The organism is Streptomyces sp. NPDC053755, from assembly GCF_040677675.1.
GTDB lineage: Bacteria > Actinomycetota > Actinomycetes > Streptomycetales > Streptomycetaceae > Streptomyces.
The window spans coordinates 74,488-163,397 of the sequence record NZ_JBFASK010000007.1 but is presented as its reverse complement, the minus strand read 5'-3'; the positions used below and the strand labels follow the sequence as shown (position 1 = coordinate 163,397).

The window sequence follows — 88,910 nt, the reverse complement described above, 5'->3', positions numbered from 1 at the left end:
GGTGGCAACGGCGGCACCCCGACCACCGGTGGCAACGGCGGCACCCCGACCACCGGTGGCAACGGCGGCACCCCGACCACCGGCGGCAACGGCGGCACGCCCACCACCGATGGCGGCACCAGCAACAGCGGTGGCTCGTCGACCACCACCGGCGGCAGCACCGGCGGCTCCACCGACGGTGGCGGCAACACCTGCACCGTCGACCTCGACGGCGCCGAGTGCGTCGACAACAACCCGGGCACCAACAACGCCGGCTCGCAGCCCGTCGAGCAGGGCAAGGCCAAGGAGGAGCTGGCCGAGACCGGCGCCGCCGAGACCTCGTTCCTGATCATCGGCGCCGCGACGATGATCGCCGGCGGCATCGGCTTCCGGATGCTCCCGCGCCTCGTCGGCGGCGGGCGCGCCGCCGTCTGAGCGGATCCGCCGTACGGTGAGGCCGTGAGGCCACACGCATGACGAAGAGGGCCGGGGGGCGAACCCCCGGCCCTCTCTCGTGTCCGGCTCGTATGCGGAGTACTACGCGGTCTGCAGCGCCGCGAGCAGCGCCGCCATCGCCACGAGGGCGATCACCAGTGCCAGCAGCATTCCGGGGGTCAGGCCCGTCGACGGGTCCATGCGCTCCCGGTTCGCGCGGCAGACGGGACAGCGGCCCTCCGCGACGGGGGCCGCGCAGTTGGCGCACACCAGTCGGTCGTAGGTCATGCGCTCTCCTCTCCCGCACAGGGATCCTCACCACGGTCAACGCAGAGCGGCACCCGTGCGTTCCCCCTACCACTGTGCCAGCTCCCGGGCGTTTCGGCGCGCCCCGTCGGATTACACCCGGATCGCCTGCGTTCCGCCCGGAGGGGCGAAAAGGATAAAGCACGCAAGCCGGGACCGCGACTGCGCAGGCCATCCCAGGTCGCGTAAGGTCGCGCACACCTACTCCCGGCCGACCGTGGTGCATCCGTGATCCGATTCGACAACGTCTCCAAGTCCTATCCGAAGCAGAACCGCCCCGCGCTCCGGGATGTATCCCTGGAGATCGAGAAGGGGGAGTTCGTCTTCCTCGTCGGTTCCTCCGGCTCCGGAAAGTCGACTTTCCTCCGGCTGATCCTGCGCGAGGAGCGCTGCAGCCACGGCCAGGTGCACGTCCTCGGCAAGGACCTCGCCCGGCTGTCCAACTGGAAGGTGCCCCACATGCGGCGCCAGCTCGGGACCGTCTTCCAGGACTTCCGGCTGCTGCCCAACAAGACCGTCGCCGAGAACGTCGCCTTCGCCCAGGAGGTCATCGGCAAGCCGCGCGGAGAGATCCGCAAGGCCGTGCCCCAGGTCCTCGACCTCGTCGGTCTGGGCGGCAAGGAGGACCGCATGCCGGGCGAGCTGTCCGGTGGTGAGCAGCAGCGCGTCGCCATCGCCCGGGCCTTCGTCAACCGGCCCATGCTGCTGATCGCCGACGAGCCCACCGGCAACCTCGACCCGCAGACCTCCGTCGGCATCATGAAGCTGCTCGACCGCATCAACAGGACAGGGACCACCGTCGTCATGGCGACCCACGACCAGAACATCGTCGACCAGATGCGCAAGCGCGTCATCGAGCTCGAAAAGGGCCGTCTCGTCCGCGACCAGGCGCGCGGCGTCTACGGATACCAGCACTGAGCAGGTAGGGGATAGAACACCATGCGCGCTCAGTTCGTGCTCTCCGAGATCGGTGTCGGTCTCCGGCGCAATCTCACGATGACCTTCGCCGTCATCGTCTCCGTGGCCCTCTCGCTCGCCCTCTTCGGCGGCGCGCTGCTCATGCGCGAGCAGGTCAGCACGATGAAGGACTACTGGTACGACAAGGTCAACGTCTCCATCTTCCTCTGCAACAAGAACGACGCGGCCACCTCTCCCAAGTGCGCCAAGGGCGCGGTGACCGCACAGCAGAAGGAGCAGATCGAGGCCGATCTGAAGAAGATGGACATCGTCGAGACCGTGCACCACGAGTCCACCGACGAGGCGTTCAAGCATTACAAGGAGCAGTACAGCGACACCGCCATCGCCTCCGTCATCACGCCGGACCAGATGCAGGAGTCGTTCCGGGTCAAGCTGGACGACCCGGAGAAGTACAAGGTCGTCGCCACCGCCTTCGCCGGGCGGGACGGCGTCGAGTCGGTGCAGGACCAACGGAACATCCTGCAGAACCTCTTCGACCTGATGAACGGCATGAACATCGCCGCCCTCGGCATCATGGGCCTCATGCTGGTCATCGCGCTGATGCTGATCGTCAACACCGTCCGCGTCTCGGCGTTCAGCCGCCGCCGTGAGACCGGCATCATGCGGCTGGTCGGCGCCTCCAGCTTCTACATCCAGATGCCGTTCATCATGGAGGCCGCCTTCGCCGGTCTCCTGGGCGGCGCCGTCGCCTGCATCATGCTGCTGGTCGGCCGGTACTTCCTCATCGACCACGGCATCGCCCTCGCCGACAAGATGCAGCTGGTCAACTTCATCGGCTGGGACGCGGTCCTCGCCAAGCTGCCGCTCGTCATCGCGATCGGCCTGCTGATGCCGGCCCTTGCCGCCTTCGTCGCGCTGCGCAAGTACCTCAAGGTGTGAGAAGAGCCGCCTGAGTGCTCCGGGCGCCGTACGGTCAACCACCGTACGGCGCCTTTCGCTTGTCCTAGAGTGGGCGACATGCCGGACGGCCCCGGGCTGCGTCCCGACCACTGTCTCCGGCCCCGCGGAGTGCTCCGTGGGGCCGTCCTGACGTTCGTCTTCGCCGGCGTGCTCGCCACCGCGGCCGTCACCGGGGCGCTGCCCCGGCAGGAGCCGGACACCGCGAGGACGGCGGGGGTCACGCCGTCACGGGCGACCGTGGACCGAGGAGCCCTCAACCGCGCCGCCGCCGAGGCGATGGCCGACGGCAAGTCCGGCAAGCAGGCCGCCGAGGAGTTCGTCAGCCGCAGCGGCGACCGCTGGGGCGCGGTGTACGGGGCCGCGGAGTACGAGGAGTTCGAGCAGGCCCTCGACGGCTCGTACACCGGCGTCGGCGTCTCCGCCCGGAAGGCGGGGGAGGGGCGGGTCGAGATCAGCCGCGTCCACCCCGGCGGGCCCGCCGCCCGGGCCGGGCTGAAGGCCGGCGACCGTCTCGTCACCGTCGACGGACGCCCCCTCGGCGCCCTCTCCGTCTCCGAGGTCGTCTCGCTCCTGCGCGGCGACGGCGTCCCCGGCTCGCCCGTCGCCCTCGGCGTCGAGCGGGGCCGCTCCGCCTGGACCGAGACACTCCGCAGGGCCCGGCTCGCCACCGAGGACGTCACCGTGCGCCGCCTCGACGACGGGACGGTGCTGATCAAGGTCTCCGCCTTCACCAAGGGCACGGGTGAGCGGGTGCGGGACGCGGTACGGCGCGCCCCGGCCGGCGCCGGAGTCCTGCTGGACCTGCGGGGCAACGCCGGCGGCCTGGTCGCCGAGGCCGCCGTCGCCGCCTCCGCCTTCCTCGACGGCGGGCTGGTCGCCACCTACGACGTCGACGGGGAGCAGCGGGCGGTGTACGCGCAGAACGGCGGGGACACCGCCCGGCCCGTGGTCGCGCTGATCGACGGCGGCACCATGAGCGCCGCCGAGCTGCTCACCGGGGCCCTGAAGGACCGCGGCCGGGCGGTCACGGTCGGCTCGCGCACCTTCGGCAAGGGCGCGGTGCAGATGCCGAGCACCCTGCCGGACGGGTCCGTCGCCGAGCTGACCGTCGGCCACTACCGCACCCCGGCCGGCCACGGCGTCGACGGCCGGGGCATCACCCCGGACCTGGCGGTCAGCGAGCGGGCCGAGGAGCGGGCCAGGACGGTATTGAGTGGCCTCGGAGGGGGGTCGTAGTGCGAAAATGGCCGCACTATGGCAAAGGGACTCGTGAACGTGCAGGGCAAGCCTGCCAAGAAGAAGGACGCCGACAAGGGTCCTGAGCGCAAGATCATCGCGCAGAACAAGAAGGCGCGGCACGACTACCACATCGTCGACACCTACGAGTGCGGTGTCGTGCTGATGGGCACCGAGGTGAAGTCGCTGCGGATGGGCCGGGCCTCGCTCGTCGACGGCTTCGTCCAGATCGACGGCCACGAGGCGTGGCTGCACAACATCCACGTGCCCGAGTACTTCCAGGGGAGCTGGACCAACCACGCGGCGAAGCGGAAGCGCAAGCTGCTGCTGCACCGCGAGGAGATCGACAAGCTGGAGTCGAAGTCGCAGGAGACGGGTCACACGATCGTGCCCCTCGCGCTGTACTTCCTCAACGGCCGGGTCAAGGTCGAGATCGCGCTGGCCAAGGGCAAGAAGGAGTACGACAAGCGGCAGACGCTCCGCGAGAAGCAGGACACGCGGGAGACGAACCGCGCGATCGCGGCGGCGAAGCGGCGCCAGCGGGCCGCCCAGGTCTGACCCGCTCCGGGCGCGCGGGAATACGCTGGCAGCGGCCCCCGTTGTTCACGTACGATGGGCCTCGCACCTCGAAGCGGGTGCGTCTTTGAAAAATCAACATGGGGATGATCGGTTTCGACAGCGGATGTCGAAGCAGGGGAAGCGTGTCGAGGAAGCGGCAATGATCTCGTAAACCATATGTCGCAACCAATAATCGCCAACTCCAAGAGCGATAACTCCCGCTTCGCCCTCGCTGCCTAATTTCAGGTAACGAGCAGAAGCCTCTGTGAGGAGCGTCAGCCCGGGGATGGTCCCGACCCGGATCCTGGCGTCATCAAGGGATCTAAACCTCTAGCCCCGGTCACGGGGGCCTGAGGGAAATCAAACAGTGACTGAGCCCGTCGGAGACTTGTCCGCGTGATCTCCGGGGCTGAGAAACTCCTAGCGGACTGCGCACGGAGAAGCCCTGATTCTGCACCGTTGGACGCGGGTTCGATTCCCGCCATCTCCACCGAGCGTCCGAGCGGTTCGCCCGCCCGGACACCTCATCCCATGTGGGCGAAGGCCCGGCAGTCGTCACGACGACCGCCGGGCCTTCGTCGTACCCACCCCGAGCAGCAGGGCCAGGACCAGCGCCAGGGCCGCCGCCGCCGTCGGGATCAGAAAGCCGTACGCCGTCGTCGGCGCGTGCTCGACGGTCCAGCCGCCGGCCGCCGAACCGGCCGCGATGCCGCCGAAGAGGGCGGTCACCGCCAGGGTCATCCCCTCGTTGAGCCGCCCGGCCGGGGTCAGCCGCTGGATGAGGCCCATCCCCGTCAGCATCGTCGGAGCGGTCGCCATCCCCGCCACGAGCAGACCGACCGCCAGGGCCGCGAGGGAGTCCGCCGCGGCGCCCACGAAGGGCAGCGCCATCAGGACGGTCAGCGCCGCGAGACAGGTCCGCAGGCCGGCCGAGCGCCCCGTGCGGCCGTAGACCAGGCCCGCCGCGCACGAGCCGGCGGCCTGGAGCGCCAGCACGGGCCCGGCCACGGGACCGCTCACATGCGCCAGCGTGACCACCTCCATCGCGCCGAAGACCGCGCCCGTCGCCAGGAAGACGCCGAGCAGCGGGGCCATTCCGGGCGCGCGCAGCGGGGAGCCGGAGCCGGCGGCGCGGGGCGTGACCGGGGGCTCGGTGGAGCGCTGGGCGGCGAAGACGAGGACACCGCTCAGCAGCAGGACCGCGCCGATCAGCGTCCCCGCCTCCGGGAAGAGACCCGCGCAGAGGAACGCGGCCAGGACCGGGCCCAGCATGAAGCACAGCTCGTCCACGGCCTGCTCGAAGGCGTTCGCCGTGTGCAGGGCCGCCGCGTCGCCCCGGAGGAGGTGCGCCCAGCGGGCCCGGGACATGCCTCCCGTGTTGGGGGTCGTGGCGGTCGCCGCGTACGCCGCGAAGAGGGTCCAGACCGGCGCCTGGTGACGTACGCACAGCACCAGCGCGAGCGAGCCCAGCGCGGCCAGCGCCGCCGCCGGGACGGCGATCCGGGCCTGGCCGTAGCGGTCCACGAGCCGGGCCGTCCACGGGCCGACCACGGCCGTGGTGGCCAGGCCCGTGGCGGTGACCGCGCCGGCGAGCGCGTACGAGCCGGACGACCCGGCGATCATGATCACCGCGCTGACGCCGAACATCCCCGTCGGCAGACGGGCGACCAGATTGGGGAGGGTGAAGGCGCGGGCGCCCGGGGTCGAGAAGAGGCGGAGGTAGGGGTTGGCGGGTCTGAAGGGGGTGCGCGGCTCGCGGTAGCGGGGGGCGAACGCGGGCCCGGACGGCGTGAGGGTGAGGTCGTGCGGCATGACGCAAGCCTCACGGCAGCGGCCCCGGGCGGTCCAACACCTGATCGCTGGCGATTGACGCATCCCTGTTGTTGAATGCGGGGTGGCTCCTTCCCCGGCTCGGCCCCCCGTCCCGTCGACGGCTCGGCCCCCCGTCCCCTCCCCGGCGTCGTCGTCCCCGGCCCCCTCGGGGTACGCGCACGACATCGAACCGCGGCTCCTGCGCGCCTTCACCGCCGTCGCCGACGAACTGCACTTCACCCGCGCCGCCGCCCGGCTCTACCTCGCCCAGCAGGCGCTCAGCCGCGACATCCGGCGGCTGGAACGGGAGCTGGGCGCCGAGCTGTTCGTGCGGACCACCCGGAAGGTCACGCTCACCCCCGACGGCGAGCGGCTCCTGCCGTACGCGCGGACGGTGCTGGCGGCCTGCGACGCGCTCACCGACGCCTTCCGGGCGGAGCCCCGGCCGCTGCTCGTCGACCTGAACGCCACGGACCTGTCGAACAGCCGCGTCCTGGAGCGGGCACGCGAACTCGCGCCGGATCAGGAGCTGATGGCCCGCTACGAAGGCGGCCTCGCCGGGGCCGCCGCGCAGATCCTCTCCGGGAGCCTGGACGTCTCCTTCGGCCGGTTCGGCGGCCTCGGACCCGCCGAGCGGGCGGGGCTCGCCTCGCACTTCGTACGGTACGAGGCGATGGCGGTGCTGCTGCCCGAGGACCACCGGCTCGCCCACCTGGGGGCCGTACCGCTGGCCGCGCTGGCGGGCGAGAACGTCTACGCCGCGGCGGGCAACGACCACACCCGGGAGTGGACCGACCTGGCCGCCCGCCTCTTCGAGGGCCGGGGCATCGCCGTGGCGCCCCGCGTGCCGAGGGCCGTGGGGAAGGAGGAGTTCCGCAGGATCATGGCCAAGCTCGGCGTCCCCGCCCTCGTGGGGGTCGACTTCCCGCCCCACCCGGGGAGCGTGGTGCGGCCCCTCGTCGATCCCGTGCCGCTGTCGCCGGTGAGCCTGGTGTGGCGCAAGGGCCTGCGGCATCCCGGCCTCGACGCATTGCGCACGGCGGCGGAGGAGATCGGCGCACGCGAGGGCTGGCTGGACCGGCCGGCCGGCTCCTGGCTCCCGGAGGGAGAACCGGGAGTCCCGGTGGCCTGAGGGCACGCGGGCCTTCGGACCGCGGGGCCGGGCGGAGGCCCGCGGCCCCGGCCGGTGACCGGGCGGCCGTACTCACATCCGCGTCCCGCACCGGGTGAGAGCAAGGTTCCGTACCCGTCACTTCCTGCCACCGGCCTGAAACGCGGCCTCCCTAACGTCTCCCGCAAGAGGTCCGGAGCACCTGGACACTCGGGACCCGACACCGTGGAGGTACCTGATGGGCGGCCGCTGGATCGAACGGTGGGAGCCGGAGGACGAGACCTTCTGGCGTGACCAAGGAGAGCGGATCGCCCGGCGCAATCTCGCCTACTCCGTCTTCTCCGAGCACATCGGCTTCTCGATCTGGAGCCTGTGGTCGGTCATGGTCCTCTTCATGGGGCCGCAGTACGGCATCGACCCGGCCGGCAAGTTCTTCCTGATCGCGACCGCCACCTTCGTCGGCGCGCTCATCCGCATCCCGTACACCTTCGCCGTCGCCCGCTTCGGCGGCCGGAACTGGACCGTCTTCAGCGCGCTGCTGCTCCTCCTGCCGACCGGCCTGGCGTACGCCGTGATGGAGCCGGGCACGTCGTACGGCACCTTCGTCCTGGTGGCGGCGCTCACCGGCGTCGGAGGAGGCAACTTCGCCTCCTCCATGACCAACATCAACGCCTTCTTCCCGCTGCGCAAGAAGGGCTGGGCGCTCGGGCTCAACGCGGGCGGCGGCAACATCGGCGTCCCCGTCGTCCAGCTCATCGGCCTGCTCGTCATCGGCACCGCCGGCGCCATGCACCCCCGGATCGTCCTCGGCGTCTACATCCCGCTCATCCTGGTCGCGGCGGTGTGCTCCGCGCTCTTCATGGACAATCTCGTACCGGTGAAGAACGACACCGGCGCCGTCAAGGAGGCCCTGACCGCCCGGCACACCTGGATCATGGCCTTCCTCTACATCGGCACCTTCGGCTCCTTCATCGGCTACAGCTTCGCCTTCGGCCTGGTCCTGCAGACCCAGTTCGGCCGGACCCCGCTCCAGGCCGCCTCGCTGACCTTCATCGGTCCGCTGCTCGGCTCGCTCATCCGGCCCATCGGCGGCTCCCTCGCCGACCGGCACGGCGGCGCCCGCATCACCCTGTGGAACTTCGTCGGCATGGCGGCCGCCACCTCCGTGGTGATCTACGCCTCGGTCATCGAGTCGCTCGCCGTCTTCCTCGTCGGCTTCATCGCCCTCTTCGTCCTCTCCGGACTCGGCAACGGCTCCACGTTCAAGATGATCCCCGCGATCTTCCTCGCCCAGGGGCACCGCAAGGGACTGGCAGGAGAGCAGGCCGAGGCCTACGGCCGCCGGCTCTCCGGGGCCGCCATGGGCCTGATCGGGGCCGTGGGCGCGCTCGGCGGACTCGGGATCAACCTCGCCTTCCGGCAGTCCTTCCAGACGACCGGCAGCGGCACCTGGGCCTTCGTCGCCTTCCTCGCCTTCTACGCCGCGGCCCTCGTCGTGACCTGGGCGGTATACCTTCGCCGTCGCGCCGACGTACCGGACACGGCGGAGGCGGCGGAGGAGGAGAAGCCGCGGCTCGGCTACGCCGAGGTGTGATCGGGAGTGGTCCGTAACGGCCAAGAAATACGGGCGAACCGAGTCTGTCACGCATCACCGTCAGGCTCGGTCGTCATGTACGAGCATGAGCAGGGTCCCCTCGCGGGGTTCACCGTCGGAGTCACGGCGGCGCGGCGCGCGGACGAGCTGAGCGCGCTCCTCCGCCGGCGTGGCGCCGCCGTCGTCCACGGTCCCGCACTGAGGATCGTGCCGCTCGCCGACGACACGGAACTCCTCGCCGCCACCAAGGAACTCATCGACCACGCGCCCGACATCGTCGTCGCCACGACGGCGATCGGCTTCCGCGGGTGGGTGGAGGCGGCGGACGGCTGGGGGTACGGCGAGGAGCTCCTCGACTGCCTGCGCGGCGTCGAGGTCCTGGCGCGCGGCCCCAAGGTCAAGGGCGCGGTGCGGGCGGCGGGCCTCACGGAGTCGTGGTCACCGTCGTCCGAGTCCATGGCCGAGGTCCTCGACCGGCTGCTCGACGAGGGCGTGGCCGGGCGGCGGATCGCGCTCCAACTGCACGGCGAGCCGCTGCCGGGCTTCGTCGAGGCGCTGACGGCGGGCGGCGCGGAGGTCGTCGGCGTCCCCGTCTACCGGTGGATGCCGCCGGAGGACCTCGGTCCGCTGGACCGGCTGCTGGACGGGGTGCTGAACGGCTCCCTGGACGCGGTGACCTTCACCAGCGCGCCGGCCGCCGCCTCGCTGCTCACGCGGGCGGAGGACCGGGGGGCGCTGCCGGAGTTCCTCGCGGCGCTGCGCGGCGACGTCCTCGCGGTGTGCGTGGGGCCGGTGACGGCCCTGCCGCTCCAGGCGCACGGCATCGGCACCCTCCAGCCCGAGCGCTTCCGGCTCGGGCCGCTGGTGCAGCTGCTCTGCCAGGAGCTGCCGTCCCGGGCGCGCGTCCTGCCGGTGGCCGGCCACCGCATCGAGATCCGCGGGCACGCGGTCCTCGTCGACGGCGGTCTGCGACCGGTCCCGCCCGCCGGGATGGCCCTGCTCGCCACCCTGGCCCGGCGCCCCGGGTGGGTCGTCTCCCGCGCCGACCTGCTGCGCGCCCTGCCGGGCGCCGGCCGCGACGAGCACGCGGTGGAAACGGCGATGGCCCGGCTGCGGACGGCCCTCGGCGCGCCGAAGCTGATCCAGACGGTGGTGAAGCGGGGCTACCGGCTGGCCCTCGACCCGGCGGCGGACGCGAAGTACGCGGACGGCTAGGGCGTGTTCCGAAAGGAGCGCCGTCCGCCCGGAGGGCGGGCCCCGTGGCGTCCGGTGCGTGCGACCGCACGGCGGAGGGTCGCCCTCGTACGGGACGTACATGGACGATCCCGACAACGCGGCGAGCGTGCGTGCCAGGCGTCGCGGGGCAGGCGGGACTCTCGCAACACGCCTTGGGGCGAGTCCGGCTCCGGGGTCCGCCCGGGCCCGCGGGCGCACCCGTCCACGCTCCGGGGGCGGCCGCCTGGCGCCCGGCCCGTGCGCGGTCCCGGAGTGCCCCGCCGCCCGGCCCGTGCGCGGTCCCGCTGACGCGGCCCCGCCGCCCCGGAGGCCCGCCCTGGCGCCCCCGCCGCCCCGGAGGCCCGCCCTGGCGCCCCCGGGCGTGACCCGCACGGAGCGGGTGTGTCCACGGAGCGGGGGTGCCTGACGAGCCCCGCCTACCAGGTGCAGTCGGAGCCGGCCCCGCTCGACGCCGAGGGCGACGGGCGAGCCGGAGACGCCGTGGGTCGGCCGCGCCCACGCCGGCCGTCGCGTTCCCCCCGGCCCCCGAACGTCCTGCCCGGCCCCCGCGCGGACGCCGAGACGTTTCCGGACACTCCCTAGCCAGACACCGTCCGGATGGGCACTCTGGTGAGGCGCGCACCCGACCGGCTCTCGAGCGCAAGGTGGTGACAGGGGCATGACCGTACGGTTCGACTCCGGGCGGATCTGCCTGGACCTGGCCGCCCAGCCGCTCGACCGCACCGAGACGCTCGACCGCTTCCTCCACGCCGCCGGGCTCGTCCCGGCCGCCACGCCGCTGCGCGCCCTGGACCCGCAGTGGCTGGACCCCTTCCGCGAACTGCGCGACTGCGTCGACGACCTGGTCCACGCCCAGCTCGAAGGGCGGCGCCCGGGGCCCGCCCTGGAGCGGCTCAACGCCCTCGCCGCCGACTCCGCGCCGCCCGCGCCCCGCGCCGTACGCACCGAGTCCGGCCTGCTCGTCCGCGCGTTGAGCCGCGAACCGGAGTGCCGGGGGCTGCTCGCCGCCGTCGCCCGCGACGCCGTGGACCTGCTCACCGATCCGGCCGCCCGCGCCCTGCTGCGCCAGTGCGAGCGCGACGACTGCCGCCGCTGCTACCTCGACACCTCCCGCGGGCACCGCCGCCGCTGGTGCTCCGGCGAACTGTGCGGCAATCGCGAACGGGTGGCCCGGCACCGGGCGGCCCGCGCCCACGCCAGGGAACTCGCTTCGCGCTGAACTCGGCCCCGTACGAAGGGGTTTCACGGCGGTCCCGGAAAAAGTTCGCTCCGCCTTGAGAAGAACCCGCTCCGCTTCCGTATCTCCCGACGACAACAAGGTCTCGACCGGGAGGTTCAGGTGCGCAAGGATGCGGCCGTGGCCGATGACCGTCCGCATCGGGCCCGGCATCGCAGCGAGGTGTCACGCCTTCGATCCCCCGTCCCCGACGAGGAGTTGATGCGTGCTCTCTACAGCGAACATGCCGGACCTTTGCTCGCCTTCGTACTGCGCCTCGTCGCCGGTGACCGCCAGCGCGCCGAGGACGTCGTACAGGAGACGCTCATCCGTGCCTGGAAGAACGCCGGTCAGCTCAACCGGGCGACCGGCTCCGTCCGACCTTGGCTGGTGACGGTCGCCCGGCGCATCGTCATCGACGGCCACCGAAGCCGGCAGGCCCGGCCGCAGGAGGTCGACCCGGCACCGCTCGAGGTCCTGCCCGCGGAGGACGAGATCGACAAGGCGCTGTGGCTGATGACGCTCTCTGACGCTCTCGAAGATTTGACCCCTGCCCACCGGGAAGTGTTGGTCGAGACCTATTTCAAGGGGCGTACGGTCAATGAGGCGGCCGAGACCCTGGGCATACCCGCGGGGACCGTCCGCTCCCGCGTGTTCTACGCACTGCGTTCGATGAAGCTCGCGCTGGAGGAGAGGGGGGTATCGGCATGACACCGCCGCATGACGCCGCGGGTGCGTACGTACTCGGCATCCTGGACGACGTCGACAGGGCCGCCTTCGAGGCGCACCTGGTGGAGTGCGACCTCTGCACCTCGCACGTGCAGGAGTTCGCCGGAATGGAGCCGATGCTGGCCATGCTGGCCGACACCGGCGCCCCCTCCGCCGCCCCGCCCGGCGCTTCGTACGCGGGGCCCTCCGGCCAGGACGCGTACGCCGGACCCGCCGGCTCCGACCCGTACGCGGACGAGGCCTTCGACGCCTTCGCGCCCCGCCCGCCCGCACCCCCCGGCCCGCGCGCCGTCCCGACCGTCCCCGTCAGCCTCGGCGCGACCCCGGACCCCCGGCTCCTGGACCGGCTCATGGACGAGGTGGGCGCCAAGCGGGCCCGCTCGCGCCGCCGCGCCTTCTTCCTCGTCGCGGCCGCCGCCGTCCTCGTCGTCGGAGGCCCGGCCGTCGCCGTGGTCGCCACCTCCGACGGCACGCGGGACAACAGGGCGGTCGAACCGCACCCCACCAGCCCCGCCGAGGACGCGTTCTTCCACCACATGGAGGAGAAGGTCCAGGCCACCGACCCGACCACCAAGGTCAGCGCCGCGGTCGGCCTGGAGAAGAAGGGCTGGGGCACCCACACCGTGCTGGAGCTCAAGAACGTCAAGGGGCCGCTGAAGTGCCGGCTCGTCGCCGTCTCCACCAGCGGTGAGGAGGAGATCGTCACCTCCTGGGCCGTGCCGACCTGGGGATACGGCATCCCCGGCGCCCCGACCGAGGCCGCGAGGAACCCGCTCTACGTCCACGGCGGAGCGGCCATGAACCGCGACGACATCGACCGCTTCGAGGTCCGGACCTTCGACGGCGAGCGCCTGGTGGAGGTGGACGCCTGACATTCGGCCCCCGAGTGGCATAAGCTCGACGGCTGTCCCACGGCGGGGACAGTGCACGTCAGAAGGGGGCCTCGGTGGCCGCGCAGGAAGCCGTCGGTGTGGTCGACACGGTCCGGGACCGCGAGATCGGCGTCGAGCAGCACCATCTGGACCAGGTCTACCGCCGCCTCGAGGAGAAGATCCACGAGGCGGAGTTCCTGATGAAGGACGCCGCCCAGCGCGGCCAGGTCGGCACGCCCGGCGCGCTGGCCGAGCGGGACGCCCAGGTCTTCCGGGCCGGCATCCACCTCAACCGGCTCAACAACGAGTTCGAGGACTTCCTCTTCGGCCGGATCGACCTGCTGTACGGCAAGGACGGCGTGAAGGGCCCGGACGGCGCGTACACCTCGGTCGAACCGGCCGACGACGCCGTCCGGCCCGACAACACCGCCGAGATCGGCGAGACGCTCCACATCGGCCGGATCGGCGTCCTCGACGCCGACTACGCGCCGCTGGTCATCGACTGGCGCGCGCCCGCCGCCGCCCCGTTCTACCGCTCCACCCCGGTCGAACCCGGCCGGGTGGTGCGGCGCCGGGTCATCCGCTCCAAGGGCCGCAAGGTCCTCGGCGTCGAGGACGACCTGATGCGCCCCGAGCTGAAGGCGACCCTCGACGGGCACGAACTCCCCGTGATCGGCGACGGCGCCCTGATGGCCGCGCTCGGCCAGGCCCGCAGCCACACCATGCGCGACATCGTCTCCAGCATCCAGGCCGAACAGGACCTGGTCATCCGCGCGCCCGCGGCCTCCGTGACGTACGTCGAGGGCGGCCCGGGCACCGGGAAGACGGCCGTCGCCCTGCACCGGGCCGCCTACCTGCTCTACCAGGACCGGCGGCGGTACGCGGGCGGCATCCTCATCGTCTCCCCGACCCCGCTGCTCGTCTCGTACACCGAGGGCGTGCTGCCCTCCCTCGGCGAGGAGGGCCAGGTCGCGATCCGCGCGCTCGGCTCGCTCGTCGACGGCGAGGAGGCCACCACCTACGACGAACCGGCCGTCGCCCGCGTCAAGGGCTCCTCCCGGATGCTCGCCGTCCTGCGCAAGGCGGCCCGCGGCGCCCTGGAGACGCCCGCGCCGAAGCCGGCGCCCGACGACTCCGGCCGGCTGCCGTTCGACGAGGAGGACGAGGACACCGCGCCCGTCCCCACCGCCACCCCCACCCGCCTGCGCGTCGTCGCCTTCGGCCGCCGCCTCGAACTCGAGGCCGACGAGCTCCAGCGGATCCGGCACAACGTCCTCGGCGGCACGGCGCCGGTCAACCTGCTGCGGCCCCGCGCCCGGCGGCTGCTGCTCGACGCGCTCTACGCCAAGTCCGGCGCCGTCGGCCGCCACAGCGACCCCGAGCTGGCGGCCGAGCTGCGCTCCTCCTTCGACGAGGACGTCTCCACCGAGGACTCCTTCCTCTCCTTCCTCGACGCCTGGTGGCCGGAGCTCACCCCCCGCCGGGTCCTCGACGCGATGGCCGACGAGAAGCGCCTGGGCCGCTGGGCCCGCCGGATCCTCAACCAGGGCGAGGTCCGGCGCGTGGCCCGCTCGCTGCGCCGCGACGGCCTGTCCGTGCACGACGTGGCCCTCCTCGACGAGCTGCACACCCTCCTCGGAGCCCCGGCCCGCCCCCGCAAGAAGCGGGAGTACGACCCGCTGGACCAGCTGACGGGCCTGGAGGAGCTGATGCCCGTGCGCGAGGAGACGCAGCGCGAGCGGGCCGAGCGGCTCGCGGCGGAGCGCACCGAGTACGCGCACGTCATCGTCGACGAGGCCCAGGACCTCACCCCGATGCAGTGGCGGATGGTCGGCCGGCGCGGCCGGCACGCCACCTGGACGGTCGTCGGCGACCCGGCGCAGTCGTCCTGGTCGACTCCGGACGAGGCCGCCGAGGCCCGGGACGAGGCGCTCGGCAGCCGGCCGCGCCGCCGCTTCGAGCTGACCGTGAACTACCGCAACCCCGCCGAGATCGCCGACCTGGCCGCGAAGGTCCTCGCACTCGCCATGCCCGGCAAGGAGTCGCCCCGCGCGGTCCGCTCCACCGGCGTGGAGCCGCGCTTCGTGGCCGTGCCCGAGGCCACGGGCGGCACGCCCGATCTGGCCGGGATCGTGCGGTCGGAGGCGAGCCGGCTCCTGGAGCGGGTGGACGGCACGGTCGGCGTCGTGGTCGCCATGAACCGGCGCGCCCAGGCGGCGCGCTGGCTGTCCGGTCTGGGTGACCGGGTGGTGGCGCTGGGCTCCCTGGAGGCCAAGGGGCTGGAGTACGACGCCACGGTGGTCGTCTCGCCCGCGGAGATCGCGGACGAGTCCCCGGCCGGGCTGCGCGTGCTCTACGTGGCGCTGACCAGGGCGACGCAGCAGCTGACGGTGGTCTCGGGCGCCCGGGACGTCCCGGACGCGGCGGGCGTTCCCGACCTGCTGAGGGACTGAGGGGGCGACGCGCGCCGGGCGCGGCCGAAACCGATTTCAGGTCAACCCGCGCGGGGGGAATCACTTACCAGGGTGGTTTGTTAGCCTTGGTCGTGGCACCGGCTCGATCCAAGCCCCCGGGCCCAACCTTCGTCCCTTAGAGGGACCACTTGCCGCGAGGCGAGCATGGCGGGTCGGTGCCACTTCAGACACCGCTTCGTGCGTACGTACGAAGTCGAGGCCCCTGTCACCTGTGGTGACGGGGGCCTCTTCTGTTTGCCCGCCGTTTCTCGTATGGTGGAAACTACTTTCCGAAAACAAAATGACCGCATTACCTGCTACCGACAGGTAGGTGCGACCATCGGAGGGCGCCGCCGGGCAACCAGCCGGGGCGGCGTAGCAACGAAGCTCAGGGAAAGCAGAGGAACTCGGCCATGGCAACGGCGCCCAGCGTCTCGTACTCGATGACGGTCCGGCTGGAGGTTCCCGCGAGCGGAACCGCGGTCTCCCAGCTCACCACGGCCGTGGAGTCGCACGGCGGCTCGGTCACCGGCCTCGACGTGACCGCCTCAGGCCACGAGAAGCTCCGGATCGACGTCACCATCGCCGCCACCTCCACCGCGCACGCCGACGAGATCGTCGAACAGCTGCGCACCATCGAGGGTGTCGTCCTCGGCAAGGTCTCCGACCGTACGTTCCTGATGCACCTCGGCGGCAAGATCGAGATGGCGTCCAAGCACCCCATCCGCAACCGTGACGACCTGTCCATGATCTACACCCCCGGCGTCGCCCGGGTGTGCATGGCGATCGCCGAGAACCCCGAGGACGCCCGCCGCCTCACCATCAAGCGCAACTCCGTCGCGGTGGTGACCGACGGCTCCGCCGTCCTCGGCCTCGGCAACATCGGCCCCATGGCGGCCCTGCCCGTCATGGAGGGCAAGGCGGCCCTCTTCAAGCGCTTCGCCGGCATCGACGCCTGGCCGATCTGCCTCGACACCCAGGACACCGACGCCATCGTCGAGATCGTCAAGGCGATCGCCCCGGGCTTCGCCGGCATCAACCTGGAGGACATCTCCGCCCCCCGCTGCTTCGAGATCGAGGCGCGGCTGCGCGAGGCCCTCGACATCCCCGTCTTCCACGACGACCAGCACGGCACCGCGATCGTCGTCCTCGCCTCCCTCACCAACGCCCTGCGCGTGGTGGGCAAGAGCATCGGCGACGTACGGGTCGTCATGTCCGGCGCGGGAGCGGCCGGCACGGCCATTCTGAAGCTGCTCATCGCGGCCGGCGTCAAGCACGCCGTCGTCGCCGACATCCACGGCGTCGTGCACGCCGGCCGGCCCGACCTCGTCGAGGCCCACCCGGACTCGCCGCTGCGCTGGATCGCCGACAACACCAACCCCGAGGGCGTCACCGGCACCCTCAAGCAGGCCGTCGTAGGAGCGGACGTCTTCATCGGCGTCTCCGCGCCGAACGTCCTCGGCGCGGACGACGTCGCCGCCATGGCGAAGGACTCCATCGTGTTCGCGCTCGCGAACCCGGACCCCGAGGTGGACCCCGCGATCGCCCGCCAGACGGCGGCCGTCGTGGCCACCGGCCGCTCGGACTTCCCCAACCAGATCAACAACGTGCTGGTCTTCCCCGGCGTGTTCCGCGGTCTGCTGGACGCTCAGTCCCGCACCGTCAACACCGACATGATGCTCGCCGCCGCCGCGGCCCTCGCCGACGTCGTCACCGAGGACGAGCTGAACGCGAACTACATCATCCCGTCGGTGTTCAACGACAAGGTCGCCGGCGCGGTCGCCGGCGCCGTCCGCACGGCCGCCAAGTCGGCCGTCGCGAGCGCCGACAGCGGCGCCTGAGAACGGGCGCCGGGGTCCCTCGGCCCGACGCCGCCGCGCGAGGCCGTCACAGGCCCGCGCAGCGGCCTCAGGGCGGTTCTCACGGCGCGGCGCGGGGCCGGTGACCGGCCCCGCGGTGGCCGGTACCTCCGCCTGAGAATCGGCGCGTCGCGAGTCGCCACGCCGTAAACCCGCCTTTAGGGTGGACGTTCGGCTCCAAAGAGTTTCGGCGGAGTCGACGGAACGTCACCATGCCGGTGGCAGTGGCGCTTTTCGTGTGACCCCAGGGGGTGCCGGATTGGCGTTCCCGCCGCTGGTGGGGGCAGGATGCCTATTCGGGCGCGAGGGTCTGTCAGCAGACCCGGGTCCGGGGACTGTCCGAGGGCCCTGGCAGCATCGGCTTCGCTGTGCCCAATGTGCGGCTCCGCCGCGTGGCACGCCTCAACAGCAAGAAGAACACGGGAGTAACAACATGAACCGCAGTGAGCTGGTGGCCGCCCTGGCCGACCGCGCCGAGGTGACCCGCAAGGACGCCGACGCCGTGCTGGCCGCTCTCGCCGAGACCGTCGGCGAGGTCGTCGCCAAGGGCGACGAGAAGGTCACCATCCCCGGCTTCCTGACCTTCGAGCGCACCCACCGTGCCGCTCGCACCGCGCGCAACCCGCAGACCGGCGACCCGATCAACATCCCCGCCGGCTACAGCGTGAAGGTCTCCGCGGGCTCGAAGCTCAAGGAAGCCGCCAAGGGCAAGTAAGGCACGTGGGCCTCGTCCGCCGCCCCACGGCGGCGGACGAGCGGCCCCAGCGGCCTCACGGCAGCAGGAAGGGCGGTCACCCTGTCAGGGGGTGGCCGCCCTTCCGTTCGTCCGTCTGCGGGCGCTACACCAGCGCGCTGCCCGGCAGCTCGACCTTGGCTCCCAGCTCCACGAGCTTCTCCATGAAGTTCTCGTAGCCGCGGTTGATCAGGTCGATGCCGTGGACCCGCGAGGTCCCCTGTGCCGCGAGGGCCGCGATCAGGTACGAGAAGCCGCCGCGCAGGTCCGGGATGACCAGGTCCGCGCCCTGGAGCTTCGTCGGGCCCGACACGACCGCCGAATGGAGGAAGTTGCGCTGCCCGAAGCGGCAGTCCGAGCCGCCCAGGCACTCGCGGTACAGCTGGATGTGGGCGCCCATCTGGTTCAGCGCGGACGTGAACCCGAGCCGGGACTCGTAGACCGTCTCGTGGACGATCGAGAGGCCGGCGGCCTGCGTCAGGGCCACCACCAGCGGCTGCTGCCAGTCGGTCTGGAAACCGGGGTGCACGTCCGTCTCCAGGGCGATCGCGTTGAGCGAGCCGCCCGGGTGCCAGAAGCGGATGCCCTCGTCGTCGATCTCGAAGGCGCCCCCCACCTTCCGGTAGGTGTTCAGGAAGGTCATCATCGAGCGCTGCTGGGCGCCGCGCACGTAGATGTTGCCCTCGGTCGCCAGCGCCGCCGACGCCCACGAGGCCGCCTCCAGGCGGTCCGGGAGCGCCCGGTGGGTGTAGCCGTCGAGCCTGTCGACACCGGTGATCCGGATGGTCCGGTCGGTGTCCATCGAGATGATGGCGCCCATCTTCTGCAGGACGCAGATGAGGTCCTCGATCTCCGGCTCCACGGCGGCGTTGGACAGTTCCGTGACGCCCTCCGCGAGCACGGCGGTGAGCAGCACCTGCTCCGTCGAGCCGACCGAGGGGTACGGCAGCCGGATCTTGGTGCCGCGCAGCCGCTGCGGGGCCTCCAGGTACTGGCCGTCCGCCCGCTTCTCGATGGTCGCGCCGAACTGCCGCAGCACGTCGAAGTGGAAGTCGATCGGCCGGCCGCCGATGTCGCAGCCGCCCAGGCCCGGGATGAAGGCGTGGCCGAGGCGGTGCAGCAGCGGACCGCAGAAGAGGATCGGGATGCGCGACGAACCGGCGTGGGCGTCGATGTCGGCCACGTTGGCGGACTCGACGTGCGTCGGGTCGAGGACCAGCTCGCCCGGCTCGTCGCCGGGGCGGACCGTCACACCGTGCAACTGGAGGAGCCCGCGCACCACGCGGACGTCACGGATGTCGGGCACGTTGCGCAGCCGGCTCGGCCCGCTGCCGAGAAGGGCGGCGACCATCGCCTTGGGCACGAGGTTCTTCGCGCCGCGGACGCGGATCTCGCCCTCCAGCGGGGTTCCGCCGTGGACAAGCAGTACATCGTCTGTGCCGGTCATGAATCTCGCGTTCCGGAGTCGTCGGGCAGGGGGCCAGGGAAAAGGGTAAGGGGGCGGAGGCCTCTTGACGGCAGTCCGGAGGGGCCCGGCAGATGTAATGAATTCGGCACAACACCCTCTGTTCACATGATCTTGCGGAGCGTCACCGTCCGTTTGTGTTCCCGGGTGCCGGGCTCATCCGTCCTGAACTGCGTCGGTGTCCATCGGTCCCGAGTGCCCCCGCGGACGCCGAAGATGCGGGATCATGTGTCGCATGACCGAGGTGTCCTCGCTCACAGGGCGGCTGCTCGTCGCCACCCCCGCCCTGGCGGACCCGAATTTCGACCGGGCGGTGGTGCTCCTCCTCGACCACGACGACGAGGGCTCCCTCGGCGTGGTCCTGAACAGACCCACTCCCGTCACGGTCGGTGACATCCTCCTGCCCTGGGCCGATCTCGCCGGGGAACCGGGAGTCGTCTTCCAGGGCGGGCCCGTCTCCCTCGACGCGGCCCTCGGCCTCGCGGTGATCCCCGGAGACGAGGGCCCTCTCGGCTGGCGCCGGGTGTACGGGGCGATCGGCCTGGTCGACCTGGAGACCCCGCCCGAGCTGCTGGGACCCGCCCTGGGCTCCCTGCGGATCTTCGCCGGGTACGCCGGCTGGGGCCCGGGCCAGCTGGAGTCCGAGCTGGGCGACGGCGCGTGGTACGTCGTCGAATCCGAGCCGGGCGACGTCTCCTCCCCGCGCCCCGAGGGACTGTGGCGCGAGGTCCTGCGCCGCCAGCGGGGCGACCTCGCGATGGTGGCGACGTACCCGGACGATCCCTCCCTCAACTGAGCCGTCCGGTTTTCAGTACCCTGGGGCCATGAGCACTCTCGAGCCCGAGCGCGGGGCAGGTACGGGAACCCTCGTCGAGCCGACGCCGCAGGTGTCCCACGGTGACGGCGACCACGAGCGCTACGCCCATTACGTCCAGAAGGACAAGATCATGGCGAGCGCCCTCGACGGCACTCCCGTGGTGGCGCTGTGCGGAAAGGTCTGGGTACCGGGGCGCGACCCCAAGAAGTACCCGGTCTGTCCGATGTGCAAGGAGATCTACGAGTCCATGGGCCCCGGCGGGGACAAGGACAAGGGCAAGGGCGGCAAGGGCGGCGACAAGTAGGACGCCCCATGCCGTGGAGACGGCCCCCGGTGTGCGCACTTCGGTGCGCACACCGGGGGCCGTCTCGCGTTGCACGGGGTGCTTCCGCCGGTCACAGAGTGGTTGAGACCACTTGTCGACGCGCGCGCCCCGCCCTAACCTCTCGCGTGTTGTGCAGCACGAAACGCCCGTTGCGCATGCTGCAACGTTGATTGGTGGGAGCCCCCGTATGAAGCTTTCTGCCCGTATCGCCGCCCCGGTCGCCGCCCTCGTCCTGGCCGGCCTCACCGCCACCGCCTGCGCCCCGCGGACCTCCGACGGCAAGGCCGCGACGGACGAGAAGAGCGGCACCCTGCGCGTCTGGCTCTTCCAGGAGGTCAACAACAAGCCGAAGGAGCAGGTCGTCGACGCGGCGGTCACCGCCTTCGAGCAGCAGCACCAGGGCGCCGAGGTCGAGGTCGAGTACATCCCCGTCGACACCCGCGCCCAGCGCATCAAGGCCGCCTTCAACGACCCGAAGTCCGCCCCCGACCTGATCGAGTACGGCAACACCGACACCGCCGGCTACGTGAAGGACGGCGGACTGGCCGACATCAGCGCCGAGTTCGGTGCCTGGGCCGACGCGAAGGACACCGACCCGACGGCCGCGTCCTCCGTCACCGTCGACGGCAAGGTGTACGGCGCCCCGCTCTTCGTCGGCGTCCGCGCGCTGTACTACCGCACCGACGTCTTCGCGGAACTCGGACTCACCGCCCCCAAGTCGCAGGCCGAACTGATCTCGACCGCCAAGAAGATCCGCAAGGCCAAGCCGGGGCTGTACGGCATCGCCGTCGGCGGCGCCTACACCTACGGCGCGATGCCCTTCCTGTGGGCGAACGGAGGCGAACTCGCCACGCGGAACGGCGGGACGTACACCTCCGCCGTCAACAGCGAGGCCGCGCGCAAGGGCATCTCCGCCTACACCTCGCTCTTCGGCGACGACAACTGCCCGGCCGCCAAGTGCGCCCAGATGGGCGGCAACGCGACCGTCACCGCCTTCGCCTCCGGCAAGGCCGCCATGGCGATCGGCGGCGACTTCAGCCACGCGGCCGTCGAGGCCGGAGCGGTGAAGGGCAAGTACGCCGTCGTGCCGCTGCCGGGTGTCACGCCCGGATCGATCGCCCCCGCCTTCGCGGGCGGCAACAACCTGGGCGTGATGAAGAGCAGCGCGCACCGCACGCTCGCCGTGGAGCTGATGAAGTCCCTCGCCGGCAAGGAGACGCAGGGCAAGCTCTTCGACGCGATGGGCTTCCTGCCGACGTACACCGACGTCCGGGCCGAGGCGGCGCGCAAGCAGCCCTTCGTGAAGCCCTTCATCGACTCCCTCGGCGCGGGCGCCAAGTTCGTCCCGGCGTCACCGGGCTGGGGCCAGATCGACGCCTCGCTGGTGCTGCCGACGATGTTCCAGGAGGTCGTCAGCGGGCGCAAGGACGTGAAGACCGCCGCGGACGACGCCGCGAAGAAGATGGACGCGGCCTTCGCCGCCGCGGGCCGATGACGATGGCGGCCGCGAACGGTACGGCAACGGGCGCGGCGGACGGACCCGCCGCGGCCACGGTCCCCGGCCCCCGCGGGGAGGCCCCCGGCCCGGTGGCCGGGAAGGCGCCGGCGAAGGTGACCGGGCCGGGGACGGGGACCGCGCGCTCCCGGGGCCGGCACGGCTCCGCCTGGACCCCCTGGCTCTACCTCCTGCCCGCGCTCGCCGTCCTCGGCGGGCTGCTGGTCTACCCCATCTACCAGCTCGGGCTCATCTCCTTCCTGGAGTACACCCAGGCCCAGGTCAGCGGCGGCGAGCCGACCTCCTTCCAGGGGTTCGGCAACTACACCGCCCTCTTCTCCGACCCCCAGTTCTGGCAGGTCCTCCTCGCCACCGTCCTGTTCGCCGCCGCCTGCGTCGTCACCACGCTCGCCGTCGGCTGCGCGCTCGCGGTGCTCCTCACCCGCGTACGGGCCCTGCCCCGGCTCGTCCTCATGCTGGCCGCGCTCGGTGCCTGGGCCACCCCCGCCGTCACCGGCTCCACCGTCTGGGTCTTCCTCTTCGACCCCGACTTCGGGCCCGTCAACCGCGTCCTGGGACTCGGCGACTTCTCCTGGACGTACGGGCGCTACAGCGCCTTCGCGCTCGTCCTCTTCGAGGTCGTCTGGTGCTCGTTCCCGTTCGTGATGGTGACGGTGTACGCCGGCGTCAAGGCCATCCCGTCCGAGGTCCTGGAGGCCGCCGCACTGGACGGCGCCTCGCAGTGGCGGATCTGGCGCTCGGTCACCGCCCCCATGCTCAGGCCCATCCTGATCGTCGTCACGATCCAGTCGATCATCTGGGACTTCAAGGTCTTCACCCAGATCTACGTGATGACGGGCGGCGGCGGCATCGCCGGGCAGAACCTCGTCCTCAACGTGTACGCCTACCAGAAGGCGTTCGCCTCGTCCCAGTACAGCCTGGGCTCGGCGATCGGCGTCGTCATGCTGCTGATCCTGCTCGCCGTGACGCTGGTGTACCTCCGACTGCTGCGCCGTCAGGGAGAAGAACTGTGAGCGCGTTCCGTATCCGGCGGCCGGGGCGGCTCGCCGCCGAGGCGTCCGCCCTCCTCGTCGCGGCCGTCGTCGCCTTCCCGCTGTACTGGATGGTCCTCTCCGCCTTCAAGCCGGCCGGCGAGATCCAGTCGACCGAGCCCCGGCCGTGGACCCTCTCCCCGTCCCTCGACTCCTTCCGGCGGGTGTTCGAGCAGCAGGACTTCGGCCGCTACTTCCTCAACTCGCTGATCGTCGCGGGCACGGTCGTCCTCGCCTCCGCCCTGATCGCCTTCCTCGCGGCGACCGCCGTCACCCGCTTCCGCTTCCGGTTCCGGACGACCCTCCTGATCATGTTCCTGGTCGCCCAGATGGTGCCGATCGAAGCGCTGACGATCCCGCTCTTCTTCCTGATGCGGGACGTCGGCCAGCTCAACACGCTGGGCTCGCTGATCCTGCCGCACATCGCCTTCTCGCTGCCCTTCGCGATCTGGATGCTGCGCGGCTTCGTGAAGGCGGTCCCGGAGGCGCTGGAGGAACAGGCCCAGATCGACGGGGCGAGCCGGACCCGGTTCCTGTGGCAGATCCTCTTCCCGCTGGTCTTCCCGGGGCTGGTGGCGACGAGCGTCTTCTCGTTCATCTCGACCTGGAACGACTTCCTCTTCGCCAAGTCGTTCCTCATCAGCGACACCTCGCAGTCGACCCTGCCCATGGCACTGCTGGTCTTCTTCAAGCCCGACGAGAACGACTGGGGAGGGATCATGGCCGGCTCCACGGTGATGACCGTCCCCGTCCTCGTCTTCTTCGTCCTCGTCCAGCGCCGGCTGGTCTCGGGGCTCGGCGGCGCGGTGAAGGACTGAAGCGTGCGGCGCAACCCGAGCGTGCGGCGCAACCCGAGCGTGTGGCGACATTCCCGCCCGCCCCGCGACGCCCCGCACGCACGATCGCCGCGTCGTCGTCGGTCGCCACGGCTCCGGGCGGGTCTCCTCCCGTACCCGCCGCCCGTCCCCTCGCCGTCCGCACCCCCGCCGCCCGTCCCCCCGCGACCCGTTCCGAAAGGCCGATGCCATGCGTGACGACGACCGCCACCTCCCGCTCATCCCCGCGCCCGCGACCGTGGAGACCCGGGGGGACGCCCCCGGCCGTCCCGTCCTCGACGCGGACACCACGCTCGACGCCGGACCGGGGACCGAGGGCGTGGCCCGATGGCTGCGCTCCTCGCTCGGCGCGGCCACCGGAATGCCGTTCGCCGCCGGCGACGGGCCGCGCTCCGTACGGCTGCGGGTCAGCGCCGAGATCGAGCGGACCGCCGGCCCGGAGGGCTACCGGCTTTCCACCGACGGCTCCGTCGAGGACGTCGCCGTCCTCGTCGAGGGCGGCGGCCCCGCCGGCGTGTTCTGGGGGGTCCAGACGCTCCGTCAACTGCTCGGCCCCGACGCGTACCGCAAGGCGCCCGTCGGCCCGGGTGGAGGGGATCGTCGCCTGCCCGCCCTCACCGTCACCGACGCCCCCCGCTTCGCGTGGCGCGGGTTCATGCTCGACGTGGCACGGCACTTCATGCCCAAGGAGGACGTCCTGCGCCAGCTCGACCTCCTCGCCGCCCACAAGCTCAACGTCTTCCACCTCCACCTCACCGACGACCAGGGATGGCGCCTGGAGATCAAGCGGCACCCCCGGCTCACCGAGGTCGGCGCCTGGCGGGCGCGGACGAAGTGGGGGCACCGCGCGTCCCCGCTGTGGAACGAGACGCCGCACGGCGGGTTCTACACCCACGACGACATCCGCGAGATCGTCGCCTACGCCGCCGAGCGGCACATCACCGTCGTGCCGGAGATCGACGTCCCCGGCCACTCACAGGCCGCCATCGCCGCCTACCCCGAACTGGGGAACACCGACGTCGTCGACACCGCCGCCCTCACCGTCTGGGACACCTGGGGCGTCAACCCGAACGTCCTCGCCCCCACCGACACCGTCCTGCGCTTCTACGAGGACGTCTTCGAGGAGGTCCTCGGCCTCTTCCCCTCGACGTTCATCCATGTGGGGGGCGACGAGTGCCCCAAGGAGCAGTGGAAGGAGTCGGCGACCGCCCAGGCCCGCATCAGGGAACTCGGCCTGGCCGACGAGGACGCGCTGCAGTCCTGGTTCATCCGCCACTTCGGCCGCTGGCTCGCCGACCGGGGCCGCCGCCTCATCGGCTGGGACGAGATCCTCAAAGGAGGGAACCGGAGCGGCGGACGACGGACGGCGGACGCACCCGCCGGCGAGGCGACGGGACTCGGCCTCCCGCCCGGCGCCGCCGTCTCCTCCTGGCGTGGCTACGCCGGCGGGATCACCGCCGCCGAGGCCGGGCACGACGTCGTCATGTGCCCCGAGCAGCAGGTGTACCTCGACCACCGGCAGGCCCCCGGCGAGGACGAGCCGATGCCCATCGGCTACGTCCGGACCCTGGAGGACGTCTACCGCTTCGAGCCCGTACCGCCCGCCCTGTCACCCGAGGCGGCCCACCGGGTCATCGGCGCCCAGGCCAACGCCTGGACCGAGGTCATGGAGAACCGGGCCCGCGTCGACTACCAGGTCTTCCCGCGCCTCGCCGCCTTCGCCGAGGTCGTCTGGTCGGCGCTCCCCGCACCCGCCGAGCGGGACTTCGCCGGATTCGAGCGGCGGATGACCGCGCACTACCTGCGCCTCGACGCCCTCGGGGTCGGCTACCGGCCGCCCGCCGGCCCCGCGCCCTGGCAGCGTCGCCCGGGAGTGGCGGGCCGCCCCCTCGACGGAGCGCCCCCGATCGTGTGAGACCCCTCGCTCCCCGACGTCACCCAAGAGCGGCAAAACGGAAGTTACCGCCGCTCGCGGGATCTCCCGGACGGAACCAGCCTTCGCGGACCCTCGCGCCGGACCGCCCGGAAGATGTGCCAGAGTTGCCACGTCCAGGCTGTGAGCACGTACGGTACGGCCACACAGGCGTGACAGCCGGGGACGAGTCGGGGACCGCCGGGGACACCGGGAAGGGGCAGCGGGTTGACCACGCACGCACCACAGACGGCGCAGTCCGTGACGCTGCCCGCCTCGCTCGACGAGGCCGTGGCGGCGCTCACCGCCATGCCGGCCGCCGTGCCCGTCGCGGGCGGCACCGACCTGATGGCCGCCGTGAACAAGGGCCAGCTGCGGCCCGCCGGCCTCGTCGGTCTCGGCCGGATCAACGAGATCCGCGGCTGGCAGTACCAGGACGGCCACGCCCTGCTCGGGGCCGGTCTCACCCACGCCCGCATGGGCCGCCCCGACTTCGCCGCGCTGATTCCCGCCCTCGCCGCGGCCGCCCGCGCCGCCGGGCCGCCCCAGATCCGCAACGCGGGCACCCTCGGCGGCAACATCGTCACCGCCGCGCCCACGGGTGACTCCCTGCCCGTCCTGGCGGCCCTGGAGGCCGACCTCGTCGTCATGGGGCCGCTCGGCACCCGCGAGATCCCCGTCTCCCACCTCCTGGCGGGCCGCGACCTGCTGGCCCCCGGCGAACTGGTCGCCTTCGTCCGCGTACCGCTGCTGCACGCCCCCCAGGTCTTCGTCAAAGCGACCGGCCGCACCGGCCCGGCCCGCGCCACGGCGTCCGTCGCCGTCGTCCTCGACCCGGCCAGGCGCGGTGTGCGCTGCGCGGTGGGCGCCATCGCCCCGATGCCGCTGCGGCCGCTGGAGGCGGAGCACTGGATCGCCTCCCTGGTGGACTGGGACGGGGCGCGGGGACTCGCGCCGGAGGCGTTGGCGGCGTTCGGCGAGTACGTGGCCGCCGCCTGCATCCCGGACCCGGAGGGTGACGAACAGCTGCCCCCGGCCGTACTGCACCTGCGGCGCACCGTCGCCGCGCTGGCCCGACGGGCACTGGGGAGGGCGCTGTCGTGAGCGACGAACACGAGGACCGGACGGGTGGCTGGCAGCCGATCCCGCAGAGCGAGGGGTACGACGGGGACGCCACCGCCTTCGTCCAGCTGCCGCCCGAGTTCATGCTGGACGGGGTCCCGCTGGAGGCGCCCGGGCACGGCTACGTCCCGCCGATGATCACCCCGCTGACGCCCCTGGCGGCCGGCGACCCGACGGCGACCGGCTCATGGGTGGTGCAGCAGCCCGCCGAGGCGGCCGATCCGCACGCGACGGGCCAGTGGACCTTCCCCGAGGCGTCCGGACCGGCACACCAGCCACCGGCCGAGGCGGAGTCGGCGGCGACCGGCCAGTGGCGTATCCCGGTCGTGCCGGACGGCCCGGACACGGCGGACGAGTCCGGCGAGTACACGGCCTCCATGCTCGCCCCGTACACGAGCGGCGCCCCGGCGACCCTGCCGGGCGGCGCGCCGGCGCCCTGGGCCGAGGCCGGCTTCGTCCGGGAACCCGGGCCCGGCTACGAACCGGAACCGGAAGCCGGCTACGTACCGGAACCGGAAGCCGGGGCCGCACCGGACACCGCGCCCGGGTCCGAGGCGGCCGTCGGGCCGGAAGCCGCTCCGGCTCCCGAGCGGGAACCCGAAGCCGCGTACCCGCCGGCGGGGGACGCCGTGCCCGCCCCGGGCGAGGCACCGGAAGCCGCCGCCCCGGACGAGATCACCGCACCGCCCGGCGAGGCGTCCGCTCCCGCCGTCTCCACCGGCAGCAGCGCGGACAGCGACGAGCATCCGCACACCTCGTACGTCCTGCGGGTGAACGGCGCCGACCGCCCCGTCACCGACTCCTGGATCGGCGAGTCCCTGCTCTACGTCCTGCGCGAGCGGCTCGGCCTGGCCGGCGCCAAGGACGGCTGCTCGCAGGGCGAGTGCGGCGCGTGCAACGTCCAGGTCGACGGCCGGCTCGTCGCCTCCTGCCTGGTGCCCGCGGCGACGGCCGCCGGGAGCGAGGTGCGCACGGTCGAGGGACTCGCCACCGACGGCGAACCGTCCGACGTGCAGCGCGCACTCGCGGCGTGCGGAGCCGTCCAGTGCGGCTTCTGCATCCCGGGCATGGCGATGACCGTCCACGACCTCCTCGAGGGCAACCACGCCCCCACCGAGCTGGAGACCCGCCAGGCCCTCTGCGGCAACCTCTGCCGCTGCTCCGGCTACCGGGGCGTCCTGGACGCCGTCCAGGACGTCGTCTCCGGGCGTGCGGCCGCGGCCGCGGACCACGCCGACGAAGCGCGTATCCCGCACCAGATCCCCCACCCGCACGACGGAGGCATGGCGTGAGCAGCGACGCGACCACCGCCACCCCCACCGCCCTCGACGGCGCCCAGCAGGAACTGCCGCCGCACGGCCTGGGCGCCTCGCTCCCGCCGGCCGACGCCCGGGCCAAGACCGAGGGCACCTTCCCGTACGCCGCCGACCTGTGGGCCGAGGGCCTGCTGTGGGCCGCGCTGCTCCGCTCGCCGCACCCGCACGCCCGGATCGTCTCCATCGACACGACGGCCGCCGCCGAGATGCCCGGCGTCCGGGCCGTGGTGACGCACGCCGACGTGCCGGGGGAGGCGACCTACGGCCGCACCGTCGCCGACCGGCCTGTCTTCGCCTCCGAACTGGTCCGCCACCACGGCGAGGCGATCGCCGCCGTGGCCGCCGACCACCCGGACACCGCCCGGCTCGCGGCGGCGGCCATCGCCGTCCAGTACGAGATCCTCGAACCGGTCACCGACCCGGAGAAGGCCTTCGCCGCGCCCGCCCTGCACCCCGACGGCAACCTGATCCGCCACATCCCGCTGCGCTTCGGCGACGCGGAGGCGGCCGGCGAGGTGGTGGTCGAAGGGCTCTACCGCATCGGACGCCAGGACCCGGCCCCGATCGGCGCGGAGGCGGGACTCGCCGTGCCCCGCCCCGACGGCGGCGTGGAGATCTACACCGCCTCCACCGACCCGCACACCGACCGCGACCTGGCCGCCGCCTGCTTCGGGCTCGCGCCCGACCAGGTCAAGCTCGTCGTCACCGGCGTCCCGGGCGCCACCGGCGACCGCGAGGACCCCGGCTTCCAGATCCCGCTCGGACTGCTGGCGCTGCGCACCGGCTGCCCGGTCAAGCTGACCGCCACCCGCGAGGAGTCCTTCCTCGGCCACGCCCACCGCCACCCGACGCTGCTGCGCTACCGCCACCACGCCGACGCCGAGGGCCGGCTGGTGAAGGTGGAGGCGCAGATCCTGCTCGACGCGGGCGCGTACGCCGACGCCTCGGCCGAGTCCCTGGCCGCCGCCGTCTCCTTCGCCTGCGGCCCGTACGTCGTCCCACACGCCTTCATCGAGGGCTGGGCCGTCCGTACGAACAACCCGCCGTCGGGCCACGTGCGCGGCGAGGGCGCCCTGCAGGTGTGCGCGGCGTACGAGGCGCAGATGGACAAGCTGGCGGCGAAGCTGAGCCTCGACCCGGTCGACGTCCGCCTGCGGAACGTCCTGGCGACCGGGGACATCCTGCCGACCGGCCAGACGGTGACCTGCCCGGCCCCGGTGGCCGAACTCCTCTCCGCCGTACGCGACTTCCCGCTGCCCGCGCTGCCTCTGGACACCCCTGAGGACGACTGGCTGCTCCCGGGCGGCCCGGAGGGCGCGGGCGAGCCGGGGGCCGTCCGGCGAGGCGTCGGCTACGCCCTGGGCATGGTGCACATGCTCGGCGCGGAAGGCGCGGACGAGGTGTCGACGGCGACGGTGAAGGTGCACGACGGGGTCGCGACGGTGATCTGCTCCGCCGTGGACACCGGTTCCGGCTTCACCACCCTGGCTCGTCAGATCGTCCAGGAGACGCTGGGCATCGACGAGGTCCACGTCGCCGGCGTCGACACCGACCAGCCCCCGGCGGGCCCGGCCACCCACGGCCGGCACACCTGGGTCTCGGGCGGCGCGGTCGAGCGCGCGGCGAAGATGGTCCGGACGCAGCTGCTCCAGCCCCTGGCCCACAAGTTCGGCATGTCCACGGAGCTGCTGCAGATCACCGACGGCAAGATCACCTCGTACGACGGCGTGCTGTCGACGACGGTCACCGAGGCGATGGACGGCAAGGAGCTGTGGGCGACGGCCCAGTGCCGCCCGCATCCGACGGAGCCCCTGGACGAGTCGGGCCAGGGCGACGCGTTCGTCGGCCTCGCGTTCTGCGCGATCCGGGCGGTGGTGGACGTCGACATCGAGCTCGGCTCCATCCGCGTGGTGGAGATGGCCGTGGCCCAGGACGTCGGCCGCGTCCTCAACCCGGCCCAGCTGGCGACCCGTATCGAGGCCGGCGTCACCCAGGGCGTCGGCGCGGCCCTCACGGAGAACCTCCGCACGGCCCGCGGCCTGGTCCGGCACCCCGACCTGACCGGGTACGCCCTGCCGACCTCGCTGGACGCCCCGGACGTGCGCATCGTGAAGCTCGTCGAGGAGCGCGACGTGGTGGCCCCCTTCGGCGCGAAGGCGGCGAGCGCGGTCCCCGTGGTCACCTCCCCGGCAGCGGTGGCCTCGGCGGTCCGCGCCGCGACCGGCCGCCCCGTCAACCGCCTGCCGATCAGGCCCCAGGCCGCGGTGGCCGTACCCCAGACCTGACCCGGCGCGTCTCGGCGCCCCTCGCGAGCCGAGGGGCGCCGGGGGGTCGGCCGGGGGATGCCAGGGGCCGCGGATGACGACGGACGCCGGTGCCGCCCCCTCTGTCAGCGGGGCCGCACCGGCGTCGTCGGCTGGAGACCGTGGCGGGAATTGAACCCACGTACCTCGCTTTGCAGGCGAGTCCCTCAACCACTCGGGCACACGGTCGTGTTGTGCACGAGTACGACCGTACGGAGGGTGCGGGGCGGGCTCAAGGGATCCGGGCGCCCCGCAACACGACTGCCATACGCCGTTCACGGTCGTAGGACCAAGTGCCGAGTCCTCCCCGTCCTTGGGACAGGGTCCATCCGTGCTCACGCCCCTTACTCTGAGGGGCATGAGTGCCCTGGAACCCCGAGACGCCGACCCCGGCGTCGCCTCAGCCGCCGACGCCGCGGGTCACCGTCCCATCGGAGGTCCCGAGCCCTCCGTCCTCGACCGGGCCCACCGGGCGCTCAGCGTCGGCATCGTCTCCGTCGTCGTCCTCATCGCCTTCGAGGCGACCGCCGTCGGCACCGCCATGCCCGTCGCCGCGCGTGAGCTGCACGGCATCCCCCTCTACGCCTTCGCCTTCTCCGCCTACTTCACCACCAGCCTCTTCGCGATGGTCCTGTCCGGGCAGTGGTCCGACCGGGCCGGGCCGCTCACCCCGCTGACCGCCGGCATCGCGTCCTTCGCCACCGGGCTCCTGCTCTCCGGCACCGCGGGCACGATGTGGCTGTTCGTCCTCGGCCGCGCCGTCCAGGGCTTCGGCGGCGGACTGGTCATCGTGGCGCTGTACGTCGTCGTCAGCCGGGCGTACACGGAACAGCTGCGGCCCGCGATCATGGCCGCCTTCGCGGCCGGCTGGGTGGTGCCCTCGGTCGTCGGGCCGCTGGCCTCCGGTACCGTCACCGAGCACCTCGGGTGGCGCTGGGTCTTCCTCGGGATCCCGGCACTCGTCGTCTTCCCGCTCGCCCTCGCGCTCCCCGCGATCCGCCGCACCGCCTCCGGGCCCGCCGACCCCGCCGCGCCGCTGCCGCCGTACGACCGGCGGCGCATCCGGCTCGCGCTGGGCATCGCGGTCGGCGCGGGGCTCCTGCAGTACGCCGGGCAGGACCTGCGCTGGCTCTCCCTGCTGCCCGCGGCGGCCGGGACCGCGCTCCTCGTGCCGTCCGCGCGCGGTCTCCTGCCGCGCGGTACGTACCGGGCCGCGCGGGGCCTTCCCTCCGTCGTCCTGCTCCGGGGCGTCGCGGCCGGGTCCTTCATCGCGGCGGAGTCCTTCGTCCCGCTGATGCTGGTCACGCAACGCGGCCTCAGCCCCACGCTGGCCGGCCTCTCGCTCGCGGTCGGCGGCGCGACCTGGGCGTTCGGTTCCTACCTCCAGTCCCGGCCGTGGACGGAGCCGTACCGGCAGCGGCTCGTCGTCGTCGGCATGCTGCTGGTCGCGGCGGCCATCGCGACCGCGCCGAGCGTCCTGATCGCCTCGGTGCCGGTGTGGGTGGTCGCGGTGGCGTGGGGGTTCGGCTGCCTGGGCATGGGGCTGGTGATCGCCTCGACGAGCGTGCTGCTCCTGAAGCTCTCCGCCCCCGAGGAGGCCGGCGCGAACTCGGCGGCCCTGCAGATCTCGGACGCCCTGTCGAACGTCCTCCTCCTGGCGGCGGGCGGCGCGGCCTTCGCGGCCCTGGGCGGGGGAGCGGTGGGCCACGCGGCCGCCTCGGCCTCGACGGCCCACCCGACGGCCTTCGCGGCGGTGTTCCTGCCGATGGCGGGGGTGGCGCTGGTGGGGGCGTGGGTCGCCACCCGGCTGGGAGCGGGATCGGGATCGGGATCGGGTACGACGGTGGCCCCATGAGCCTCACACCTGGCGGAGCGCGCCTGCGCCGGCCGGCGGATCGCCGTACGGGATCCGGACCAGGACGAGGCGTACGAGCCGGTCATCGAGGTGGCCACCGGCGACCGCGAGGACGCGACCCTGAGCGCGAGCCGTCCGCGGGCCCTCCGCGAGGAGACGTGAGCTGAGTCGCACCCGGCGCGACCCCGGGGCGTTCGTACGTGGTTCCGGGCGGGCCGCCGGTAGGGTGGCCCGGTTGTCATATCTGGACGAGCGTCGAACCGGAGACCGTGACTACCACCGCCACCTCCTCCCACCACCTCTCTCCCGCCTTTCCCGGCCGCGCCCCCTGGGGCACCGCCAACAAGCTGCGAGCCTGGCAGCAGGGGGCCATGGAGAAGTACATCCAGGACCAGCCCCGCGACTTCCTCGCGGTCGCGACGCCCGGCGCCGGCAAGACCACCTTCGCGCTGACCCTCGCCTCCTGGCTGCTGCACCACCATGTCGTCCAGCAGGTGACGGTCGTCGCGCCCACCGAGCACCTGAAGAAGCAGTGGGCCGCCGCCGCCGCGCGCATAGGGATCAAGCTCGATCCCGACTACAGCGCCGGGCCGCTCAGCAAGGAGTACCAGGGCGTCGCCATCACGTACGCCGGTGTCGGCGTCCGGCCGATGCTCCACCGCAACCGGTGCGAGCAGCGCAAGACCCTGGTCATCCTCGACGAGATCCACCACGCCGGTGACTCCAAGTCCTGGGGCGAGGCGTGCCTGGAGGCATTCGACCCGGCCACCCGCCGGCTCGCGCTGACCGGTACGCCCTTCCGCTCCGACACGAACCCGATCCCCTTCGTCACGTACGAGGAGGGGAACGACGGGATCCGCCGTTCGTCGGCGGACTACACGTACGGCTACGGCAACGCCCTCGGCGACGGCGTCGTGCGTCCCGTCATCTTCCTCAGCTACAGCGGCAACATGCGCTGGCGCACCAAGGCCGGCGACGAGATCGCCGCCCGCCTCGGCGAGCCCATGACGAAGGACGCCATCTCGCAGGCCTGGCGCACCGCCCTGGACCCGCGCGGCGACTGGATGCCGAACGTCCTGCGCGCCGCCGACCAGCGCCTCACCGAGGTCAGGAAGGGCATCCCGGACGCCGGCGGGCTCGTCATCGCCTCCGACCAGGACTCCGCCCGCGCCTACGCCAAGCTGATCCGCGAGATCACCGGCACCAAGGCGACCGTCGTCCTCTCCGACGAGGCCGCCGCCTCCAAGCGCATCGACGAGTTCAGCGAGAACGACGACCGCTGGATGGTCGCCGTCCGCATGGTGTCCGAAGGAGTCGACGTGCCCCGCCTCGCCGTGGGCGTGTACGCGACGACGATCTCGACCCCGCTCTTCTTCGCGCAGGCCGTGGGACGTTTCGTACGTTCGCGCAGGCGCGGCGAGACCGCCTCCGTGTTCCTTCCCACCATCCCCAACCTCCTCGGCTTCGCCAACGAGATGGAGGTCGAGCGCGACCACGTCCTCGACAAGCCGAAGAAGAACGGCGAGGAGGACCCGTACGCCGAGTCCGAGAAGGAGATGGCGGAGGCCGAGAGGCAGCAGGACGAGGACACCGGCGAGCAGGACATGCTGCCGTTCGAGGCGCTGGAGTCCGACGCCGTCTTCGACCGCGTGCTCTACGACGGTGCCGAGTTCGGCATGCAGGCCCACCCCGGCAGCGAGGAGGAGCAGGACTACCTCGGTATCCCGGGCCTCCTCGAACCCGACCAGGTGCAGCTCCTCCTCCAGAAGCGCCAGGCGCGGCAGATCGCCCACAGCCGCAAGAGGCCGGACTCCGAGGCGGACCTGCTGGAGCTCCCGGCTGAGCGGCGCCCCGTCGTTTCGCACAAGGAACTGCTCGAACTGCGCAAGCAGCTCAACACGATGGTCGGGGCGTACGTCCATCAGAGCGGCAAGCCCCACGGCGTCATCCACACCGAGCTGCGGCGGGTGTGCGGCGGGCCGCCGAGCGCCGAGGCGACCGCCGGACAGATCCGGGAACGGATCAAGAAGGTGCAGGAGTGGGCCACCCGGATGCGCTGACGCGGGGGTGACCGGCGGCGTACCGGCCGGGCGCGGGGACCGGACACCGAAGCCGCCACCCGGACCCGGCGAAGGGCCCGTACGCGAACCGCGTACGGGCCCTTCGGGCTCAGGGGTGTCGTGCCCCTCTGCTCGAACCGCGTACGGGCCCTTCGCGCCAGGGGGTCCCGCCCCTCGCACGAGCGGGCCGACAAAGCCGATCTTGTCCGCCGAAGTACTGTGACCGGCCGACTTACGCCTCGAACCGTCTGTATCCGGTCGCTCGCGCCCGGATTCTGGACGAGGTCTTCCGCTGAGCGGAGTGGCTCGCTACTGTCCCCGCAATGAACGCCCCGTGGCAGCGCCGCCGCGGAGCGCAGCCGGTGCGCATGGCCTGCCGGCGGCCTCTGACGTGCGTCGCCGACGGGACCGGTGTCGCAGCTTCCGTAGAGGGACCGCCGTCACTCACTCCGATCACTCCGAAGGAGAGGGCGTCGTGACCGCGGAGACCTCCCAGACGCTCGACCGGGGACTTCGAGTCCTCAAACTGCTCGCCGACACCGATCACGGTCTGACGGTCACCGAGTTGTCCAACAAACTCGGTGTCAACAGGACCGTCGTCTACCGTCTGCTCGCCACACTCGAACAGCACGCCCTCGTCCGCCGCGACCTGGGCGGCCGCGCCCGGGTCGGGCTCGGTGTGCTCCGGCTGGGCCGCCAGGTCCATCCGCTGGTGCGCGAGGCGGCGCTGCCCGCGCTGCGCTCGCTCGCCGAGGACATAGGGGCGACGGCCCACCTCACCCTGGTCGACGGGGCGGAGGCGCTGGCGGTCGCCGTCGTCGAACCGACCTGGACCGACTACCACGTGGCCTACCGGGCCGGCTTCCGCCACCCGCTGGACCGGGGGGCGGCCGGCCGCGCGATCCTGGCGGCCCGCCAGGGCAGCCTGATCGAGCCCGGCTTCACCCTCACCCACGGCGAACTGGAGGCCGGCGCCAGCGGCGCGGCCGCCCCGCTGGTCGGGATCACCGGGATAGAGGGCAGCGTCGGCGTCGTGATGCTCGCCGACGCGGTACCGGAGCGGGTGGGCCCCCGGGTGGTGGACGCGGCCCGCGAGGTCGCCGACGCGCTGCGCTGAGGGCGGCGCAGCCCGGGCGGGACCTTCCGGACACTCCCGAGGGCGTGTTTCGGCAGCAGCGTCGTCCGGTCGGCGGCATCGTCGCCGTCCGGGCGCTCGGCGCGGCCGGCGGACCGGCGTCGCCGTGGACCGGGAGGGGCGCCCGCCACCGGGTGCGGACGTCCTCCGGCCGGACCGTCCGTGCGGAGGCCTCCGCTCCGGCCGGGAGCCGGCCGCCCAGTAGATTGGGTCCGTGCTCTCCCGTCTCACGCGCAACCGTGCCCTCGCGCTCAGCGCTCTGCCCGTCGCCGCGCTCTTCGCCGTCGCCGGACTCGCGCCGCTGCCGTTCGCCATCGCGCAGCCCGGCTCCACCGCCGACGTGCTCGGCCGGGACAAGGGGCGTGAGGTCATCACCGTCACCGGCGCTCCCGTCCGCGAGACCGAGGGGAAGCTGCTGATGACCACCATCGTGGCCACCGGCCCGAGCGTGGACAACGACTTCGCGACCGTCGCCGACGCCTGGTTCCGTACCGACCGGGCCGTCCTGCCGCGTGCCTCGGTCTACCCCCCGGGCAAGTCCGACGCCGAGGTCGCGAAGCACAACCTGGGAGAGATGAAGCAGTCCCAGGACGCCGCCGTCCTCGCCGCGCTCGGCCATCTCGACCTGAACCCCAAGGACGTCAAGGTCACCCTCCACCTCGCCGACATCGGCGGGCCGAGCGCCGGTTTCCTCTTCTCGCTCGGGATCGTCGACAAGCTCGACGGCGACGGGGCCGGAGGGGACCTCACCGGCGGCCGGACCATCGCCGGTACGGGAACGATCCGGCCGGACGGCACCGTGGGCGCGGTCGGCGGCGTCTCGCTGAAGACCCAGGCGGCCGGCCGGGACGGGGCGAGCGTCTTCCTCGTCCCGAAGGCCGAGTGCTCCGACGCGCAGGCGGAGCTGCCGGAGGGGATGCGGCTGATCCCGGTCTCCACGCTCAGCGACGCGGTGTCCTCGCTCCGGGCGCTGGAGCAGGGGCAGGAGTCGAGGGTTCCGAGCTGCTGACGCGCGGGGGGACGGAGTCCATCTCGCGCCAGCAGGGAAACACCGCCGGGGCGAGCGTGGCCAGGAAGTAGACAGCGCCGAACGCGAGCAGCGCCGCCGTCAGTCCGGCTCCTTCGATCAGCTGTCCGGCGGCGAGGCCACCCAGCGGGGTCGTCAGGAGCACCCCGGCCGTCGTCACGCCGGAGACCCGGCTGCGCAGCTCGTCGGGGACGCGTTCGTACACGACGGTGGCCAGGATCGGGTTGAGAAGGCCGGCGCCCAGGCCGCCCGCCGCCATCGTGACGAGCAGCGGAAGCGTGGTGTCGGTGAGCGCGGCCGCCACGCAGGGCGGGGCCCCGCACAGCAGGAACCCGGCAGTGAAGAGGGCCCGGCGCGGGAAGCGATGGCCGACCGCCCCGTACAGCAGCGCCGCGAGGAGCGCGCAGCCGCCGAAGACGGCGACGAGCAGACCGAGGGCGGCGGAGCCGCCGAGGTTCTCCCGGGCGTGGACGGGCAGCAGGATCGCACTCCAGCCCTGGGCGAGGCCGTTGGTCGTCATCACCATCAGGACGACGCCGAGCAGCAGCCGGGAGCGGAGCACGAAGCCGTACCCCTCGCGCAGGTCGGCGCGGTAGCCGGACAGGGAGAAGGGGGCCGGGTCGGGGCGGGGCGCGGCGGACGGCACGTTCCGCAGGCCGACGAGCACGAGCAGGGCGGAGAGCCCGAAGGTGGCGGCGTCCAGGAGCAGGACGGCATCCGCGCCGATGACGGCGACGAGGACACCGGCGAGTGCGGCGCCGGACATCCGGGCGCCCCGCGAGACGGCGTCGTAGAGACTGGCGGCGCGGGGGAGGGGGGTTCCCGCGCCGCGGGCCAGGTCGGGGACCAGGACGTGGCGGGCGGTCTCGCCGGGCGCGTGGAAGAGGCCGGTCACGGCCATCAGCGCGCACAGCATCCAGAAATCCAGCAGGCCGGCGCGGTGCAGGAGCGGGATCGCGGCCAGCGCGAACGCGCAGACGAGGTCGGAGACGACGCTGATCCGGCGGCGCCCGATGCGGTCGATCACCGGGCCGCCGATGATCGCGGACACGACGACGGGGGCGGCCGCGCAGAAGGCGACGAGGCCGGCTTTGCCGGGGCTGCCCGTGGTGTCCAGCGCGAACCAGGGGACGCCGATGAGGGTGAGCGCGTTGCCCGTGATCGAGACGGCGTTGGCGGCCAGGACGGTGGCCAGGGGAGCCCGTCCTCCCGACGCACTCATACGGCGCGCGGCCGTGGTCGGGCGGTGGCGGGGACGGCCAGGCGCAGCCCTAACGCGACGAGGTTCCAGCCCAGTCGGGTACGGAGCGGGGTGCGCGGCACGAAGTGGGCTACGGCTCCGCGGAGTTCGGCGGAGCGCAGGCGGTGGAGCTCCAGATGGATGTCGGTGTGCATGGCGTCTTCGGGGTCCCTTCCGTCAGTACTCGCCTTGGGGGAACGCGTGCAGGTGCATGCGTACGCGGGCGGCGCCCGGCGCGTCGGCGACGGAGCTCTGGTGGTACTCGTCGATCAGGGCGTGGATCCTGGCGTTCAGCTCCTGGAGTCGCCCGGGCGGCAGGCGCAGGGTGAAGTCGCTCATGTCGCTGGCGCCGGCCCACGCCGCGTCCCAGTCGTGGCGGGTGCCGAGCCAGGTGTTCAGCTCCTGGGTGTGGATGGTCGCGATCTCGTGGAGGTAGACCTCCATGGCGCCCCGGACCTCGGGGTTCGCGTCCTGGTGCAGAGACGCGTCGACGGAGGTGCCCTGCTGGGCCGCCTTCCACCACCGTTCCCGGCCCTTGCCCCGGGACGGGTCGTCCTCCACGAAGCCGTGCGCGGCGAGTTGGCGCAGGTGGTAGCTGGTCGCTCCGCTGGACTCGCCGAGCCGCTCGGCGAGTTGGGAGGCGGTGGCGGGCCCGTTGTGGCGCAGGGCGCGCAGCAGCTGGATGCGGAGGGGGTGGGCGAGTCCGCGCAGTGAGCGCGGATCGAGCGTACGGCTGACGCGTTCCTCGGGTGCGGACATGGGACGAGCCTAGGGTTGCAAAGAGATGTGTGCAAGGGTTTCTTTGCAATCACTTCTTTGTCACCGCTCGGTCGCCACGGCGTCCCCCTCTCAGCCGGCGTCCTCCGCCGCCTGCTCCACCAGCGGGATGATCCGCAGCGGCACGGGGTTCTCCATCACGATCGCCGTGGAGGCCCGGACGATGCCCTCGAAACCGACGACCCGGTCGATCACGCGCTGGAGGTCCGCGTTGGAGCGGGCGACCAGGCGGCAGAGCATGTCGCCGTGGCCGGTGGTCGTGTGGAGTTCGAGCACCTCGGGGACGGTCGCCAGGTGCGCGCGGACGTCGCTTCCCTGGCCCTGCTTGATCTCCAGCGTCGCGAACGCCGTCACGGGATAGCCGAGGGCGGCCGGCTCGACCTGCGGCCCGAAACCGCGGATGACCCCGTTCGCCTGCAGGCGGTCGAGCCGCGCCTGGACCGTGCCACGCGCCACGCCCAGGCGCCGGGAGGCCTCCAGGACCCCGATGCGCGGCTCCCTCGCCAGAAGCACGATCAGACGTCCGTCCAGATGATCGATCGCCACGGCGGCCTCCCGGTGGTCATCCTGTACAAGTAGTCCGCCCATACTGGCGTCTGGCTGGTCAGATTGCCCAGTCCCCAGGCGAACTATTGCGCAGCTTGCCGATCGGCGGGACTCTGCCCCCATGACTGAGACCATCCAGCACACCCCCTCCACGGCGCGGCAGGCCGACCCCTTCCCCGTGAAGGGAATGGACGCGGTCGTCTTCGCCGTCGGCAACGCCAAGCAGGCCGCGCACTACTACTCCACGGCCTTCGGCATGAAGCTGGTCGCCTACTCCGGACCGGAGAACGGCAGCCGCGAGACCGCCAGCTACGTCCTGACGAACGGCGCCGCCCGCTTCGTGTTCACCTCCGTCATCAAGGCCTCCACCGAGTGGGGGCGCTTCCTCGCCGACCACGTCGCCGCGCACGGCGACGGCGTCGTCGACCTGGCGATCGAGGTGCCCGACGCGCGCGCCGCGTACGCCTACGCCGTCGAGCACGGCGCCACCGGCATCACCGAGCCGTACGAGGTGAAGGACGAGAACGGCACCGTCGTCCTCGCCGCCATCAAGACGTACGGCCAGACCCGCCACACCCTCGTCGAGCGCTCCGGCTACGACGGCCCCTACCTGCCGGGCTTCGTCGCCGCCGCCCCGATCGTCGAGCCGCCGGCCAAGCGCACCTTCCAGGCCATCGACCACTGCGTCGGCAACGTCGAGCTCGGCAAGATGAACGAGTGGGTGGCGTTCTACAACAAGGTCATGGGCTTCACGAACATGAAGGAGTTCGTGGGCGACGACATCGCGACCGAGTACTCGGCGCTGATGTCCAAGGTCGTCGCGGACGGCACCCTCAAGGTGAAGTTCCCGATCAACGAGCCGGCGATCGCGAAGAAGAAGTCGCAGATCGACGAGTACCTGGAGTTCTACGGCGGCGCGGGCGTCCAGCACATCGCCCTGGCCACCAACGACATCGTCGCGACCGTCCGCTCCATGCGCGCGGCGGGCGTCCAGTTCCTCGACACCCCCGACTCCTACTACGACACCCTCGGCGAGTGGGCCGGCGAGACCCGCGTGCCCGTCGAGACCCTCCGTGAGCTGAAGATCCTGGTCGACCGTGACGAGGACGGCTACCTGCTGCAGATCTTCACCAAGCCGGTGCAGGACAAGCCGACCGTCTTCTTCGAGATGATCGAGCGTCACGGCTCCATGGGCTTCGGCAAGGGCAACTTCAAGGCCCTCTTCGAGGCGATCGAGCGCGAGCAGGAGAAGCGCGGCAACCTGTAGGACGTCTCCGGACCATCGCGCCGGTACGCCCCCGCGCGTAGGTGTGGCCCCACGGCACGAGCCGTGGGGCCACACCCCTGTCCGCCCGATCACGCGCCCCGGGCTACGCCCTCGGAGCGGGCACCGTCGCCTGCCCCCGCGCGGTGGTCTGCCCCTGCCCTGTCGCCTGCCCCCGCGCGGTGACCTCCCCCTGCGCGGTTCCCTGCCCCTGCCTGGCCCCCTGCCCCTGCCCCGCGGCCTGTTCCCGCGCGGGTTCCTCCGTCCGCGGGGTGACCGGGCGCAGCTCCCCGGGCGGTTCGTCCGAGGGCTCGCCCAGCTTCGCCACCGCCTCCTGCGCCTTCACCGCGAGCAGCGGCGAGAACCACGGATTGATCCGCAGCGCCTCCGCCAGGTGGCGCCTGGCCGGGCCGTCCTCCGCCACCGCCCGCTCGATCTCGCCCCGGTGGTACGAGAACAGCGCGCTCCGCAGCCCCTCGTCCGTCGCCCGCTTCGCGTACTCCAGCGCCTCCTTCGGCTCCCCGGCCCGGTACAGCGCCCACCCCAGCGCGTCCGCCACCCGCACCGACCGGTGTCCGCGGGCCCACTCCGCCTTCAGCCGGCGTACCGCCGTCACCGGGTCGCCGTGGTCCGCCTCGAACAGCCCGAGGGCCACCTCCGCGTCCGACCGGTTCGCCCACACCCGGGTCCGCAGCAGGTCGTACCGCGCCTGCGCGTCCTCGTGCATCCCCAGCGACTCGAAGAACTCGCCCGCCTCCAGGGCGTACTCCGGCGCCGGCCGGTGAGCCAGCGCCGCACGGTAGTCACGGGCCGCCTCGTCCGTACGGCCCAGCGCCGCCAGCGCCCGCGCCCGACCGGCCAGCGACGGACCGTGGTCCGGTACGAGACCCAGCGCCGCCCCGTACTGCGCCACCGCCTCCTCCCGCTCGCCCCGCTCCCAGGCCAGGTCCCCGAGGCGCGCGAGCCCGACCGCCTTCTCCGTGGCGGTCTCCGCGAGCCCCACCGCGTCGAGCGCCGCCGCCGAGGCGTCCTCGCGCCAGCCGCGGTCGCGGTACGTCAGGGCCGCCCGCGCGCTGACCGCCGCGCCCGTGTGCAGCTCCTCCAGCGTGCTCATCGCCTTCCGCGCGGAGGCGTAGTCCCCGAGCCCGTTGTACGCGTCGATCAGCACCGGGTACGTCGACCACCGCTTCGGGTTCGCCGTGCGGACCCGCTCCGCCCACGTCCGCGCCGACTTCCAGTCACCGCGCGCGTTGGCCAGGGCCCCGAGTCCCAACTGGGCGTCGACGTTGCCCCGCTCGGCCGGCACCACCGCGAGCGAGCGCCGCAGCGCCCGCTCCGCCGGAGCGTAGGACGAGGCGTCGCCCAGCCGCACACCCCGCTCCGTGTACGCCGCTCCCAGCACCGCCCACGACGCCTCGTCACCGGGATGCCTCGTCAGCCACTTCTCCCGGTCGCCGATCAGCGCGGCGAGATCCGGCAGCGACGCGGGGGCGCCCGCGTCCGCCGCGAGCCTCGCCCGCGCGGCCGGCCCGGGGGCCTGCGGGCGGTCGTCGAACAGGCCGGGCGCGAACTGGGGGGCGTACAGCAGCGCCGTCGCCGCGATCACCGCCGCAACCCCGGCCGCGAGGACCGTCCGGGACACGTTCTCCGTCTTCATGGCGCCACTGTGCGCCAGTACGAAGAGCACACGAAGCGCCCACTCCGCTCCGGGAAGGCGAACGTCCGGCGGGTTCACACCGATGGCCCCGGGTGCCACGCTGGACGTATGGACGATCTTCTGACGCGGCTCCAGGAACGACTGCGGGCGGGCCTGCCCGCCGAGGCGCTGATCACCGACCGGGACGTCACCGCCTCCTACGCCCACGACATGGCGAGCTTCTGCGAGGCCGGCACCCCGGCCGCCGTCGTGCTGCCCCGCACGGTCGAGGAGGTGCAGTACGTGATGCGCACCGCGACCGAACTGCGCGTCCCCGTCGTCCCCCAGGGCGCGCGCAGCGGCCTGTCCGGCGCCGCCAACGCCTCCGAGGGCTGCATCGTGCTCTCCCTGGTCAGGATGGACCGCATCCTGGAGATCAACCCCGTCGACCGGGTCGCCGTGGTCGAACCGGGGGTGATCAACGCCGTGCTGTCCCGGGCCGTCAACGAACACGGCCTGTACTACCCGCCGGACCCCTCCAGCTGGGAGATGTGCACCATCGGAGGGAACATCGGCACCGCGTCCGGCGGCCTGTGCTGTGTGAAGTACGGGGTGACGACGGAGTACGTCCTCGGTCTCGACGTCGTCCTCGCCGACGGCCGGCTCCTGACCACCGGCCGCCGCACCGCCAAGGGCGTCGCGGGATACGACCTGACCAGGCTCTTCGTCGGCTCGGAAGGCAGCCTCGGCATCGTCGTCAAAGCGGTGCTCTCGCTCCGGCCCCAGCCACCGCGCCAGCTCGCCCTCGCCGCCGAGTTCCCCTCCGCGGCCGCCGCCTGCGAGGCCGTCTGCTCCATCATGGAGCGCGGCCACACCCCCTCGCTGCTGGAACTCATGGACCGCACCACCGTCCAGGCGGTCAACCGGCTGGCGCGGATGGGGCTCCCCGACACGACCGAGGCGCTGCTCCTGTGCGCCTTCGACACCCCCGACCCGGTCGCCGATCTCGCCGCGGTCGGCGAGCTGTGCACGGCCGCGGGGGCGACCGAGGTCGTCCCCGCCGAGGACGCCGCCGAGTCCGAACTGCTGCTGCAGGCACGCCGGCTGTCGCTGACCGCCCTGGAGACGGTCAAGCCGGCGACGATGATCGACGACGTGTGCGTACCGCGGACGAAGCTCGCCGCGATGCTCGACGGCACCGCCGCCATCGCCGCGAAGTACGACCTGACCATCGGCGTCTGCGCCCACGCCGGCGACGGCAACACGCACCCGGTGGTCTGCTTCGACCACGCCGACGAGGACGAGTCCCGGCGGGCGCGGGAGTCCTTCGACGAGATCATGGCCCTCGGTCTGGAACTGGGCGGCACGATCACCGGCGAACACGGCGTGGGCGTGCTGAAGAAGGAGTGGCTGGCCCGCGAGCTGGGGCCGGTCGGCCTCGAACTCCAGCGGGGCATCAAGCGCACCTTCGACCCGCTGAACCTGCTCAACCCCGGCAAGCTGTTCTGAGTTCCGTCACCGGCCTCACCCCTCACCGTCCTGCGGCTCGTCCCTCGGCCGGGTGGTCTCCCCGCCGAGGGACGGCGAGGGGTCGCGCAGCCACACCTCGTCACGGACGGCGGTCGTCGCGAGGAGCGCGTCGATGCCGTCGTCGATTCCCAGCCGCTCGGCCTCGGTGCCGGACGGGACGGTGCGCAGGGTCCGCTCAAGCCAGGCGCACACCTGCCCGGAGGGCGCTTCGAGCAGCGCGTCGCCGTCGGGGGAGGAGAGCGCCATCAGCACGACCTCGCGCCCCTCCACCTTCGTGGGCCAGACACGGACGTCCCCGTGGCCGCACGGCCGGAAGACGCCCTCGACGAGAAGCTCCCGGGCGAACGTCCAGTCGACCGGGTGGTCCGACCCGATGTGGAAGGTGACGTGGACGGCGTACGGGTCGTCGGTGCGGTAGACGAGCCGGGCGGGGACGGGGACGGCGCGCTCGGGGGAGAGCACCAGCTTCAGCTCCAGCTCGCGCTCGACGACGGTGTTCTCGGTGTTCCGCATGGCCTTGCTCCCTCTCGTGTACGCGGCCCGGACGGGCCCGCACCGAGGAAGAGCGCGGCCGGGGCGAGGTATGACGCGACTTCGGCGAGCTTTTTTCGGGAAGTCGGGGGAATCGGCCCGTCGTCACGATCGGTGACGGGTCAGGGGAGAACATCCGTCCGACGGGCGAGCCTCGGCCTGAGGGTGACGGTGAGTGGCGAGTTTGTGGGGATGTCGCTCGAAGGCGGGTTTTCTCCCGGCCTCCGTCTTCCCGGGGCCGCGTTCTTCGTTACTGTCCTCCTTGGGCCGCGCGCCCGATGGTCGTGGAAGCGTTGTGACGGAACGGAGTCGGGGCAGTGGCTACTCCTCCTGGAGCCGGCGGGGAGGTACCGCAGGCCGGGTACTACCCGGACCCGTCCATTCCCGGATACATCCGGTACTGGAACGGGGGCGCCTGGGTGCCCGGGACGAGCCGTCCCGCGCCTCGTGAGGGCGAGGCCCTGCCCGGGCCGTCCGCCGGGACGATGCCCCCGGGCCCGGCCCTCGTCCCGAACACGGCGCCCGCGCCGGTGCCGGTGCCCGCCGTGGAGGAGACCGGGCCGGTCTTCCTCGACGAGGACCCGGTCGTCGAGACCCGTCCCGACCCCGAGCCGGCGTCGGCGTGGCACGCGGACGTCTCCCGGCAGACGGGCTTCGGCGGCGACCGCGACCAGAAGGTCTCGTGGGGCGCGCCGGACGCGGAGTCCACACCTCCGGCCGCCGTGCAGGACCCCCGCGTGTCCGCGTCCCCGGCCAGGCTCGGCGGCATGCCCGTCACGCCGGCGTCCGCCGACCCGACGGGGGGCGCCCTGCCGGGCGTGCGCAGGCCCCAGCAGGCGACGGACCGGCAGCGGCCGGGCGCCGAGGGCACGATGACGATCCGCGCGTTCCCGCCGCAGGCGCAGTCCCCGGCACCGTCCCCCGCACAGCCCCAGCCGACGGCGCGGGCGCAGGCCCCGGCGGCCGACCGGACCGACGCGCCCGCGCGGGAGGAGCAGGGAGGCGGCGCCCAGGCGCCGCAGGGCAGGCCGGGACATCAGGACGCACCGCAGGGTCCGCGGAGCGGGACGGGAGCACCGGTCCAGCAGGGGCCGCGGACGGCGCCCGCCCAGCAGAGCCCCCAGGGGCCGAACGCCTCCTCCGCGGCCGCGGGTCCGCAGACCCCCGCGCAGGGCCGCCTCCCGGGCCGGTCCGGGACGGCTCCGGCGGCCGGCTCCGCCCCGGTCACGACCGGCCCCGGCGGCGGCGCCCCTTCCTGGCCGCAGCAGGTCCACCAGCTGGCCCAGCCGGGGACCGGAGGGACGGCCGAGGCCGGACAGCCCGTCGTGCCCTGGAAGCCACCCGTCGAGGACCCCTTCCTCAAGGCCGCCCGCGCCCAGGCCGCCGCCCGCCCGGCCGGACTCGGCAAGCGGCTCGCCGCCCGGCTCGTCGACACCGTCGTGCTCGGTGCGCTCACCGGGGCGGCGTCGTTCCCCTTCGTCGTCAAGGCGCTCGACCACATCGACGCCAAGATCGAGGCGGCCAAGCAGTCCGGAGTCACCGTCCAGGTGTGGCTCCTCGACGGCACGACCTCCCTCTACTTCGGGATCGCGCTGGCCGTCCTGCTCGTCCTCGGCCTGCTGTACGAGGCGGTGCCCACCGCCAAGTGGGGCCGCACGCTCGGCAAGAAGCTGTGCGGGCTCCAGGTCCGGGACATCGAGGCGCACGAGCCGCCGACCTTCGGCGCGTCCCTGCGCCGCTGGCTCGTGTACAGCCTCCTCGGGCTGCTCGCGGTCGGTGTCCTCAACGTGCTCTGGTGCCTCTTCGACCGTCCGTGGCGGCAGTGCTGGCACGACAAGACGGCCCACACCTTCGTCGCCGGCTGACCGACGGGCCCTCCGGCAGACGACCGGGACCGACCCGGCGGCGGCACCGAGCCGCCGGTGACCGACGGCGTACCGAACCGACCGAACCGAACCGGGACCGAATCGGCGCGGCCCGGCGGCGGGTCCGGTCGGACGGCCGATCAGGACCCGTACGGCGGTCCCCCGTACGGGCGGCGAAGCGTTGCGGGGCGCCCTCGCGCGGGGTGCACTGCCCCCATGAGCAACGACCAGCCGACGCCCGGACAGCCGCCCGAGGACGATCCGTTCCGCAAGAAGCCGCAGGACCCCACGCCGCCGTCGGCGGGGTCCCCCTACGGCGGTCAGCCCCCGGACGGTCCGCCGCCGGGAGGGCCGCCCCCCGGCAGCCCGCCCCCCGGTGGCCCGCCTCCGGGATCGCCGTACGGCAGTACGCCGCCGCCTCCACCGCCCTACGGCGGCGGGTTCGGCGGGGGCTACGGCGGTGCGGATCCGCTCGCCGGGATGCCGCCGCTCGCCGATTCCGGCCGGCGCATCCTCGCCCGCCTGATCGACTGGCTGATCATCGCCGTGCCGCTCGCGCTCATCGGCATCCCGTTCGACGTCTACCAGCGCGCGACGGACAACGACGCCGACTTCGGCGACACCGTCAACAGCTTCAACGGCGGGGCGCAGCTGGTCTTCCAGCTCATCACCATCGTCGCGTACGTCGCCTACGACACGGTGATGACGGCCAGGAACGGCCAGACCCTCGGCAAGAAGTGGCTGAAGCTGCGGGTCGCGATGCTCAACGACGGCTCCACACCGCCGATGAACGCCTCGCTCATCCGCGCCGTCGTGCTGTGGCTGCCCGCGCTGATCTGCTGCGCCTGCCTGTGGCCGCTGCTGATCCTGATCCTGATCCTCGTGGACAAGCCCTACAAGCAGGGCCTTCACGACAAGGCGGCGAAGACCGTGGAGGTCTCCGTGGCCCGGTAGACCGAGGAACCGGAGACCGAGGAGTCAGCGGCTCACGACCCGATCCGGGTATCGGCCCCCGCACCCACGCGGACGGGCGGAACCCGGATCTCGTCGTTCCGGGGGAGCGGCGCCGCGGCCGGCCGGGACCGCCGGTGCGCCGGCAGCGTCGTCGCCACGACCAGTCCGAGGAGGAGTCCGGCGGCGCAGACGACGACGATCCCCAGGGTGCCGGTCGTACGGGAGAGCAGCAGCAGGGCGACGGTGGAGAAGACGACGGTCGCCGAACCGTAGGCGATCTGTGCGGCGTTCGGACGCGGCATGACGGGTACCGTCCCTCGAGGCATCGGCGGGTCGCACTCCCTGACTGGCGCCGGGTGGGCACACACCCGAGCGACTCTACGAGGGTCCATGCCCGAGCGGAACCGGTGGTAAGCGTGACCTCACCCACGGTGCGGGTGCACAAGGGGCGCATGGAGTCATCGATTCGCCAACCTCCCGTCGCGATGCGCCTGCTGGATGTCCGCATACCGGAAGACCGCTCCTGCATAGTGCAGTTGGTATGTGCAAGTCAAGGTCTGTCTTTTCTCGCGTAACTCCGGTCGAATGTCGTCACTTGTGACGCGCACCCCGCCCGCGGACATCACCCCACCTCCGGTCCGTGGCATCGGGGCGCCGGGGAGGACTACATCAAGTGACCAACAGACGACGGGCGCTCAAGGCGTCCGCAGTCGTCGTGGCGCTCGCGGCCACCGCCGCCACCGCCTCGACCTTCACCACCGCATGGGCCGACGACAAGGGCCCGGGCGCGCCGGCGGGCATCGAGCGTCAGGACCCGGCTCCCGGCAACCACGTGGAGAAGACCGCGGTCGACCACGACCTCGACGGCCCGTTCAGCAAGCAGCAGGCCCAGCAGCGCGAGGCCGCGCTCGAGCAGGTGCTGAGCGGCGACGCCAAGGTGGAGCGCCGCGGGGGTTCCCAGGTCGTCAAGCTCGACAGCAAGAAGTACGTCGAGCTGGGCCGGGAGAAGACCGACAAGATCTTCACGATCCTGGTCGAGTTCGGCGACAAGGTGGACAGCACGACGCTGGTCGACCGCGCCGACGACGACACGGCCGAGCCGAAGCCGAAGTTCGGCGGCACGCCCGGCCCGCTGCACAACCAGATAGCCGAGCCGGACCGTACGAAGGACAACTCGACGGCCTGGCAGAAGGACTACAACCAGCAGCACTTCCAGGACCTCTACTTCGGCACCGGCAAGGACAAGAAGACCGGCCAGCCCAAGGAGAGCCTGAAGACCTACTACGAGAAGACCTCCTCCGGCCGGTACTCGGTCGAGGGCGGCGTCTCCGACTGGGTCAAGGTCGAGTACAACGAGGCCCGCTACGGCTCGAACTACTGCGGCAACAGCAACTGCGCCAACGTCTGGGACGCCGTCCGCGACGGTGTCACCGCGTGGACCGCCGACCAGAAGGCCAAGGGCCGCACCGACGCCCAGATCAAGGCCGACCTGGCGCAGTACGACCAGTGGGACCGCTACGACTTCGACGCCGACGGCAACTTCAACGAGGCCGACGGCTACATCGACCACTTCCAGATCGTCCACGCGGGCGAGGACGAGTCGGCGGGCGGCGGCGCCCAGGGCGGCGACGCCCTGTGGGCCCACCGCTGGTACGCGTACGGCACGGACGCGGGCAAGACCGGACCGGCGAACAACAAGTCGGGCGGCACCCAGATCGGCACCTCGGGCATCTGGGTCGGCGACTACACGATGCAGCCCGAGAACGGCGGCCTCGGCGTCTTCGCCCACGAGTACGGTCACGACCTCGGTCTCCCCGACCTGTACGACACCTCCGGCAAGGCCGGCGCCGAGAACTCGACCGGCTTCTGGTCCCTCATGTCCTCCGGCTCCTGGCTCGGCCGGGGCAAGGACTCGATCGGCGACCTGCCCGGCGACATGAACTCGTGGGACAAGCTGCAGCTCGGCTGGCTCGACTACACCAAGGTGAGCAACGAGCAGCGCGCCACGAAGTCCACCCACAAGCTGGGCGTGGCCGCGTACAACACCAAGAACCCGCAGGCGCTCGTCGTCGAGCTGCCGAAGAAGCGGGTCACCACCGAGGTCGTCGCGCCCGCCGAGGGTGCCACGCAGTGGTGGAGCGACATGGGTGACGACCTCAAGAACACCCTGACCCGCTCCGTCGACCTCACCGGCAAGTCGAAGGCCACCCTGGAGCTCAAGGGCTGGTACGACATCGAGCTGGACTACGACTACCTCTACACCGAGGTGTCGACGGACGGCGGCGCCAACTGGACGGCGCTGGACGGCACCGCCGACGGCAAGCCGCTGCCGCGCGACGCGAGCGGCGCCCCGGCGCTGACCGACGTCTCCGGCGCGTACAAGAACCTGGTGTACGGCCTGGACGCCTACGCCGGCAAGAAGTTCGACCTCCGCTTCCGCTACCAGACGGACGGCGGCGCGGGCGGCAAGGGCTTCGCGGCCGACGCCATCACGCTGACCGCCGACGGTGCCGCCGTCTTCTCGGACAACGTCGAGAACGGCGACAACGGCTGGACGGCCAAGGGCTTCTCGCGGATCGGCAAGGGCTTCACCAAGGAGTACGAGCAGTACTACCTCGCGGAGAACCGCCAGTACGTCTCGTACGACGCGACCCTGAAGGTCGGCCCGTACAACTTCGGGTTCACCGGCGACAAGGCGAGCTGGGTCGAGCACTACCCGTACCAGAACGGTCTGCTCGTCTGGCTGTGGGACACCTCGCAGAAGGACAACAACACGGCCGTCCACCCGGGCCAGGGCCTGATCCTGCCGGTCGACGCGCACCCGACGCCGCTGAAGAACGCCGACGGCACCCTGATGCGCAACCGTGTCCAGTCCTACGACTCGACCTTCGGCACCTACCGCACCGACGCGATCCGGCTGCACAAGGCCGGCGTGCCGGCGTGGGTGGGCTCGCAGCTCGGCAACCCGGTCTTCGACGACCGGCGGGGTACCTACTGGTACCAGGAGACCGAGCGGGCCGGCGTCAAGGTAACTGACACCAACACCAAGATCCAGGTCGTCAAGGAGCCGAAGGATGGCCAGACGATCACGGTCCAGGTGGGTCCGTCCCAGAAGTAAAGAGTAAAACCGCAGGTCAAAGCGTGATCGGCCGTCGCCCTCTAGCGGGCGGCGGCCGATCGTGTTTAGGTGCGTCTGACGGATTCCTTATTGACAGCGAACGTACGGGGGAGTGGTTTCGGCATGCCTGGTGGAGGTTTTTGCAAGTTGCCCGGGGGGAGCGTGGTCGTCGCCATCGGGCTGCCGAGCCCGGCGGGCGACGGTGCCACCGTCCGCTTCCTCGTCCACGCGGCGAACCGTGCCCGCGCCCTGACCAGGCTGCGGAACCACGGGCTGCGGGCGGTCTACCTCCGGGGCAACGCGGAGCCCCCGACGCCGGACGAGATCACGGCGGTGCTCCACCACCCGGACGGCCTCCTGTGGCGGTCCACGGCCCAGGAGCTGTGGCACCCCATACGTTCCCTGCCGACCGGCTGACCGGCGCCGCCGTCGCGGGGCGCCCGGGCGGCCGGGCGCCCCGCGACGGGCCGGTCACGGCCGGACTCAGGCCACGACCGGCTTCCCGGTCAGCTCGACCCCCGCGCTCCGCAGCTCCTCCAGCGCGCGGTCCGTCGTCTCCTTCGCGACACCGGCCGTGAGGTCGAGCAGCACATGCGTGCGGAAGCCCTCCCGTGCCGCGTCCAGCGCGGTCGCCCGCACGCAGTGGTCCGTCGCGATGCCCACCACGTCGACCTCCTCGACCTGACGCTCGCGCAGCCACTCGGCGAGCGTCATGCCGTTCTCGTCGCGTCCCTCGAAGCCGCTGTACGCCGCCTCGTAGGCGCCCTTGTCGAAGACCGCCTCGATCGCCCCGCTGGCGACCGCCGGAGCGAAGTTGGGGTGGAAGCCGACCCCTTCCGTGCCGGCGACGCAGTGCACCGGCCAGGAGGTGACGTAGTCCGGCTCCTGGCCCTCCGCGGCGAAGTGGTCGCCCGGATCGACGTGGTGGTCGCGGGTGGCCACCACGTGCCGGTACGCGGCGCCAGCCGCCTCTCCGACCAGGTCGGTGATGGCGGCGGCGACGTCCGCTCCTCCCGCCACCGCGAGGCTGCCGCCCTCGCAGAAGTCGTTCTGAACGTCCACGACGATCAATGCGCGGTGCATGGGGGGAGTCCTTAGCGGGTCGGATCGGAGGCGGGGGGAACGGCTTCGAGCCTAGAGACTTCCCCCTCCCTTCGGGAGGGGGCATTTCAGGGCGTTACGACTGCGTCCTACACGTACTCGGTCGGCAGCACCGGCTCGCCCCGGGACAGCTGCATCGCCGACATCGGCAGCCCGGCCCGCGCCGCGATGTGCCGCGCCCGGGCCGCCTCCAGCGGTTCGCGGGCCACCACCTCGCCGCCCTTGACCAGCTCGACGAGCAGCAGGCGGTCGGCCGGCTGCGGCGGGACCTGGCCCGTGCCGATCACCTCCGCCTCGGCCACGCCGTCCGCGTCGGTCCGGCGCGCCGCCCACTTGCGGCCGCCGACCGAGGCCTTCCCGCCCAGCGACTTCTTCGCCACCGCCGTCAGCGGCGCCTTGGGGTCCGCCGACTGGGCGCGGGCGACCAGCTTGTAGACCATCGAGCAGGTCGGGTGCCCGCTGCCGGTGACCAGCTGCGTCCCCACCCCGTACGCGTCCACCGGGGCCGCCGCCAGGGAGGCGATGGCGTACTCGTCGAGGTCCGAGGTGACCACGATCCTGGTGTTCGTCGCGCCCAGCTCGTCGAGCTGCGCGCGCACCCGGTGCGCCACGAGGAGCAGGTCGCCGGAGTCGATCCGCACGGCGCCGAGCTCCGGGCCCGCCACCTCCACGGCGGTTCGGACCGCCTCGGCCACGTCGTAGGTGTCGACGAGCAGCGTCGTACCCCTGCCCAGCGAGTCGACCTGTGCCCGGAACGCGTCCCGCTCGGTGTCGTGCAGCAGGGTGAAGGCGTGGGCGGAGGTGCCGACGGTCGGGATGCCGTACCGGAAGCCGGCCGCGAGGTCCGAGGTGGAGTCGAAGCCGCCGACGTACGCCGCCCGCGAGGAGGCGACCGCGGCGAGCTCGTGGGTGCGCCGGGCGCCCATCTCGATCAGCCGCCGGCCGCCGGCCGCGGCCGACATCCGGGAGGCGGCCGCCGCGATGGCCGAGTCGTGGTTGAGGATCGAGAGGATCACCGTCTCCAGGAGCACGCACTCGGCGAAGGAGCCCTCGACCCGGAGGAGGGGCGAGCCGGGGAAGTACACCTCGCCCTCGGGGTAGCCCCAGATGTCCCCGGAGAAGCGGTAGGCCGCGAGCCACTGGAGGGTCGGCTCGTCGACGATGCCCTGCTCGCGCAGGAAGCCGATCACGGCCGGGTCGAAACGGAAGTTCTCGACGGCGTCCAGGACCCGTCCCGTGCCGGCCACCACGCCGTAGCGCCGCCCCTCGGGCAGGCGCCGGGTGAAGACCTCGAAGACGGAGCGCCGGTCGGCGGTGCCGCCCCGGAGGGCCGCCTGGAGCATGGTCAGCTCGTACTGGTCGGTGAAGAGCGCGGTCGACGGCACGTCCACCGGGAGCCCAAGGTCCGCAGCGTTCATGTCAGCGATGCTACCCCGAATACTCGTCAGAGTGACGATTTCTACGTCCGGCCGTGTGACCCGTTTGTGCGACAGGCCACTTCGGGTGGCAGCATGGGGTGAGTGAGCGTCGCGCCTATCGAGATCGAACGTACGGAATCGTCCGAGGAGACCTTCGCGGTCGTCGAGCCGGACGTGCCGTGGGTGACGATCGTGCACAACGACCCGGTCAATCTGATGAGCTATGTGACCTACGTCTTCCAGGCGTACTTCGGTTACTCCAAGGACAAGGCGCACAAGCTGATGCTCGACGTGCACCACAAGGGCCGCGCGGTGGTCTCCGCCGGCACGCGTGAGGAGATGGAACGGGACGTGCAGGCGATGCACGGCTACGGACTGTGGGCGACGCTCTCGCAGGACCGCGGCTGATGGCCGGGCACTTCGAGGCTCTGCCGGGCGGCGGCGCGGCCGTCGCCCTGGACGAGGTCGAGATCTCCATCCTCCGCTCCCTCGCCGTCCAGCTGATGGAGCTGCTCGGACCGGGCGACGAGCCCGTCGAGGGCGAGGACCCGCTCGCCGCGCTCTTCGCCGAGGGGCCGAGCGAGGCCCCCAGCGACCCCGCGCTCAAGCGCCTCTTCCCGGACGCGTACGGCGACGAGGACGAGGAGCTGCGGGCCGCCGCGGCCGACTTCCGCCGGTTCACCGAGAAGGACCTGCGCTCCCGCAAGCGCGCCGACGCCCTCTGCGTCGTCCGCAGCCTCGACGCGCTGGCCCCGACCGGCGAGGGCGGGGCCGTCCTCAAGCTCACCGCCGACGAGTCGAGGGCCTGGCTCGGCGCGCTCAACGACCTGCGGCTGACGATCGGGACCCGGCTGGAGGTCACCGACGAGGACGAGAGCGGCGACCTGTACCGGCTGCCGGACTCCGATCCGCGCAAGCCGATGGTGATGGCGTACCTCTGGCTCGGTGCGCTCCAGGAGACCCTCGTCGAGACGCTGATGCCCTAGAGGGTGTCCGGCACGCGCCCGCGGCGCTCATGTGCCGGACACCCCCAGGCGCGTCGATCACGGACCGGCGGCCGCGCGGCTCCCCGAACGGGACGCGCCGTTCGCTCAGCGGACGCTCAAATCCGCATAACGAATACGTCACCAAAGTGTTCTACCTTGCCGTCTTGAGTCCTTTCTGTCCTCTTCTTCCTGTGGTGTGCGCCACAGCCGCCCCGGCCGATCACCGTTTCCGCCGTGATAAATCTTCACGACCGCCCGGGGACGCCACCCCTGTTCCCGGGGGCGCTTCGGCCGGCTGATCGCCGGTAGCACTCCATCCACATCCGGGGGGATCAGGACCTGATCCGCGGCCAGACGCAGTCGGCGCGGATCAGCATGGAGAAAGGCGCACCACCATGACCTCAGTGCAGGTCGACAAGCAGAACGACGGCACCGACGGGGCCGTGGGCGGCGGCGAGGGCTACCAGCGTGGCCTCGGCGCCCGGCAGATCCAGATGATCGCGATCGGCGGCGCCATCGGCACCGGCCTCTTCCTCGGCGCGGGCAAGGCCATCGCCAAGGCCGGCCCCAGCCTGATCCTCGCCTACGCCATCGCGGGCCTGGTCATCTTCTTCATCATGCGGGCCCTGGGCGAGCTGCTCATGTACCGCCCGGTGTCGGGCTCCTTCGCGGAGTACGCCCGTGAGTTCGTCGGCCCGTTCTGGGGCTTCGTGACCGGCTGGACGTACTGGCTCTTCTGGGTCGTCACCGGCATCACCGAGGTCACCGCCGCGGCCACCTATATGACGTACTGGTGGGACATCCCCCAGTGGATCTCCGCACTGGTCTTCACGATCATCCTCTACGGCGCCAACCTGATCTCGGTGAAGCTCTTCGGTGAGCTGGAGTTCTGGTTCTCGATGGTCAAGGTCACCGCGATCATCGGCATGATCCTGATCTGCGCCGGCATCCTCACCGTCGGCTTCTCCGACGCGGGCGACACCGCCTCCGTGACCCACCTGTGGGACCAGGGCGGCTTCTTCCCCACCGGCGTCGGCAACACGCTGATGACCCTGCAGATCGTCATGTTCGCCTTCCTCGCGGTCGAGCTGGTCGGCGTCACCGCCGGCGAGTCCAAGGACCCGAAGACCGTCCTGCCCAAGGCGATCAACACCGTGCCGTGGCGCATCGCCGTCTTCTACGTCGGCGCGCTCATCATGATCCTGTCCGTCGTGCCGTGGACCGAGTTCCAGCCGGGTGTCTCCCCGTTCGTCGCCGCCTTCGAGAAGATGGGCCTCGGCGTCGGCGCCGCCATCGTCAACTTCGTGGTGCTGACCGCGGCCCTGTCCTCCTGCAACTCGGGCATGTACTCCACCGGCCGCATGCTGCGCGACCTCGCGCTCAACGGCCAGGGCCCGAAGGTCTTCACGCGCCTCACCAGGAACGGCACCCCGCTGCTCGGCCTGACCTTCTCGGCCTCGCTGATGCTGGTCGGCGTCTGGATCAACTACGTCGCCCCGGGCAAGGCCTTCGAGTACGTCGTCTCCTTCGCCACCATCTCCGGCATGTGGGCCTGGATCATGATCCTGGTCTGCCAGATCCGCTACCGGGCCAAGGCGAACCGCGGTGAACTCCCCGAGTCCACCTTCAAGGCTCCCGGAGCCCCGTACACCAGCTGGTTCGCGCTCGCCTTCATCCTCATGGTCATCGTGATGATGGGCATCGACGAGGGGGCCCGCGTCTCCCTCTACTGCGCGCCCGTCTGGGGCCTCATCCTGGGCGTCTCCTACCTGGTCCTGAAGTCCCGCAACCCCGAGGGCGCGGCCTTCGCCAAGCGTTCCTGACGCACCCGTCTCGGCATTCGGTCCGCCCCGTACCACTCCTCGGTACGGGGCGGCCCGTCTGTCTATCCTGTCCGACATGCTGACCATCACCCGGGCCCTGTACGACCAGATCGTGGAACACTCCCGCGCGGACCACCCCGACGAGGCCTGCGGCGTGGTCGCGGGCCCGGCCGGCACCGGCCGCCCCGAGCGGTTCATCCCCATGCTGAACGCCGCGCGTTCGCCCACGTTCTACGAGTTCGACTCGGCCGACCTGCTGAAGCTCTACCGCGACATGGACGACCGGGACGAGGAGCCCGTGGTCATCTACCACTCGCACACGGCGACCGAGGCCTACCCCTCCCGTACGGACATCTCCTACGCGAACGAGCCCGCCGCCCACTACGTCCTGGTCTCCACGGCCGACACCGACGGCGCGGGGCCCTTCCAGTTCCGCTCCTTCACCATCGTCGAGGGCGTCGTCACCGAGGAGGACGTCCAGGTCGTCGAGGCCTACCCGGAGGTCTGAGCCCGCTCCGAACCGGAAGGAGCGCCGGCTCCCGCGCCCGTCCCCGCCGTGCGGAAGCGGGCGAGGTAGGCGGAGGGCGTCACCCCGAAGTGCCGGGCGAACGCCCTGCGCAGGCTCTCGTCACTGCCGAGCCCGCTGCGCGCCGCCGCGCCGGTGACGCTCGCCCCGCCTTCCAGCAGGAGCCGGGCCGCCTCCACCCGGACCCGCTCCACGTATCCGGCCGGAGTCGCGCCGATCTGGTCCCGGAAGAGCCGGGCCAGGTGCCGGACGCTGACCCCCGCCCGGCGCGCGAGCGCCGTGGCACTGTGGTCGGCGCCCGGGTCGGCGGCCACCGCGTCGAGCAGCGGCCGCACCAGCGGATGGCCGGTCGGGGGCGTGCGCGAGGCGGCCGAGAACTGCGACTGGCCGCCCGGCCGCTGGAGGAAGACCACCAGGTCACGGGCGACCGCCCGGGCCGCCGCCGGCCCCCGGTCCCGCTCCACCAGCGCCAGGCACAGGTCGATCCCGGCGCTCACCCCCGCCGAGGTGAAGACCGGCCCGTCCTCCACGAAGATCGCGTCCGGGGTCACCTCGACCCCGGGGTGGCGGCGCGACAGCTCGGCCGCGTGCTCCCAGTGCGTCGTCGCCCGCCGCCCGTCGAGGAGACCCGCGGCGGCGAGCGCGAAGGCCCCCGTGCACACCGCCGCGACCCGCTGCGCCCGGGGAGCGAGCGCGGCGACGTGCGCCACCGTCCCCGGGGCGCGCACGCACCGCTCCACGTCCACCGCGCCGGGCACCACGAGCGTGTCCGCCGCCGTGACCTCCTCCGCCGCCAGATCGGCGCCGAGGCGGAGCCCGGTCGAGGTCCGCACGTCCCGCCCGCCCGGCGTGCAGACGCGGACGGCGTAGGCCGGACCGGCGGTGCCGAACACCTCCAGGGGCGCGGAGACGTCGAGCAGGCGGACGCCGTCGAAGGCGAGGACGACCACGGTGTGTGCCATGTGTCCGATTGTGTGGGACACCCGTCCCCGAGGACAGGGCGGCAGCGGACCGCGCCGAGCAGGCTTGAGCCATGAACCTCGACGAGATCGTCCCCGACAGCACGATCGCCACCGCCGCCACCGAGCTGGTCCGCGACACGGCGAGCGAGCTGATCTACCACCACTCCCGCCGCTTCGAGGTCGACGGCGCGGAGGAGGCGGCCGCCTTCCTGCGCTCGTACGGGGTCGGCGAGGACGCGGTACGGCGCGTGTGGACGGCGATCGCCCTGCACACCACCCCCGGCATCCCGGAGTTCATGGAGCCGGAGGTGGCGCTGGTGACCGCCGGTGTGGAGTACGACGTACTGGGCATCGGCTACGACGACCCCGCCGTCGTCTCCCCCGAGGACCGGGCGGCGATCGTCGCGCTCCACCCCCGCCCCGACTTCAAGCGCCGGATCCTGGGCGCCTTCGCCGAGGGGATCGCGCCCAGGCCGGAGACGACGTTCGGCAACGTGAAGGCGGACGTGCTGCGGCGCTTCGTTCCCGGCTTCGTCCCCGGCGACTTCGTCGCCACCATCGAGGGCTCCTCCTGGCCCGAGTGACCGCCCCACCAGGGGCCCCCGGCCGCCGCGTCCGCACCCCGTCCGACTGGCGAGCAGCAACTGTCCGTCATGTGAGATCACATTCCGGAACCCGGACCGGGAATCGATACGATGACCGCATGGTTTCCCACGACGTGAGCGAACAGACGCCGGGCACACCCCTGCTCGTGGCCCGTCTGCACGTCGACCTGTGCCGCCTCGCCAGCGCGATGTGTACGTCCCGCGCCGCGCTCTGAACACCGATCCACGGCCCGAGCGCACCTCCAGCACGACCCCCACCGCGCGGGGGCCCCAGCCGCGCGCCCACCACGTCACTCCCGACAGGAGCCCACGCCATGGCCATCGAGGTCCGCATCCCGACCATCCTCCGCACCTACACCGACGGCGCCAAGGCCGTCGAGGGCAGCGGTGAGACCCTCGCCGAGCTCTTCGCCGACCTGGAGTCCCGCCACACCGGGATCGAGGCCCGCATCGTGGACGGGGGCAGCCTGCGCCGCTTCGTCAACGTCTACCTGAACGACGAGGACGTCCGCTTCCTCGACGGCATCGACACCAAGCTCACCGACGGCGACAACGTCACGATCCTGCCGGCCGTCGCCGGCGGCATGGTCTGATCCACATGCGTTACGACTCCCCGCTGGCGGCGGTCGGCAACACGCCCCTCGTCCGCCTGCCCCGGCTCTCACCCTCGGACGACGTCCGCATCTGGGCCAAGCTGGAGGACCGCAATCCCACCGGCTCGGTCAAGGACCGCCCCGCGCTCCACATGATCGAGCAGGCGGAGAAGGACGGCCGGCTCACCCCCGGCTGCACGATCCTGGAGCCGACCAGCGGCAACACCGGCATCTCCCTCGCCATGGCGGCGAGGCTCAAGGGCTACCGCATCGTCTGCGTCATGCCGGAGAACACCAGCGAGGAGCGCCGCCAGCTGCTCGCCATGTGGGGGGCGGAGATCGTCTCGTCCCCCGCGGCGGGCGGGTCGAACACGGCGGTACGGGTCGCCAAGGAGCTGGCGACTCAGAACCCCTCGTGGGTGATGCTCTACCAGTACGGCAACCCCGACAACGCGGGCGCGCACTACGCCACCACCGGCCCCGAGATCCTCGCCGACCTGCCCTCCATCACGCACTTCGTCGCGGGCCTCGGCACCACCGGCACCCTCATGGGCGTCGGCCGCTACCTGCGCGAGCACAAGCCGGACGTCAAGATCGTCGCCGCCGAGCCGCGGTACGACGACCTGGTCTACGGCCTGCGGAACCTGGACGAGGGCTTCGTGCCGGAGCTCTACGACGCCTCCGTCCTCACCACCCGCTTCTCGGTCGGCTCGGCCGACGCCGTCACCCGGACCCGCGACCTCCTCCAGCAGGAGGGCATCTTCGCGGGCGTCTCGACGGGCGCGGCGCTGCACGCGGCGATCGGCATGGGCAACAAGGCCGTGAAGGCCGGCGAGAGCGCGGACATCGCCTTCGTCGTCGCCGACGGCGGCTGGAAGTACCTGTCGACGGGCGTCTACACCGCCGCGACGACGGAGGAAGCGATCGAGACCCTTCAGGGCCAGCTCTGGGCCTGACCCCAGCGCTCCGGCACGCGGGCGGGCGCCGGTCCGGCACCCGCATCGCCGGCCCGGGCACCGGCGGTCACGCGAGATGGCGGACCCGGTCCCATACGACCGGGTCCGCCGTTCCCACCCTGCGGCGGAACTCCCGCACCGGGACCTCCCGCAGTTCGTCCGTCTCCAGAAAGCTCGGCCGCCCGTGCGCGTCGCCCACGGCCCCCGGCGGCAACGCGATCACCCCCGGCCGCTCGTCGTGGTACTTGCTGGTGATCTTGACGACGAGCGCCTGGTCGCCGCGGAGCGAGAGCACCAGGCACGGCCGGTCCTTCGACCCGGGCCCGTCCTCGTAGGGCACGTCGGCCCACCAGATCTCACCGGCCCGCGGCACCCGCCCGGGTGCCTTCGCGGGCGCCGTCCCGGGCCTCTTCGCGGGCGAGCGCCGCGGTCCCGACGGCCGCCCGGGCGGCCGTCGCGACGGGCTCGCGGGCCCCCGGTCACGGCCCCGGGGCCGCGAGCGCGAGCGCCCCAGGCCGTCCACCAACGCGACGACCAGTGCGAGCACCACGACCGCGACGAGCGCCGGCCACCATGACGTGTCCATACCCCACGACGTTACCGGCGGGCCCCCTCCCGCGCCCCCGCGCCCCCAGGTCCATCCGAACCGGTGACAGCGCCCGTGAGTTCGCCCACAACGGGCCACTCACGAGGAGCGACCGGCCCGCGTGAGCCGTAGGCTCGACAGATCGCACGACCTCTCCCTCAGTGACCGCTCAGCGACTCTCCAGTGACTCCCCTGCGACTGTCCCGCACCGTCCACGGACGCCCTTCCTCGGAGGTTCACGCTCCATGAAGCTCACCGTCGTCGGCTGCTCCGGGTCGTTCCCGTCCGCGGATTCGGCCTGTTCGAGCTACCTCGTAGAGGCCGACGGCTTCCGGCTGCTCCTCGACATGGGCAACGGCGCCCTGGGCGAGCTGCAGCGCCACATCGGTCTGTACGACCTCGACGCCATCTTCCTCAGCCATCTCCACGCCGACCACTGCATCGACATGTGCGGCTACTTCGTCGCCCGGTACTACCGCCACGAGGGCGGCCGCTGCGACGCGCTCCCCGTCTTCGCCCCGGAAGGCGCCGAGCAGCGTCTGACCACGGCGTACGCGGACACCCCTTCGGAGAAGGCGATGAGCGAGGTCTTCGACTTCCGGACGCTGACGTCGGGCACCTTCGAGCTCGGCCCGTTCACCGTCCGTACGGAGAAGGTGTGCCACCCGGTGGAGGCGTACGGCATCCGGATCGAGCACGGCGGCCGTTCCCTGACCTACTCAGGGGACACCGGGGTGTGCGACGCGCTGCACGAACTGGCGGCGGGCACCGACCTGTTCCTGTGCGAGGCGTCCTTCACCCACGGCAAGGAGGACATCCCGGCGCTGCACCTCAACGGCCGGGAGGCGGGGGCGGAAGCCGCCCGTTCCTCGGTCGGCCGGCTGGTGCTGACCCACATCCCGCCGTGGACGGACGGCGCACTGAACCTGGCCGACGCGCGGGCGGTCTACGGCGGCCCGACCGAGCTGGCGCGGCCGGGCGCGGTCTACGAGATCTGACGGCCGGGCGCGGTCTACGAGATCTGACCGGCGCCGGCCCCCGCACGACGGGAAGGGCCCCGGAACCTGTGAGGTTCCGGGGCCCTTCCGTCGTATCGGTGAGGCTCACGCCTTGGTGAGGTCCTCGATCTCCTCCTCGGGCTCGCGGCCCGGGGTGGTGAGGTTGAACTTGGTGATCGCGAAGCGGAAGAGGACGTAGTAGATCACCGCGAAGACCAGGCCGATCGGGATGATCAGCCACGGCTTCGTCGCGAGGTTCCAGTTCAGGAGGTAGTCGATGAAGCCCGCGGAGAACGTGAAGCCCGCGTGGACGCCGAGGGCCCAGGTGACGGCCATCGAGACGGCGGTCAGGAGCGCGTGGATCACGTAGAGGAGCGGCGCGATGAACATGAACGAGAACTCGATCGGCTCGGTCACGCCGGTGACGAAGGAGGTCAGCGCGAGGGAGACCATCATGCCGGTCACGGCCTTGCGGCGCTCCGGGCGAGCGGAGTGCGCGATGGCGAGCGCGGCGGCCGGGAGGCCGAACATCATGATCGGGAAGAAGCCGGACATGAAGATTCCGGCGCTCGGGTCACCCGCGAAGAAGCGGTTCAGGTCACCGTGGACGACCTCGCCGGCCGCGTTGGTGAAGTCACCGATCTGGAACCAGGAGACGGTGTTCACGAACTGGTGCATGCCGACCGGGATCAGCGCGCGGTTGATCAGGCCGAACAGGCCGGCACCGGCGGCGCCGAGGCCCGTCATCCACTCGCCGAAGCTGGAGATGCCGTTGCCGATCGGCTCCCAGACCAGACCGAAGACGACGCCCACCGCGGTGCCGACGAAGGCCATGATGATCGGGACGAGACGGCGGCCGTTGAAGAAGCCGAGCCAGTCGACCAGCTTGGTGCGGTGGAACTTCTGCCACAGCACCGCGGCGAGCAGGCCCATGAGGATGCCGCCGAGGACACCCGGGTTGTTGTACGTGGCCGCGACGTCGACGCCCTTGTTGGCGGTCGTGTTCACGACCGCCTCGGTCACCGGGAACGCCTTGAGGACGTTGGCGTAGACGAGGAAGCCGACGAGGGCGGCGAGGGCGGTGGAGCCGTCGGCCTTCTTGGCGAAGCCGATGGCCACGCCTATGCAGAACAACATCGGCAGGTTGTCGAAGACAGCGCCGCCGGCCGTGGCGAACACGGAGGCGACCTTGTCCCATCCGAGCCCGTCCTTGCCGAAGACGTCGGGCTGGCCGAGACGGAGCAAGATACCCGCGGCCGGCAGGACGGCGATCGGCAGCTGCAGGCTGCGACCGACCTTCTGCAGGCCCTGGAACAGGCCGGATCCGCGCTTCTTCGCGGGAGCGGCGGCCTGGGCGGTGGCCGTACTCATCAACTTCCTCCAGTAAGGCAAGGCGCCGCCAGAGGACAGTGGAAAGGGGGCGACGGCGGCGTCTCGTGGAACGCGGTGGACTGGACCGCGTGGTCTACACCAATGAGTGGTGTAGACCAGTTTTAGCACGTGAGACTTAGATAAGGAACCTGCGAATTCTGTGGACTCGGCCATAGCCGGGCACGCACGTCGGAAGGCCCCCGGACCATGTGGTCCAGGGGCCTTGTCGACCATGGAAAGCGGGCCCGAGGCCCCCCGCGCCGAGGGGATCCGGGTGCTTCGGGGTTACGGCTTCGTGATGTCCCGCTCCAGCTGCTCCTCCACCTCGACCGGCTCCCGGCCCGGGGTCGGGATGTCGAGCTTCGTGATCAGGAACCGGAACAGCACGTAGTAGACGACGGCGAAGCCCAGGCCGATCGGAATGATCAGCCATGGCTTGGTGTCCAGATGCCAGTTGACGACGTAGTCGATCAGCCCCGCCGAGAAGCTGAAGCCCGCGTGCACCCCGAGCGCCCAGGTGATCCCCATCGACGCACCCGTCAGCAGCGCGTGCAGACCGTAGAGCAGCGGCGCGGCGAACATGAACGAGAACTCCAGCGGCTCGGTCACGCCGGTGACGAACGAGGTGAGGGCCACGGAGATCATCAGGCCCGTCACCTCCTTGCGGCGCTCGGGCCGCGCGCAGTGGGCGATGGCGAGCGCGGCGGCCGGCAGGCCGAACATCATGATCGGGAAGAAGCCCGACATGAACTGACCCGCTGACGGGTCCTCCGCGAAGAAGCGCGTCAGGTCGCCCTGGACCACCGTGCCGTCCGCCTTGGTGTACTCACCCGCCTGGAACCAGAAGAAGGTGTTGATGAACTGGTGCATGCCGATCGGGATGAGCAGCCGGTTGGCGACACCGAAGATGGCCGCGCCCCAGGCGCCGAGATCGATGAGCTGCTTCGCGAACCAGGTCAGCCCGTCGCCCACCGGCTCCCAGAGCAGCCCGAACAGCACGCCGAGCACGACGCAGAAGAACGCCATCATGATCGGGACCAGTCGGCGGCCGTTGAAGAAGCCCAGCCAGTCCACCAGCTTCGTGCGGTGGAAGCGCTGCCAGACCACCGCGGTCAGCAGGCCGATCAGAATGCCGCCCAGCACTCCGGGGTTCTGCGGCACCCCCTCCGGCAGCTCCGGCGTCACCGTCCCCTCGCGCGGGAAGACCTTCAGGACGTTGAAGTAGACGAGGAAGCCGACCACGGCCGCCAGCGCCGTGGAGCCGTCCGCCTTCTTCGCGAAACCGATCGCGACACCGATGCAGAAGAGCAGCGGCAGACCGAACGACCCGTCGAGGATCGCGGTGCCGCCACCCAGCAGCACGGCCGAGGTCTTCTCCCAGAAGTCGCCGTGCAGATACGCGGCGAAGAGATTGCCCAGGCTGACCAGCAGGCCGGCCGCCGGCAGGACGGCCACGGGGAGCTGGAGGCTGCGACCCACCTTCTGAAGGCCCTGGAAGAGGCCGTTCCGCCAGTTCTTGCGCGGCGCGGTGGCACTGTCGCTACTCATCGGCGTCCTCCCTGGTCCCGGAACAGGCGCGCCCCGGCTCGCGTTTGCACACTGGTGTAGACCAGTTGCGATAGGCTCCCCGGAGCCCGCTCAGGGCAGGGCGCCGGTGATCGTCATCATTCGGCAGAACCCGTGCACCCGCTCGCGAAGTTGGGCCAACCGTGGGTTACCGTGACAAAGCGGACCGTGGGTGCGCCGAGACTTACGTTCTCCGAACGGAACGGACAGGGAGAGACACATGGCCAGCAAGGCTGAGAAGATCGTCGCCGGGCTCGGCGGCATCGACAACATCGAAGAGGTCGAAGGCTGCATCACCCGCCTGCGCACCGAGGTCATCGACCCCACCAAGGTCGACGAAGCCGCCCTCAAGGCCGCCGGCGCCCACGGCGTCGTCAAGATGGGCACCGCGATCCAGGTCGTCATCGGCACCGACGCCGACCCCATCGCCGCCGACATCGAAGACATGATGTGAGCCACCGCCTCACCTGAAGGAGGGCCCGTTCCGGCAGGGGAACGGGCCCTCCTTCGCATACGGCTACGCTCGACCCATGTCTCGTATCGACGGCCGTACTGCCGAACAGCTCCGCCCCGTCACCATCGAACGCGGATGGAGCAAGCACGCCGAGGGCTCCGTCCTCGTCTCCTTCGGCGACACCAAGGTCTTCTGCACCGCCTCCGTCACCGAAGGCGTCCCCCGCTGGCGCAAGGGCAGCGGAGAGGGCTGGGTCACCGGCGAGTACTCGATGCTCCCCCGCTCCACCAACACCCGGGGCGACCGCGAATCCGTCCGCGGCAAGATCGGCGGCCGCACGCACGAGATCTCCCGCCTCATCGGCCGCTCCCTGCGCGCCGTCATCGACTACAAGGCGCTCGGCGAGAACACCATCGTCCTCGACTGCGACGTCCTCCAGGCCGACGGCGGCACCCGCACCGCCGCCATCACCGGCGCCTACGTCGCCCTGGCCGACGCCATCACCTGGGCCCAGGCCAAGAAGCTCGTCAAGGCCGGCCGCAAGCCCCTCACCGGCACCGTCGCCGCCGTCTCCGTCGGCATCGTCGACGGCGTCCCGCTCCTCGACCTCTGCTACGAAGAGGACGTCCGCGCCGAGACCGACATGAACGTCGTCTGCACCGGCGACGGCCGCTTCGTCGAGGTCCAGGGCACCGCAGAAGCCGAGCCCTTCGACCGCAAGGAGCTCAACGCCCTCCTCGACCTGGCCTCCGGCGGCTGCGCCGAACTCGCCGAACTCCAGCGCCAGGCCCTCGAAGGAACGCTGTAGCCCCTCGCGGCCGGCGACCCGCACGGACCGCGACCCACCCGCCACGGCCCGCCGTGGCAACCACGAAGGCCCACACCGGCGTCCTTCGTGACACGGGCGCACGGCACGACCGTGCGCCCGTTCCGCACACCAGGGGAGGACCTGACTTGAAGCGCCGACTCGCACTCGCCGTGGCCACCGCCGCCGTACTCACCACCACCCTCGTCGGCTGCGGAGCCCTCGACAAGGCCATGGACTGCGTCGCCACCGCCGACGCGATAGCCACCAGCGTCGACAAGCTCCAGCAGGCCGTCTCCAACGCCTCCAACGACCCCACCCAGCTCAACGAAGCCCTCAACGACATCTCCACCGAGCTGGGCAACCTCAAGGACACCACGGACAACGCCGACCTCTCCAAGGCCGTCGACGACCTCACCAAGGGCGTCGAGTCCGTCCGTACCGCCGTGAACAACGGCGACACCACCCCCGACATCAAGCCCGTCACCGACGCCGCCACCGAGATCGGCAAGGTCTGCACGCCGGGATAATCGGCACCATGACCCGTCTGATCCTCGCCACCCGCAACGCCGGAAAGATCACCGAACTCCACGCGATCCTCGCCGACGCAGGTCTGCCCCACGACCTCGTCGGCGCGGACGCCTACCCGGAGATCCCCGACGTCAAGGAGACCGGCGTCACCTTCGCCGAGAACGCCCTCCTCAAGGCCCACGCCCTCGCCCAGGCCACCGGGCTCCCCGCCGTCGCCGACGACTCCGGCCTCTGCGTCGACGTCCTGGGCGGCGCCCCCGGCATCTTCTCCGCCCGCTGGGCCGGCACCCACGGCGACGACCGGGCCAACCTCGCACTCCTCCTCGCCCAGCTCGCCGACATCGACACCCCCCACCGCGGCGCCCACTTCGCCTGCGCCGCGGCCCTCGCCCTCCCCGACGGCACCGAACGCGTGGTCGAGGGTCGCATGCCGGGCACCCTGCGCCACGTCCCGGCCGGCACGAACGGCTTCGGCTACGACCCGATCCTCCAGCCGGAGGGCCACGAGGTGACGTGCGCGGAGCTGACGCCGGAGCAGAAGAACGCGATCAGCCACCGGGGGCAGGCGTTCAGGGCGCTGGTGCCGGTGGTCAGGGAGCTGTTGGGCTGAGACGAGAGGGGCGCGGCGACCGGAGCGCCGTGACCATGGAGAAGGGCCGCACCGACCGGTGCGGCCCTTCCCCATGCGGTGCGGCCGGAGGGACTCGAACCCTCACGGGTGTTACCCCACTGGGACCTAAACCCAGCATGTCTGCCAGTTCCACCACGGCCGCGTGCGCGTCCATCGTAGTGGGCGGGCCCGTCGCGCAGGCGGGAGGCTCAGAACTTCGGTGCCGGCACCTGGGCCAGGACCAGTTCCGCCGCCTCCTCCTCGGTCTCCACCGACGGCGGTGAGCCCTCCAGCGGCTTTCGCGCGGTCTCCTTCATGCAGGCCACCGCCACGACGCCGACCAGCGCCGCGCCCATGGCGTAGTACGCGGGCATCAGATTGCTGCCGGTCGCGCCGATCAGGGCGGTGATGACCAGCGGGGTGGTCCCGCCGAACAGCGACGCCGAGAGGTTGTAGCCGACCGACAGGGAGCCGTAGCGCACGTCCGTCGGGAAGAGCGCCGGGAGCGCGGCCGACATCGTGCCCAGCATGCAGACCAGCGACAGACCGAGCATCAGCATGCCGGCCGTGATCGCGGGGACACCGCCCTGGCCGATCAGCAGGAACGCGGGGAGCGAGAGGAAGAGGAAGCCGAGCATGCCCGCCATCAGGACGGGCCTGCGCCCGAAGCGGTCGTTGAGCCGGCCCACCTGAGTGATGATCAGCATCAGGAGGACCATCACCAGCAGCAGGATGAGCAGCCCGTGGGTCTCGCTGTAGCCGAGTTCGTCGGAGAGGTACGTCGGCATGTACGACAGCAGCATGTAGTCGGTGATGTTGTACGCGCCGACCAGCGCGATGCAGAGGATCAGCGTCGGCCACTGCTGCCGGAAGATTCTGGCCAGGTCGCCCTTCGCGGAGGTCTCGACGGTGTCCGCGGCCTCCGAGGCGCGCGCCGACTCGCTCTCCAGCTTCTGGAAGGCGGGTGTCTCGTCGAGCCGCAGCCGCAGGTAGAGCCCCACCAGCCCGAGCGGTCCGGCCACCAGGAACGGCACGCGCCAGCCCCAGGCCTCCATGGTGTCGGCGCCGAGCCAGGCGGTCAGGGCCGTGACCAGTCCGGCCGCGGCGACGTAGCCCGCCAGGGTGCCGAACTCCAGGAAGCTCCCGAAGAAGCCGCGGCGCCGGTCGGGGGCGTACTCCGCGATGAAGGTCGAGGCGCCGCCGTACTCGCCGCCGGTGGAGAAGCCCTGGAGCATCCGGAAGAAGACCAGGAGCGCCGGCGCCCAGAAGCCGATCGAGGCGTAGGACGGGATGAGGCCGATCGCGAACGTGCCGACCGCCATGAGGATCATGGTCAGGGCCAGGACCTTCTTGCGGCCGAGCCTGTCACCCATCGGGCCGAAGAACATGCCGCCGAGCGGGCGGACCAGGAACGCGACGGCGAAGGTCGCGAACGAGGACAGCAGCTGGGCGGTGTCGTTCCCGGACGGGAAGAAGACGTGACCGAGGGTGACGGCGAGGTAGGCGTAGATGCCGAAGTCGAACCACTCCATGGCGTTGCCGAGCGACGCCGCCTTCACGGCTCGCTTGACGGCCGCCTCGTCCGTCACCGTGATGTCCGTCCGGCGCAGCCGGGGTTGCTGCCGACGCGTGATGGCCCGGAACAGCCGCGGGTGGCGTTTGAGGGCATCGGGGTCGGCCGCGTTGTCGCGGTCGGTGGCCGGCATGACCGTACGTCCTTTCTCGGGGCGTGGAACTCCAAGAGGAACATCTGCGCGGTCACGCCGTTCACAAACGGAAGTCACCTTCCGATGGGACCTCCGTCACCTCCGGCCGGTACGTCGGCCCCCCGCGTGCGGGGACGTACGGGCAGGTCAGGGCTGGATGGCCAGGTCCTTGAGGATCTTGGCGACGTGGCCGGTGGCCTTCACGTTGTAGAGGGCGCGCTCGACCTTGCCGTCCTCGTCGACGACGACCGTGGAGCGGATGACGCCCGTGACGGTCTTGCCGTACAGCTTCTTCTCGCCGAAGGCGCCGTAGGCCTCCAGGACCTCCTTCGACGGGTCGCCGACGAGGGTCACCCGCAGGGACTCCTTCTCGCGGAACTTCGCGAGCTTCTCCGGCTTGTCGGGGGACACGCCGATGACGTCGTAGCCCGCGGCGGCGAGGACGTCCAGGTTGTCCGTGAAGTCGCAGGCCTGCTTGGTGCAGCCCGGCGTGAGGGCTGCGGGGTAGAAGTAGACGATGACCTTGCGGCCCTTGTGGTCGGCCAGCGAGACCTCGTTGCCGTCCGCGTCGGGCAGGGTGAAGGCGGGGGCGGTGTCGCCGGGCTGAAGTCGCTCGCTCATGGCTCTCCTCGGGGGAAGTACGCGTACGCCGGAAGAGCCTAATGGGGGTCGAGGCCGACCCGGGAGCGCGGAAGCTGACAGACTGTCCATCAACGAACCGATGACGACAACGGAGGCAGCGCGGTGTCGGACGCCAGGACCCCTGCGCAGATCGAGGCGGACATCGTCCGCCGGCGCGACCAGCTTGCCGAGACTCTCGACGAGATCGGTATTCGGATGCATCCGAAGACGATCATCGGCGACGCGAAGGCGAGGGTCGCCTCGACGGTCGACCACACCGCCGGGCGGGCGTTCGTCGCCGTGAACCGGACCGTCTCCGGTGTGAAGGCGCGCTTCACGCACGCCGACGGCGCGCCGCGCCTGGAACGGGTGGTGCCGGTGGCCCTGGTCGCCGTGGCGCTCGTGGGGCTGCTCGCGACCTCGTCGCGGAGGCGCAGGGGGTGACGCGCGGGACGACGCGCGGCGCTGCCCCGACCCGGGTACGGCCGACACGCCCGGGCAGGTAGGTTCGGGGCGTGAGCGAGAACACGCACGACAAGCTGCCCATCAGGATGCTGCACGACCGTGTCCTGGTCCGGACCGACTCTCCCGAGGGTGAGCGGCGCTCGGGCGGCGGCATCCTGATCCCGGCCACGGCCGCGGTCGGGCGCCGGCTGGCCTGGGCCGAGGTCGTCGCCGTCGGCCAGAACGTCCGTACGGTCGAGACCGGTGACCGGGTCCTGTACGACCCCGAGGACCGCGCCGAGGTCGAGGTGCGGGGGGTGGCGTACGTCCTGATGCGCGAGCGCGACCTGCACGCGGTGGCGGCCGACCGCTTCCAGGGGTCCACGGACTCCACGGGCCTGTACCTGTAGCCCCGGCCGCGGACGTGAGGCCTGGTGACCGCTGTCACCAGGTCTTCTGTCCGCCTTTTGCTACGCTGGGGACACCCGACGAGACGCGCCGTACCGGGCCTGACGCAGGACACGCAAAGACGACGCACCCCTGTTGATCCGTCTCGCGGAGGTGTTCGTCGTCATGGCCTGGGTTCTTCTCGTCATCGCCGGTCTGCTCGAGGTCGGCTGGTCGATCGGTATGAAGTACACCGACGGCTTCACCCGTCTCTGGCCGAGCGTCCTCACCGCCGCCGGGATCGTCGCCTCCATGATGCTGCTCTCCCACGCCGCGAAGACGCTGCCGATCGGTACGGCCTACGGCGTCTGGGTGGGCATCGGCGCGGCCGGCGCGGCGGTGCTCGGCATGGTGGTGCTCGGCGAGCCGGCGACCGCCGCGCGGATCTTCTTCGTCTGCCTGCTGCTGGTCGCGGTGGTGGGCCTGAAGGCGACCTCCGGGCATTAGGGCGTGCCCGGGGCCGCCTCCCGGTCGGGGCTCGGGACGGTGAGTGCCGCTACCGGCCGGTGGACGGGAACCGCTCCACGCGGTCCCCGGCCTCCGGCGCGTCGGGGCGGCCGGGGTGCCGCCGTCCGTCGGGGCCGCCGGCCTCGTCGGCCTGCTCCGGGTGGTCCCAGCCTTCCGGATCCAGGGGGTCCGCCGGTTCGGGCATCTCCTCGGCGCCCGGCGCGAGCTGGAGCTCGAACTCCTGCGGCGCCGTGCCGGCCAGGGCCTCCCGGGTGAAGTGGCCCCAGATCGCGGCCGGTGCCCCGCCGCCGTCGATGCGGGGCAGGCCGAGCGCGCCGTACAGCGGTTTCTGCCGTCCGGTCTTGGGGTCCTGGCCCATCAGGGTGACCACGGTCGCAAGGTCGGGGGTGAAGCCGGCGAACCAGGCGGCCCGGTCCTCCTCCGCCGTACCGGTCTTGCCGGCCGCCGGCCGGCCCGCGGTCAGCGCCGCCTTGCCCGTACCGCTCTCCACGACTCCGCGCAGGACCGACGTGGTGGTGTCGGCTGCCTCCCGGCCGATCGCCTGCCGGCTCTCCCGGGCCGGGAGCTCCAGCTCCCGGCCGTCCCGGCTGATCCGGTCCACCAGGGTGTACGCGCGGTGCGTGCCGTGGTCGGCGAGGGTCGCGTACGCCTGTGCCATGTCGAGGGCGCTGGCGGTGGCCGGGCCGAGGGCGATCGAGGGGGTGGCGTTGAGGTCGGGGGTCTTGGCGGGCAGGCCGAGGGCGATGGCCGTCTCCTTGACCTCGGCGGGCCCGACGTCCACCGCCAGCTGGGCGTACACCGCGTTGACGGACTGGTCGGTGGCGGAGCGGAGGGTGAGGGGGCCGTAGGAGAGATCGTCCTCGTTGGCCGGGTCGTAGAGGTCGCCGTTCCACCCTTCGACCGGACGCTTGTTGGTGCCGTCGTAGTAGGTGTTGGGGGTGATCGCCTGGCCGTCCTGGGTCTGGGCCGCGTTCTCGACGGCCGCCGCGAGGACGAAGGGCTTGAAGGTGGAGCCGACCTGGTAGTCGCGGCGGGTGGCGTTGTTGACGTACTGCCGGGTGTAGTCGACGCCGCCGTAGAGGGCGACGACCCGGCCGGTGGCGGGGTCGATCGCCGCGCCCCCCACCCGGACGAAGCGGTCGACGGGGTTGCGCTCCGGGTCGAGCCGGGACATGACCTCCTCGTCGACGGCGGTGACGAAGGCGTCCTGTTTCGGCTTCTCCAGGGTGGTCGTGATGCGGTAGCCGCCGCCTGCCAGGGTCTTCGCGTCGATGACGCCCCGGGCCGCGAGGTGGTCGCCGACGGCCTGGACGACGTAGCCGCGCTGTCCGGAGAGGCCGGTGGCGGGGCGGGCGGCCGGCGGTGCCGGGAAGACGGCGGCGGCCCGGGCGGCGGGGGTGAGCCACCGCTCCTTCACCATGCCGCTCAGGACGTAGTTCCAGCGGGCGAGCACCTTGGACCGGTTCTCGGGGCGGGCGGCCACGTCGTAGGCGGTCGGGGCGTTGAGGAGGGAGGCGAGGTAGGCGGCCTCGGGGATGTCGAGGTCCTGCACGTCCTTGCCGTAGTAGGCGTGCGCGGCGGCCTGGATGCCGTAGGCGTTGCGGCCGAAGTAACTGGTGTTCAGATAGCCCTCGAAGATCTCGTCCTTGCTCTTCTCGCGGTTGAGCTTGATGGCGATGAAGAACTCCTTCACCTTGCGGGTGACGGTCTGTTCCTGGACCAGGTAGTAGTTCTTGACGTACTGCTGGGTGATGGTCGAGCCGGACTGCCTGCCCTTGCCCCGGAGGGTGTTCCAGGCGGCGCGGAGCATGGCCTTGGGGTCGACGGCGGGCTGGGAGTAGAAGTCGCGGTCCTCCGCCGCCAGGACGGCGTGCCGGACGGTCTCCGGGACCCGTTCGAGGCGTACGTTCTCGCGGTTGACGTCGCCGTCGCGGGCGAGGGGGGTGCCGTCCGCGTAGAGGTACACGTTGGACTGGGCGGTGGCGGCGGCGTTGGCGGGCGGGATGTCCACCAGCAGGTAGCCGGCGGCGAAACCGCCGGCCAGCAGCAGGACGACGAGCAGCAGGCTGCCGAGCAGGAAGCGCAGGACGCGCCGCCCCCGGGTCCGGCGGCGGCCCTTCTTCCCGGTCCCGGGCCCGCGCGGCCGGGGCGGTGGGGCGGGTTCGGTGGGGAGGGTGGGGTCCCTCGGCTCCCAACCGGGCTGCCGAGACTGGCCGTCGCTCATGTGTGCGGCTCCCGTACCGGATGAAGGGGGCGTGGCCATCCCATACTGCACGCACCGGGACAGAAGCCACGAATATGACTCGAAATCCACTCGCGATGGCGGTACGCGCCCCACTAGGGTCGGGCGCTTCGGTGCCGGTCGGAGGGAGCGTGTGTGGTGCGGCTGTACGCGACGGTCGCCGCGGGAGGTTTCCGGCGCCATGCCACGTATCGCATGGCCACGGCCGCGGGGGTGTTCACCAACACCGTCTTCGGTTTCATCCTGTCGTACACCTACATCGCCCTCTGGGACGAGAGGCCCCTGCTCGGCGGGTACGACATGGCCGACGCGCTCGCCTACGTGTGGATCGGCCAGGCCCTGCTCGCCGCCTGCGGACTGATGGGCGGCGGGTTCCAGGAAGAGGTGATGGAGCGCATCCGTACGGGTGACATCGCCGTCGACCTCTACCGGCCCGCCGACCTGCAGGCCTGGTGGTTCTCGGACAACGCGGGCCGGTCCGCGTACCTGCTGCTGGGCCGCGGGGTCGTGCCGATGACCGTCGGAGCGCTCGTCTTCGACTTCAGGCTGCCCGCGCGGCCGCTGACCTGGCTCGCGTTCCTGCTCGCCGTCGCGCTGGGTTCGATCGTCAGCTTCGCCGTCTGGTACCTGGTCGCGATGAGCGCGTTCTGGCTCCTCGACGGGCAGGGCGTGGCCCAGGTGGCCTGGCTGGGCGGCCTGTTCTTCTCCGGGATGCTGCTGCCGCTCAACGTCTTCCCGGGCGCGCTGGGCGAGCTGGCGCGGGTGCTGCCGTGGGCGTCGATGCTCCAGATCCCGGCGGACGTGTTCCTGGAGCGGTACGCGGGATGGGAACTGCTCGGCGCGTACGCCTTCCAGGGCTGCTGGGCGGTGGTGCTGCTCGCCGCGGGGCGGGTGGCGCAGTGGGCGGCGACGCGGAAGGTGGTGGTGCAGGGTGGCTGACGTCTCCGCGCGCGAGGGGGTGGCGGCCGGTCCGGCGCGCACACCCGGGAAGGGGGCGGCCGGCCCGGCGTCCCGTGGGGCGGCGCTCCGGCGGGCGGCGGCCGACTCCTGGCGTACGTACCGGATGGTGGCCGGGATGTGGATCCGGTCGACGATGACCTACCGGGCCTCGTTCGCGCTGACCGTCTTCTCCAGCTTCACCGTCACCTTCTTCGACTTCGTCGTCATCCTGCTGATGTTCGGTCAGGTGCGGGGCCTCGGCGGCTTCTCGTTCGGCGAGGTGGCCTTCCTGTACGGAACCACCAGCACGTCCTTCGGCCTCACCGACCTGACGATGGGATCCCTCCAGCGGATGGGCAAGCGGGTGCGCGACGGCTCGCTCGACACCTTCCTGATGCGCCCGGCCCCCGTCCTCGCTCAGGTGGCGGCGGACCAGTTCGCCCTGCGCAGGCTCGGCCGGGTCGCGCAGGGGCTGCTGGTGCTGGTCTGGGGGCTGCTGGTCCTCGACGTGGAGTGGACGGTGGTGAAGGTGCTGCTGCTCCCGGTGATGATCGTGTGCGGCGCGCTGATCTTCGGGGCCGTCATGGTCGTGGGTGCCTCGGTCCTGTTCTGGGCGCAGGACGCCGCCGAGGTCACCAACGCCTTCACCTACGGCGGCAACACGCTGCTGCAGTACCCGCCGTCGATCTTCGCGCAGGAGCTGGTGCGCGGTGTCGTGTACGTCGTGCCGCTGGCGTTCGTGAACTGGCTGCCGGCGCTGTACATCCTCGGCCGCGAGGCGCCGGCCGGGGTGCCGGACGCGGCGGCGTTCGCGTCACCGCTGGTCGCGGTGGTCTGCTGCGGGCTCGCCGGCCTGGTGTGGCGGGTGGGACTTCGTTCGTACCGATCGACAGGGAGCTGACCGTGTCCTTCATCGACCCCGTCCATTCCGACGGTCCCCCCGGCGCCGGGGGCTTCATCGAGCTGCGGGACGTCGAGAAGGTGTTCTCGGTGCGCCGCAAGGCGGGCCTCGTCCGCCGCGAGAAGCGGGAGGTCCGCGCCGTCGACGGGATCAGCTTCGACGTGGCGCGCGGCGAGATGGTCGGTAACATCGGCCCGAACGGCGCCGGCAAGTCGACGACGATCAAGATGCTCACCGGCATCCTGACGCCGAGCGCCGGACGGCTGCGGGTCGCGGGGATCGACCCCTCGCGCGAGCGGACGCGGCTCGCGCAGCGCATCGGGGTGGTGTTCGGCCAGCGCACCACGCTGTGGTGGGACCTGCCGCTGAAGGACTCGTACCGCCTGATGCACCGGATGTACCGCATCCCGGACGACCGCTTCGCCGCGAACCTCGCCCGCTGCGTCGAACTCCTGGAGCTGCGGGACCTCCTCGACGTCCCCGTACGCCAGCTCTCCCTCGGCCAGCGGATGCGCGGGGACATCGCGGCCGCGCTGCTGCACGACCCGGAGGTGCTGTACCTCGACGAGCCGACGATCGGCCTCGACGTGGTGTCGAAGGCGCGGGTACGCGAGTTCCTGCGCGAGCTGAACGCCTCACGGGGCACGACCGTGCTGCTCACCACGCATGATCTGACGGACATCGAGCAGCTGTGCAAGCGGGTGATGGTCATCGACCACGGGCGGCTGATGTACGACGGGGAACTGGCCGGGCTGCACGCGGTGGGGGAGAGCGAGCGGCTGCTCGTGGTGGACCTGGAGCGGGAACTGCCCCCGATCGAGGTGCCGGGGGCGCGCTTCGTGCGGTCGGAAGGGCCCCGGCAGGTGCTCGCCTTCCCGTCGTCCGCCTCGGCGGCGCCGATCGTGGCGGCGGTGGCGGGAAGGTATCCGCTGGTGGATCTGTCGGTGCGGGAGCCGGATATCGAGGCCGTGATCGCGAAGATGTACGGGGAGGGGGAACTCGGCGTGCGTGCGGGGAGTCCCTGAGAGAGGGAGGTGCGGTGGAGAGCGACAGGAGTTCCGAGACCGGCTCGGGCGACGGCGCGGGCGCGGGATCCGGTGCGGGCGCGGGCAGGGGCGCCGGCGGTCCTGGCACCGGGACCGGTGCGGGGCGGCCGACGCCGGGAACCGGGGGCGAGCCCCCGCCGGCGATGGCGGCGTTCGCGTACACGGCGGCGGACGCGGAGCGCAGCCGCGGCGTCCGCCGCATGAAGACGATCGCGACCGGCCTGCTGCTCCTGGTCGCCGTGATCTACGCCCTGGCCACCTGGGCGGAGAACTCGGGGTCCGGCCCCTGGGCCGGCTATGTGGCCGCGGCGGCGGAGGCGGGCATGGTGGGCGCGCTGGCCGACTGGTTCGCGGTGACCGCGCTCTTCCGGCGCCCCCTCGGACTGCCCATCCCGCACACGGCGATCATCCCGACCAAGAAGGACCAGCTGGGCGTCACGCTGGGATCGTTCGTCGGCGAGAACTTCCTGTCGGCCGAGGTGGTACGGGGCCGGCTGCACGCGCTGGGCATCGCCGGCCGCGTCGGCGCCTGGCTCGCCGACCCGGACCACGCCGACCGGGTCACCAGGGAACTCGCCACCGCACTGCGCGGCGCGCTGACCGTCCTGCGCGACTCCGACGTCCAGGCGGTGGTGGGCGAGGCGATCACCCGGCGGGCGGAGGCGGCGGAGATCGCACCGGGCATCGGCAAGACCCTGGAGAAGGTCGTCACGGACGGAGCGCACCACCGGGCCGTGGACCTGGTCTGCGCCCGCGCCCACGACTGGCTCGTCTACCACGGGGACTCCGTCATGGACGCGGTCCAGGGCGGCGCGCCCGGCTGGACGCCCCGCTTCGTGGACCGCCGGGTGGGCGAGCGGGTCTACAAGGAACTGCTCCGCTTCGTCACCGAGATGCGGGACATGCCGGCCCACCCGGCGCGCGCCGCGATCGACCGCTTCCTGACGGACTTCGCCACCGACCTCCAGGCGGACACGGACACCCGGGGGCGCGTGGAGCGCCTGAAGGCGGAGCTGCTGGCCCGCCAGGAGATCCAGGACATCATCGCCTCCGCCTGGGCGTCTGTCCGCGGCCTGATCATCGCGGCGGCCGAGGACGACCAGAGCCAGCTGCGCCTGCGCGCCCGGGCCTCCCTGATCTCCCTGGGCGAGCGCCTGGTGACGGACGCCCGCCTCCAGGCGAAGGTGGAGGGCTGGGTCGAGGACGCGGCGGCGTACGTGGTCACTACGTACCGCACCGAGATCACCTCGCTGATCACGGACACGATCGCGAGCTGGGACGCCGACCAGACGTCGAAGAAGATCGAGGCGAACATCGGCCGCGACCTGCAGTTCATCCGCATCAACGGCACGGTGGTCGGCGCGCTGGCGGGCCTGCTGATCTACACGGTGAGCCACGCGCTGGGCGGATGAGCTGCCGTGCGCGGGGCGGTCCGTGTCGCACGGCGGCGGTGCGCGGGGCGGGGGACGCCCGCGCCTGGCCGAGGTGGTGCGCGGGGCGGGGGTGCGCGTCCGCCGAGGGCGGTCCGCGGGGCGGGTGGGATGCCCGCGTCTGGCCGAGTGGTGCGCAGGGCGGGCGAGCTCCGGCTCACCCGCCCTGCGACTGTGGGGAGATGCCCCGTAGTACGGACGGCGGGGGCGGGGCGTTCAGCCCTTGTCGCGGGTGACGCGGGTGACCGCCCAGGAGGCCCCGGCCACGGCGCCCGCGACGGTGAACACCGCCGGCCACGCCCCGACCTTCTTGGCCAGCGGGTGGGACCCGGCGAACGCGGCGACGTACGCGACCGCGAGCCCGGCGGCAGCCTTCCCTCCGGCGGCCTCCCGCCACTCCCGCACGGCGACGGCGCCTGCCCCGGCGAGCACGACGCCCCCGAGCGGCCGCTTCCTGGTCCACCGGGCGACGGCGTACCCGCCGACGAGTCCGGCGGCGGCTATGGCGGGGGAGGGGACGCGGGGCATGACGGGGCCTTTCCGATCGACGGACCACCTACGGTACGACGCTGACGGCGCCTACTCGCAGGCGACGCCGTCCCCGTCCCGGTCGAGGTGCGGCCCGTACCCGGGGTCGCCCCGCCGCACGGGAGCCGCGCCCGCGGCGCGGGCGGCGGAGCAGTTCGCGTAGTAGGCGCCGCCCCCGCCCCCGCCATCGGACCCACCGGACCCGCCACCGCTGCTCCCGCCGCCTGAGTACGGCTCGCAGCCCGTGCCGTCCCCGTCGCCGTCGAGGTGGCTGCCGTACCCGGGATCACCTAGGTGCACGGGAGCCGCGCCCGCGGCGCGGGCGGCGTCGCAGTTCCGGTAGTGGACGGTGGGGGGAGCGGCCTTCTTCGTCCGGGTCGGGGCGGGGGTCGGGGCCGGGATGGGAGCGGTGACGGTGACGCGCACGACGGCGGTGGCACTCGCCGTGGCCGGGTCCCCCGGCTCGACTCGGTAGACGAACTCGTCCTCACCGCTGAACCCGGCCGTCGGCGTGTACCGGACGGAGGCGCCACTGACCTCGGCGGTGCCGTGGCGCGGCTGCGCGTCGACGGTCAGCGCGTAGGCCCCGAGGCGGAACACCTCGGTGAACGGCCGCTCCTCCCCGCCCGCGCCCTTGGCCACGGTGTCGTTGTCGAGCACGGCGACGACGAGCCCCTGGCTGTCGGCGCTCTCCATGTCATCGACCAGCTTCAGCGTGACGACCGGCGCGGCAGCCTTCGGCGCGGCACTCGCCGAAGCGACCTCGACCGCCTTCGGATCCCCGGCGCCCACATCCCCGCCTCCACCGCCACACCCGACGACCACCAGAGCACCCGCGGCCACCCCGAGGAACGCCTGCCGACAGCGACCTGTCTTTCCCGTACGCACAACGAGCCCCCAAGGCCTTCCGGTGACGGAGAGGGCACTGATGCTGCCACGCCCGAGGACGCCATGTGATGGATTCGTGAACTACTGGTGAAGAAGGCGCGTGGGGTGGGGCGCCTGGGTCACGGGGCTACTCGAAGATGTTCGGGACGGGGATGCGATTGGTGCGGCGGTTGGCATTCCAGGCTGCGGCAACCGCCAAGTGGGCCGCTTTGAGGCGGCCCTTAGTGCCATCGGCGCGGGTGTTGTTGTTGGTGGCGATCGTCTGGATCTTGGCCTTGAAGGCGGTGGGGTCGCCCTGGCGCTTGAGCTTCTGGGCCAGCTCTGCCGGCTTCAACTCGGGATGCCTGGACATGACCGTGGCGATCCCGCCGATGGTGACGGAGTGCCAGGTGTCAGGAGTACGACCCCAGGCGTCTTCGGCGATGGTGAGTGATAGATCCAGAATCTCGGGGCCGTGCTCCATGACGATACTGAGGATCCCTTTGATGCCGCGCACGCTGTTCGCGGTACTGCTGCCTACTTTGAGCTGGTGCTTTTCCAGGACGGTGTTGGTGTCCTGGAAGAGTGGGTGCCCAGCCAGTACGCCGATCCTGAACTCGTCGTTCGGACCGACTTTCGAGGACTCCTTGTTCTTGATGATGAACAGAGACGCCTCATTGGCAGTCGACAGGTCGAAGTGCACCTCGCAGGCGATGGTCTGGATGGCGTCGCGAACCTTGTCCGAGACCTCGACCTTCCCCGTCAGGATGAGTTGGCAAGCGTAGACGCGATGCATGCCATCCACGGCGTACTGCCCATCCTCGCGCTGCGAGAGGATCGGCGTTCCCAGTGCGGTGGGCACCAGCTTCTCGGCGATGGCCTGCGCCCGCGCCTTGTTGAGGTTGCGCTGGGCGCGGGGATCGAACTTGATCGACCTCGGGTCCACCTGGACGTACTTGATCGGATGGTCCGGAATGTCGTAGCTGTAAGCCTGGCTGGACAAAGTCTCTCCCCTTGTGTCAGCACCCAGTGGGGGTGACGGCGACACATGTCAGCTCCCGGATGCGGGAGACGATGACTGAGCGGTGATCAGTTTATCCAACAATTCAGGCCCATAGAGGGCTATTTCGCAGCCCTCGTAGAAGTTCGGCTCGGGCGCTTGGGGTGTGGGTGAAGTGTCGCCTCGAACGTCCGGGTCTTGTGTCGGAGGCGAAATGGGTCGACTGCTCCCCCTAGAGCATGGGCTCGGATGACGTTCGTTGGCGAACTACGGCCTCGACGAAGGATCGCCAAGCGTCCTCCCCTACGGGTATGACGCCGCCTCTGGGTCGCTTCGAGTCCCGTATCAGCGCGCCCATGTTCGACCACGCGCACTCCACGCACTCGCCCCCCGAGCCGTTGCTGTACGAGGACGTGAACCACGGCGTGGTCGAGTGGTTGGGGGCATCCACATCATTCATCTCGCGTAATCCTTCAGCATCGACGTGATCAGCTGGATCGATCGGTGAGGGCTTGCCGCGGCCGCCCTCAGGTTGTCGAAGGCCCGGGTGTACTCGCGTACATCGTCAGCACCTTCGAGGTAGATGGCGTCGGTGATGCCATCTCGATACACGATGTCTGGATCTTCGGGGTCAGGGAAGCCCATCAGCGTGAAGGGTCCCGTGGCGGGATATGGGCCGGCGTCGAAAGGCAGCACCTGCAAAGTGACGCTGGGGAGTTCCATCGAGTTCAGGACTCGCTCCAGCTGCTCACGCATCAGTGACCTGTCCCCGACCACATTGCGCAGGGTGCTCTCATGCACGACGAACCAAGCGTCTGGAGCGTCAGGGCGGCTCAGTATCGCCTGCCGTTCCATACGGACGCGGACAGCTCGTTCGACGTCTTCCGCTGTCATCTGGTTCGTGGCTCGATGTAGCTCGACGGCGTACGCCGGTGTCTGCATGAGCCCTGGCAGGAACTCGCTCTGGTACTGACGGAATGTGGAGACGTCCTGCTCCAGGCCGATGTAGATGGAGAACCATGAGGGGACCCCACTGCCGTGCGCCTGCCACCAGCCGCGCGTCTTGGCCTGCCGAGCGAGGGACATGAGGAACTCGCGAAGCTCGTCATCAGTCCCGTAGAAGCGGCATAGAGCGTCGACGTCGGAGGGTTGCACCCGGCCGGTACCCGTCTCCATGCGGTTGACCTTGGATCCGCTCCAGTCCAGCGCTTCTCCAACGTGGGCACACGTGTAGCCGTGTCCCTCCCGCAGCTTCTTTAGCTCGATGGATAGCCGTCGGCGACGCGCTGTTGGTGAGCCGGCCATCTCAACCCTTTCCTCGCTAGCGGGTGTTCAGTCTCCGTGCAACAGAGCTGAGTTGCCAATCACTCAAAGGTGGGAATCCCCTCGTGCACATTGCATGCCGGGATGTGCAGCAGGATGCTAGTGGCTCGTCACGATCAGTCATCGGGTGTCTTGGGCTGGAGGCCGGTATGAACCAGGACGAGTGCATGATCCGGAAACCGTGGGAGTTTCCCTTCCTGGCCGAGCCACAAGAAGTGAGCGCCCTGCGCCGCATCGTGCGCCGGCACTTGAGGACGTGGGGCTTGCCGCAGCAGACGGAAGTGGCTCAGCTCTGTGTGAGCGAACTCGTCTCCAACGTCATCCGGCATGTGGGGGCGGGGACTCCAACGGCGCTCCGGCTGTCGATGAATGGCACCTACCTGCGGATGGAAGTGCGCGACCCTGATGCCCGCGCACTGCCGACGCTGCTGTCCGCCAGTCCTGACGCGGAGTCCGGAAGGGGCATGACGCTCGTGGACGCGATGGCCGATCGCTGGGGCGTCTTGCTTGGCTCTGACCACAAGTGGACCTGGTGTGAGATCGCGACGGATCTCTCCACGCCGAGCGGTCACGGCGGAGGGGTGAGGGTCACTAGGGCGGAAGCGATGATCTCCCTTTACGGGGCGGTCGCATCTCCTCGCTCAGAACGCGCGAGTCCGCTCAGCATGGCCGTGGCCAAGGACGCGGCGATCGACGTGATGGTGGATCTCCTGCACTGGATGGGCGCTCACGGCTTTGACGCCGACGAAGTCCTGGACATTGCGGAGGCGCGATTCGAGGCGGGGTTGTGAGCGAACGGGCGACCTGATGAGGTGCGTTGATACCCGTGTGCGGCGGTGGGCGCGTGATCTAGATTCTCCGCATGGGGATCCGAGACATGCTCAGCGAGGTAGCGCGTACCTACGACCGTAACGCCGGCTCGACGCGAGATGTGAAGGGCCAACAGGTGCTGAGGGGGGTGGCCAGCCGCACGGACCTCGCTCTCCCCGCTGGGTTCAAGGCGAAAGGACATGGCGGACAGACGACTCCGGCGGCGACCCCTTGGATCGGAATCTTCGATGAGGGCGGAGAGAGGGACCCCAAAAAGGGTCTCTACCTCGCCTACATCTTCAGCGCCGATCTGAAGAACGTGACCCTGACGCTGCAACAAGGGATCACCTGGCTGGAGGAGCGTCTGGGCAGAGGTGTCGCGCGGGAAGCGCACCTACGCCACCACGCGGCGCGGCTCCGCCGAGCCGTGAGGCGGCAGGAGCGGCAGGGGTGGACGGATGAGCCCGAACTGAGGGATAGGGCGGCGCGTCCTCGTGCGTACGAAGCGGCCAGCGTCATAGCCAAGTCGTACGACACCGCCGCTCTGCCCAGTGATGTCGCTCTCATGGACGACCTGCTGGAAGCCATCACGTCACTGAGGCGTGCCGAGGAAGCTGACCGCATCTGGTGGATGAGTGACGCCGCGGACGCCTTGGAGATGTCTTACACACCGGGGGGTGCTGTCCAGCCGGTGGCCGATCCGCTCGCTGGCTTCCAGCCGAAGAACAGCGGCGAGTACGTGGCGCAGATTACGGCTCGGCAGCAAGTTAAGCAGCGCAGCCACGAGAAGTTGATCGAGGACTTCGGGCACTTTGTCGTGCGGCGGGGATACTCCCCCTTCACGCGAGGCCAGCACCCGAAGGATCTCGTGCTGCGGCGTATCGGCGCTGCGGAATCGGACGTCGAGTGGTTGGTCGAGGCGAAGGTCGTTCGTAACGGAAATCCGACGAAGGCGGTCCGGGAGGCTGTGGGGCAGCTCTATGAGTACCGCCACTTCCTCTACGAGCGGCAGCCCGAGCCCTTCCTGATAGGCCTGTTCTCCGAGGAGATCGGTGCCTATGCCCCGTACCTTGAGGAGCGGGGCATCGCTTCGATATGGCGAGACGGCGCCCGATGGGCCGGCTCCCCCAAGGCGCGGGAATGGGGCATGGCCGAGGGGTAGCCGCGTCAGGCGTCCTCGCCGCCGTGGCAGTCCCCGTACGTCCTGCCCGATCCGCACCAGCAGGCCGCCGTGGTCGACGGTGGCCAGGCCGTGGCGCGGCCGCGGGCCGCCAAGGTCGTCGCGTACTGGGGGAGCAGGTCCGCGTTGGCCGGGGAGGAGGCCTCGGAGGCGGCGAAGGCCTCGTAGGAGGGGACCGTGGCCGGGACGATGCCGAGGTTGGTGGTGCCGGCCTGGGCGAGTTCGCGGAGGGATGCCTCGATGTCGGTGAGGTGGGCGCGGTAGGTGGGGTACTCGGCCTCCAGCTCCGGGTAGGCCGCGAGGAGCTCGTCCAGCTCCGCCTCCGGCCAGTGGAGGACCGCCACCGGGAAGGGGCGGGAGAGGGCCGTGCGGTACGAGCCCAGTTCCGCGCGGAGGCGGGCGATCTCGGCCTGGAGCTCGGCCGGGTCCGAGGAGCCCAGGGACCACAGGCGCTTGGGGTCGTGGAGCTCGTCCAGGGGGACGTCCGCCGTGTGGACGGTGTCCGCCAGCATGTCCCAGTCGTCGTGGGGGAGCGCCAGCATCCGGCGGACCCGGTGGCGGGACTTCAGGAGCGACTGGGTGGCGTGCGGGATCTCCCGGGTGTCCGGCGCGGAGCCCAGCAGGAGTGTCGCCGCCTCCGTGAAGACCGCTTCCGACTCCTCCAGCTCGTCGTGCGACTCGAGCGTCTCGGCGACGATCTCCCACGGCTCGGCCTCCTCGGGCGCCGAGGTGCGCACGCCCTCGATGATCGCCCGGGCCTCGGCCTCGTGGCCGTACTCCCAGAGGTTCGCCGCCTTCAGGGCCCTGATCAGGTGCGGGTCCGACGGCCCGGACGCGAGCAGGGTGTCGTACAAGGTCGTCGCGCCGGCGCGGTCACCGGACAGTTCCAGGTGGGCCGCCGCCCGCAGGAGCAGCGGTTCCCGGTCCTGCGGGTACCGCTCGGCGGTGCGCAGCAGGCGCTCGGCTTCGGTGGTGTGGTCGGCAGGCGTGTCGGGGCGCATGGTGAACACCGTACTGCTGTGCACCCCTGGAGAGTTGGCGCGTCAGCCCCTAGGGTGCCCCGCGTGCGGGACAGGGTGCGTACGAGGGTGCCGGTGGTCGTCCAGACGCGCGGGGCGCGCGTGACGCCCGCCCGCCTGCTGTGGGTCTGCGCCGAAGCCGTCGTCACCTGCGGCGTCGTCGTCCTCCTCCTCGTCGTCCACCAGCTCTGGTGGACGAACCAGCAGGCCCGGGCCACCGCCGCGGAGCAGGTCCGCGTCCTGGAGCGGGAGTGGGAGGGATCACCCGAGGTGCGGCCCGAGCCCGTTCCCGAGGAGTCCGGCCCCGAGTCCCCTCCCGTGGCGGCGGCGCCGCCCGAGGCCCGTCCCGCGCCGCCTGCGCGGGACGGCTCGTCCACGTACGCCGTCCTCCGGATCCCGCGCATCGGCCTCACCGCCCCCGTCGCCCGTGGCATCGGCAAGCGGTCCGTCCTCGACAAGGGGTACGTCGGGCACTACCCGGGCACCGCCGGGCCGGGCCGGGCCGGGAACTTCGCGCTCGCCGGGCATCGCAACACCCACGGCGAACCCTTCCGGTACCTCGACCGGCTGCGGGTCGGGGACGAGATCACCGTACGGACCCGGGAGCGGGAGTACGTCTACCGCGTCGACCAGGTGCTGCCGCGGACGGCCCCGCGGGACACCGGCGTCATCGCGCCCGTCCCGCGCTCCCTGGTCAAGCCGTCATACGGGTACTCCTCGCCCGGCTCCTACCTCACCCTGACGACGTGCACGCCCGAGTTCAGCTCCGCCTACCGGCTGATCGTGTGGGCGACCCTCGCGTCGTCGTCGTCGTCGCCGCCGTCGCCGTGACCGGACCGTCCGGGGCCACCGGACCGTTCACGCGCCGAGTCCACCGTGACCGCCGCCCCCACCGGTCCGAGGGCGCCACCGCCACCGGCAGCGCCGTGTCCGCGCCCGCCGTCGACAGCGCGATCGTCAGGCGACGCCCCCGCCGACCCGGTGTAACGGGCGGTGTCGTCGGCCCCGGACCCCGCCGCGGCCCGCTCCGGCGGGACGGAGTCGACGGCGGGCGCGGCCCGGCGCCGGTCCCGGTCCGGACCCTGCCGATCCGGTCAGTCCCGCCCTCCTCGCGCCCCGCCGCCTCCTCGCACCCCGGGGAACTGATCGTGTACAACGATCGTCTGTAGCGCTGAGAGGCCGCGGACCGTCGACCACGGACGCCGGCCGGCACGACATGACGGAGGTGGGGACGATGCTCAAGGGTCTGGCCCCGCGCGTCGTCGCGCCCCTCTTCTGCCTCCTCGCCCTCGCCGATCTGCTCCTCTCCGACGGCTCCGCCGTCCCCGCTGCCGTCGCCCTCGCCGCGGCGGCCGTCGTCCACACGCTCCTCGGCGCCCGCACCGTTCCCGCCGTACCGCCGACGCGCGTACGCACCGCCCTGCGCGACCGCGAGCAACGCACCGCCTTCCTGCCGCAGCGCGATCCCGACGCCTCGGGCCGCCGCAGGCCCCGGGCACCCGGCCGTCTCCTCCCGACGGCCGCGGGCGCGTAGCGGTACACCCCGCACGCGTGGCAGGAGTCGTACGCGGACGCGTGGACGTCCCGTACGCGTGACGTACCCGTACGACGCCTCCCCCCGCGGTTCCGTCCTGCCGACCGACTTCTCCCTTCCGGCACGACGAGACCCCTCGGAGGGCTCCCATGTCCGTCTTCGCCTCCCTGGTCGAGCACCTCGCCGACCTCCTCCAGCCGCTGTTCGCGACCGCGGCGACCGCCGCCGCGATCGTCCTCTTCACCGCGCTCGTACGGCTTGCGATCCATCCCCTCGCCCGGGCCGCGGCCCGGGGGCAGAAGGCCCGTACCCGCATCGCCCCCCAACTCGCCGAACTGCGCGAGAAGCACGCGCGTAACCCCGAGCGGCTGCGCGAGGAGGTCGGCGCCCTGCACGCCCGCGAGAATGTCTCGCCGTTCTCCGGGGTGCTTCCCAGCCTGCTCCAGCTCCCCGCCTTCCTGCTGATGTACTACCTCTTCGCGGGTGACCGGATGGCCGGCCACCGTCTCTTCGCCGCCCCGCTCGGCGACCGCTGGGCCGACGCGCTCGCCGACGGCGGCCCGCTGGGCCCCGCCGGGCTGGTGTACGTCGCGCTGTTCGCGTTCGTCGCCGCCGTGGCCACCTTCAGCTACCGGCGCACGAAGCGGCAGATGGCCGAGACCGCGGCCTTCCTGCCCGAGGGGCCGGGCGCGGGGGTCGTCGCCAAGGTCATGCCGCTCTTCGCGTTCGGGACGCTCGTCACCGTGGCGGTCGTGCCGCTCGCCGCCGCGCTGTACATCGTCACCAGCACCACCTGGACCGTCGTGGAGCGGACGTTGCTGCTCTGACACCGTCCGCTCGGACGGGGTGGGCTACCGCCGGGTAAGGGTCCAGGTTGTGAACGGGGTATTGCAGAGTGGTCGGAACTCTTGGAGGATCGACCAATCCTCCGATGGCCGCACTCCATCGGCCGGGGCCACCGGGGCCCGCCCCGGGCCCACCTCGACCACAGGGAGAAGACCATGAAGCTGCTGCGTGTCGGGCCGGCGGGCGCCGAGCGTCCCGCCCTGCTCGACCAGGACGGAACGCTCCGCGACCTGTCCGCGCTGGTCGACGACATCGACGGAGGGCTGCTCGCCGACGCGTCCGCGCTCGACCGGATCCGGGCCGCCGCGGGTGCCGGCGTGCTGCCCGCGCTCGACGCGACCGGGCTGCGGATCGGCCCGCCGGTGGGCCGGATCGGCAAGGTCGTGTGCATCGGGCTGAACTACCACGGCCACGCCGCGGAGACGGGCGCCGCGACCCCCGCCGAGCCGGTCGTCTTCCTCAAGGCCGCCGACACGGTCGTGGGTCCGGACGACACCGTGCTCGTACCGCGGGACAGCGTGAAGACCGACTGGGAGGTGGAGCTCGCCATCGTCATCGGCCGCACCGCCCGCTACCTGGAGACCGACGAGCAGGCGCTCGCGCACGTCGCCGGTTACGCCGTCGCCCACGACGTCTCGGAGCGCGAGTTCCAGATCGAGCGGGGCGGCACGTGGGACAAGGGGAAGAACTGCGAGACGTTCAACCCGCTCGGCCCGTGGCTGGTCACCGCCGACGAGGTGGCGGACCCGCAGGCGCTCGGACTCAAACTGTGGGTGAACGGCGAGCTGAAGCAGGACGGCAACACGTCCGACCAGATCTTCCCGGTCGCGGAGGTCGTGCGGTACGTCAGCCGGTTCATGACGCTGTACCCGGGCGACGTCATCAACACCGGCACGCCGGCGGGCGTGGCGATGGGGCAGCCGGAGCCGAAGCCGTACCTGCGGGCCGGTGACGTGGTCGAGCTGGAGATCGAGGGCCTCGGCCGCCAGCGCCAGGAGCTGAAGGACGCCTGAGACGGGGCCGGGGGGCGGAGGTCGTCCTGGGGTCCGGGCCGGGGGACGGGGGTCCGGGCCGGGGGACGGGGGTCCGTCCTGGGACCCGGGAGCACGTGGCTTTGACGCTCAGGGTCGGGCCCGGGAGCACGCGGCCTTGGCGCTCAGGGTCGGAGCCGGGGGTCACGTGGCCTCGGGTTCCCCGGCTCGGGTCCCGGGACCACTTGGCCCCGGGTTCCCCGGCGGGGCTCCTGGGGCCCCGCGGCCCCGGGACTCCCGGCTCGGGGCCGCGTGGCCCCCGCCGGCTCGGGTCCTACGCCCCCGCCGACGCCGCCTTGAGGCGTTCGAGTGCCTGGACCACCAGAGCGTGGTCCTCCGCCTGCGGCAGGCCCGAGACGGTGACCGAACCGATCACGCCCGAGCCCTCGACCGCGACCGGGAACGAGCCGCCGTGCGCGGCGTACCGGTCGGGGTCCAGGCGGGAGGACTGCTCGAACGTCGTCCCCTTCGCGCGGAACCGGGCGCCGACCAGGAACGAACTCTCGGCGTACCGCTCCACGACCCGCCGCTTGCGGTCGATCCACGCGTCGTTGTCCGCGCTCGACCCCGGCAGCGCGCAGTGGAAGAGCTGCTGCGCACCGCGCCGGATGTCGATCGCCACGGGCGCTCGGCGCTCGCGGGCCAGCTCGACGAGGAGGGTGCCGAGCGCCCAGGCGTCCTCGTACGTGAAGTGGGGGAGGACCAGCCGTGCCTCCTGCGCCTCCAGCTCGGCGACCTCGGTCGCCGGTGTGTTCTCCGCGCCCGCGGCGGGGCGCGTGGTCCCGGCGCTCACAGCGCCACCGCGATTCCCTCGCGCGCGGACCGCTTCGCCGCCTCCAGGACGTCGAGCGTGGCCGCGGCCTCCAGAGCGGTGACCGGGTTGTCGCCGGTCCCGCGAAGGGCCGCGTCGATCGCCGCGTAGTACGCCGGGTAGTCGCCCGGCAGGGTCTCGACCGGGGTCCCGCCGCCGGTCAGGGGGGACTCGCCCGCGCCGATCTTGCCCCACACCGACGGCGCCTCCACGCCCCACGGGGAGCCGGGCGCCGGGCGCCGGCCTTCGCGCAGCGCGGCCTCCTGGGGGTCCAGCCCGTACTTCACGAAACCGGCGCGGGAGCCGAGGACACGGAAGCGCGGCCCGAGCTGCGCGGTCGTGGCGCTCACGTACAGGTGGGAGCGGACGCCGTTCGCGTGGGTGATCGCGAGGAACGTGTCGTCATCGGTCTCGGCGCCCGGACGGCGGACGTCCGACTCGGCGTAGACGCGCACGGCCGGACCGAACAGGACCAGGGCCTGGTCGACGACGTGGCTGCCCAGATCGTAGAGGAGACCGCCGATCTCCTCCGGGGCGCCGGACTCGCGCCAGCCGCCCTTGAGCTGCGGGCGCCAGCGCTCGAAGCGGGACTCGAAGCGCTGCACCGCGCCGAGCTCGCCGTCCGCGACGAGCTTGCGGAGGGTGCGGAAGTCGTTGTCCCAGCGGCGGTTCTGGAACACGGAGAGGAGCAGGCCCCGCTCGTCGGCGAGGGCGGCGAGTTCGCGGGCCTCGGCGGCCGTGCCCGCCACGGGCTTGTCGACGACGACGGGGAGGCCGGCCTCGAGCGCGGCGGTCGCGACGGGGACGTGCGTCTTGTTCGGGGAGGCGACGACGATCAGATCGAGTTCGTCCGCCCGAGCCCACAGCTCGTCGGGGGAGCCGGCGACCCGCACGCCGGGGTGCGCGGCGCGCACCTGCTCCTGACGTTCGGGGTTGCCGGTCGTGACGGTGTCGAGGGTGAGGCCCGCGGTGGCCTCGATCAGCGGGGCGTGGAAGACGGAGCCCGCGAGGCCGTAGCCGACGAGTCCGACGCGAAGGGGGGTGCGGGGGCCGGTGCCAGTCATGCCCTCCACTTAAGCAACGCTGTTGCCAAAGTGCAAGCACGGGAGACAATGGGCGGGTGAAGAGGGAGGACGAGCACGTGGACCAGTGGGAGAGCAGGGGCCGGGACGCGGCGACGGCCGGCGTGAACCTGCCGGCGTTGCGCAGCCACAACGCGGCGCTGGTGCTCGATCTGCTGCGCACGGCGGGGGCGGACGGGATCAGCCGGCTGGAGCTGGCCGAACGGACCGGACTCACCCCGCAGGCGGTCAGCAAGATCACGGGGCGGCTGCGGGGGGAGGGGCTGGCACGAGAGGCCGGTCACCGCGCCTCGACCGGCGGAAAGCCCCGTACGGTGCTGTGCCTGGTGCCCTCGGCGGCCCACGCGATCGGCGTCCACCTCGACCGCGACGAGATCACGGCGGTCCTCCTCGACCTCGCGGGCACCCGCGTCGCGACCCGGCACGCGCCCCTCGACCTGGGGGCCGGCCCGGACGCGGTCCTCGACGCGATCGAGCGGAAGGTCTCGGCCCTGCGCTCACCCGGGACGCCGGCGGAGGGCCGGGCGGCGCGGGGCGGCCCGGCGGAGGACCAAAG

The 88,910-nt window shown here is 71.8% G+C and carries 86 protein-coding genes, 2 tRNA genes, 1 other RNA gene and 1 riboswitch; of the genes, 61 read left to right on the top strand and 28 right to left on the bottom strand.

Annotated features, from left to right (window positions below):
- The coding region (locus AB0K65_RS10575) for an LPXTG cell wall anchor domain-containing protein (protein WP_365715395.1) at window positions 1-414 on the top strand (414 nt) is incomplete at its 5' end.
- A gap of 102 nt (window positions 415-516) precedes the next feature.
- On the opposite strand, the gene AB0K65_RS10570 is transcribed toward AB0K65_RS10575, so the two are convergent.
- Window positions 517-702, bottom strand: coding sequence for a hypothetical protein (locus AB0K65_RS10570; RefSeq protein WP_365715394.1), 186 nt, complete (start codon window positions 700-702; stop codon window positions 517-519).
- A gap of 246 nt (window positions 703-948) precedes the next feature.
- On the opposite strand from AB0K65_RS10570, the gene ftsE reads away from it, so the two are divergent.
- From ftsE to ssrA, 5 genes are all read left to right on the top strand, one after another.
- Window positions 949-1,638, top strand: a complete 690-nt coding sequence (gene ftsE / locus AB0K65_RS10565) for a cell division ATP-binding protein FtsE (RefSeq protein ID WP_215071052.1) — start codon at window positions 949-951, stop codon at window positions 1,636-1,638.
- A gap of 21 nt (window positions 1,639-1,659) precedes the next feature.
- Window positions 1,660-2,577 carry a permease-like cell division protein FtsX gene (ftsX, locus tag AB0K65_RS10560; protein WP_365715392.1) on the top strand — a complete coding sequence of 306 codons (918 nt, stop codon included), beginning with the start codon at window positions 1,660-1,662 and terminating at the stop codon, window positions 2,575-2,577.
- A gap of 78 nt (window positions 2,578-2,655) precedes the next feature.
- The gene (locus tag AB0K65_RS10555) at window positions 2,656-3,834 is read left to right on the top strand and encodes a S41 family peptidase (protein ID WP_365715391.1); all 1,179 of its coding nucleotides are present in this window, start codon (window positions 2,656-2,658) and stop codon (window positions 3,832-3,834) included.
- Window positions 3,835-3,852: 18 nt separating this feature from the next.
- Window positions 3,853-4,392, top strand: a complete 540-nt coding sequence (smpB, locus tag AB0K65_RS10550) for an SsrA-binding protein SmpB (protein ID WP_365715390.1) — start codon at window positions 3,853-3,855, stop codon at window positions 4,390-4,392.
- A gap of 100 nt (window positions 4,393-4,492) precedes the next feature.
- Window positions 4,493-4,885, top strand: a transfer-messenger RNA (tmRNA) gene (gene ssrA, locus AB0K65_RS10545).
- Window positions 4,886-4,947: 62 nt separating this feature from the next.
- On the opposite strand, the gene AB0K65_RS10540 is transcribed toward ssrA, so the two are convergent.
- Window positions 4,948-6,204 carry an MFS transporter gene (locus tag AB0K65_RS10540; RefSeq protein WP_365715389.1) on the bottom strand — a complete coding sequence of 419 codons (1,257 nt, stop codon included), beginning with the start codon at window positions 6,202-6,204 and terminating at the stop codon, window positions 4,948-4,950.
- 184 nt (window positions 6,205-6,388) lie between these two features.
- Between AB0K65_RS10540 and AB0K65_RS10535 the strand changes: the two genes are divergently transcribed.
- From AB0K65_RS10535 to AB0K65_RS10495, 9 genes are all read left to right on the top strand, one after another.
- Window positions 6,389-7,336, top strand: coding sequence for a LysR family transcriptional regulator (locus tag AB0K65_RS10535; protein WP_365715430.1), 948 nt, complete (start codon window positions 6,389-6,391; stop codon window positions 7,334-7,336).
- Window positions 7,337-7,553: 217 nt separating this feature from the next.
- Window positions 7,554-8,909 carry a nitrate/nitrite transporter gene (locus tag AB0K65_RS10530; RefSeq protein WP_365715388.1) on the top strand — a complete coding sequence of 452 codons (1,356 nt, stop codon included), beginning with the start codon at window positions 7,554-7,556 and terminating at the stop codon, window positions 8,907-8,909.
- 75 nt (window positions 8,910-8,984) lie between these two features.
- Complete coding sequence (locus tag AB0K65_RS10525; protein ID WP_365715387.1) at window positions 8,985-10,124, top strand: uroporphyrinogen-III synthase; 1,140 nt, start codon at window positions 8,985-8,987, stop codon at window positions 10,122-10,124.
- A 679-nt stretch (window positions 10,125-10,803) separates the two neighbouring features.
- Complete coding sequence (locus tag AB0K65_RS10520; protein WP_365715386.1) at window positions 10,804-11,364, top strand: ABATE domain-containing protein; 561 nt, start codon at window positions 10,804-10,806, stop codon at window positions 11,362-11,364.
- Window positions 11,365-11,484: 120 nt separating this feature from the next.
- A complete protein-coding gene (locus AB0K65_RS10515; RefSeq protein WP_365715385.1) occupies window positions 11,485-12,072 on the top strand; it encodes a sigma-70 family RNA polymerase sigma factor in 588 nt (195 codons plus the stop codon).
- Window positions 12,069-12,962: a zf-HC2 domain-containing protein gene (locus AB0K65_RS10510; RefSeq protein WP_365715384.1), complete on the top strand. Its 894-nt coding sequence runs from the start codon at window positions 12,069-12,071 to the stop codon at window positions 12,960-12,962. The genes AB0K65_RS10515 and AB0K65_RS10510 overlap by 4 nt, the downstream gene beginning before the upstream one ends.
- A 74-nt stretch (window positions 12,963-13,036) precedes the next feature.
- Window positions 13,037-15,415 carry a UvrD-helicase domain-containing protein gene (locus AB0K65_RS10505; RefSeq protein WP_365715383.1) on the top strand — a complete coding sequence of 793 codons (2,379 nt, stop codon included), beginning with the start codon at window positions 13,037-13,039 and terminating at the stop codon, window positions 15,413-15,415.
- A 413-nt stretch (window positions 15,416-15,828) separates the two neighbouring features.
- A complete protein-coding gene (locus AB0K65_RS10500; protein ID WP_365715382.1) occupies window positions 15,829-17,256 on the top strand; it encodes an NAD-dependent malic enzyme in 1,428 nt (475 codons plus the stop codon).
- A 451-nt stretch (window positions 17,257-17,707) separates the two neighbouring features.
- Complete coding sequence (locus tag AB0K65_RS10495; RefSeq protein WP_017237029.1) at window positions 17,708-17,989, top strand: HU family DNA-binding protein; 282 nt, start codon at window positions 17,708-17,710, stop codon at window positions 17,987-17,989.
- Window positions 17,990-18,113: 124 nt separating this feature from the next.
- Here the strand turns inward: AB0K65_RS10495 and murA are convergent, their stop codons facing one another.
- A complete protein-coding gene (gene murA / locus AB0K65_RS10490; RefSeq protein WP_215071076.1) occupies window positions 18,114-19,454 on the bottom strand; it encodes a UDP-N-acetylglucosamine 1-carboxyvinyltransferase in 1,341 nt (446 codons plus the stop codon).
- A 253-nt stretch (window positions 19,455-19,707) separates the two neighbouring features.
- On the opposite strand from murA, the gene AB0K65_RS10485 reads away from it, so the two are divergent.
- The 9 genes from AB0K65_RS10485 (at window position 19,708) to AB0K65_RS10445 (ending at window position 30,632) form a co-directional block, all read left to right on the top strand.
- Window positions 19,708-20,268, top strand: coding sequence for a YqgE/AlgH family protein (locus AB0K65_RS10485; RefSeq protein WP_365715381.1), 561 nt, complete (start codon window positions 19,708-19,710; stop codon window positions 20,266-20,268).
- A 28-nt stretch (window positions 20,269-20,296) separates the two neighbouring features.
- Window positions 20,297-20,593 (top strand): DUF3039 domain-containing protein, encoded by a 297-nt coding sequence (locus AB0K65_RS10480; protein WP_365715380.1) that lies wholly within the window; start codon window positions 20,297-20,299, stop codon window positions 20,591-20,593.
- Window positions 20,594-20,801: 208 nt separating this feature from the next.
- A complete protein-coding gene (locus tag AB0K65_RS10475) occupies window positions 20,802-22,109 on the top strand; it encodes an extracellular solute-binding protein (RefSeq protein WP_365715379.1) in 1,308 nt (435 codons plus the stop codon).
- Between the two features lie 92 nt (window positions 22,110-22,201).
- Window positions 22,202-23,143, top strand: coding sequence for a sugar ABC transporter permease (locus tag AB0K65_RS10470; protein WP_365715378.1), 942 nt, complete (start codon window positions 22,202-22,204; stop codon window positions 23,141-23,143).
- Window positions 23,140-23,979, top strand: a complete 840-nt coding sequence (locus AB0K65_RS10465) for a carbohydrate ABC transporter permease (protein ID WP_365715377.1) — start codon at window positions 23,140-23,142, stop codon at window positions 23,977-23,979. Before AB0K65_RS10470 ends, AB0K65_RS10465 begins: the two co-directional genes overlap by 4 nt.
- Before the next feature lie 208 nt (window positions 23,980-24,187).
- Window positions 24,188-25,912 carry a beta-N-acetylhexosaminidase gene (locus AB0K65_RS10460; protein ID WP_365715376.1) on the top strand — a complete coding sequence of 575 codons (1,725 nt, stop codon included), beginning with the start codon at window positions 24,188-24,190 and terminating at the stop codon, window positions 25,910-25,912.
- Window positions 25,913-26,137: 225 nt separating this feature from the next.
- A complete protein-coding gene (locus tag AB0K65_RS10455; protein WP_365715375.1) occupies window positions 26,138-27,013 on the top strand; it encodes an FAD binding domain-containing protein in 876 nt (291 codons plus the stop codon).
- Window positions 27,010-28,323, top strand: coding sequence for a 2Fe-2S iron-sulfur cluster-binding protein (locus AB0K65_RS10450; RefSeq protein ID WP_365715374.1), 1,314 nt, complete (start codon window positions 27,010-27,012; stop codon window positions 28,321-28,323). The genes AB0K65_RS10455 and AB0K65_RS10450 overlap by 4 nt, the downstream gene beginning before the upstream one ends.
- Window positions 28,320-30,632: a molybdopterin cofactor-binding domain-containing protein gene (locus tag AB0K65_RS10445; RefSeq protein WP_365715373.1), complete on the top strand. Its 2,313-nt coding sequence runs from the start codon at window positions 28,320-28,322 to the stop codon at window positions 30,630-30,632. Before AB0K65_RS10450 ends, AB0K65_RS10445 begins: the two co-directional genes overlap by 4 nt.
- Before the next feature lie 132 nt (window positions 30,633-30,764).
- Here the strand turns inward: AB0K65_RS10445 and AB0K65_RS10440 are convergent.
- A tRNA-Cys gene (locus AB0K65_RS10440) sits at window positions 30,765-30,839 on the bottom strand.
- Between the two features lie 169 nt (window positions 30,840-31,008).
- On the opposite strand from AB0K65_RS10440, the gene AB0K65_RS10435 reads away from it, so the two are divergent.
- The 4 genes from AB0K65_RS10435 (at window position 31,009) to AB0K65_RS10420 (ending at window position 36,709) form a co-directional block, all read left to right on the top strand.
- Window positions 31,009-32,505: an MFS transporter gene (locus tag AB0K65_RS10435; protein WP_365715372.1), complete on the top strand. Its 1,497-nt coding sequence runs from the start codon at window positions 31,009-31,011 to the stop codon at window positions 32,503-32,505.
- 269 nt (window positions 32,506-32,774) lie between these two features.
- Entirely contained in the window at window positions 32,775-34,565 is a 1,791-nt protein-coding gene (locus tag AB0K65_RS10430; protein WP_365715371.1) for a DEAD/DEAH box helicase, read from the top strand.
- Window positions 34,566-35,040: 475 nt separating this feature from the next.
- A complete protein-coding gene (locus AB0K65_RS10425) occupies window positions 35,041-35,682 on the top strand; it encodes a helix-turn-helix domain-containing protein (protein ID WP_189975433.1) in 642 nt (213 codons plus the stop codon).
- 232 nt (window positions 35,683-35,914) lie between these two features.
- A complete protein-coding gene (locus tag AB0K65_RS10420) occupies window positions 35,915-36,709 on the top strand; it encodes a S16 family serine protease (RefSeq protein WP_365715370.1) in 795 nt (264 codons plus the stop codon).
- Here the strand turns inward: AB0K65_RS10420 and AB0K65_RS10415 are convergent.
- From AB0K65_RS10415 to AB0K65_RS10405, 3 genes are all read right to left on the bottom strand, one after another.
- Window positions 36,642-37,949, bottom strand: coding sequence for an MFS transporter (locus tag AB0K65_RS10415; protein WP_365715369.1), 1,308 nt, complete (start codon window positions 37,947-37,949; stop codon window positions 36,642-36,644). The genes AB0K65_RS10420 and AB0K65_RS10415 overlap by 68 nt on opposite strands.
- Window positions 37,950-38,144: 195 nt before the next feature.
- On the bottom strand, window positions 38,145-38,726 hold the full coding sequence (locus AB0K65_RS10410) for a winged helix-turn-helix domain-containing protein (protein WP_365715367.1): 582 nt from the start codon (window positions 38,724-38,726) through the stop codon (window positions 38,145-38,147).
- A gap of 90 nt (window positions 38,727-38,816) precedes the next feature.
- Entirely contained in the window at window positions 38,817-39,290 is a 474-nt protein-coding gene (locus AB0K65_RS10405; protein WP_365715366.1) for an Lrp/AsnC family transcriptional regulator, read from the bottom strand.
- 121 nt (window positions 39,291-39,411) lie between these two features.
- Between AB0K65_RS10405 and hppD the strand changes: the two genes are divergently transcribed.
- A complete protein-coding gene (hppD, locus tag AB0K65_RS10400) occupies window positions 39,412-40,557 on the top strand; it encodes a 4-hydroxyphenylpyruvate dioxygenase (RefSeq protein ID WP_365715365.1) in 1,146 nt (381 codons plus the stop codon).
- Between the two features lie 103 nt (window positions 40,558-40,660).
- Here the strand turns inward: hppD and AB0K65_RS10395 are convergent, their stop codons facing one another.
- On the bottom strand, window positions 40,661-42,211 hold the full coding sequence (locus AB0K65_RS10395; RefSeq protein WP_365715364.1) for a tetratricopeptide repeat protein: 1,551 nt from the start codon (window positions 42,209-42,211) through the stop codon (window positions 40,661-40,663).
- Between the two features lie 108 nt (window positions 42,212-42,319).
- Here AB0K65_RS10395 and AB0K65_RS10390 point away from each other — a divergent pair, with 108 nt between their 5' ends.
- Complete coding sequence (locus AB0K65_RS10390) at window positions 42,320-43,699, top strand: FAD-linked oxidase C-terminal domain-containing protein (protein ID WP_365715363.1); 1,380 nt, start codon at window positions 42,320-42,322, stop codon at window positions 43,697-43,699.
- Window positions 43,700-43,714: 15 nt separating this feature from the next.
- Here the strand turns inward: AB0K65_RS10390 and AB0K65_RS10385 are convergent, their stop codons facing one another.
- Window positions 43,715-44,233, bottom strand: a complete 519-nt coding sequence (locus tag AB0K65_RS10385) for an SsgA family sporulation/cell division regulator (protein ID WP_365715362.1) — start codon at window positions 44,231-44,233, stop codon at window positions 43,715-43,717.
- A gap of 335 nt (window positions 44,234-44,568) precedes the next feature.
- Between AB0K65_RS10385 and AB0K65_RS10380 the strand changes: the two genes are divergently transcribed.
- Both AB0K65_RS10380 and AB0K65_RS10375 read left to right on the top strand, forming a co-directional pair.
- Window positions 44,569-46,116, top strand: coding sequence for an RDD family protein (locus tag AB0K65_RS10380; RefSeq protein WP_365715361.1), 1,548 nt, complete (start codon window positions 44,569-44,571; stop codon window positions 46,114-46,116).
- A gap of 216 nt (window positions 46,117-46,332) precedes the next feature.
- Entirely contained in the window at window positions 46,333-47,070 is a 738-nt protein-coding gene (locus AB0K65_RS10375; RefSeq protein ID WP_365715360.1) for an RDD family protein, read from the top strand.
- Between the two features lie 32 nt (window positions 47,071-47,102).
- Here the strand turns inward: AB0K65_RS10375 and AB0K65_RS10370 are convergent, their stop codons facing one another.
- A complete protein-coding gene (locus AB0K65_RS10370) occupies window positions 47,103-47,372 on the bottom strand; it encodes a hypothetical protein (RefSeq protein WP_365715359.1) in 270 nt (89 codons plus the stop codon).
- 371 nt (window positions 47,373-47,743) lie between these two features.
- Here AB0K65_RS10370 and AB0K65_RS10365 point away from each other — a divergent pair, with 371 nt between their 5' ends.
- The gene (locus tag AB0K65_RS10365) at window positions 47,744-50,188 is read left to right on the top strand and encodes an immune inhibitor A domain-containing protein (protein ID WP_365715358.1); all 2,445 of its coding nucleotides are present in this window, start codon (window positions 47,744-47,746) and stop codon (window positions 50,186-50,188) included.
- 123 nt (window positions 50,189-50,311) lie between these two features.
- Window positions 50,312-50,605, top strand: coding sequence for a hypothetical protein (locus AB0K65_RS10360; protein ID WP_365715357.1), 294 nt, complete (start codon window positions 50,312-50,314; stop codon window positions 50,603-50,605).
- 66 nt (window positions 50,606-50,671) lie between these two features.
- Here AB0K65_RS10360 and AB0K65_RS10355 read toward each other — a convergent pair whose 3' ends face one another.
- Both AB0K65_RS10355 and AB0K65_RS10350 read right to left on the bottom strand, forming a co-directional pair.
- Window positions 50,672-51,271 (bottom strand): isochorismatase family protein, encoded by a 600-nt coding sequence (locus AB0K65_RS10355; RefSeq protein ID WP_365715356.1) that lies wholly within the window; start codon window positions 51,269-51,271, stop codon window positions 50,672-50,674.
- A gap of 107 nt (window positions 51,272-51,378) precedes the next feature.
- Window positions 51,379-52,707, bottom strand: coding sequence for a nicotinate phosphoribosyltransferase (locus AB0K65_RS10350; RefSeq protein ID WP_365715355.1), 1,329 nt, complete (start codon window positions 52,705-52,707; stop codon window positions 51,379-51,381).
- Window positions 52,708-52,809: 102 nt separating this feature from the next.
- Between AB0K65_RS10350 and clpS the strand changes: the two genes are divergently transcribed.
- From clpS to AB0K65_RS10330, 4 genes are all read left to right on the top strand, one after another.
- Entirely contained in the window at window positions 52,810-53,115 is a 306-nt protein-coding gene (gene clpS / locus AB0K65_RS10345; protein ID WP_365715354.1) for an ATP-dependent Clp protease adapter ClpS, read from the top strand.
- On the top strand, window positions 53,115-53,693 hold the full coding sequence (locus AB0K65_RS10340; protein WP_365715353.1) for a DUF2017 domain-containing protein: 579 nt from the start codon (window positions 53,115-53,117) through the stop codon (window positions 53,691-53,693). The genes clpS and AB0K65_RS10340 overlap by 1 nt, the downstream gene beginning before the upstream one ends.
- A gap of 395 nt (window positions 53,694-54,088) precedes the next feature.
- Window positions 54,089-55,516, top strand: coding sequence for an amino acid permease (locus AB0K65_RS10335; RefSeq protein ID WP_365715352.1), 1,428 nt, complete (start codon window positions 54,089-54,091; stop codon window positions 55,514-55,516).
- Window positions 55,517-55,592: 76 nt separating this feature from the next.
- Window positions 55,593-56,024 carry a M67 family metallopeptidase gene (locus AB0K65_RS10330; protein ID WP_365715350.1) on the top strand — a complete coding sequence of 144 codons (432 nt, stop codon included), beginning with the start codon at window positions 55,593-55,595 and terminating at the stop codon, window positions 56,022-56,024.
- Here the strand turns inward: AB0K65_RS10330 and AB0K65_RS10325 are convergent.
- On the bottom strand, window positions 56,009-57,004 hold the full coding sequence (locus AB0K65_RS10325) for a DJ-1/PfpI family protein (protein WP_365715349.1): 996 nt from the start codon (window positions 57,002-57,004) through the stop codon (window positions 56,009-56,011). The genes AB0K65_RS10330 and AB0K65_RS10325 overlap by 16 nt on opposite strands.
- A gap of 71 nt (window positions 57,005-57,075) precedes the next feature.
- Between AB0K65_RS10325 and AB0K65_RS10320 the strand changes: the two genes are divergently transcribed.
- From AB0K65_RS10320 to AB0K65_RS10305, 4 genes are all read left to right on the top strand, one after another.
- On the top strand, window positions 57,076-57,588 hold the full coding sequence (locus tag AB0K65_RS10320; RefSeq protein ID WP_365715348.1) for a diguanylate cyclase: 513 nt from the start codon (window positions 57,076-57,078) through the stop codon (window positions 57,586-57,588).
- Window positions 57,589-57,707: 119 nt separating this feature from the next.
- Complete coding sequence (locus tag AB0K65_RS10315; protein WP_332836496.1) at window positions 57,708-57,824, top strand: putative leader peptide; 117 nt, start codon at window positions 57,708-57,710, stop codon at window positions 57,822-57,824.
- 99 nt (window positions 57,825-57,923) lie between these two features.
- Window positions 57,924-58,202, top strand: coding sequence for a MoaD/ThiS family protein (locus AB0K65_RS10310; RefSeq protein WP_365715347.1), 279 nt, complete (start codon window positions 57,924-57,926; stop codon window positions 58,200-58,202).
- A gap of 5 nt (window positions 58,203-58,207) precedes the next feature.
- Window positions 58,208-59,158, top strand: coding sequence for a cysteine synthase (locus AB0K65_RS10305; protein WP_365715346.1), 951 nt, complete (start codon window positions 58,208-58,210; stop codon window positions 59,156-59,158).
- Window positions 59,159-59,225: 67 nt separating this feature from the next.
- On the opposite strand, the gene AB0K65_RS10300 is transcribed toward AB0K65_RS10305, so the two are convergent.
- Window positions 59,226-59,744 carry a type II toxin-antitoxin system PemK/MazF family toxin gene (locus AB0K65_RS10300; RefSeq protein ID WP_365715345.1) on the bottom strand — a complete coding sequence of 173 codons (519 nt, stop codon included), beginning with the start codon at window positions 59,742-59,744 and terminating at the stop codon, window positions 59,226-59,228.
- 245 nt (window positions 59,745-59,989) lie between these two features.
- On the opposite strand from AB0K65_RS10300, the gene AB0K65_RS10295 reads away from it, so the two are divergent.
- A complete protein-coding gene (locus tag AB0K65_RS10295) occupies window positions 59,990-60,742 on the top strand; it encodes an MBL fold metallo-hydrolase (RefSeq protein ID WP_365715344.1) in 753 nt (250 codons plus the stop codon).
- A 105-nt stretch (window positions 60,743-60,847) separates the two neighbouring features.
- Here the strand turns inward: AB0K65_RS10295 and AB0K65_RS10290 are convergent, their stop codons facing one another.
- Both AB0K65_RS10290 and AB0K65_RS10285 read right to left on the bottom strand, forming a co-directional pair.
- Window positions 60,848-62,113, bottom strand: a complete 1,266-nt coding sequence (locus AB0K65_RS10290; protein ID WP_365715343.1) for a PTS transporter subunit EIIC — start codon at window positions 62,111-62,113, stop codon at window positions 60,848-60,850.
- Window positions 62,114-62,398: 285 nt separating this feature from the next.
- Complete coding sequence (locus AB0K65_RS10285) at window positions 62,399-63,661, bottom strand: PTS transporter subunit EIIC (RefSeq protein ID WP_365715342.1); 1,263 nt, start codon at window positions 63,659-63,661, stop codon at window positions 62,399-62,401.
- Window positions 63,662-63,899: 238 nt separating this feature from the next.
- On the opposite strand from AB0K65_RS10285, the gene AB0K65_RS10280 reads away from it, so the two are divergent.
- The 4 genes from AB0K65_RS10280 (at window position 63,900) to rdgB (ending at window position 66,079) form a co-directional block, all read left to right on the top strand.
- Window positions 63,900-64,133, top strand: a complete 234-nt coding sequence (locus AB0K65_RS10280) for a PTS glucose/sucrose transporter subunit IIB (RefSeq protein ID WP_356604889.1) — start codon at window positions 63,900-63,902, stop codon at window positions 64,131-64,133.
- Window positions 64,134-64,209: 76 nt separating this feature from the next.
- On the top strand, window positions 64,210-64,941 hold the full coding sequence (gene rph / locus AB0K65_RS10275) for a ribonuclease PH (RefSeq protein WP_365715341.1): 732 nt from the start codon (window positions 64,210-64,212) through the stop codon (window positions 64,939-64,941).
- A gap of 146 nt (window positions 64,942-65,087) precedes the next feature.
- Entirely contained in the window at window positions 65,088-65,468 is a 381-nt protein-coding gene (locus AB0K65_RS10270) for a hypothetical protein (protein WP_365715340.1), read from the top strand.
- 8 nt (window positions 65,469-65,476) lie between these two features.
- The gene (gene rdgB / locus AB0K65_RS10265) at window positions 65,477-66,079 is read left to right on the top strand and encodes an RdgB/HAM1 family non-canonical purine NTP pyrophosphatase (RefSeq protein WP_365715339.1); all 603 of its coding nucleotides are present in this window, start codon (window positions 65,477-65,479) and stop codon (window positions 66,077-66,079) included.
- Window positions 66,080-66,158: 79 nt separating this feature from the next.
- Here rdgB and AB0K65_RS10260 read toward each other — a convergent pair.
- The 3 genes from AB0K65_RS10260 to bcp all read right to left on the bottom strand — a co-directional run bounded on the left by AB0K65_RS10260 (window position 66,159) and on the right by bcp (window position 68,406).
- Window positions 66,159-66,242, bottom strand: a tRNA-Leu gene (locus AB0K65_RS10260).
- Between the two features lie 46 nt (window positions 66,243-66,288).
- Window positions 66,289-67,785, bottom strand: a complete 1,497-nt coding sequence (proP, locus tag AB0K65_RS10255) for a glycine betaine/L-proline transporter ProP (RefSeq protein WP_365715338.1) — start codon at window positions 67,783-67,785, stop codon at window positions 66,289-66,291.
- 147 nt (window positions 67,786-67,932) lie between these two features.
- Complete coding sequence (gene bcp / locus AB0K65_RS10250; protein ID WP_365715337.1) at window positions 67,933-68,406, bottom strand: thioredoxin-dependent thiol peroxidase; 474 nt, start codon at window positions 68,404-68,406, stop codon at window positions 67,933-67,935.
- Between the two features lie 123 nt (window positions 68,407-68,529).
- On the opposite strand from bcp, the gene AB0K65_RS10245 reads away from it, so the two are divergent.
- From AB0K65_RS10245 to sugE, 3 genes are all read left to right on the top strand, one after another.
- Window positions 68,530-68,850 carry a DUF3618 domain-containing protein gene (locus AB0K65_RS10245; protein ID WP_365715336.1) on the top strand — a complete coding sequence of 107 codons (321 nt, stop codon included), beginning with the start codon at window positions 68,530-68,532 and terminating at the stop codon, window positions 68,848-68,850.
- A 71-nt stretch (window positions 68,851-68,921) separates the two neighbouring features.
- Entirely contained in the window at window positions 68,922-69,260 is a 339-nt protein-coding gene (locus AB0K65_RS10240) for a co-chaperone GroES (RefSeq protein ID WP_365715335.1), read from the top strand.
- Between the two features lie 48 nt (window positions 69,261-69,308).
- Window positions 69,309-69,389, top strand: a riboswitch (guanidine-III (ykkC-III) riboswitch).
- Window positions 69,390-69,423: 34 nt separating this feature from the next.
- Window positions 69,424-69,744, top strand: a complete 321-nt coding sequence (gene sugE, locus AB0K65_RS10235) for a quaternary ammonium compound efflux SMR transporter SugE (RefSeq protein WP_365715429.1) — start codon at window positions 69,424-69,426, stop codon at window positions 69,742-69,744.
- 49 nt (window positions 69,745-69,793) lie between these two features.
- On the opposite strand, the gene AB0K65_RS10230 is transcribed toward sugE, so the two are convergent.
- Window positions 69,794-71,989, bottom strand: a complete 2,196-nt coding sequence (locus tag AB0K65_RS10230) for a transglycosylase domain-containing protein (RefSeq protein WP_365715334.1) — start codon at window positions 71,987-71,989, stop codon at window positions 69,794-69,796.
- Between the two features lie 156 nt (window positions 71,990-72,145).
- Between AB0K65_RS10230 and AB0K65_RS10225 the strand changes: the two genes are divergently transcribed.
- From AB0K65_RS10225 to AB0K65_RS10210, 4 genes are all read left to right on the top strand, one after another.
- Window positions 72,146-72,946: an ABC-2 family transporter protein gene (locus tag AB0K65_RS10225; protein WP_365715428.1), complete on the top strand. Its 801-nt coding sequence runs from the start codon at window positions 72,146-72,148 to the stop codon at window positions 72,944-72,946.
- A 124-nt stretch (window positions 72,947-73,070) separates the two neighbouring features.
- The gene (locus AB0K65_RS10220) at window positions 73,071-73,847 is read left to right on the top strand and encodes an ABC transporter permease (RefSeq protein WP_365715427.1); all 777 of its coding nucleotides are present in this window, start codon (window positions 73,071-73,073) and stop codon (window positions 73,845-73,847) included.
- Between the two features lie 2 nt (window positions 73,848-73,849).
- Entirely contained in the window at window positions 73,850-74,872 is a 1,023-nt protein-coding gene (locus tag AB0K65_RS10215) for an ATP-binding cassette domain-containing protein (protein WP_365715333.1), read from the top strand.
- 164 nt (window positions 74,873-75,036) lie between these two features.
- A complete protein-coding gene (locus AB0K65_RS10210) occupies window positions 75,037-76,305 on the top strand; it encodes a DUF445 domain-containing protein (protein ID WP_365715426.1) in 1,269 nt (422 codons plus the stop codon).
- Window positions 76,306-76,539: 234 nt separating this feature from the next.
- Here the strand turns inward: AB0K65_RS10210 and AB0K65_RS10205 are convergent, their stop codons facing one another.
- From AB0K65_RS10205 to AB0K65_RS10185, 5 genes are all read right to left on the bottom strand, one after another.
- Window positions 76,540-76,851, bottom strand: coding sequence for a hypothetical protein (locus tag AB0K65_RS10205; protein ID WP_365715331.1), 312 nt, complete (start codon window positions 76,849-76,851; stop codon window positions 76,540-76,542).
- Between the two features lie 51 nt (window positions 76,852-76,902).
- Entirely contained in the window at window positions 76,903-77,643 is a 741-nt protein-coding gene (locus AB0K65_RS10200) for an excalibur calcium-binding domain-containing protein (protein ID WP_365715330.1), read from the bottom strand.
- A 223-nt stretch (window positions 77,644-77,866) separates the two neighbouring features.
- Window positions 77,867-78,721 (bottom strand): DUF6551 family protein, encoded by an 855-nt coding sequence (locus AB0K65_RS10195; RefSeq protein WP_365715329.1) that lies wholly within the window; start codon window positions 78,719-78,721, stop codon window positions 77,867-77,869.
- A gap of 229 nt (window positions 78,722-78,950) precedes the next feature.
- Window positions 78,951-79,178, bottom strand: a complete 228-nt coding sequence (locus tag AB0K65_RS10190) for a DUF397 domain-containing protein (RefSeq protein ID WP_365715328.1) — start codon at window positions 79,176-79,178, stop codon at window positions 78,951-78,953.
- A complete protein-coding gene (locus AB0K65_RS10185) occupies window positions 79,175-80,023 on the bottom strand; it encodes a helix-turn-helix transcriptional regulator (RefSeq protein ID WP_365715327.1) in 849 nt (282 codons plus the stop codon). The genes AB0K65_RS10190 and AB0K65_RS10185 overlap by 4 nt, the downstream gene beginning before the upstream one ends.
- A gap of 167 nt (window positions 80,024-80,190) precedes the next feature.
- Here AB0K65_RS10185 and AB0K65_RS10180 point away from each other — a divergent pair, with 167 nt between their 5' ends.
- On the top strand, window positions 80,191-80,832 hold the full coding sequence (locus tag AB0K65_RS10180) for an ATP-binding protein (protein ID WP_365715326.1): 642 nt from the start codon (window positions 80,191-80,193) through the stop codon (window positions 80,830-80,832).
- Window positions 80,833-80,903: 71 nt separating this feature from the next.
- On the top strand, window positions 80,904-82,013 hold the full coding sequence (locus tag AB0K65_RS10175) for a DUF3578 domain-containing protein (protein ID WP_365715325.1): 1,110 nt from the start codon (window positions 80,904-80,906) through the stop codon (window positions 82,011-82,013).
- Window positions 82,014-82,018: 5 nt separating this feature from the next.
- Here the strand turns inward: AB0K65_RS10175 and AB0K65_RS10170 are convergent, their stop codons facing one another.
- Window positions 82,019-83,032, bottom strand: a complete 1,014-nt coding sequence (locus tag AB0K65_RS10170; RefSeq protein WP_365715324.1) for an SEC-C domain-containing protein — start codon at window positions 83,030-83,032, stop codon at window positions 82,019-82,021.
- A gap of 63 nt (window positions 83,033-83,095) precedes the next feature.
- Here AB0K65_RS10170 and AB0K65_RS10165 point away from each other — a divergent pair, with 63 nt between their 5' ends.
- The 4 genes from AB0K65_RS10165 (at window position 83,096) to AB0K65_RS10150 (ending at window position 86,443) form a co-directional block, all read left to right on the top strand.
- A complete protein-coding gene (locus AB0K65_RS10165; protein ID WP_365715323.1) occupies window positions 83,096-83,881 on the top strand; it encodes a class E sortase in 786 nt (261 codons plus the stop codon).
- Window positions 83,882-84,284: 403 nt separating this feature from the next.
- Window positions 84,285-84,584: a DUF6412 domain-containing protein gene (locus AB0K65_RS10160; RefSeq protein WP_365715322.1), complete on the top strand. Its 300-nt coding sequence runs from the start codon at window positions 84,285-84,287 to the stop codon at window positions 84,582-84,584.
- A gap of 149 nt (window positions 84,585-84,733) precedes the next feature.
- A complete protein-coding gene (yidC, locus tag AB0K65_RS10155; RefSeq protein ID WP_365715321.1) occupies window positions 84,734-85,411 on the top strand; it encodes a membrane protein insertase YidC in 678 nt (225 codons plus the stop codon).
- A 174-nt stretch (window positions 85,412-85,585) separates the two neighbouring features.
- Window positions 85,586-86,443 (top strand): fumarylacetoacetate hydrolase family protein, encoded by an 858-nt coding sequence (locus AB0K65_RS10150; RefSeq protein WP_365715320.1) that lies wholly within the window; start codon window positions 85,586-85,588, stop codon window positions 86,441-86,443.
- Window positions 86,444-86,735: 292 nt separating this feature from the next.
- Here AB0K65_RS10150 and AB0K65_RS10145 read toward each other — a convergent pair whose 3' ends face one another.
- Entirely contained in the window at window positions 86,736-87,254 is a 519-nt protein-coding gene (locus AB0K65_RS10145) for a heme-degrading domain-containing protein (protein ID WP_365715319.1), read from the bottom strand.
- A complete protein-coding gene (locus tag AB0K65_RS10140) occupies window positions 87,251-88,336 on the bottom strand; it encodes a Gfo/Idh/MocA family oxidoreductase (RefSeq protein ID WP_365715318.1) in 1,086 nt (361 codons plus the stop codon). The genes AB0K65_RS10145 and AB0K65_RS10140 overlap by 4 nt, the downstream gene beginning before the upstream one ends.
- Window positions 88,337-88,413: 77 nt before the next feature.
- Here AB0K65_RS10140 and AB0K65_RS10135 point away from each other — a divergent pair.
- Window positions 88,414-88,910, top strand: a 497-nt coding sequence (locus tag AB0K65_RS10135) for a winged helix-turn-helix transcriptional regulator (protein ID WP_365715425.1), incomplete at its 3' end; no start/stop codon positions are given.

What these genes read in the sequence shown, in the direction of transcription:
- AB0K65_RS10570 (WP_365715394.1), bottom strand. Translation starts at nt 702, where the DNA reads ATGACCTACGACCGACTGGTGTGCGCCAACTGCGCGGCCCCCGTCGCG.
- ftsX (WP_365715392.1), top strand. Translation starts at nt 1,660, where the DNA reads ATGCGCGCTCAGTTCGTGCTCTCCGAGATCGGTGTCGGTCTCCGGCGC.
- AB0K65_RS10555 (WP_365715391.1), top strand. Translation starts at nt 2,656, where the DNA reads ATGCCGGACGGCCCCGGGCTGCGTCCCGACCACTGTCTCCGGCCCCGC.
- smpB (WP_365715390.1), top strand. Translation starts at nt 3,853, where the DNA reads ATGGCAAAGGGACTCGTGAACGTGCAGGGCAAGCCTGCCAAGAAGAAG.
- AB0K65_RS10540 (WP_365715389.1), bottom strand. Translation starts at nt 6,204, where the DNA reads ATGCCGCACGACCTCACCCTCACGCCGTCCGGGCCCGCGTTCGCCCCC.
- AB0K65_RS10530 (WP_365715388.1), top strand. Translation starts at nt 7,554, where the DNA reads ATGGGCGGCCGCTGGATCGAACGGTGGGAGCCGGAGGACGAGACCTTC.
- AB0K65_RS10525 (WP_365715387.1), top strand. Translation starts at nt 8,985, where the DNA reads ATGTACGAGCATGAGCAGGGTCCCCTCGCGGGGTTCACCGTCGGAGTC.
- AB0K65_RS10520 (WP_365715386.1), top strand. Translation starts at nt 10,804, where the DNA reads ATGACCGTACGGTTCGACTCCGGGCGGATCTGCCTGGACCTGGCCGCC.
- AB0K65_RS10510 (WP_365715384.1), top strand. Translation starts at nt 12,069, where the DNA reads ATGACACCGCCGCATGACGCCGCGGGTGCGTACGTACTCGGCATCCTG.
- AB0K65_RS10500 (WP_365715382.1), top strand. Translation starts at nt 15,829, where the DNA reads ATGGCAACGGCGCCCAGCGTCTCGTACTCGATGACGGTCCGGCTGGAG.
- AB0K65_RS10495 (WP_017237029.1), top strand. Translation starts at nt 17,708, where the DNA reads ATGAACCGCAGTGAGCTGGTGGCCGCCCTGGCCGACCGCGCCGAGGTG.
- murA (WP_215071076.1), bottom strand. Translation starts at nt 19,454, where the DNA reads ATGACCGGCACAGACGATGTACTGCTTGTCCACGGCGGAACCCCGCTG.
- AB0K65_RS10485 (WP_365715381.1), top strand. Translation starts at nt 19,708, where the DNA reads ATGACCGAGGTGTCCTCGCTCACAGGGCGGCTGCTCGTCGCCACCCCC.
- AB0K65_RS10480 (WP_365715380.1), top strand. Translation starts at nt 20,297, where the DNA reads ATGAGCACTCTCGAGCCCGAGCGCGGGGCAGGTACGGGAACCCTCGTC.
- AB0K65_RS10475 (WP_365715379.1), top strand. Translation starts at nt 20,802, where the DNA reads ATGAAGCTTTCTGCCCGTATCGCCGCCCCGGTCGCCGCCCTCGTCCTG.
- AB0K65_RS10460 (WP_365715376.1), top strand. Translation starts at nt 24,188, where the DNA reads ATGCGTGACGACGACCGCCACCTCCCGCTCATCCCCGCGCCCGCGACC.
- AB0K65_RS10435 (WP_365715372.1), top strand. Translation starts at nt 31,009, where the DNA reads ATGAGTGCCCTGGAACCCCGAGACGCCGACCCCGGCGTCGCCTCAGCC.
- AB0K65_RS10415 (WP_365715369.1), bottom strand. Translation starts at nt 37,949, where the DNA reads ATGAGTGCGTCGGGAGGACGGGCTCCCCTGGCCACCGTCCTGGCCGCC.
- AB0K65_RS10410 (WP_365715367.1), bottom strand. Translation starts at nt 38,726, where the DNA reads ATGTCCGCACCCGAGGAACGCGTCAGCCGTACGCTCGATCCGCGCTCA.
- hppD (WP_365715365.1), top strand. Translation starts at nt 39,412, where the DNA reads ATGACTGAGACCATCCAGCACACCCCCTCCACGGCGCGGCAGGCCGAC.
- AB0K65_RS10395 (WP_365715364.1), bottom strand. Translation starts at nt 42,211, where the DNA reads ATGAAGACGGAGAACGTGTCCCGGACGGTCCTCGCGGCCGGGGTTGCG.
- AB0K65_RS10390 (WP_365715363.1), top strand. Translation starts at nt 42,320, where the DNA reads ATGGACGATCTTCTGACGCGGCTCCAGGAACGACTGCGGGCGGGCCTG.
- AB0K65_RS10385 (WP_365715362.1), bottom strand. Translation starts at nt 44,233, where the DNA reads ATGCGGAACACCGAGAACACCGTCGTCGAGCGCGAGCTGGAGCTGAAG.
- AB0K65_RS10375 (WP_365715360.1), top strand. Translation starts at nt 46,333, where the DNA reads ATGAGCAACGACCAGCCGACGCCCGGACAGCCGCCCGAGGACGATCCG.
- AB0K65_RS10370 (WP_365715359.1), bottom strand. Translation starts at nt 47,372, where the DNA reads ATGCCGCGTCCGAACGCCGCACAGATCGCCTACGGTTCGGCGACCGTC.
- AB0K65_RS10360 (WP_365715357.1), top strand. Translation starts at nt 50,312, where the DNA reads ATGCCTGGTGGAGGTTTTTGCAAGTTGCCCGGGGGGAGCGTGGTCGTC.
- AB0K65_RS10355 (WP_365715356.1), bottom strand. Translation starts at nt 51,271, where the DNA reads ATGCACCGCGCATTGATCGTCGTGGACGTTCAGAACGACTTCTGCGAG.
- AB0K65_RS10350 (WP_365715355.1), bottom strand. Translation starts at nt 52,707, where the DNA reads ATGAACGCTGCGGACCTTGGGCTCCCGGTGGACGTGCCGTCGACCGCG.
- AB0K65_RS10340 (WP_365715353.1), top strand. Translation starts at nt 53,115, where the DNA reads ATGGCCGGGCACTTCGAGGCTCTGCCGGGCGGCGGCGCGGCCGTCGCC.
- AB0K65_RS10335 (WP_365715352.1), top strand. Translation starts at nt 54,089, where the DNA reads ATGACCTCAGTGCAGGTCGACAAGCAGAACGACGGCACCGACGGGGCC.
- AB0K65_RS10330 (WP_365715350.1), top strand. Translation starts at nt 55,593, where the DNA reads ATGCTGACCATCACCCGGGCCCTGTACGACCAGATCGTGGAACACTCC.
- AB0K65_RS10325 (WP_365715349.1), bottom strand. Translation starts at nt 57,004, where the DNA reads ATGGCACACACCGTGGTCGTCCTCGCCTTCGACGGCGTCCGCCTGCTC.
- AB0K65_RS10320 (WP_365715348.1), top strand. Translation starts at nt 57,076, where the DNA reads ATGAACCTCGACGAGATCGTCCCCGACAGCACGATCGCCACCGCCGCC.
- AB0K65_RS10315 (WP_332836496.1), top strand. Translation starts at nt 57,708, where the DNA reads ATGGTTTCCCACGACGTGAGCGAACAGACGCCGGGCACACCCCTGCTC.
- AB0K65_RS10310 (WP_365715347.1), top strand. Translation starts at nt 57,924, where the DNA reads ATGGCCATCGAGGTCCGCATCCCGACCATCCTCCGCACCTACACCGAC.
- AB0K65_RS10305 (WP_365715346.1), top strand. Translation starts at nt 58,208, where the DNA reads ATGCGTTACGACTCCCCGCTGGCGGCGGTCGGCAACACGCCCCTCGTC.
- AB0K65_RS10300 (WP_365715345.1), bottom strand. Translation starts at nt 59,744, where the DNA reads ATGGACACGTCATGGTGGCCGGCGCTCGTCGCGGTCGTGGTGCTCGCA.
- AB0K65_RS10295 (WP_365715344.1), top strand. Translation starts at nt 59,990, where the DNA reads ATGAAGCTCACCGTCGTCGGCTGCTCCGGGTCGTTCCCGTCCGCGGAT.
- AB0K65_RS10290 (WP_365715343.1), bottom strand. Translation starts at nt 62,113, where the DNA reads ATGAGTACGGCCACCGCCCAGGCCGCCGCTCCCGCGAAGAAGCGCGGA.
- AB0K65_RS10285 (WP_365715342.1), bottom strand. Translation starts at nt 63,661, where the DNA reads ATGAGTAGCGACAGTGCCACCGCGCCGCGCAAGAACTGGCGGAACGGC.
- AB0K65_RS10280 (WP_356604889.1), top strand. Translation starts at nt 63,900, where the DNA reads ATGGCCAGCAAGGCTGAGAAGATCGTCGCCGGGCTCGGCGGCATCGAC.
- rph (WP_365715341.1), top strand. Translation starts at nt 64,210, where the DNA reads ATGTCTCGTATCGACGGCCGTACTGCCGAACAGCTCCGCCCCGTCACC.
- rdgB (WP_365715339.1), top strand. Translation starts at nt 65,477, where the DNA reads ATGACCCGTCTGATCCTCGCCACCCGCAACGCCGGAAAGATCACCGAA.
- proP (WP_365715338.1), bottom strand. Translation starts at nt 67,785, where the DNA reads ATGCCGGCCACCGACCGCGACAACGCGGCCGACCCCGATGCCCTCAAA.
- bcp (WP_365715337.1), bottom strand. Translation starts at nt 68,406, where the DNA reads ATGAGCGAGCGACTTCAGCCCGGCGACACCGCCCCCGCCTTCACCCTG.
- sugE (WP_365715429.1), top strand. Translation starts at nt 69,424, where the DNA reads ATGGCCTGGGTTCTTCTCGTCATCGCCGGTCTGCTCGAGGTCGGCTGG.
- AB0K65_RS10230 (WP_365715334.1), bottom strand. Translation starts at nt 71,989, where the DNA reads ATGAGCGACGGCCAGTCTCGGCAGCCCGGTTGGGAGCCGAGGGACCCC.
- AB0K65_RS10220 (WP_365715427.1), top strand. Translation starts at nt 73,071, where the DNA reads ATGGTGGCCGGGATGTGGATCCGGTCGACGATGACCTACCGGGCCTCG.
- AB0K65_RS10210 (WP_365715426.1), top strand. Translation starts at nt 75,037, where the DNA reads ATGGCGGCGTTCGCGTACACGGCGGCGGACGCGGAGCGCAGCCGCGGC.
- AB0K65_RS10205 (WP_365715331.1), bottom strand. Translation starts at nt 76,851, where the DNA reads ATGCCCCGCGTCCCCTCCCCCGCCATAGCCGCCGCCGGACTCGTCGGC.
- AB0K65_RS10190 (WP_365715328.1), bottom strand. Translation starts at nt 79,178, where the DNA reads ATGAATGATGTGGATGCCCCCAACCACTCGACCACGCCGTGGTTCACG.
- AB0K65_RS10185 (WP_365715327.1), bottom strand. Translation starts at nt 80,023, where the DNA reads ATGGCCGGCTCACCAACAGCGCGTCGCCGACGGCTATCCATCGAGCTA.
- AB0K65_RS10180 (WP_365715326.1), top strand. Translation starts at nt 80,191, where the DNA reads ATGAACCAGGACGAGTGCATGATCCGGAAACCGTGGGAGTTTCCCTTC.
- AB0K65_RS10175 (WP_365715325.1), top strand. Translation starts at nt 80,904, where the DNA reads ATGGGGATCCGAGACATGCTCAGCGAGGTAGCGCGTACCTACGACCGT.
- AB0K65_RS10170 (WP_365715324.1), bottom strand. Translation starts at nt 83,032, where the DNA reads ATGCGCCCCGACACGCCTGCCGACCACACCACCGAAGCCGAGCGCCTG.
- AB0K65_RS10160 (WP_365715322.1), top strand. Translation starts at nt 84,285, where the DNA reads ATGCTCAAGGGTCTGGCCCCGCGCGTCGTCGCGCCCCTCTTCTGCCTC.
- yidC (WP_365715321.1), top strand. Translation starts at nt 84,734, where the DNA reads ATGTCCGTCTTCGCCTCCCTGGTCGAGCACCTCGCCGACCTCCTCCAG.
- AB0K65_RS10150 (WP_365715320.1), top strand. Translation starts at nt 85,586, where the DNA reads ATGAAGCTGCTGCGTGTCGGGCCGGCGGGCGCCGAGCGTCCCGCCCTG.
- AB0K65_RS10140 (WP_365715318.1), bottom strand. Translation starts at nt 88,336, where the DNA reads ATGACTGGCACCGGCCCCCGCACCCCCCTTCGCGTCGGACTCGTCGGC.